Source organism: Anabaena azotica FACHB-119 (assembly GCF_014697625.1).
In the GTDB taxonomy this organism is placed as follows: domain Bacteria; phylum Cyanobacteriota; class Cyanobacteriia; order Cyanobacteriales; family Nostocaceae; genus Trichormus; species Trichormus azoticus_A.
On record NZ_JACJSG010000007.1, the window covers coordinates 57672 to 173014 of the forward strand.

Here is a 115343-nt window from a genome sequence, read left to right on the forward strand (position 1 = left end):
CCCCTAAACCCCTACACCCAGTCTCCACAGACAATCTTGGTGCGTAAGTCCTAATTAATCTCCCACAACAAGATAATGTATAAATGTCACTAAACCTATCGGTAAAGTGTATATTATATTTTAATCACCTATAAGTCTATCGAAAAACCGTATATTATAAATAAAGTGTAAAAACCAGGAACAATAAAAAGCAGTTTCAGAAGAATATCTGTGATATTTGCTGGTGAATGGTGCTTTTGCTGAAATAGCTACATAAAGCTTATTCAGAAATCATTTTGCTGCTTGAGAGATTAAATTATAGCCAGGAGTGAATGTGAATAACGCCATACGTATCAACGAACAATTAACGACAACAGGACAAATTATCCCCACCCAGTTAGAACAAGCAATTGAAGAAGGGTTTAAGTCGGTATTGAATTTGCGATCGCCTGATGAGTTAGGATTTCGTAAAGATGAGCAACAAGTAGCAGAAGCCTTGGGACTACATTATGTCAACGTTCCCCTGAAACTAGAAGGTTTTAACGAAGAACTGATCACTAAAATTTTGACAACATTAGAAACTCTACCTAAACCCGCCATTGTGCATTGTGCTGCTGGGATGCGTTCTACAGGAATTGCACTTTTGAGCATTGCTATCAAAGAGGGACTAACACCAGAACAAACCCTAGCCAAAGCGCGGAGTCTTGGTTTTAGCTTCTTAGAACATACTGGTATCAGTCCCCGCATCAAACAACAATTTGTAGATTATGTCAATAAACACGCCAAGATTGCTGTATCAGTGTGAGGATATGTAACAGGGAACAGGTAAGAGGACTTTTCAAGTTCGTAGTAAAGGCTTTAGCCTTTTATTGAGGACTAAAGTCCTCTCTTCGAGACGCTACGCGAAGACTACAAACCTTGAATAACTTACCCTGTTCTACTTATGGTCATTATTATCATGGGTGTATCCGGTTCTGGTAAAACCACCATCGGACAAATGTTAGCTGAATCTTTACACTGGGAATTTCAAGATGCTGACAGTTTCCACCCAATAGATAATATTGAGAAAATGCGACATGGTATTCCCCTGAATGATGTGGATAGAATACCTTGGTTACAAAGTTTGCAAATAGCTATTAGCAATTGGCTACAAGAAAATAGAAATGTGGTTTTAGCTTGTTCTGCACTTAAAGCCAGCTATCGGCAATATTTAGTATTAAATAGCGATGTTAAACTAGTCTATTTACATGGGTCATTTGAACTGATTAAAAACCGACTCCAAAAGCGGCAAAATCATTTTATGGGTGTAGAACTGCTGACAAGTCAATTTGAATCACTTGAGGAGCCAGATAATGTTATCCGTGTAGATATTTCCCAGTCTCCTCAAGTTATTATACAGGATATTAAAAAGGTTTTAGAGGTTTAGGATGTATAGCAGTCGTCTGATAGGTTAGGACATCATACAATTTTAAAACCTTTATTTTCAAAGGCTTTTAGCCCTGTAACCTGTCACCTATCTGACTTTTCACGGGATCTGGAAGACCTCTCTCCAAACCTCTCTCCTACAAGGAGAGAGGCTTTGATTTCTCCCCCTTCCCTACTAGGGAAGGGGGCTGGGGGGTTAGGTCTGTCGTTAGCTTTTCCACATGACGTGAAAAGTCAGGTCACCTATCACCTGTCACCTGCTATATTTAATTTACCAATAATGGCAAATTTAACCCTTCTTAAAATTGAATGTATCCTTGCCATTTTTCTATCATTTTTTGACTAACTCCAGGTATTTTATCCAAGTCTTGTGTTGATGTGAATTTTCGCTGTTGACGAGCGATAATGATTTTTTGTGCTAGTTTTTTACCAACACCGGGTAAAGTTTCCAATTCTGTCGAACTGGCTGTATTTATATTGACTACTTTAGGTGTGGCGAGTTCTGCGGAAGTCGGACTTTTAATTTGCTTACATTGTTTTTGTTCTTTTTTAATTTTAGCTTGGACTTTTGTTGGTACACCAACTTGAGCGTTAGCATACATCCTAGTAAACTCACGCTCATAATGAGCAGCAATTACAGGATTATTAATTACTATCAGAGTCTCATCATTGCCGAAATTTGCTGTATCAGACCAGTTGTGTGAACCTGTAATTACTGTTTCATTATCAATGAGTCCAAACTTGTGGTGTAGGATATCACCTTGAGGTAAATTAGCTACACCAACTGTAGTAACTGGATTAGACCAAGGTCGATTGTTAATTTCATATTGACATTTATTACTCAACGCAACTCCCATCATATCTAACCCTTCGCTGTAATAACGATAAGCGAATTGTCTATCAATCAACGCCCTAATTGAGATATTTTGTTGATGAAGTTGTTCTAGACTATTAGCAAGACGTTGTTCGGAGAAAACAAATAACGCCATATCAATAGATTTTTTGGCTGAATTTAAAGTTTTCTCAATTAAGCCATTACTACTTTGACTCCAAGGTGAGGTAGGTGATGTTGGCGAAAAATGCACAGTAATTTTATTATCACCTAAAATAATTGTTTTAGGAGAACGCACGGGTTTTTGGATACCAAATTTACTATCTGGTTTACCTCCAGGCCCATCACCCCACATCAGATTAAATTCTTCTGTGAATAAAGTTGCTAATTCTGGGCTATCGATGTGTAGGAGATTGTTAGCATTTCCTAAACTATTGGGATTGGTGAAATCACCAAAAACATCACTTAAGGTAAAATTAGCTGAGGTGACAATTACTATACGATTGTCTACAATCACAAACTTATGGTGCATTAATGCACTACCTGCTGAACCATCAGCTTGATCATCTATCCAAGGGATTTTGGCATTTCGTAAAATCATCAGTGCATCTTGCTGATTGATTTCTTCTGGACTGAGTTTGTTGTCTTGGTTCAGGTCGATAAATTTAAAGTATTCTTGATATCTTGCCTTTTCTCTGGAAGCGAATTTCTTAACTTCATCTGATGTGAAGCTACTCACAGGACGACTATAGGTATTTTCTAAGATTACTCTAACTTTGATCCCCGCTTTTTGTTTATCTCTGAGGGCTTGGGCAATTCTGGGTAAACGTAATTCTTGGACTGCTACATCGACAGTAGATTTAGCTTGAGAAATAGCATCAATAATCTGCTGTTCTAGATTATCTCCCAGTCGAGTTTGCTGACGATAAGGTTCTTGATATTTTGAGGATTCGGACTGATTAAAGTAAACTTTCACAAATACGTCTTGCGGTAATGGTGCAGGACGATTATTGTGAGATTGGACTTTTTGACAAGCGGCGATCGCAATTATCAAAAAAAAGCACCAAAAATTCCTCAACCTGGAAAAAATCTGCACGGTAATCTGTTAAAAGTGAAATGGGAGTGAACAGATATATAATTCCCAAATTGGTCATTGGTCAATAGTCAACAGTCAATAGTCAATAGTCAATAGTCAACAGTCAAAGCTGCTCCCTTATCTTCCCCAGTCCCAAGCCCGCATATGCAAATATACTTAGATTACAGTGCTACTACCCCCACTCGACAAGAAGCGATCGCAGCTATGCAAGCAGTCCTCACTCAACAGTGGGGAAACCCTTCTAGTTTGCATGAATGGGGACAAAGGGCGGCTACTGTAGTAGAACAAGCTAGGGTACAGGTGGCTGGGTTAATTAATGCTGATCCAGAATCGCTGATTTTTACCTCTGGTGGTACAGAAGCCGACAATTTGGCAATTATGGGTGTGGTGCAAATGCAGACTGTACCACAACATATAATTATTTCCAGTGTGGAACATTCCGCAGTTACCGAACCCGCAAATTTACTAGAGAAGTGGGGTTGGGAAGTAACCCGCTTGGCTGTAGATCATCAAGGTAGAGTCAACCCCCAAGATTTAAAAGCAGCGTTACGCCATAACACTGTTTTAGTTTCCATTATCTACGGACAAAGTGAGATTGGCACTATCCAACCCATTGCCGAGTTAGGTAAAATAGCTCACCAGCATGGCGCATTATTCCATACCGATGCAGTGCAAGCGGCGGGAAGATTATCTATAGATGTGCAGCAACTAAGCGTAGATTTACTCAGCCTTTCCAGCCATAAGTTATACGGGCCGCAAGGTATCGGAGCGCTATATATACGTCCTGGTGTGGAATTGAAGCCTTTGTTGGGCGGTGGGGGACAAGAAAGGGGACTGCGTTCTGGTACGCAAGCAGTACCAATTATCGCTGGTTTTGGTGTCGCCGCCGAACTCGCAACGGAGGAACTAGCAACAGAAACACCTCGTTTAATTAAATTACGCGATCGCCTGTTTACGCAATTAGCAGATGTCCCCGGTTTAATTCCCACAGGCGACAGAGAAAACCGCCTACCCCACCATGTCAGTTTCTACCTCGCACAAGCCGACGGCGAAAAACTCAGTGGGAAAACCTTGGTACGTCAATTAAATCTCGCAGGTATTGGTATCAGTGCCGGCGCTGCTTGCCATAGTGGTAAACTTAGCCCCAGTCCCATATTATTAGCGATGGGTTATTCTGCAAAAGCCGCTATGGGAGGAATCAGGTTAACGTTAGGGCGTGACACCACAGAAGCCGATATTGATTGGACAGCGATGGTAGTAAAGCAAGTTTTGCAGAGGCTGATACCAGGAGAATTATTAGTTAGTTATTAGTCAAGGATATTCTGCAACACAGGTTTTATATGTGACTCATAGTCCGTAGACATATAGTCTACATCATCTCATTATATCCACAGGCATCTGGTGGGTAGAATATGCAGGAAGCTAAAACACTCTCTTTGTTTGGCGCACATATTAAAAGAATTAGGGTGACAAAAGGTTATAGCCAAGAACAACTTGCTGCTTTTGCTGGGTTGGATCGAACTTATATAAGTGGTATAGAAAGAGGGCAACGAAATATTAGCTTGATGAATTTGGTTAAATTGGCTAAAGCTTTAGAAGTTCCCGCCAAGCAACTTTTAGATTTTGATATGGACGAGGACGATGGACAGCAATGAAATCAATTTTTTAGAAGCAATTGCTGATAGCTATGGAATAGATAAAAATTCTGTAATCTTTAAGTACATTGAACGCAAAACAAGAGCTTCTGAAAGAGGAAGTAAGGCTAGACGTTCTTTAGGTAATTTATATGCTCTTTATGTCTTAGCTCAAGATTATATCAATGAAAATTTTGAGGGTTCAAGTTTCACAGAACTAATGCAACGAATGAAAGCCATGCCATTTGGTGCAAAATTACAAAATCACCCTCTGGATAATCGGCTGAATGATGAAGTCAAACGGCAATACAAAGTCAGTGACAATATGCTTCCCGTACAACCTGCGAATCTTGGAGACGGGAGAAAAGCTAGAAAAATATCCGTTGATTTATTAAGCGAACATAACATGAATCCTAGCTCTTGCGCTAGTTTCATTGTGGATGCTATAGATAGTTATATCACTATTATTGATAGTAATCAAACTGCCTATTTAAACCAGATTGAGGCTGCTAATACTGATTTAGAAATTGCTGAATTAATTGCAGAGGCATTTGCATACAATTCAGACGCTAGACTATTTGAAATTATTTCCTTTGGATTGCTTTATTTACACTTTGCAAAGACAACAGTTTCTTTTTCTATAGACGGTAAAAACTTTTCACAACAGTTAACCCTGTATCGTACAGGGCGAACAAACGCAAATGATGGGGGAATCGATTTTGTCTTAAAACCATTGGGTAATTTCTTTCAAGTAACTGAAACATTAGACTTTAAAAAATACTTTCTAGATTTTGAGAAAATAAATCGTTTCCCCATGAGCTTTGTCATCAAAACTAATTTAACACAAAAAGAAGTAAGGGATAAAATCAAAAAAGATGCAGTTCAGCTATATAGCGTTGAACAGGTCGAGGTATATATGAATTTGTTTGAGGAAATCTACACCTTAAATGAATTGAGGAATATTCTTGACCAGATTAAAGAATCTCATGATTCAATTTCTCAATTGAAGGAAATTGTTGTTCAATGCTTCAAGCTGGAATATGGGTTATTAGATTAATGAAATCTGTGGTTGTGTGTCTGCTATGAGTCTTGCTTTTTTAGAGAGGTTTTTTGTTTTTCTTCTCTTCTCCTTCGCTAATTCTTCACAGGTGTATGGTGAGGGCAAATCTAGCCGTCGGATACCGATTTTTACATATTCTTCATTTAGCTCAATTCCCATAGACTTTCTTCCTAAACGCTTGGCAACTGCACATGTGGAAAAACTACCAGAAAATGGATCTAATACCATGTCTCCAACATTTGAAGATGCTAAAATGATACGTTCTAAAAGAGCTTCTGGCTTTTGGGTAGGGTGATTTTCATACTCATCCATTTTGAAGCGTACACGCGCAAAATTCCAAACATTACCCGGTACTTTTTTTGTGTTGTATGGCTGAGGAGGTTCTTTGCGATAATCAATTAACTGGCGTATTGCACCAGTTTTCGCCTCAACCATAATATCTTCAGCATTAAATGTATAATTTCTCTCATGTTTTGTTAACATGAGTATCGGCTCATACATCGAGCCAAAGTATTTTTTTGCCTGCATTCCTGAGCTATCGTAAGCCCAGACTATTCTACTTTTAATATAGAAATTCTGACGACATTTAATATCAATGTAAGGCATATTCTCTGTGCTATTCATCAAGTAGAATGTACCATTAGGCTTAAGAATACGGTGGCATTCGTCAATCCATTTGTATGTCCAGTTAAGAAACTCTTCTTCTGACCAATTTTCTACTAAACCATCGAAATCTTTGCCTATATTGTAAGGTGGATCAGCAAATATTAAGTCTATGGATTCTGATTCAAGGCATTTTAAATTTTCCAAAGCATTGCCATGAATAATAGTGTGAAAATCATCCTTATATATTTTGGTATCTACTTTCACTGTTGCAACCACAATCAAAGCCTTTAGGTGTTAATATATGCAATGTGACTCAAAGCCTACAACATTAACATGAATATTTCAAGGTTTGCTTTGAGGCTGTATATTCATATCTTGCACCTTCTCAATAAGCTTGTGGTGGGCATTGCCCACCCTACGAAATCATAAGGGTTTCGGGCATTAGTTTTCGCAATAAAGTAATGGTGCAAGATATGAGCGCCCAACGGGCGCGATGAACGCTCCCGCAAATTATAGAAGAAACACTTTTTTCGGCGTTGCTGAATTAGAATATGAAATCGCAAAATGACCGTCCTTTTTCTTTGTAACTTTGCGCCTTTGCGTGAGACAAATTCATATCTTGATTCAGCAACGCCCTTTTTTCCTCCCCTACACCCCTATACCCTTACACCCCTACCCCCTTGTGTTTCTTAGGAGTATAACTATGCCAGTATCAGGAATTTTTCTGTATCAATACCCATAGGTTAAATTTCACCAACTCATCGGCCAGATTTTGATGATATTCTCAGCACTACCGCCACTGGCGAGATTTTGTCCATCTGGACTAATGGCGACAGAATAAATGTATCCAGAATCGCGTTTTAATGTCCGCATTATCTCTCCTGTTGTGGGATTCCATAGTTTAATTGTGTTGTCATTACTCCCACTGGCAAGAACTGCGTTATTTTTTAGGTAGGCGACGGAGTTAACTTTGTCGGAATGTCCTTTGAGGGTGCGAATTGTCTCTCCAGTTGCCAAATTCCACAATCTAATTGTTTTGTCTTTACTACCACTAGCAAGCGTCTTCCCATCTGGACTGAAGGCTACTGACATAACTATGTCGGTATGTCCTTGCAAAGTCCGAATTTCTCGGTTGGTTGTCAAATTCCACAATTTGATGGTACTATCCCAACTACCACTAGCAAGAGTTTTACCATCTGGACTGAAGGCTATGTTAGCAATGGCGTTGGTGTGTCCTTGCAATGTGCGGATTTCCTTTCCTGTTTCTAGGTTCCACAATTTAATTGTCTTATCTAAGCTACCACTAGCAAGAGTTTTACCATCTGGACTAAAGGCGATAGTGGCGACTCCTTGAGAATGTCCTTTGAGGGTGCGAATTTCTTCTCCAGTTGCTAAATTCCACAATTTGATGGTTTTATCTGCACCTGCGCTGGCGAGAGTTTTGCCATCTGGGGCGATCGCTACAGCCCAAACCCACCCATAATGTCCATTGAGAGTATGTATTTTCTGTCTCGTTTTTAAATTCCATACTTTAATTGTCTTATCATCGCTACCAGTAGCTAAAAATTGTCCGTCAGGCGAAAACGTAACGGAGTTGACATCGCTGGAATGACCTTTGAGGGTGTAGGGTTGGGTAGAATCTGCTGATTGAGGAACAAGCTGTGGGATTGTTTGTAAATACCAAATTCCCCCTAATCCCAACAACGCAATCACTGTATTGATTAACAGTTGTTGTTTAAACTTACCATTGAGGAATTTTGTCGGCTGTTTTTGGGTTGTAGGTGCTGTGAGGAAGGTTGATGTGGGATCAGGCGTTGGGGCGATGGCGGATTTTTGGATTGCAGTTTTGGATGGTGAAAGTAGCGATCGCAAGTCTATCAAATCATGGATCACTTCATCCGCCGATTGATAACGCTTTTGAGAATCCGTTTCTAACAGCTTGTTCAAAATCTTCACCAAACGTTCATTAGCTTTCTTATTTCCACCTGAAGTCTGCCAATGTTGCGGCCAAGAGTCAATCCAACCGTAACCCTGTTTTATCCACAGTTTGGAAGGACTAATTCCCGTCAACAGATGAAAGCAAGTTGCACCCAAACTAAATAAATCACTGGCTGGGTAAGCTTTGCCAAGCTGCATCTGTTCAATTGGGGTGTAACCAAGTGAACCAATAGTTGTTCCCAGTTGGGTTTGCATTGTCGCTGTTAGCTGCTTGGCTGCACCAAAATCAATTAGTACTAATTTGCGATCGCTGTAACGGCGGATAATATTTTGTGGTTTAATATCTCGATGAATGACTCCACGCTCATGAATATATTTCAATACAGGGAGTAAATCCCAGAGAAATTCTACAATTTTATCTTCATTGTAAACTACCCCTTGGCGTAATTCTTCTTGAAGATTGTCACCATTGATCAACTGCTGCACTAAGAACAGATAATTATTTTGCTCAAAATAAGCTAACAGTGCTGGAATTTGGTCATGTTCACCTAAATGTTGCAAACGTTGAGCCTCTTTTTTGAATAACTCAACTGCTTTTTTCATGGCAGAACTTTCTTGAACTTTCGGCGCAAATTGTTTAACAACACATAATTCATTCAATTTATCTATATCTTCTGATAGATATGTCCTACTAAATCCACCTTCATCCGAGAGCATCTTGATAATACGATAATGCCCCCGCAATAATGGTATTAATAGGGTATTGCAACTTTGGCAATACATTCTGCCATCAGGATTTTGAGGCATTAAGCAATCAGGATTCAAACAGCAAAGCATACTGGGAATCCATGTATAGTTGGACTATATATTAATTTAACAGTAATAGTTTTGCTATCAACTTGCGGCATTATTCTTAATCTAAAGACTTGTGTATGGGTAACTAAAAGATTTAGAATCAAAGGCTAAATGATTTTTGAGTTAAAATCAATATCCTATCTGATTAATAATAACTGATATATATGCTTCATAAGGCATAGTAAAATCAATGGTTCGAAAAAAATACTATCTTTTGTATATAAAATTTATATTGGGGGGTTAATGTCGAGCAACAAATTAGTTCAAACAAATTATCTACTTTTCTCTAGCACTAAAATTAGGTGAACCCATCTATCTATAGATAGAAAAATGGTTAAAAACTGGCAGAGTCAGGAGTGAAATTATGGTAGGACAGAAGAAAAAAAGTTATTGGTTCAAATTAAATTATGCTCTGATTGTTTCGATTAGCGGTGGTTTGTTAGTGGCTAACTACGCGCCGATCAAAGCTTTAGATATCGCTCTTAACCCTGGAAAACTGATAATAGCTAAAACACCAGACGAGAGACAACCAGAAGCAGTACAGCAAGCGATCGAGCAAATACCTACTTCTTCACCGCCAGCAACTCCACAAACACAACCCAAACAATCTATTGATTCACCTATTCCTGTTCGTGAATCATCCAACTCAACATCTAACCCCAACCCTCAACCCAGAGAAACTAACTCTACCCCAAGACAATCTCCACCCACAAATTCCAACCCCAACCCTCAACCCAGAGAAACTAACTCTACCCCAAGACAATCTCCACCCGCCAATTCCAACCCCAACCCTCAACCCAGAGAAACTAACTCTACCCCAAGACAATCTCCACCCACAAATTCCAACTCAACTCGTCGGTCTAGAGAAACTAACTCTGCTTCACCACAACGAGGTCGTCAATCAATACCCAACTCAGGTAGAGGTCGCAATTCAACTTCTAAAACTCCGCTTGTTTCCCTGTCAAATCCTTCTTTCAGAGATATTAACTTTGTAGATATAGCTTTTGGCGTACTATCTAAAGGTGACTTTCAATCCCAGGGAAGATATTTTCATTTCTATAAATTTGAGGGAAGAGAAAACCAACTGCTGCAAATCAGGTTAGGCGGTAGCGCTGACTCACGCCGCTCAGGGAACCTGAGTCTAAATCCATTTATGTTTCTCCTCGATCCTGATAATAAGGTGATTTTAAAAAGAGGCGCTGTAGGGACGAATGGAGATATTAGAGATGCGTTTGTCTTTGTCAGATTACCCGTTAAAGGAACTTACACAATAGCAGTAACCAGCCGCAACCCTGGAGATACAGGGCGCTATAGTCTGGCTCTAAGAAATGACAGAGCTAGCTATATACTAGATGAATCTGCCGAACTAAATGCTCAAAGCTCAGTCATTAAACAAAATCGTAGCCCTTACAATGTGTCTCAATTTCAAGGTAAAAAGAATCAACTTGTAAGTATTCGTGTAGATAGCATCAACGAAGAATTTTCTCCTTATATAGTCTTGCTTAATTCCCAAGGAAAGACGATCGCTGCGGATAATGACAAAGATGGGATGTATAGTGCATTAATCGACCGAGCTAGGTTGCCTGAAGATGATACCTACTATATAGTAGTTACCGCAAATAATTCCACAAACCGTGGCACATACCGATTGACTCTCTTCTAGGCAAAATTAAGGGTGTAGGGGTGTAGAGGTATAGGGGTGTAGGTATTCACAACTCTTATTCCTCTTTACATAAAGGAAGATAAGAGTCTTTTTGTGTAAGTCCTGACAATGAAAAACTATTTCAGGGAAATACCTAATTTGATTTGATGTTAATTAATGATCGAAAGCTGACAAGACTATTTTTCTCAATTTAAAAAGTTTAATGACAAATTTTTCAATAAAGGGTCAATTGATGGTACAGGATAATCAAAACGAAAAAGATAACTTTCTTTATCCTCGCAATCGCTACTACGGTGAGGTAAAGGTAGAAAATCTGATATTTAATGCTAATCTGCAAGAATTCTCTCACAAAGTCGGCTACATCACAGCTTTGGAAACATCAGGCAAGCTTTCCTCAGATGAGGCTTATAAGCAGATTAAGACACTTTGGAAACAATTAAAGCGCAGTAAAAAAGAACTGTTGATTGGTAAAGAACCCCCAATAGTCCCGTAAGCGAGTGGGGAGTGGGGGGAGATGAGGGAGATGGGGGAGATGAGGGAGATGAGGGAGATGGGGGAGATGAGGGAGATGAGGGAGATGAGGGAGATGAGGGAGATGAGGGAGATGAGGGAGATGAGGGAGATGAGGGAGATGAGGGAGATGAGGGAGATGAGGGAGATGAGGGAGATGAGGGAGATGAGGGAGATGAGGGAGATGAGGGAGAATAATAACTGTCACCTATCACCTGTCACCTGTCACCTGTCACCTGATAACTGATAACTGATAACTGATAACTGACCAACGACTAAGATTAATAGGAGTGAATGCTTGAGAGATAAATAAACTATGCCTGAACTTCCCAACAGCTTAGAAGATGCGATCGCCCAATCTCGTGAAGCCACCAAAGCTGCTTTAGATGACGGTTATACCCGCATCCAAGTAGAATTGTTGTTTCCCGAACTCAAGTTTATGCCTGTGGCGGAACAATTTCTACCTTTGTTGACAGAATATGGATCTGGCTTGAAGGTTTTCTTTGCTGATGCTGGTGCTGCTGCTTTAGCGCGTCGTGATTGGGCAGACGCAACTTTTCAAATTTTGGATATTGGTACGGGAAGGGTGGCTTCTATTCAATCGAAAATTCAACCGGAAGATGAGATTTTCCTTTTTATCTCTCCCACGGCTGTAGAAGTACCCCAATTAGAAAAAATTTGTGAGACAATAGGCGATCGCCCGGCCATTTTCTTAAACCCTCGCCTAGAAGATGCTGGTGCTGTAGGTATCGGCTACACAGCCAGACAAACCCGTCAACGTTTTCTCAGTACAATACAGTCTAGCTATTACCTACGTCCTGTTGATGATGAAACGGCTGTATTTCGTTCCTACCCAGGACAGTGGGAAATTTGGGTAGAAAATGAAGGCGGTTGGGCGAAAATTGCCGAATTACCGAAAAAGCCATCGGGTGATGACATAGATTTAATCCTGATGAAAGGACAGCTGCAAACACCAGGAACAGATGCTGCACCTGTGAAAAAGCCCAGTGTATTCAAGAGTTTGCAGCGTTTTATTAAGGCATTAAGCAATTAACTCAAGTTTTTTAATTTGGTAATTGGTAATTGGTAATAAGTAATGGTAGAAAACAATTACCTATTAGCTATTACCCATTACCGACCAAAACAACCATATTATAAGTAATTGCCGAACTTGATATTATCCCCTGCTATGACTTAAAATTATAAAACCCCTATGACTCCTTAGAGGCATAGAGGTTTTATAAGGTTAATATTCAACTATGCTACAACTTGCTTTATTTGCTGACAAGCAATAACCGCTTAATAAAACCTTTATTAAGCTTTTATTTTTACCTTGCTCTTCTTAGCCAAGTTGTTTGTGAAGAACGCACCTATTCCTAGAGCAACAAGTGCGCCTGTGGTTGCAGGTTCTGGTATATCTGGGCCTACTCCAACATTTACAGCAGACAGAGTAAAGGAGAAACTACCATTAACACCAGTCCCACTGATTTGATTTGCTGTTAAAACTCCTTCGCTGATGAGTTCGCGATTATTGTTGAATATTGATCCGCGTAATTCAGGGAATGTGTATCCGACAAGATTCTCATCAGCAGAAGTTGTAAAGTTTCTACTAGCAGAGGTAGGATTATCAACCACGAAGGTTGAACCATCATTAAAACTAATGAATGGATTGGAAAATGTAGCTGAATAGGATGTTAATGTTGTCCCTGAAACCTCAACTCCGGTTCCTGGGCTGTCTAGATTGATGGTAGATATTGAGTTAGCAGTCAAACCAGACAACTCACCACTGGACGATACAGTTGTAAAAGGCCCATTGAATGAAATAGAGTCATTCTCAGGTGATTCATCAGTAAGGTTACTGATATTAGCCTCACCAGTAATATTGATTGAACCAAGTGTTGCAGCCTGAGCAGAGGAGATGCTAGAGGAAATAGCTAAAGCAGAGCCTAAAGCTAATGTGCTGCTTGCTAATGCTACTCCGCGACCCAAGTTCTTGAAATTTATCATTTTGTTCACCATGTAGGTAGTTTCCGACTCTCTAATTTCAAGATGATTCCAAATTGGGTAAGTACAAACCCTGTTAATTAACTATAGGCATCAGTAACATAATTTTTATATGTCCACGGAATAATATTCTTAACTAAGTATAAGAAAACGAAGTTAAGTTAATGCCTATAGATTTATAGATGTACTTTACTTAACCAGTATCATTACACATTAATCTTATGTTGTTATTGAGTTTTCCATAAAGAAACTACTAAGTTTAAATGAATTAATTAAGTATTCTTTAAACTGAAAAATATTTAAGACATTGTTTTATATATCTTTAGATAGATGTTATTAAAATTTATTTAATTAGCTGAATTATATCATAGACAATCAATGTAAATAGCATAATTTTTATATGCGCTTAAATATTATTTAGAGTTACCTTGATTACCGTAAAATGCTTGCTATACAATGATTTTGCTGTTCAAATTTATATGAAAATACAGAAAAAACTGCTCCAATACATTTGTAGAATTTGAGTTTAATTAAACGTTGTATACAATTTAAAAAAATATGTTTCTATAACCTTTGATAGATGATTTAAGGATTGAGAAAAAGTATTATATGTAAAATAAAAAACAAAATTAAATATATATAGTCAAATTATTTGCTAATTTATTTATAAGATTATTTAAATTGCTTTTCTTGAAATGAGGCAGTAACTATAGTCTCAGGCAGACTTTTACAAGTAAGGTCACTGCTTCGTAATCATTCATGTTTAGCATTTTTACAAGCTCGTTTACCCGTAGGCGTTATATGTAATATTTTTAACTGGTTGCTAGATATTAACAAACTCTTCTCTTCATCAAAGCCAAAATCCTGACAAAAGTATATTTTTTTACTAAAACTCGTTCCTAGTCTGAAGATCAGGAACGAGTTTGAATGTGCAAAGGTTTGAGAAGTTGTGTACAGTTGCGTTAATTCATATCTTGCATCTTCTCAATAAGCTGGTGGTGGGTATTGCCCACCCTACGAAATAATCAGCTTTTGGGGCTGTTATTTTGTCAATAAGAAAGTGGTGCAAGATTTGCGTCAAGGTACTTCTACTAGGAGATGCTAACCCCTACATTGAAAGAATTGATAAACTCTTGATAAGATAGGTCAATAAACCCATCATTAGCGCCACTTTTAGCTTTGCCGTCTACTCCCCAAGGGTTGCGGACTATGACACGTTGCTGGCCATTACTACTTGTATAAGCATTTGTCACTGAATAGGCATGGGAACCTACAATATACGAAGTGTCTTTGCCTGTTCTCGAAGTAACTATAGCCTTACCAGCTTTTAAAGAAGTTTCCAGGGTCGAGAAACTGATCTTCTTGATACTATAGTTAGTAGTCTGCCGTCCTGTCACAAAGCTAAGAGCAGAAGCAACAGTTCCTCCATTACCAATTAAGTCATAACCTGGACTACCATCTCTCCATTCGCGCCATTGAGCATAAGCTTTTTCTACTAACGCTACCCAAATAACGCCATTATTTGTTTGAGCAGATATACTCGTGGGGATACGACGATCTACTGTTACATATTGTGCTTCACCAGGGGCATAATATGTACCTGAGTAAAAGCGCACGGTATAAGTATCGTCGCCATTATCTATAATCATGCTATCAATCACAGAACTAGAAGCATTACCTGCATCATCAGACTGACGGCTAAAGGTAGAACCCAGAGCAGCTAAGAATGTACAATTATTTAGCCTTCCTTGGTCAATATCACTAATTCGCGCTTTGTTGCTACTACCAAATAGATTACCCTTGGCTTCAGTGTAAGTAATCTGTTTGCCATTGTACTCAGATGTTGGTGCTACAGTTCCTAAGAACCAGCGACCGACTAAATTAGACTCGAAATTATTCGCACTCATACCTACAGAAGCCCCATTAGCAACCTGTGTCGAGAGCCATTTAACATGATCTTCTATCTTAAAAGGGGTGCTACTAGTTACTAATGCTCTCATGTCTTGTACTTCATTAGCATCAATCGCCGAATTATCTTGAGCATCTCGGAAAATATCCAACATATCCTGACGGCTTAATTTACCATCAGATGCTAAACTACGTGCCAGTTTGATAATTTTTTGGTCGCTTAAATTTTGACTAAACCAATCTGGAGATGTATCTGCCTTTGTTACTGTAAATGTGCGGCTGACTGTATTGCTACTAGCGCCGCTCTCGTCGTAAGCTTTCCCTTCCAGAGTATATTTACCAGCCTCTAGATTCAAGCTTTTGAGGGATAAGCTGTAACTGAAACTGGCATGATTTTTATTGCTACTATCCGCAGTAAATACATTAGCATCAGCGACATCAATATAGTTTCCGTCGGGTTTTTTAATGCGAAAATCGACTTTCAGAAGGTCATCAGTACCATTGTTATCTGATATTGAGGCACTATTGATAGCAAGGGTGTCTGTTGCTTTTAGGGTGTCTTTATTGAGTTGAAAATCTAGTGAAGAGGGTGAAAAATTTTGAAAAAATTTCAGATTGTATTGACTGTCTCCACTTTTTGAATAGACTCTGATAAAGTAATTTCCAGCGTTTAGAGTTTCCACGATTGATTCACTAGCATTGCCGCTTTTAGTAGAACTAGCAATCACATCACCATTATCAAAGGAACTATTACCGTTGTTATCTTTAATTAGTTGTAAGTCTGCATTAGCGCTTAACCCATCAACGACGATATTCAGACTACTACGAGAACTGAGACTAAAACGATAAAAATCTTCACTATCTGAAGCACCTATCCAATCAGAAAAAGTCTGAATTTTAGAATCGAAAGTTAAATTCTTACTTTTACTGAATGTATTACCTGCATTATCAACAGCCATAAATCTCCTTACTGAATCTCAGCCAAATCTTTTGACAAATGACACACTTTAAGTTTGTGAACCCAGTTCAAACATAAAGGCATTGTGAAATCTGTTTAATGTTGCCTTTAAGCTTGTTAATCATCTAGGGTAGAAATACGCAACAATAGGGAATTTGAGTATAACTACCTATTCGGAAGATAAGTATACAGCTAAATCAGCATATTATGCTCAAATCAGCAAATATTACTGAAGGAATGGCAAGGATAGAGGACAGGGAAGAAGAGGCAGGGAATAGCCTTGAGAGCTTTGTATTATCGAGGTTTTATGATTAAGTTATGTTCTCATCTCTCTGGCAATGTCTATATAATTTCACGGAATTTATAATACATATATATATAGATATAGGCGCACATTTGTGCATTCCTATAAATCATGGATATGTTGTAAATACAGGACTTACGCATCAAAGTTTGCTGTTAAGACTGAGTGTCAGGGTGTAAAGGTTTTGAACACATCCATACTCTTGATTTTTTGTTTTCATAGGTAAGTACTAAAATAGTCCAAATTCAAAACAATCAACCTAAAAATAGGGCGGGCAAGATGCCCACCCCACAAGAGTTTTATCTAAATACTAATTCAAAAAATCTTGGCAACACATCGATGATCTGTAAGGGCGCACAGCTGTGCGCCCCTACTTTTTTCAAATTGGGATAATATGAATTCTCTCAAAGAGTCGTTTTGGATTATTCGGAGGATGCACAGTAATTAAGCGCAATTCCTCCTCACACCGAATCTTGATTCTATTTGACTAATTCCCTTGCAATGGGGCGTTTAAGGCTTTATCAATCCGATCGCTAGCTTCCAGTAAGTGGGCTTTGGTATAGTCATCGTTGGTATTGACTGACTTGAGTTTTTCATTCAATTGTTTCAGTTTATACCAAGCTAATGAACGGGCATCTTCGGGAACGTATTCCTTTCTTAATACCATAGCAATCAACAAATCTAAATATTCCCTTTGCAAGCCGCGCCGCAGGCTGGTAATTTTTACCCCCCCGGCTTTTGGTTTGAGGACTTCTGTCCAAATGCCATTTTGTAAGGTATCAAAAAGCTCAGGCAGGGTTAGTGATTTCTCTGGAGGAGATTTGAGTTCAATGTCCTTGATGCGAGTGAGGCGATCGCCTGATAACAATTCTCGCAAAACTGATCCCTGCAATAATAATATTAAGTCATGCACGGGATAATCTAAACGCCCAACAAGGGGACGACTACCCCAATGATACCAACGAGAAGGTGCTAATTTATTCAGCAGTTCGGGAGAAAAATTCAGGGCATCCTCAGCAAAGATATACTTTTGTAAAGTGCTGAGTGCTTGCCTTTGTTGTTCTACAGGTACGGGTTCAAAAGGTAAGCGATGGCGACTGGCAGATGGGTTTTCCTTGGCGCGTAGGCGATAGAAAGATTGCCCACCGATGTATTTTGTAGTGTAGAAGATATTTTGGAAGTAGTTATTCAGAACAGAGCTAAAGCGATCGCTTAAATCACTATAACTTTCTCCGGGCATGGGGAAACGTTTATTCAGATTTGCCCACATTAACCGCGAATTATCCAACTGCCACTGGGAGTAAACTAAGACGTTACTACTATGATCCCAAGCATCGGCGGTAGGGTCGAGGTCATACATATCTTCATCGGGGGAGTAACTTAACTCTGGGTTGTCAGATTTGCTAGCAATATCTTGTAAAATAGGCTTTTCTGCTATGGGTGTCTTGGCGTTGGTTTGGGTATAACCATATTCAATTGCCCATTCATCATAAACCCCGACCATACTGGGAAAGTAATCTGCCTGCTTTGCACCTTTGGGGGCAATATTTGGGGGAACATAATCCATCACCGAACTTGTCAAACCTTTGGTACGGATGATTTGTTCATTGTTCATTTCTTCTGGTGATAGCAGATTACTACCCCGGAAGTTGTGACGCAAACCCAGGGTATGTCCCACTTCATGGGCTATGATCAGACGCAAATATTGATTGATATATTGTTGTATTTCTTCTTGAGTAGGTGGGGTGTTTTGCAGCAGTGACATGGACATCGCCCCAAAAGTAAATTGATTGGCGGCTTCCATGCCGTAGCATAAATCATAATCACCTGCTAACTTAGATAGGCGTTGTAAAAAGCTTTTGGGGTTGTTAGGTTCTTGCTGATTGTTGTTTTTCGGTGCGAAACTATTACTACACAGTCCGCGATTTCGCACTAGTTCTGATATGGAACTACGGGAGTGAGTTTGAGTTGGTTGGACGAGAGTGCCATATTTACTCTTGAGTAAGCGGACAAGGCTAGCATCAACTAAGATGTCTGCATCTAAAATTTCCCCAGTTAAAGGATTAACGCGAGATGGCCCCATCGCAAAATAACCATCAACGGTGTTGATCCAGCGAATTGTATTGTAACGGATATCGGCAGGGTCCCATGTGGCATTGTCTGGCATTTGCTTGACTTCGATCGCATCCTTAAATCCAGCTTTGAGGAAGGCTTTGTTCCACATCAGTACCCCTTCTTTGATGGATTCGCGGTACTGTAGGGGTACGGCGTTATCAATCCAAAAGACTATAGGTTTTTTGGGGCGGGATATGGGTGAGTCTGGGTCTTTCTTTTCTAAATGCCAACGATTAATGTAGCGCATGAAGGGATCGTTGCGATCGTCTTTGGATAAATCTTGGTAGGCGGTGATAAAGTAACCCACCCGTTCATCTGCTAAACGCGGTAGATAATTATTTTCTGGTAGTTGGGAGAGACTGTAGTGAACCCGCAAAGTAAAGCCGCGACTGTCTGGTACAGTGGCGAAATACGGCATTTCATCGCCTTTAGTATTGCCAGCACCACCAGTAAAGTTTAATATTGACTCAATTTCTAAGTTTTCGGGGAAGGCTTTGGCATTCCCAAAGCGGGACTGGTCTGTGTTAGTGGTCATCCCGGTAAATAAGGATAACCCAGCTAGGTCAGATAGGAGGATGTCACCCAAGTCAATTAGCAGGGTTTTTCTTTGCGGATGAATGCTTTTGATGTTCACCGAGTAGAGAACGGAATCACTAAACGACCGGGCGAGCGATCGCGCTTGTGGATCACCTTCTCTTGTGCGAAAATTCACGTTACGCACCACAAAAGATAGTTTTTTATCTACTCTTTGAAAGTAGAATAAAAAGTCTTGTAAAGGTAAACCACTATAAATCCCTTGTTCACCGATCCCAGATTCTAATGTGGCGGTAGCTAAGTAATTCTTATTCAGTTGTTCTGGTTTAATCTCTAGATATATTTTATTTTTTTCTTTATTACGATATAAAGTAAATAAACCAGGCAATTTTTCTGTATCTTTCACTACCTCATCAAAAGATTCTAACTCATCTTTTTTTTCTGGCTTAGATTGTGTTTCAGGTTTCTTTTCTGGTTTATCTGTAGATTTGCCAACCTTTAAATATGGTTGTTGCGCCGCCTTCTTTATGTCATCAACTACCCAAATGAAGGGTTGATCTTTCACCTGTTGATTTTGGTTAATCACCCACACTTGTGCCGGCTTTTGTCGCCAAGGTTTAGCTACTTGCTTGATAGTAGTTTGGTTTGAGGTGTAGGGGTGTTGAATTTTTCTGGATTTTTGAGAAGCTGTTACATCTATACTTTGGTCAGCCTGAGAACTTTTGTTCTGACTTTTCACGTTATGTGGAAAAGCTAACGTTAGACCTAACCCCCCAACCCCCTTCCCTTGTAGGGAAGGGGGAGAAATTAAAGCCTCTCTCCTTGTAGGAGAGAGGTTTGGAGAGAGGTCTTCCATATCTTGTGAAAAGTCAGAACTTTTATTAACTGTATTTCCAGACGATAACTTGGCGTTAGCTGTGGCGATGCCGAAAAACAATCCATGTAACAAAATTATATAAAAGGTAAGTTTTTTCATTTAGGCTATTCCTGATAGTTACCCATAACCGATTTTTAATTTTTCAGGACTTACGTAACTAGCACTTGGGGTAGGGTGCGTCAGATGTGGAAAATTTCTTAATTTGTCCGAAATTATTGGGGCTGACGCACCCTATAGTTAGTTTGATTCTGACACTTGCGTAAGTCCTATTTTTATAGCGATAAAAATACTCAAAACTTACTGATAGCAGGCATTCAAGCTCTCAGTTCATGATTATGAGCATTTTCGTGCTGTTTTGTTGTAGTATTTTTTCTAATAAGTAGGGTGATTAGTCATTGCTCATTTGTAAGAATTTTAGGTATATTTACCTTTTGTAATCTAGTTTGGTTTATTTTTGTTTACTTAACTTCATCAACTAAGTTTGTTCTATAGAAAATATCTTTGCTTCCTTATGTCAAGTGTTGTCGATGTAATTACCAACGAAATAGTTGGATTTATTTTATACTATCAAGTTATTTACTAACAGCATTTAAACATTGATTTTTGTATTTATGGATAACCAATTTATTATTAACGGATAGAAAAATGTCACAGTTACCTCAAGTTTGGCGACTCCTACAAAATTATGTGCGGGGAACAAGGTCAGCAGATAGACCTACCACAAAGTATGTCGGTAATCCCTCAGTTTTACCTCTGGGAAAACACGCTCAAAAATTAAATAGAAATGTAAATTTTTCTCAAGTAAATTTACAGAGGGAAATTTTAAGTAAAAAATTACGAATAAGTTTAGAGAACTGGACAAGAGAAGATAGTAATGGGGGATTTGTGATTAGCGATCGCCAACTCCATGAAGAAATATATAATTTACTCGGTGATAGTGCATTAACAATAGAAGTAGTGGAAAAAGCCATAGAATTGCTAGTGGCAGAAAAGCAATTACGACCATTGCCGCTATTTGTGCGTCTAGAAGACTTTTATCAACGGTGGTGTCGGGGACAATTTATTGATGCGCCACCAAACGAGAACTTACCTCAGAGAAAATTACTCGAAATCTTAGCACAAAATCAGGCTATTGGACTAAGGCAGATTGATATTTTCGCCGGACTTAACATCCTGATTTTACTCCTAGAATTACACCGCCACCCCCAAGAGCAAAACGAACAAGGGCAAAAAATCAACTTTTATCCCTCATCCGCACCAGATACAGATAGCTTTTTCACCTCCCAACTACTGCGGATAATTAATTATAGTGATGCCATTGAAATTGGCAACTTTAGTAATATAGTTGGCGAATTTCTCCGGGGGGGAAACTTTCGCCGCGCCTACTTTGGCAACGCCAACCTCACAGGAGTCAACTTCAGTGGTGCAGACCTAAGCGGCGCATACCTTGGCGATGCCAACCTCACAGGCGCGAACTTGCAAAACGCCAACCTCACAGGCGCAAACCTGGGTGATGCCAACCTCAGCAGTGCCAACTTCACAGATGCCAACCTAAGCGGTGCTGACCTCACAAGTGCCAACCTCACAGGTGCAACCCTCAACCGCGCCGACCTCAACCGCGCCGACCTCAGCCGCGCCGACCTCAGAGATACCGAACTTTGCCGCGCCAACCTCAGCAACGCCATCCTCTTTGGTGCAAACCTCAGCGATGCCATCCTCAACCACGTTGACCTCAGCCGCGCCGACCTTTGTCGTGCCGACTTGAGTGGCGCAGACCTCAGCCACGCCACCCTCAACGGTACAAACCTCAGCGACACCATACTTTTCAGCACCAACCTCACCCATACCAACCTCATCGCCGCCGACCTCAGTTATAGCAAACTCAACGGCGCAAAACTCAACCACGCCAAACTCAACGGCGCAATGTTCTTAGGTGCTGACCTCAGTGGCGTAGACCTAACTGGCGTAGTCCTCAACGATGCCGACTTGAGTGGCGGTATCCTCAACGAAGCCGACCTCACCGACGCAGACCTCAGCGATGCCGTCCTCTTGGGTACAGACTTCAGCTTTGCCAACCTCAACAACGCCAACCTGAGCGGTAGTAACCTCAGTGGCGCAATACTCAACGGTGCAGACCTGACTAGCGCCAACCTTAGCGATGCCATCCTCGATGATACAGATGTCAGTGAAGCCAACTTAGAAGAAATGACCTGGGGAGAACAGCAGCAATGGGAAGGCGTGCGGGGTTTGGAGACAGCGTTGAATATACCAGAGGCGCTGCGGGAACAGTTGGGAATTTAGGGCTGTAAGGAAGAGTAATAACTAAACTTGAGTTTGATAATTTGACCCCTCTCCAAACCTCTCCCCTAAAAGGAGAGAGGCTTTGATTTCTCCCCCTTCCCTGATAATTTGACTCCTCTCCAAACCTCTCCCCTAAAAGGAGAGAGGCTTTGATTTCTCCCCCTTCCCTGATAATTTGACCCCTCTCCAAACCTCTCCCCTAAAAGGAGAGAGGCTTTGATTTCTCCCCCTTCCCTAGTAGGGAAGGGGGCTGGGGGGTTAGGTCTGACGTTAGCTGTTCCAGGTGAGATGAAAAGTCAGACTCCCCACTCCCCAATCCCAAAATGCTACACTAAGCTCGAAATAACAGTAATTGCACGGGTGCGGGTGGATGGGCAAGAGATTATCACAAACTTGGCAACAATTTCGGCAATTATTTTCAGCATCCGAGACTGCGGAGAAAGGCTTTGAGACTGTTAAAGCAGTATTAGAAGCAGCTAACACAGTCAAAGACAAGGGTGGTAGTCTAGAAATCTTAAAACCAGTCCTGCAAAACTCATCATCCTTGCTAGATGTGTTGTGTTCACCGATGGCGCAGGTAGTAGGCGCGGGGTTGCCATTTGTCGGACTTGGCATTGCCTTGTTAAAATTTGCCCGTGAAGTCACTAAGCAAGACCCATCTTTAGAAGACTGTGTTTTGATAGTTAGTCAAGCCGCTTATTTAGAAAGCACCAAAGAAATTTTAAAACTCTACCCGAACTATAATTGGGATGCCAAGCCAGATTTTATTAAAGCAGCAGAAAAACAACTCCAAAAACTTGATGAAGTTGAATTAGATTATAGTCAAGTAATTACCTGCTTTCATAAATCAAAACTAGCAGAAACATTTAACCAAGTTTTAATAACCAGATTAGCAGCAGCAAATATTTCCCCAGGACAAGCCCAACTGTTAACACAGCGTATTGCTTGGAACACTCACCGCTACATCATTGAAGCCTGGATAAAAGCAGGTGATGTTGTTAAGAATGTGATTCAACCTTCCTTTGGTGACTGGCAGAGAGAACAGCAAAAGTTTCAGAGTATAGATGATTATTTAGAGAAACATATTGCTAAGAAGCCTTATGAATTAGTTTTTGATGAAAAATTCGCTTTTAAAGATATTTATGTATCCACCAAAGCCAAGCCTGTAGATGGGAATGGCAAGGTAGATGAGGAAAAAGATTCATTTAATTTAGAAATTTGGGCGAAAACAATTCTCTGGAAGCCAGATAACTTGGAACAAGTGATGTTTATCCAAGGAGGCCCAGGAAGAGGTAAAAGCGTTTTCTGTCGGATGTTTGCTTATGCTGTGTGGCGACAGTTTCATCCCCTTTGGACACCAATCTTAATTCGGCTAAGAGATATTGATACCTTTGAATCACAGTTAGAAAATACCATTAAAGCAAAATTAAAATTTTGCTTTATTCAAGGTGATCCTAACTGGATAAATAATCCCAATACGCGGTTTCTATTTATTCTTGATGGTTTTGATGAACTGCATATTGAAACCAGAAATAACCTGAAATTAGGCGATTTCATTAAACAAGTAGCAAGTTTCCAGAAAGAGTGCAAAGATAATGGTGAAATGGGGCATCGAGTCATCATTACTGGTAGGTCGATGGCTTTACAAGGTATTCCTGATTTACCCCGCAATTTAGAGCGGGTGGAGATTGTTGAGATGGATGAACAACTCCAACAGGAATGGTTAAATAAATGGGAAGCTGTACAAACAGATAAGGGAAAGACCGCAGCATTTGAGCAGTTTTTACACAGTGATAAATGTCCTGATGAGGTTAAGAAACTAGCGCAAGAACCCCTACTGCTTTACTTATTAGCGGCGATGTATCGAGATGGTAAATTAGACATTGAGAAGTTAGAGCAAGCAAGTGATAATCGCACCGCCAAAATTATCATTTACCAGGAAGCTGTAAACTGGGTGCTGACTAAACAGCGTTCTGAACCAGATGGAACAGATTTAAACATTGGTTTAACCAAACAAAAGCCGGAAGATTTAAAACGTATTCTCACAGAAGCGGCTGTTTGTGTTGTGCAGTCTGGTGGTGAGTTTGCTTCGATGTCAATGTTAGAAGCACGTTTACAAGATGATGAAGCAGCAAAGGCTTTAATTGAGAAAGCAAAAGAGAAATTGGGTGATGAAGCACTCAAAACAGCTTTGGCAGCATTTTACATTCGTCCTGCGGAAAAGCAAGAAGGCGGGGTTGAGTTCTTTCATAAAAGTTTTGGGGAATTTCTCTTTGCTGAACGTTTGAAAGCAAGGCTGAAAGATTGGACGCGATATTATGATACAGATGAGGGGAGACAGGCGATTATTTCTGAAGCCTCAATGAATTGGGAAATCTATGATTTACTTGGTTATGGTGGGTTAACCTGGGAAATTCTAGATTACTTGATGGGGTTGTTAACAGAAAGTCAAGATTTTCCTTGGGTGGAATTATTTAAACGGTTAGATAGGTTTTACAGTAAATGGTGTCAAGGTAAATTTATTGACACGGCTGAGGAGACTTTACCCCAGAAGAAGTTGCGACAGTTGCAAAGGTATGGAATTACAGGGTTAGGTCAGCGTCAGGTTGATGTTTATGCAGGGTTGAATGTGATGATTCTGCTGTTGGAGTTAAACCGTTACGCTCAAGGGCGAGATGATTTGAAAGAAGAAATTGTCTTTTATCCATCTGGTAAACCAACAGAAAATGCTTGGACAACTCAATTACATCGCATGATTAATTACAGTGATGGCTTGGAGTTAGGAAACTTTACTAACATAGTTATTCCATTTCTCAGTGGTGCAGACCTCAGTGGTGCAGACCTCAATGGTGTAAACCTCAGTGGTGCAGAACTCAATGGTGTAAACCTCAGTAGCGCAGACCTCAGTGGGGCAGACCTCAGTAGCACAGACTTCATTGGCGCAAACCTGACTGGCGCAAATCTCAGTGGTACAAACCTCATTGGTGCATACTTTAGTAACGCAAACCTTAATGGCGCAGACCTCAGTGGTGCAAACCTCAATGGCGCAGACCTCGGTGGCGCAAACCTTAGTGGCGCAGACCTCCGTGGCGCAAACTTCAGTGGCGCAGACCTCTGTAGCGCAAGCCTTAGTGGCACAAACCTCAGTCGTGCAGACCTTATCAGTGCAGACCTCATTGACGCAGACCTCAGTAGTGCAGACCTCAGCCGCGTAGACCTCGGTGGCGCAAACCTCAGTGGCGCAAACCTCAGTGGCGCAAACCTCAGTGGCGCAAACCTCAGTGGCGCAGACCTCAGTGATGATTTTTGGGGAGATATCAAATGGAATGAAAAGACAAACTGGGAGAATGTGCGAGGACTGGAGACAGCAGTTAATGTGCCAGAAGCGTTAAAGCAACAGTTAAACTTAAATTCGTAATTTGTATATTTTAAGCGTCGGATTTTTGTTTTACTCTCTGTGTTCTTCGTGCCTCCGTGGTTAACAAATCATTTTTTACCACAGAGGCACAGAGGCATAGAGTCAAAAGATTGGTCAATGTTACCGCAAAAATATAGCAGGTGACAGGTGACAGGTTACAGGTTACAGCTTTAAAAGCTGCTTGGTATCAGAATTTTATAATTTATCTCTGTCCTAACCTATCGGGGGACTACTATAATTCCTAATTCTTGTAGAATTAATCTCCACCGCCAGCGCCGCCAACAGGAAACCCAAAACTTTAACTCGCGCACGAGGATAAAATACTCATCGACGAGGTTCTGATACTCGCGCACGAGGATAAAATACTCATCGACGAGGTTCTGATACTCGCGCACGAAGATAAAATACTCATCGACGAGGTTCTGATACTCGCGCACGAGGATAAAATACTCATCGACGAGGTTCTGATACTCGCGCACGAGGATAAAATACTCATCGACGAGGTTCTGATACTCGCGCACGAGAATAAAATACTCATCGACGAGGTTCTGATACTCGCGCACGAGAATAAAATACTCATCGACTAATACCCTAGATTATTAAGCTCACGCAAAGGCGCATTCGCGTAGCGTCTCGTAGAGAAGACACAAAGGAACAACATTTTATTAAGTGCATCGTTACAGAGAACTGGTATTAATTTTAAATTTTTAATAATATAACGTGAGTTCGACCAGCGTTGTTTTGACCTCTCCCCCAACCCCTCTCCTACAAGGAGAGGGGAGTAAGAGGGTGATTTTTTCGTTTCTCCTCCCTCTCCTCATAGGAGAGGGAGGTTGGGAGGGAGAGGTTCATCGAACTCACGTTAATATAGTAATTCTGCTAATGTCGGTACTCGATGACCACGCCAACGCAACACAGCCCAAGCATAAGCTTTTTGTAACATCAACTGATCAGCAGCAGAACGTAAATTATCGAGTTCGTGACGTTCCTGTGGGGTAGTTGATACTGCTTGGTTTTTTTCCAACAAGGAAACATGACGTTGTTGCTGAACCAAGGGGACTTGAGCATGAGCAATTTTCAGCAGTTCATCTATTGGTAGCCTTTGCATTTCCAGTAACGAACTTTGTATCTGGGCTGGTGCATTGTCAGCAGATGGTGGTAAGTTACTGATAATGCTTTGTGCTGCGATCGCCTCTAAAGATTGATTAGTCAACTCAGCAATTCGCGCCAGTTCTGGAAATATTGGTTCAGGTAATTCCACCGTTACTCTGCGTGTACCCATCTTTGACCTGATTCAGCACTGGATAATCTGACATTTTCTCTTTCCTCACTTTAGCCTAATCGCTCTGAGAACCCACACAAGCGTTATAAATTTCTTGATAGAACTGTCCAAAGTAAATATTCAACCTACCGCAAAAATAACTCCTTAATCCCTGTAGAACCAATCTCCACCGCCAGCGCCGCCAACAGGAAACCTAAAAGCTGTGTAACAATGACTGCACCCTCAACACCAATTAATTTATCTATTTGATTCGCCAAACGCAAAATCAACCAAGAAATAAACATCGCCCCCACAATCCCCAATACTACCTCCAAATGAGGATTCTGGGTTTTCGACATAAATAACATCACCGTCGTCAATGTACCCGGACCGGCTAACAACGGTAAAGCCAAAGGCGTAATTGCGACATCCCTTCCTTCTTCGGTAATTGGTGTGTCCAACTCTCCCCGCAGCATTTGCAAAGCAATTAACAGCAACAACAACCCCCCAGCTACCCGCAAAGATGCCATGCTGATTTCTAAATAACTCAAAATATATCGACCACCAAAGGCGAATATTAAGAGAACTGCGATCGCCACTACACTCGCCTTATCAATTACTCTATTTCTATCCTCTGGCATCATACCTTTAGTTAAAGCCAAAACCACTGGTATATTGCCTATCGCATCCGCCAACACAAACACAGCCAAAAAAGTTTGAATCAGAATAGAGGTATCCACAGCCAAGCCAGTTTATCAACGTTTGATAACAACTTAGCTTGATTCAGTTCCGTTTGCTATCTCCCGTAGGATGATGGAAGTAGTCAGTTATCAGTTATCAGTTATCAGTTGTCAGTTGTCAGTTGTCAGTTGACAGGGGACAGGGGACAGTTGTTATTCTCCTCTGCTGGGTTCCCCTCCTGGGAGGGGCTAGGGGCTCTTAAGGGCAGGTTTTTCATAAAGTAATCAGTGAGGACTATAAGATTCAGTAAATTATCAGACTTTCATCTACCCCTACACCCCTACACCCTTATACCCCTACACCCTAAAATCAGTGTTTTTGGGTCGAAGTGTAAAAAACCTGCCCTTGAAAGGGGGCTAGGGGTGGGTTGCTCCCCTGCTCCCCTGCTCCCCTGCTCCCCTGCTCCTCTGCTCCTCTGCTCCTCTGCTTCCCCCAGTCCCCAGTCCCCAATACCCAGTCCCCAATCCCCCAAACTAACGGTATATTTAATTATCTATCTCACACAAGTTCTTTTATTTAAGTCTATGAAGCCTTATTTAGCTGCTGCTATTCAAATGACCAGTGTGCCTGATTTACACAAGAATTTGGCACAAGCAGAAGAATTAATTGACTTAGCTGTGCGTCAGGGTGCGGAGTTAGTTGGTTTGCCGGAAAACTTTTCTTTTATGGGTCAAGAACAGGATAAACTAGCTCAAGCTGAAGAAATTGCCCGTGAAAGTGAAATTTTTCTGAAAAAAATGGCGCAGCGCTACCAAGTTACCCTTTTAGGTGGTAGTTTCCCTGTGCCGGTAGGTGATACAGGTAGAGTCTATAACACTACCATCCTCGTCAGTCCTAATGGTGAAGAACTCGCCCGTTACAATAAAGTACACCTGTTCGATGTCAACGTTCCCGATGGTAATACTTACCGCGAATCTAGCACTGTTGTGGCTGGTCAGGAACTACCCCCGGTGTATTTCTCAGAATATTTAGGAAATCTCGGTCTTTCTATTTGCTACGATGTCCGCTTCCCAGAACTCTACCGCCATCTTTCTGATAAGGGAACAGATGTGATCTTTGTCCCGGCTGCGTTCACAGCTTTTACAGGCAAAGACCACTGGCAAGTTTTACTGCAAGCTAGAGCGATTGAAAATACTGCTTACGTAATTGCACCAGCCCAAACTGGTAATAATTATGGTCGTCGCCTGACTCACGGACACGCTATAATTATCGACCCTTGGGGAACAATTTTAGCTGATGCTGGAGACAAACCAGGAATTGCGATCGCCGAAATTAACCCTTCCCGCCTAGAACAAGTGCGCCGCCAAATGCCTTCCTTGCAGCATCGTGTATTTAGTTGATGGCAAAGCCAGTTATCAGTTATCAAATGATGTTCACTGATAACTGATAACTGATAACTGTTCACTGATTATTAGGTTTTTGTGGCGTAATGCCATGCAATTTGATGAAGCTATCGAAAGAATACCAAGCGAGAACGTACCAGGGAATAATATCAAATTGCAACCCTTTCATCATGAGCTTTCTGATAGCAAGAATGCCTAATCCCAGTGGGAACAAGAAGCGAATATCGACAACACCATCGGTTGCTTGTCTGACTCTTTTGTTCAAATCTACAACAGCAGTTGATACAGTCGTAGAGGCTTCAGTTCCACCTTCTGTGATCTCGGCAAATATGACTCCTATATCTTCTAAAGTTGCCAACACATCACTCAAATCGCCATTTTTACCACCGTATTTAATCACAATACTGCCATGATGAACATTAGTCCGCACCTCATCAACTTGAGGTTGTGCATCTAATGTATTAGCAATATATTCCATAGTCTCAGCTTGGCGATGAGGGTGAGCAATTCTTAACCTTAATCTTCCTGGTGTAGCACTAACAACTTTTGTAGCTATAGATGAGGATGGCGTATTGAAGTTAATTTGCTTTTGAATTGTTGGCATTTTTGTGAGACTACCATGACTATTTGTCGTCAACATGAAACCGCCCTCCAAACTGATACATTATGTTTATTGTTGCTAGTGTTTTTGCACAAGTTGTATAAAACTGGTGTTTAAATAGTTAATTTCTTATATAAGTTTCCTAGCCTGCTGAATCACAAACTTATCTGCGTTTATCTGCGTTTATCTGCGTTCCATTATTCTTGCTTATCACTAGGGTAAAAAAAGCTATATATTGGGCGTTGCTGAATTGGAATATGAAATGTCAAAATGACCTTGATTTTTCTTTGTAATTTAGCGCCTTTGCGCCTTTGCGTGAGACAAATTCATATCTTGATTCAGCAACGCCATATATTGATATTTTCTTGGCAAAAATAATTTCATTGACGGTTAATTAGCGAAGACATTTCAGAGATGGGTAACTCACCCATCTCCTTAATCTGCAATACCTGATTTTTGAGATATACGTATCATCACTGTTGTGGTGGGCAGTGCAGCGCCCTACAAATACGTGTTTTGCTAACAAAAATCAAGTGGCGGCGATCGCCTGCAAATTAACCAACCTACACACCATTGTCAGAGGAACTATCAATAGGTGTGCTAGCAGCTTCAAATGCAGGTGTTTCTTCAGACTCAGCTAGTTCAGCTTTAGCTTCAGCAACGATATCTTCCCAGGTTTCACCCAACTCTGCAAAAGCGCCTTTGCTCTTTTCATAGGCAACAAGACCGCCTTTGATGATACTCTTGGCAATGGGTTTACCAATGCCGGCGACAACTGGAATGAGAACGGGAGCTAGTAGCACTGCGCCAATACCTGCAATTAGTCCAGGTGCGCCTGCTTCTTCTACGAAATCAGTGATTTTCGGGGCCATGATCAATTTCTCCAGATAACTTGTTTGAAAAATTGTATGAAAGCTTTCTAGCCTAATCTTGCTAGATTGTTTATCTCATCTTCCTGCTGATAGAGCTTTTTTTGCGGAAGGTTTAAGAATTGGACGTAAACCGTTAACTCCAGCAACTATGGTTGAGCCGTTGTTGACTACTGTGGCTGCTAGTGGGTTCAAACCAAATAACACCGCAACTAACAATGCTCCCAAGTTAGGAATAGCGATGATCCCGGTGTTTTGACGAATCAAACTCTTGGCTTGACGCGCGATCGCAATTGCTTCTAATAATCCGTGTAAGTCGTTCTGCATTAACACCACATCGGCTGTTTCGCGGGCGATTTCCGAACCGTGGGCGAAGGATACAGATACATCAGCGTAGGCTAAAGCTGGTGAATCGTTAATCCCATCCCCAACAAACGCAACTGTCTTACCTTGCTCGTGCAATCCCCGGACTACCGTTGCTTTTTGTTCGGGAAAAGCTTCTGCATGGGTATTTGCTGGTGCAATTCCCAATTCTGCTGCAACAGCTGTCGCTGTGCGCTTGTTGTCGCCGGTGAGCATATGGACTTCCACACCTTCTACCGTCATGAGCTGGGAAATAACTTCTTTGCTTTCTGGACGGAGAATATCACTATATCTTATTCTACCTTGAAGTTGCCCGTTGATGGCGACGTAAATTACTGAGCTTACCTTCTCTTTGCTGTTGAGAACTTCCATATCCACGCCTTCTTGACGTAAGAAGCGCTCGCTACCGACGTAAATAGTATCGCCATCAATTTCGGCTTTTACGCCTAAACCAAGCTTGTAATCCCATTTGCTGCGGCTGGGGATCGCTACTTTTTGCGACTCTGCATAACGGACGATCGCTTCTGCTACTGGGTGGGTAAGACGTTGTTCGGCGGCGGCGGCAATTGCTAAGATGCGATCGCTCTCAATGGCGCTATTGTAACTATCAACTCCCACTACTGCCACTTCCCCTTGGGTGAGTGTGCCTGTCTTATCAAAGACGATGGTATCAATTTCCGCTAATTGTTCCAAGGCGCGACCGCTACGGATGAGAATCCCTTGTCTGGCTGCATGGGATAGAGCCGCTAACACTGTTGTGGGAATGGAGACGCGAATCCCTGTACATAAGTCCAGGGTGAGAATACTGGCAACCCTCACTGGATTACGGGTGATGGCAAATACTAATGCTCCAAGGAACAAGGTAGGAACCACTGCAATTTCCGCAATCTTGTTAGCATGGTTTTCCATCCTTGTATCATGGATAGGTGCTTCTTCCATGAGTTTAATACTCTGTCCCGCCCGCGTATCATCACCAGTACGCTCGACTAAAATATATACTTGCCCTTCTCGTACCAAAGTTGAGGCAAATACTGACTGTCCCTGCTTTTTCAAAATGGGTACAGATTCGCCTGTCAGCTTCTGTTCATCGACTAAAGCCTTTCCTTGGAGGATCGTTCCATCCACGGGTATTTGTTCCCCTGGATAGACAATGACGGTATCACCTGTAAGTACTTGTTGGATGGGAATCTGCACCTTCTCACCGTTGCGTTCCACCCAAGCAAATTGTCCTAAAGAACCCAACAGATCCAATGTTTGCATTTTGGAAGAACGAGCAGTGCGATCGCGGATATTTTCCCCCAGTTCAATTAAGCTCAACATCAGCCCTGGCGTGAGGAATTGTCCTTGCACTGTGGTAATAGCGATCGCCATAAAGTCCAAAAAGTCGATACTTAATTTCCGCTCTTTGACGATTCCCTGTACTGCTCTCTTGAATACTGGTAAAGTTGCTAAAGCGATCGTTCCCGCCGTCACAACTGAGGGAACAGCTACCCCCAAAGGCCCGCTAAGTACTGCTAAACCAGTGGCTAACAGAGAAAGCTGCATTCCCGGCCAAGGCTTTTCTGACTCTTGTGGTGCTGCCTTTTTCGGATTCAATAGTACAACCCCAGCATCGCTTGCAGCCATGAGCAAACAGCTAAGGCGCGATTTCATTTTCGCCTCAGTAACAGCACTGGATTTATAATTCACCACCAAAGATGCAGCAGCTGGCTTAATTTTGACAGTTGTCACCAGGGGATCAGTTTCCAGCAAGGTTTGTAACCGTTCGGCGTAGGCAGAATCGTTGCGTAAACGAGGTACACGTAACCGCAACCTACCCCGAACTGCATGAACAACACTATATACAACTTGCGTCACCTTCTTGGCAGATTGTATTGGAGCAGAAGTTGCAGCGACTCTGCCATTTTTCCCTACTGTCTTCTGAGGTAAAGGAGCGAGAGATATTTCTCCACCCTTCTCCTCTAAAGTTACATAAGACTCTTGAACAGAAGGTGAAGCTAGTTGAACTGTCATTTTTGCCATTTCTTTAAATCTCTGAATGTGGTGTGTAATAGTTAGTGCTGGTTTCAGTTATCAGTTATCAGTTATCAGTTATCAGTCAACAGTGAACATCACCTGATGACTGTTCACTGATTAAAGGCAAGCTAAAGCTGCACGCCTCGCTTAACTAGCCGTTCAGAACGCAGACTTGCTTGGATTTATCTACTGCTGGACTTGTTGGATGTGATCCCCGCAGATTGAATCAGACTGGAAAAGTGGGCTACTGCGATCGCAAAAATGCTTTGCAATTCGTCTTTGGGCTTTGGTACTTTTCCTGGTTTATAGGTAATAATCACAGAAGCTGCCTCTCTATTGATGCGCTCACTAGTGACTATTGGATCTGATTGGAGTAGAGCCTGTAAGCGTTGGACGTATGCTGGATCTGTGGCGATTTGTGGGACATAAAATCGCACTCGTCCAGGGATTGAGTGAACGACGCTATATTCTACTTTTATAGCAGGCTCAGTTGCTGGTGCATCAATGATAGATTCAGACGCAGGCTTTGTTGCTGGTTTATCTATGATAGATTTAGGCGCAGGCTCTGTTGCTGGTTTATCAGTGATAGATTCAGACGCAGGCTTTGTTGCTGGTTTATCTATGATAGATTTAGGCGCAGGCTCTGTTGCTGGTTTATCAGTGATAGATTCAGACGCTGGCTCTGTTGCTGGTTTATCTATGATAGATTTAGGCGCAGGCTCTGTTGTTGGTTTATCTATGATAGATTCAGACGCAGGCTCTGTTGCTGGTTTATCAGTGATAGATTCAGACGCAGGCTCTGTTGTTGGTTTATCTATGATAGATTTAGGCGCAGGCTCTGTTGCTGGTGCATCAATGATAGATTTAGGCGCAGGCTCTGTTGCTGGTGCATCAATGATAGATTTAGGCGCAGGCTCTGTTGCTGGTGCATCAATGATAGATTTAGGCGCAGGCTCTGTTGCTGGTTTATCAATGATAGATTTAGGCGCAGGCTCTGTTGCTGGTTTATCTATGATAGACTCAGGCGCAGAAGGTAAAATGACCGACTTTGCAGTTGATGGTACAGAAGTAACATCTGTATCATCTGTCAGATTCGCAGTCTCAAATAGACTAGCTAAATGCTTACGTATTTCTGTACTAGACATTAGTCTAGACTCGTAAGCAACTACCAAAGACCCCGTAGCCGCATTAACATCTTTATAGCTGATCCCTGTTTGCGCTTCTAGCAACCTTAGTAAACGTTGCCGATAATTTGCATCTTCGCTGATCCGAGGGATGCAATATGTGATTTGCCCCGGTAGCGCATAGATAATGCTAGAAAATATTTTTTCAGGATTTGTGTAACTGTTTGGCGACGGTCGCGGGACAGCATCTGATGATGATGCAGAATCCTCCATTTTGATTCCTCCATTGTTCCTCAATGGGAACTTTCTACAACGGCAAGTTAGCTATAAAGTTTAAAGAATAAGATAATGCTGAAGGCTTCATATCAGACCATAAACTAGAAATATTTAAGGTTTGACCTTCAGTTGAAAATAAGTTTGTGGTTGCTTTTGGTTCACTTGGAGTAGTTAGCCGACTAACTGTTTCTGGCTCCAACGTGGTTGATGTCTTATTCAATTCTTCTATTGCGACTGGTGTTTGTAACTGAACTTTTGTTATGGGGGTTGTAGGCGGGTTTGTCTGCAATGCTGATTCCATGAGACTAACCCAGTGAGATACAGCTACTTGACTTTTTTTATATGATATTGCTAATGATGCTGCATCACAATTCATCCGCACTTGACTCACCAAAGCGTCGGTCTTTAACAACCTTTCTAGACGCTTTGCATAAGCGCGATCGCTGCCTATTTGAGGGATATGAAATCTGATTCTACCAGGAATTTCGTGTACTATATTATAGTCTATTTCACTAGATTTAATTGTTGTTTTTGTAATTTTATCCCCTGCGGCAACTGACTCACATTCCTCCCTTGTGACCACAGTTTTATCAGACTCTTTGACTGCTTCTTTTCCCGTTATATACGGTTCTAGATAGTCAATTACTAGCCGAGTCGCTTCTGCTGTAAGCATATAGAGGGGAATCGACCTTAAACCACTAATTCCCAACCCTCCTGTCACCGCCAACCCTGTCATTAAGGGGATAAACGAGACAGTCTGCTCTTTCCAAAAATCCAAAGATTTCCAAGGAGCAAAGGGATCTGCTACAGGTGCATTTTGTGCCGTTTGAATATTTAGTTGTTGTAAGATAGCCAACATCTTTGACAGTGGCAATTTATTCTCATCAAAGGTAACTACCATGCTGAGAGTTTGCTCATTGGTAGAAACTGCTTTGACACCTTTATACTGCTTTAAGTGTTTGGCGATCGCTTTGACGTTGTAGCTCAAACTACCATCTGTCGCTTTAATCCGTATGCGTCCATTCGTTGCGTGTACAACCTGCATACCAGTAGCAGAGATTTCTGGGATATCTTCTCCCGTTCTACTGCTATTCGTATTCACTTTTAATTCATCGCCTTGACGCTGAGTTGAGGTTAAGTCGGGCGATATCCTTAGATGGGGACTTGACCTCTCACGACTAGTAATAGTTTTTGCCATTTATCTCGATAGCTACACCTTGTTCTTTAGGTTAACAATAGGTTAAGTATACATTAAAAATTTTTGTTGGGTATCATTCTTCAGAAGTTTTTTTATTTAGTATTGTTAACTACCAATTTTTGATATTCTTGCTCAGTGATCATCTCTAAAGTAGATTCTACTCGGTCTATAAAGATAACACCATTTAGATGATCAAATTCGTGTTGAAAGATACGAGCAACAAAATTTGTTAACTCTGTTGTTTGTAAATTTCCATAACGGTCAGTGTATTCAACTGCGATCGCTTGATATCGAGGAACCAACCCTCTAATACCCGGAACGCTGAGACAACCTTCCCAATCTTTAACGACTTCGCTCGAATGAGACACTATCTTAGGGTTGATCATGGCGGTAGGTTCCATTTCCGGCGCGTGAGGATACCTAGCATTGGGACGGGAAGCCACAATAAATAAACGGTAAGACTGTGCTACTTGGGGAGATGCAATTCCTACACCATTAGCTTGAGCAACAGTAGCAATTAAATCATCAATTAGTTGCTGTATATTTGCGTCATGAACATCTTCCACCCAAGCAGCTTTTTGACGTAAGGTAGGATTTCCTAATTGAATGATAGGGAGTGATTCAGTAGTCATTTGATAGGGATTGGGGATTGGGGATTGGGGATTGGGTACTAAAGTAGTCTAAAGCCCTGAAATTAAGTACATATTAACAATTTAGTCATTAGTCATTAGTCATTAGTTATCCTCCCCTACTCCCTCATCTCCCAGTCCCCAGTCCCTCACTCCTCCCTCTGCACAGGTAAAGGTGCTGGCGTAACGGCTACTTGTGTTGTTTGTCCGTTGCGTTCTACTTGAACTTGTAAGGGTCTACCAATTTGACTATTTTCTACAATTCTTTGTACTTCTTCAACTGTGTTTACAGATTGGTTATTAATACTTTGAATAATGTCTCCAGGTCTGAGTCCGGCGTTGGCGGCCGGAGAGTTAGAGATAATCCTAACTAAGAGGACACCTCTATCTGAGGTAATATTGATGCGATCGCCAAATCTTTCATTAATCCTTTGCCTAACTGCTGGTGTGAGAGTCGCCATCTGCACACCCAAGTAAGGATGGTCTACTTTACCTTGACTAATTAATTCCTGGGCAATTTTCTGCACAGTATTAATAGGAATAGCAAAACCCAAACCTTGAGCGCCTCGGATAATAGCGGTGTTCATCCCAATTACCTGACCACCAGCGTTGAGTAAGGGGCCGCCAGAGTTACCAGGATTAATTGCTGCGTCTGTTTGCAAATAGTCAACGCGCTTATCACTCGCACCAATATCACTACTAGAACGACCTGTGGCGCTAATAATTCCCGAAGTCACAGTATTATTTAAGCCTAGAGGATTACCGATCGCAATTACTGCTTCACCTGGTTGCAAAGCTTCAGAATTGCCTAGAGGTACAGTTTGCAAGTTATTTGCCTCTATCTTAATGACAGCTACATCTGTCACTGGGTCTTCACCCAATACTTTACCATCAAAAGACCTGCCATCCTTGAGGGTAACTGTTACCACATCAGCCCCATCTACTACGTGAGCATTAGTCAAAATCTGACCAGAGGAATTAATTACGAATCCTGAACCGCTACCCCTTTCCACTCGCTGTCTTGGCTGTGATGACCTTCCCTCGCCGAAAAAGCGGCGGAAGAAGGGATCACTATATTCTTCCGGGACGCGAGCAGTCACCGTTCTAGCAGAATCAATCCTGACTACTGCCCCGCCTACCTTCTTTACCACATTTACCACAAAATTAGGGTCGCCAGTGGAAGAAAAAATTGCTGGTGGGGCTACGGCTGGGGTGCTATCAGTCACAATTTGGGTTTGAGGTTCATTGGTTGGCGACTGTGCGCTTCTGGTGGGTATCAGAGAACAGCCGCCAACAGACACCATAGCTACCCCGCCCAGTAGCATCACAACTGCACTGCTGAATCTCCCCTTGTGAGGCAACCTCGAAGTATAAATATTTGTTAGTTGACTATTATGTGTCTTCATGTGTCTTTGCTTCTCCGTGTTGGTCAGTGAGTGCTAGGATCTTGCCTACCGGGTTTGTCTCAAAGTGACAGGACTGAGGTAAAAAGACTCTTCGCGAGGGAAGGGTGTAAGGGTGTAAGGGTGTAAGGGCTAAACTAAAGCCCTATACCCTCGCCTAAAACCCAGATTTTTCGTCTTCATGTGTAAGTCCCAACATGATTACAACTCAAAAGCTGGTTCCAGGTCTAGAGCGTCTGAATGCTAAATTAGTGCTTGCTTATATCTTCTATTGTGACGATTAGCAGCGAAGGTGGTAAATAATGGAAATGCCCATTGACATTTTATGGAGTCAGGTTCTAGAGCGCTTACAGATAGAACTGTCTCGCCCTACCTTTGAAACTTGGATTAAAACTGCTAATGCGGAACGCTTAGAAAATAATTGTCTGGTGATAGTCACTCCTAACCCCTTTGCGCGTAATTGGTTACAGAAGTACTACATCACCACTATTGCTAATGTCGTACAAGATATTTTGAGACATCCTGTAGAAATTTATATTACGGTTGCTAAAGGTGAGGAGTTGGCGGAGATTGATGGGGGCGGAGACTGGGAATTACCAAATAATAAGAATATATACGAAACTGCCAATCAAAAAAGACAACCAAATACAGAATTAAATTCTAAATATGTCTTTTCGCGGTTTGTCGTCGGTGCTAATAATAGAATGGCTCATGCAGCTTCTTTAGCTGTAGCTGAGTCTCCAGGGCGAGAGTTCAATCCTTTATTTTTATGTGGTGGTGTAGGTTTGGGGAAAACTCATCTGATGCAGGCGATAGGACATTATCGGTGGGAAATTTGCCCCAATTCTAAGGTATTTTACGTATCTACTGAGCAGTTTACTAACGACCTAATTACAGCTATTCGCAACGACAGTATGCAGATTTTCCGCGAACATTATCGGGCGGCTGATGTGTTGTTGGTGGATGATATTCAGTTTCTTGAGGGTAAGGAATACACGCAAGAGGAATTCTTTCACACCTTCAATACATTACATGAAGCCGGTAAGCAAGTTGTCATTGCTTCTGACCGTCCACCAAACCAAATTCCTAGTCTACAAGAACGCTTGTGTTCTCGCTTCTCGATGGGTTTAATTGCGGATATTCAAGCGCCAGATTTAGAAACGCGAATGGCGATTTTACAGAAAAAATCAGAGTACGAAAATATTCGCTTACCCCGTGATGTGGTTGAGTATATTGCTACTAATTTTACTTCTAATATTCGAGAGTTGGAAGGTGCTTTAACAAGAGCGCTGGCTTACATTTCTATTTGGGGCTTACCGATGACTGTAGCCAATATTGCACCTGTATTAGTGACACCAACGGAGAAAATAGAAGCGACTCCAGAAGCAATTTTCAAAGTGATTGCCGAAAATTTTGATGTCTCAATTGAAGACCTCAAAGGTAACTCCCGACGACGAGAGATTAGTTGGGCGCGTCAAATTGGGATGTATTTGATGCGACAACATACTGATTTAAGTTTTCCGCGAATTGGTGAGGAGTTTGGCGGCAAAGACCATACTACAGTGTTATATAGTTGTGAGAAAATTACTCAACTGCGGGAGAGCGATCGCACTCTATCACATACACTCACTCAGTTGAGCGATCGCATCAAGATAAATAGTCGTTCTCAAAAATCATCATGACAACAATTCAGTGTTTTCCACAAGGTTCACTATATGAATTATTGAAAATATTAAAGCTTGTCTAAAAATAGATTAAAATTAAGTCTTGTCTGTGGAAAAGTATTGATTTTTTGTGGAAAACTTGATACTGCAAGTGGAAAACTTAACTTAAGTATAAATACCCTGTGGAAAAGATTAGGGGTTTTTCCACAAGTTTTCCACAGATATAGCAGTTGACAGTGGACAGTTGACAGTGGACAGTTGACAGTGGACAGGTAACAGGTGAGAGGTGACAGGTGACAGTTTTTATTCTCGCCTGCTCCTCTGCTCCCCTGCTCCCCTGCTCCCCTGCTCCCCTGCTCCCCTACTCCCCTACTCCCCTGCTCCCCTGCTCCCCTGCTCCCCTGCTCCCCCTAGTCCCCAGTCCCCAGTCCCTATGAAATTAGTTTGCGCCCAAAGTGACCTCAGTTCCAACCTTTCCCTTGTCAGCCGTGCAGTACCATCACGACCGACTCATCCAGTGCTGGCTAATGTGCTGCTACAAGCTGATGCGGAAACTAATCAAGTCAGCTTAACAGGCTTTGACCTCAGCTTGGGTATCCGCACTAGCTTTAATGCTGACGTGTGGCAAGGAGGAGCGATCGCACTTCCTGCTAAATTATTGGTAGATATCACCTCACGTTTACCAGAGGGAGAAATCACCCTTGATGATGAATCAGCAACCGATAGTACAACCGGAGAAGGTTTAATCGTTACACTCACACCCAAAACCGGACAGTACCAATTACGCGCAATGGGATCGGAAGATTTTCCCGAATTACCCCTGATAGAAGATAACACAGCCATTTATCTCACAGCCACAGCCTTAATCGAAGGATTACGCGGTTCATTATTTGCTACCAGTGGAGACGAAACTAAACAAGTCCTCACAGGTGTACATCTCACAGTTAAACAAGACACCTTAGAATTTGCGGCTACAGATGGACATCGCCTAGCAGTAGTCGAAACCACCAACGAGCGTCCTTTGGAAGATAATGAGCAACAATTAGAGGTAACAGTACCAGCCAGAGCATTACGCGAACTAGAAAGGATGTTAGCCCATAATGCCGCCTCTGAAGAACCCATAGCATTATACTTAGACCAAGGTCAAGTTATATTTGCATGGCAAAATCAACGCTTAAGTAGCCGCACATTAGAAGGTCAATATCCAGCTTATCGTCAACTCATTCCCCGCCAATTTGAGCGACAAGTAACAGTAGAAAGGCGGCAATTTTTAAGCACATTAGAAAGAATTGCTGTCCTAGCAGACCAAAAGAATAATATTGTTAAGTTAACAATTGATAGTGCTGCTCAAGAGCTTACCTTATCTTGTGAAGCTCAAGAAATGGGTAGTGGAAGAGAGTCAATGACGGCGGAAATTGCTGGGGAAGATATAGAAATTGCTTTTAACGTTAAGTATTTAATGGAAGGATTAAAAGCTTTACCATCTGCCGAAATTCAAATGCACATTAATCAAAACCTGAGTCCTGTAATTTTCACTCCACTGGGTGGTTTAAAAATGACTTATTTAGCAATGCCTGTGCAATTGAGAAGTTAAAATAGGGGATAGGGGACAGGGGACAGGGATGAGGGAGTAACCCACCCCTAGCCCCTCCCAGGAGGGGAGAAAAACTAATGACTAATCTGACTTTTTACAGGATCTAAAAGACCCCTCTCCAAACCTCTCCCCTACAAGGAGAGAGGCTTTAATTGCTCCCCCTTCCCTTGAAGGGAAGGGGGCTGGGGGGTTAGGTCTGTCGTTAACTTTTCCACATGACGTGAAAAGTCAGGTGACTAATGACTAATGACTAATGACTAATGACTAAATTAAGATAATCGAGGGTCAAGCGCATCTCGTAAACCATCGCCTATATAGTTAATACTCAGCACAGTGAGAAATATCGCCGTACCGGGGAAAATTACCATGTAGGGCGCAAACTCCAAAAAATTCTGTGCATCGTAAAGCATCCTTCCCCAAGTTGGGACATCAGGGGGAAAACCTAGACCAAAAAAGCTGAGTGTAGATTCTGTAATAATAGCGGTACTGACAGAAAGAGTCGCTGCTACCAATACCGGACTGATAACATTGGGTAAAATATGAATCCAAATTAACCGCTTGGGGGAAGCACCAAGGGCGCGGGCGGCGGTGACAAATTCTTGTTCGCGCACCGTTAAAAACCCAGCCCTGACTAACCTAGCTACAGACATCCAATTGAGTCCGCCAATAACTAGGACGATTAAGACAAATATACCTAACTCTGGGCCGGCGATCGCTTTAATTGCATCCCGAAATAAAAATATCACCAATAACAATAATGGTAGACGCGGTAAAGCCAAACACAAATCAGTCAACCGCATTAATAGCATATCCAACCAACCGCCATAAAATCCTGAAAATGCGCCGATAACTATCCCCAAAGTTATCGCCACCAACATGGAAAACACACCGACAGCAATTGATATTCTGCCACCATACAATACCCTGGCTAAGATATCTTGTCCTAAATCATTAGTGCCAAATGGATGTTCCCAACTGGGGGGAAGGGTAGACTTAGCAAAATCAATTTTATTAATGGGAACAGAGTAAAGCCAAGGCCCAAACACCACAATCAAAATGATCAACAGTAATATTACAGCACCCAGCATAGCCTGACGATTACCGCGAAACTTACGCCACGCCTCTTGAGTCAGGCTTTCTTGTTGTGCGATCGCACTTGTGGTTGATAATGGAGTTATTGGTAAATTCAGTTTAAACCATCTTTTCAACATATTTCTAAAAAAATAATTTGTTTGTAGTAATGACTTTAGTCCTTATGTCCTTAGCACTAAAAGCATCGCCTACCGTATCATGATTTTGGTGGGCAGTGCAGCGCCCTACTTTTTAACATAATCCAGGGTACAGTCTTATCATGGTTGTGGTGGGCAATGCAGCGCCCTACAAATACTTAATTCGTAATTAATAGCTACCTTGTATATTTAACACGGGGGTCTAATAAACCATAGAGAATATCTGCAACTAAGTTAAATATCACAATTAATATTGCATATATAAAAGTAATTGCCATCACAACAGGCGTATCATTTTTATAAATAGAGTCAATTAATAAAGCCCCAATCCCCGGAACTCGAAAAACTTTTTCTGTCACCAAAGCACCTGTAAACACGCTAGGAATATCCAAGGCTATCAACGTCACTACGGGAATTAAAGCATTCCTTAAAATATGTCTGATAATCACTACAAATTTGGGTAAACCTTTCGCATAAGCAGTACGGACATAATCTTGATGAATATTTTCCAAAATTTCTGAACGCACAAAGCGCATTAACATTGCTGCTTGCCAAAGTGCTAACACAGAAATTGGCATAATAGACTGTTGGATTTGGGCGATGAAACTCTGCCAGTCTTTTACTTGTAATGTACTATTATAAATAAAGGGCAGCCATTTTAACTGTATACTAAAAATAATAATAAATAGTAAACCTGTAAAGAAAGGTGGGAGAGAAAACCCAAAAAATACTAAAGTAGTTAAAACTTGATCAATAACTGTATTGCGTTTCAGGGCAGAAATCACTCCTAATGGAATAGCCAGCAATGCACCTAGTAAATAAGCAGCACCAACTACCCATAATGTTGTGGGTAAACGTTGCCAAATTAAGTCGATTACAGGACTACGACTAGTGAAAGAATAGCCCATGTCGCCACGTACAAAAGCTATCACCCATTTAAAATAGCGAATGTGAATTGGTTGGTCTAATCCCAAAGACCTTTTGATATTTTCCCGCACCTCTGCTGTTATGGAAGGATTGAGCGCAAATTCCCCCATTGGATCACCGGGTGCTAAGGCTAAAATGGTGAATATAACTAGACTAATTGCGATTAGTGTAGGAATAGCGACTAGTAGACGATTGATTAAGTATTTACTCATTCTTGATGCACAGACTGTCTTACCTATTGACTAATTAAACACAAGTTTAGTCGGTAAGTTGCTGAACAGATAGCATCGAAGATCCAAAAAATTTACTTTTAGGACTTACGCAAGCTTGAGGGTGTTGTAAATGCTTGGCTTGAGAAAATAACATGAATTAAGAATTACGCCAGGGTAAGCCCAGGCGCAGGTGGTTAAAAATTACTAACTAATACCAATTTGAAAAAAGAATGCGACAGATATGTTGGTAGGGCGCACATCTGTGCATTGGTGTCAACTTAAGCCAGGGCGAACGTAATTCGACGTGAGTTCGACAAGCGTTGTTTTGACCTCTCCCCCAACCCCTCTCCTACCAGGAGAGGGGAGTAAGAGGGTGAGGTTTTCGTTTCTCCTCCCTCTCCTCGTAGGAGAGGGAGGTTGGGAGGGAGAGGTTCATAGAACTCACGTTAATTTACCTTGAGGCTTGAGCGCGTTTGTTAATTTCTGCCCAGTTGACTACATTCCACCAGTTATTTAGGTAGTCAGCACGGCGATTTTGATATCTTAGATAATAGGCGTGTTCCCAGACATCATTGCCTAAAATTGGGTATGAGCCTTCCATGATGGGATTATCTTGATTGGGGGTGGTGACTATTTGCAACTGTTTTTGCGGGTTACGGACTAACCAAACCCAACCACTACCAAAGCGATCGCCCCCAGCTTGGTTAAACTGTTTCTGAAATGCTTCAAAACTACCAAAAGTTTTGTTGATTTCTTGGGCAATTTCTCCGGTTGGTTGTCCCCCACCATTAGGACTCATAATTTGCCAGAACATTGTATGGTTGAGGTGTCCGCCAGCATTGTTACGTACTTTTGTGCGAATATCTTCAGGGACGCTCTTTAAGTCACGCAATAAAGCCTCTACACTTTTGTTTTGCAGTTCTTTATGCTTTTGTAAAGCATTGTTGAGATTGTTAACATAAGCGGCGTGGTGCTTATCATGATGCAGCTTCATCGTTTCTGCGTCGATCGCTTTCTCTAGGGCGTTATAAGCGTAAGGTAATGGTGGTAACTTGGCGGGTGTTGTCAGTTGACGATCAACAAAAGCTATGGGGCTTGTATCTGTTGCAGATGTAGTCGTTTCTACAGGGGTGGCTACAGTATCTTGCTGCGGCTGTGCAATACCTTCAGGTTGACAGCCATAGAAGGTAGCTATCAATATAACGCCTGTACAAAAGCCAAGAAATTTTTGCCACAGAGATAATTTCATTGCATTTCCTCTTACTTATACTCACATTCAGGTATAATCGGCTCTATTTGTTTAATCGATGCCAAAACTCCTCAATAGCAGCGAATTGATAATTGTCAGAGACATGGAACCTGATCACCACTGCATACACCGTAGCGTAGCCAGCAGCTAAGACAAAGCAAATAGTACAGAACTTTCAGGTGCGATCGCAATGACGAAATTTTATGAAGTCTTTTGGATGAGGATGTGCCAGATATTCAAAGAAAGTCAAGAAATGGGATAATTGCCCTGAAGAGAGGACAATTTCCCCCTTCCCCTTTCCCCTTCCCCTTCCCCATGACCAAAAAAGCGATCGCAATATTTGATATAGATGGAGTTGTCCGTGATGTTGGCGGTTCATATCGTCGAGCGCTGGCGGATACGGTAGAGTACTTTACAAACAACGCCTATCGTCCAACTTCCCTAGAAATTGACCAGCTAAAATCCGAAGGTATTTGGAATAACGATTGGGAAGCATCTCAAGAATTAATTTATCGCTACTTTGCAGCTCAAGGAAAATCTCGTGAACAACTGCAACTAGATTACAACACCATAGTTGCCTTTTTTCAATCGCGTTACCGAGGCCCAGATCCTGAAAATTGGACAGGATATATCTGTGATGAACCGTTATTATTACAACCAAGTTATTTAGAACAACTCACCCAAGCTGGTATCGCTTGGGGATTTTTTAGTGGTGCTACTAGTGGATCTGCTAACTATGTTTTGCAGAAACGCTTGGGTTTACAGTCTCCCGTACTCATTGCAATGGAGGACGCACCAGGTAAACCAGACCCCACAGGGCTATTTGCGGCTGTCACTAAGTTAGAGAAGGGGTTAGAAGAATCTGTAGTTATCTACGTTGGGGATACAGTAGCAGATATGTACACAGTCACAAAAGCTAGAGAAATTCAGCCGCACCGTACATGGATTGGTGTAGGTATTTTACCACCTCATGTGCAAGAAACAGCCCAACGTCGAGATGCTTATGCCCAATCTCTCATAGATGCAGGTGCAGCAGTAGTTTTGAGTAATGTTGAACAGTTAAATCCAGAGCAAATACAAAGTTTATTCCAGGGGTAGAGGCTAGAGGCTAGGGCTTGTTTTCAAACTATTACAGATTCATCTGCGTTCATCTGCGTTCAATTATTTTTTCTGTACCTCACTGACTTGAAAACCGCTATAAGCTCAACTTCATAGAGAAATGGTATTATATCATGTCAGCTTAAATACTTATCATATATTGGGGGCTGGTAATAGGTAATCGGTAATCGGTAATGGCTCACAACAATTACCTATTAGCTATTACCAATTACCGACAAAAACAACCATATTATAAGTAATTAGCCGAACTTGATATTAGTATCAAGAGTTTTTTAATGACAAAAAATAAAATACCCGACTTCGCAAAATCGGGTATCTCTAACTAATATTTGAATATATTTAGCCAAATACGTTGGCGAAAAATTCCAGAGTTTCCTTGAGTGCTTTGATGAAAACATCAATTTCCTCGCGGGTGTTGTAGAAAGAGAGGCTGGCGCGGGCGGTGGCGGCTAAACCTAAGTGACGGTGTAATGGTTGTGTGCAATGATGTCCTGAACGGATGGCTACGCCTTCTTGATCTAATAATGTAGATAAGTCGTTGGCGTGGACTCCGGCGGCGGTAAATGTCGCTAAAGCGGCTCTACCTTCTCCGTTAGCGTCGGGTTTGGGGCCGTAGAGGTTAATTTGGGGTATTTGTGCTAATTGTTGCCACAAATAGGCTGTTAATTCGGCTTCATAGGCATGAATTTTATCCATACCTATATTCGTAAGATAATCTACTGCTGCACCAAGAGCGATCGCTTCCCCAATTGCAGGTGTACCAGCTTCAAATTTATGGGGTAATTCGGCATAAGTAGAATGATCTAAATATACCTCGGCAATCATTTCCCCACCACCAAAAAATGGCGGCATTGCTTCTAATAATTCCAGCTTGCCATACAAGAAACCTATGCCTGTAGGAGCGCACATTTTATGTCCCGATGCTACTAACCAGTCACAGCCAATTTGCTGGACATCGACAGGCATATGGGGAACACTTTGACAAGCATCAACTAAGAATTTCGCGCCGTATCTGTGAGCAATTTCCGCAATCTCTGCCACTGGATTTATACAACCCAATGTGTTAGAAACATGAACTATAGAAACTAATTTAGTTTTTTCGGAAATCAGTTGTTTAAACTGTTCTAAATCGAAGGTTTGTTCTGGTGTCAGTTCCACATATTTGAGAACTGCGCCTGTTTTTTGGGCGACAAATTGCCAAGGAACAATATTACTGTGGTGTTCCATCACCGACAAAATAATTTCATCGCCTGCTTTTAAATTGTTCATCCCCCAGCTATAAGCAACTAAGTTAATGGCTTCGCTGGCGTTGCGGGTGTAAACAATTTCTTGACGGGAGGCGGCGTTGATAAATTTAGCAATTTTATCCCTTGCGCCTTCATAAGCGTCGGTGGCTTTGGCGCTGAGGGTGTGAGCGCCACGATGCACGTTAGCGTTATATTGCTCGTAATAATCCTTGAGGGTATTTAATACGAACAGGGGTTTTTGTGATGTGGCGGCGTTGTCTAGGTAGACTAGGGTTTTGTCGTTGACTTCCTGATGTAAGAGGGGGAAGTCAGCGCGGACTTTATCTGCAAGGGTTTTGGTAGGAGTGTAAGTCATTTTTTGTTAGTCATTAGTCATTAGTCATTAGTCATTAGTCATTGGTTAGAGACTTGTAACTGGTGACTGTGTTTAGGAGTTTGTCTCGCAAGGAGGGGATGGGTATTTGGTTGATAATTTCGGCGGCGAAGGCGTTAACTAGTAACTTGCGTGCGTCGTTGCTGTCAATGCCTCGGCTTTGCAGGTAGAATATTTCATCGTCTTCTAACTGGCTGACTGTTGCACCGTGGGCGCATTTGACGTTATCGGCGGTTATTTCTAGTTGGGGTTTGGTGTCTACTCTGGCTTTGGATGATAGCAGTAGGTTCCGGTTTAACTGGGCGGCGTTGGTTAGCTGTGCTGGTTTGGGGACGAAAACTTTACCGTTGAAGACTGCGTGAGCGCGATCGCCTACAATACATTTATGCAGTTGGTTGCTTGTACCATAGGGATGATTGAGAGCGATCGCACTGTGAGTATCCGCCAATTGATTACCAGCTATCATTGTCAAACCGTTGAGGCTGGTTTCGGTTTGTTCGCCAGTCTGCAAAACCTCTAAATTATGGCGGGATATCTTTCCACCCAAGCTGAGGGCGTGACAAGTATAACGGCTGTAACGGGCTTGAGTTACCGCAGTTTTGCCGATATGGAAAGCGACTTTACTCTCCCTCTCAACTCTAGTGTGAACTACTTGGGCATTGTCGGCGATCGCAATTTCCGTAACCGCGTTGGTAAGGTAAACCCCCTCTGCTGGGGTGACAAACTCTTCAATTACACTCACCTGAGAACCGCTTTCCGCCACCACCAAAGCGCGGGGTTGGGAAATTGTCGCCTTCTCACCAGCCACAGAGATAAATAATAGATGTATTGGTGTTTCCACGATGACATTCTTCGCCACCAACACCACCGCCACATCAGAAATACCAGCCGTATTCAAGGCGGTGAATACTTCTAAAGCACCTTCAGATTGTGCTAAATATTTTTGTACAAGCTCTTGCTCGGTGCTGGGTAAGGTTGATAAATTACCAACAACTACACCGTTAGGTAAATCTGCAACTACTGATAACTCAGGCGCATATACCCCATTCACCAACACCAAACGACTATTAACGGCTTCCGACAAACTCAGCGCGGAAACATCAACTGGTTGTACTTTCCCAACCTGAAATTCTACCTTCCGCAACTCAGATAAATCAGTAAACCGCCATTCCTCCTCACGAGTAGTAGGAATAACTGAATGACGTACCCAATTTTTGGCGCTGTCGCGTACTTCCTGTAACCAACCTTCCGTAGGTGGTACTGTTACTTGATTTAACAAACCCAACAGATAAGCATCCCTATCTAACAAAGCCGATGTCAAATTCACCGCTTCTGAATTAGCAATTGCACTAGGAGAAACTTGTATCGTCATTACACACCCACCTCTACAGCAGTTTCTTCTAGCAGCCAGTCATAACCGCGAGACTCTAATTCCAACGCCAATTCCTTACCACCACTTCTAATTATCTGTCCCCGCGCCATCACATGGACAAAATCAGGGATAATATAATCGAGTAACCGTTGGTAGTGAGTAATCATAATTGTGGCATTGTCCGCGCTGGTGAGTTGATTCACACCATGAGCCACAATTTTCAACGCATCAATATCTAAACCAGAGTCAGTCTCATCCAAAATTGCCAACTTCGGTTCTAGCAGCGCCATTTGCAGAATCTCATTGCGCTTCTTCTCACCACCAGAAAACCCTTCATTCACACTCCGGTTGAGGAAAGCCGGGTTCATCTTCACCACATCCAACTTTTCCTCAATCAAATCATCAAAATCAAAAGTATCAATTTCTTCCAACCCTTGCGCCTTGCGACGAGAATTATACGCCACCCGCAAGAAATCTAAATTACTTACCCCAGGAATTTCCAAAGGATACTGGAAAGCCAAAAACACACCAGCCCTCGCCCGTTCCTCTGGTTCCAACTCCAGCAAATTCTGTCCTTGAAAAATTATCTCCCCACCAGTCACAGTATAAGCAGGATGTCCCGCCAACACCTTAGAAAAAGTACTCTTCCCAGAACCATTCGGCCCCATAATCGCATGGATTTCACCATAACGCACCTCAAGATTCACACCCTTGAGAATAGGAGTACCATCAACTTCAGCCGTCAAATCTCTCACTGACAGCACAATTTCACTATTTTCAATAATCATGTTCTCTCTCTCTTCTCTCTTTGGCGTTGCTGATTGAAAATATGAATTTGTCTCACGCAAAGGCGCAAAGTAACAAAGAAAAATAAGGGCTAATTCGATGTTTCATATTCTAATTCAGCAATGCCCTGTCTCTTCTCTGCGAACCTCTGTCTTGAAAAGTTTCCTACGGAGGGAAACCCTCCTACAGAACTTTTCGCTGCGCGAACTCCGCGCCCCTCTGCGTTTAAAAAGGCACTAACCCACACTACCCTCTAATTTCAGGCTCAATAGTTTATCAGCCTCGACAGCAAACTCCATCGGTAGCTGATTAAACACATCCTTACAGAAGCCGCTAATCATCATCGAAATAGCATCTTCTGAAGAAATACCCCGTTGAGCAAAGAAGAATAACTGATCTTCCCCAATCTTAGAAGTAGAAGCTTCATGCTCTACCTTACCCGTGCTATTCTGCACTTGAATATAAGGGAAAGTATTAGCGTGAGCATTATCGCCAATTAACATCGAGTCGCACTGCGAATAGTTCCTTGCGCCTTCGGCGGTGGGGTTAATCTTCACCAAACCCCGGTAACTATTACTAGATTGACCAGCAGAGATACCTTTAGATATAATCGTACTACGGGTATTTTTACCAATATGAATCATCTTTGTCCCGGTGTCGGCTTGCTGCATATTGTTAGTTAGCGCCACCGAGTAAAATTCACCCACGGAGTTATCCCCAACTAAGACGCAACTGGGATACTTCCAAGTAATGGCGGAACCAGTTTCGACTTGTGTCCAAGAAATCTTCGAGTTGACACCTTTGCACAAACCGCGCTTGGTGACGAAGTTGTAAATTCCACCTTTACCATTCGCATCTCCTGCATACCAGTTCTGCACGGTGGAATATTTAATCTCCGCATTATCCAGGGCGACGAGTTCCACTACAGCCGCGTGTAACTGGTTGCTGTCGTACATGGGCGCAGTACAACCTTCCAGGTAGGAAACATAGCTACCTTCTTCAGCTACAATCAAAGTCCGCTCAAATTGTCCTGTATCGCCGGAGTTGATGCGGAAGTAGGTAGACAATTCCATTGGACATTTCACACCCTTGGGAATGTAGACGAAGGAACCATCACTAAATACCGCCGAGTTGAGGGCGGCGAAATAGTTGTCAGCGATGGGAACGACGCTACCCAGATATTTTTTTACCAGTTCTGGATGTTCCCGCAAGGCTTCGGAAATGGAACAGAAGATTACGCCGTCTTTGGCGAGCTTTTCTTTGAAGGTGGTAGCAACAGATACGCTATCGAAAATCGCATCTACGGCGACGTTTGCCAAACGCTTCTGTTCAGATAGAGAAATACCCAACTTCTCGAAGGTTTCCAGCAGGGTGGGATCAACTTCCTCTAAACTGTTGAGTTTTTCTTTCTTTTGTTTAGGCGCAGAATAATAAATGATATCCTGATAGTTTATGGGCGGATACTTGACGCTAGGCCAAGTTGGCTCTGTCATTTTTTGCCACTGGCGAAACGCTCTGAGGCGAAACTCCAGCATAAACTCCGGTTCGTTCTTCTTGGCGGAGATTAGGCGGACGACATCCTCATTCAGTCCACGCGGGATAGTGTCGGCTTCAATGTCGGTGACAAAGCCGTACTTGTAGGGTTGGTTGACTAAGGTTTTTACAGTGGCACTCATCGGTAGTGTTCTCTCGTGTTCGGTTCTGAATCTCTCTAGGGATGGAGACGGGCTGTGTTCTTGCCGATTCTCATCTCGTATGACTGAGTGGTGTCACGGCTGTTAGAATGGGGTTGGAGAGTAAAACAACATAGATGTTGTTTAATGTATCTTCATTTTAAGCTAGATTAACAACAACAATGTTGTCAAAGTCAAATTTTCTCAAAAAAATTTTTAGAAGAAGATGGCGACTACTCAGCAGGTTTCAACAAAACAAGAGATTTTAGAGTATCTTCTGAAACACTCACAGGCAACAGCACTGGACTTAGCTAGTGCTTTGGAAGTCACTCCCCAAGCCATTCGTCGTCATCTTAAGGATTTGGAGGCGGAGGAGTTAGTTGTATATAGTAATACAACGCAAGCGGGGATGGGGCGACCACAACACGTTTATCAATTAAGCCGCCAAGGGCGAGAACGGATAAATAAAACAACAAGCGATCGCCACGGTGATTTTGCCGTATCCTTATTGGATACCATCGCCGAAACCGTGGGACATGACCAATTCAAGACAATTTTACAAAAACAGTGGGAACGCAAAGCCCAAGAATACCGCGATCGCGTCGGTAACGGTGCGCTGCGAGAAAGAGTAGCTAACTTAGTCGAACTGCGAAAAGCTGAAGGTTTCATGGCAGAATATCACCCTGTAGATTCCCCTAACGAGTCAGAGGATGAAAGATTTATCTTCATGGAACATAACTGTGCAATTTCCAACGTTGCGGAATCATTTCCCAGCGTCTGCGGACATGAACTGGAAATGTTTGCGGCTGTGCTTCCAGACTGTCTAGTCGAACGTACCCACTGGCTGATCAACGGCGAACATCGTTGCGGTTATTTAGTGCGATCGCGCAAACAAGCATCTCACACATAAATTTACTTTCCAACTAAGTTTAGTGCAGGAATCCCAACCGATTGGTAAATGGTTTTACCAATAAGCTATTTCATTACCTTTACACACCAATAATAAAAATAGTTATTAGTTAGAGAAACTTGATTTTATTTTGGAAAAATTTAAGTATTTGTAGGGCGCTGCACTGCCCACCAATAAAACAATGATAAGGTACTTATAGTCTCTAACCTGGATAAAATATGGATTTACCATCACAGCAACCCTCAACTCAATTCCTCACCTTAGAAGAATCAGCTAAAGTCGATGCTGCCCTTCTATCCTCCCCCGAAAAATTCTTAACAAGACTAACGATTTCTTCACTAAAACTATTGAAACACATTGCTCAAGATTATGGTGTTGCCATAGAAGATTTGACAACCCAACAAGTTATCGATTGGTTTGAGAAAGACGGCAGAATTAGAAGAGAACAAGGCATAGAGGCATCATATTTAAAGTGGTAAAATTTGAGCATACCCACACTGGGCTTGCTACTTGTGCATTGCAGATATTGCTTTTTTAGGGGAAGACTGTTGTGATGCTTCCGCTAATTTAATACGCTTGCCACATCAGGTAACACCAAACAATAAATTATCCAACTTGATTTTTATTAGGTGGCGCTACTTATGAATATTTTCTTGCTATAGTCTGGGTTTCTCGTAAGTAGCGCACCTTACATTTTGAATATTTTTTTATCTGAAAGTACCTGAAATTGTAAACATATATTCTTTTTTTATAAGAGAAATGTGAATTAGTTGATATTGATTGGTAATTGTGATTATCTTTGATTCAGATGATTAATCATTTGAGTAAAAATAGCAGTTATAGTAGTTTGCCTAATAGATTAGAACATTAACTAATCTAAAGCCTTTATTTAAAAAGCGTTTCGGTGCTGTTTCTTGTTTCCTGTTCCCTGCTATAACAAACTTTTTCAGCTCAAGCGACCAGAAATTGGTCAATTCATCTCTGAGATTTGGGTTTTATTTAGGACAAACGCATCTAAATTTTGTAGTCCAAGCCGTGCATTGGTTTCAATTGATAGTTGAACATCTCAACAATGCTAGAAATTTTGCTCGACGAGTATTCTCAAAATAAGATGCCTTTGCCATAGCTGTTAGGGTTACACCTAATCATATTTTTGTCTGAGTGTAAGCCCTAGTGATGCAAATTCAACCCAAGTCTTTATATTCGCTCACATAAAATATTGAAGCAGCAACAATGGTACAGCAAAAAAACAGTAACCCAGTAGCGCCTTCTTCACGTTTTAACTCTATCAGCATCGAATACAAAATCAAGGGTCAGAGTGAAGCTACTATTAAAAAAAGCTATGAATTACTTGTCATTTTCACATTTGCGACCACTTTTTCCTTTTTGAATATTTACTAATTTAAAAGCACCTTTTACTAGGTGCTTTTAAAAATCAGTTTCAAGCTTGTATAGGATTCATACTTGATTTTTGAAAGATACGTAGAGTGGGCATTGCCCACCATATCATCTTTTTGGTGGGCAATGCCCACCCTACAAATACTGAGATTTTTTTAGAAATCAAATCGGATTCCTATATTTATTAAGCGTTGTAATGCTGATTACTACGAGGGCTACGAACGCCAGCAGCAGCACCTATCATTGAAGCGATTAAACCTAATAAAGAACCAAATACAAACCACCACAAACCTCTAGAAGTTGCCGAAGCAATCTCACGAGCTTGTTGAGCGTCTACATTGGGTACGTTTTGAGGTAAAGTAGCACCTTGTTGTTGTGCTTGGTTGATCACATCTCCAGCGTTGGAAGCAGCAATACCAAACGCACCAGATACACCACTAGCTAATAGCCAAGAGCTAAGGGCTAAGGTTGTTGCCCAAAGAATTGCACCATTGAGTAATGCTGTATTCCGGTTCATTGGGCCACAGGCGCGAGCTGTTACCCAACCGCCAGTAAATAGGGAAATTAATAACCCAATGGTTGACCACAATCCTACGTTGTTAGCAACACCAGGTGTAATGCTTCTGGGTGCGCCTGAGCCTGCAACTGTGCCAGCACCAATTGCAGCAAATAAGGCGCTCAAAATTAATTGAGTAGCTAAAGCAACTAACACACCAGAAATAATTGGCCCCCAACGAACACGGTCATGGTAATCACCGACTCTTCCCACTACCGTAGATTCAGGCTGAATCACATCGTCGCCTACTCGATTTGCGTATGACATTAGCGTATTTACTCCTTGTTACTTTAACTTTTGTAGCAAAGTTAATTAGGTTAGTTATGTTTATCCTTACGTTAAAATTAAATGGTTATTTATGCTTTTTAATATCTATCACCAGAAAGAGTTATATACTCTATCTGGGGTAAGAATAAATATATTAATTTCCTAATAATTAGATTTTATTTAACCAAAAAAATATCTATTTTTTTTAGAAAAAATAATCAAATCATATTGATTAATTTGTTAATAAGTTTATAAATTAAATATTTTTTTAGTTGATGGGTAAGTTTGAACACAAAAATACCCATCACTTTTTATTAAAATAATGTCCACCAATCTGGGTAAATTAAATGAGCATACTAACGTACTCGCACAGCAGTCAAACTAACTGTAGGGTGCGTCAGCGACAATAATTTCGTACAAATTCAAAGATTTTTTACATCTGACGCACCCTACCCCAAGTGTCTTTAGCGTAAGTTCTGATGAAATGAACATCCTAACGTACTCGCACAGCAGTACCTGTGGCAGTAATTAACATGAGAACGCCTGACTGATCAACATTAATAGTGCCAGTGTCAATTTCAATGCCAATAACAGCATTGGCTCCCAAACGCTGGGCGCGTTGCTGTAATTCTTCTATTGCTTTACGTTGTCCCTCTTCAAACAGACGTTCATAGCTAGCAGTACGTCCACCGATAACATCTCGAATACTAGCGAAGAAATCTCTGAGGAAATTACTACCATAAACAACTTCTGCGGTCACAATACCTAAGTATGAATCAATTACAGCACCTTGAATCACGTCAGTTGTAGTTAAAATCATAACTCATCCTTATAAATGACTTACTAATTAGGGTTATTTCTACTCTATCAAGTTAGTTTTGGTATGACTTTTCACGTCATATGGAAAAGCTTACGCCTAACCTCACCCCATAGCCCCTCTTTCCGTGAGGGATGGGGGAAATCAAAGCCTTTCGCTCTCAAGAAACACAGGTGACAGGTGACAGGTGACAGAAAATAGGGAATAGTTGTGTTTCTTTCATATTTTGCGGGAGCGTTAACCGCGCCCGTGGGAGGCTCACATCTTGCACCTTCTCAATAAATACGTGGCTCCCTGCACTCCCCACTCTACGAAATCATCAGCTTTTCAGCCCGTTATTTTATCAATAAGAGGCTGGTGCAAGATATAGCAGGGGAGAGGTTACAGGTTACAGGTTACAGAGTTAAAAGTCTTTTGCTGTCTAAGTTTTTTCATTTCCTCATGTCCTAACTGTCTTGGCTATTGCTATATAAGCGCCCCACAAGGGGGAAGTCAAAAGTCAAAAGTCAAAAGTATTAAACTCCCTCGCAACGAATAAAACAAACACATTTTTCTTTTTTAGCTAAAAGCCTTGCTATATAAGGGTTATAAAATGTGTTAGTTAGGAGTTTTCCCGCCTTTACTACGCTTCTCTGTGGGTAATTTACAGCAAATATACAAAAGAGGGTTTAATATAGGTGAAAATTTAAATGTTTGATGGATTTTAGCTAGCAGAAAAATGTTTGAGATATAAAGTCTAAAGTTAAGAATGCGGACTTATTTCTCTTATGTGTTTAAGTAGAAACTCTAGTTTTTCTGTGTTGAACGGAATTGTGGTATTTACTGATTATTAATATTTTATAAAAAGAGATAACCACAGTTTTCAAAAAGCAAATTTTTTGTTTTAATGAACAAGAAAAAAGTTCACTATAAGTTCAGGAAATTTACTGTGTACAAACGTATATCATTCGTGTTGGGTGTGCTTTTACTGGGATGTGTTACTGCTATACCCTCAGTAGCGCAAGCTCAGGTTTTGGTGGCGCAAGCTAACAATGCAGAATTAAAACGATTGTTAGAAGATGGTAAGCGGCTGGTGGATGCTGGTGATTATAACGGGGCGATCGCAGTTTATCAACAAGCGGCCGCTTTAGCACCGAAAAATGCGAAAATTCATTCAGGAATTGGGTATTTATACGCCCAACAAGGAAATTTTCCCGCAGCACTAGCATCATACCGTCGGGCGATCGCCATTAACCCAAATAATAGTGATTTTTTCTATGCTGTAGGCTACATCAAAGGCAATATGGGCGACACAAAGGGCGCAAAAGAAGCTTACCGCCGTGCTATTCAAATCAACCGCAACAACGTTAGCGCTTATATAGGTTTAGGTGTCACTCAATCTCGTATGGGAGACTACCAAGCAGCTAGTTGGGCATTTGCACAAGCAATTAAGCTTGATAAAAACAATGCCCAGACTTACGAGTTTATGGGCCAAATGTATAAACAGCGTCGGCAAAATAAACAAGCAAGTAACCTGCTGCAAAAAGCCCGTGACTTGTACCAAAGACGCAATGATACAGGCGGTGTAGCTAGAGTTGAGGCGATGCTTCAACAGTTATAGTAGGGGATAGGGGATAGGTGACAGGGGACAGGTTTAAAAGCCGTTTTTTCAGGCTTTTATGATTCCTGTATGTCTTAATTTATCTGGCAACTGCTAGGTTGAGTTAATTTAACTGCCTTCCTGTTAATTCGACAAAAATATCTTCCAAGTTAGAGGGACGTACCATCATACCAGTTTTATTTGGCTGTTGATTTAAATAATTGTTTGCCTCTTCCAAAGTAGGGAAAAATAAATATTCCCAACCTCGTGAACTATCGTTACCTGGTTCGGTAACACTCAACTGTTTCGTTACTAAACCCTCGCCGTGAACAGAACGCAGTTGCTTTAAAGTTCCTAAAGAAATTAACTTACCAGCATCCATAATACCAATACGTCCTGGTTTAGCAGAGCCAAAAGCATCACATAAAAACTCCACCTCATCCATGTAATGAGTTGTTAATAACATCGTCATCCCTTGTTTATTTAAATCCCGAATAATTTCCCACAGGCGGCGGCGAGTTTGCGGATCTAGCCCCACTGTGGGTTCATCTAAAAACAAAATTTGTGGTTGATGTAATAAAGCTCTAGCTATTTGTAGTCGTCGTTTCATTCCCCCAGACAAAGTTTTTACCAAACTATCGCGTCTATCTACAAGTTCGACATATTCTAGCCATTGATTAATTAATCGCTGTCGTTCTGGGTTAGCGATGTGATGTAACCTGCCATGTAGTTCCATATTTTCCCAGACGCTTAAATCGCCATCGACGCTAATTTGTTGCAAAACAACGCCAATATTCCGCTTTGCTAACATGGGTTGACGCACCACATCATAACCAGCAACCTCCATCCGCCCTTGGGATGGTTTTGTCAGTGTAGTCAGCATCCGAATTGTGGTAGACTTACCTGCGCCGTTGGGGCCAAGGAGAGCGAATATTTCTCCTGCTTCAATGTTGAACGACAAGTCATTAACTACAGGGACGTTGTTGTAAAGCTTGTAAACGTTTTCTAAAAGAACAGTAGCCGTCATGAGTAAATTGATAACACCGTTTCCTTATTTACACTACCATTGCAGTTAGGAAAGAGGTTTTCCAGATGCCGTGAAAGGGACTTCCAACTAAAAAAATATCCAATTGCTTTGGAGCGCAGGGGTAGTGGAGGAAATTTCTTTATTGTCGCCATGCCAAGGCATGGCTGTTTCATCTTCTAAGAGCGCCGCCTGTTTGCCCGAATATCATTGGTCTTGGGGCAAACCTCTATAATTCTAGCTGTAGGTATTCTCTCGCATCTCAAACCAATCTCTGAGGGTCTGTTTAGTTAGGTTTGACAAATATTGAGCAAAATAATTCTCTAGTTAGCAATAGAGTTTAATATTCTGGGATCGGAATTTACGATTAAAATTGGACTGACTACACAAATTTATTCATGAATTTAGTAATAATACTTACTATATCCAAGTAGTCTCACTGGGAAATAGTAAAAATTAGCTTATTCTAGGAGAAGAGAGTGAACCTATTAAATGAGGCTCAAGAACAACAACTTGAAGAAATAAGTAAATATTTACTACAAGTAAGACAAGAAAAAGGTATACGTATAGAAGAAGTAGCCGCTAAAACCAACATTAGACTATATTTCCTCCAAGCCTTAGACGCAGGTAACTTTTCTGAATTACCTGAACCTGTTTATGTCCAAGGATTTATCCGTCGTTATGCAGATATCTTAGGTTTGGATGGACAGGCTTTAGCTAAAAGTTTTAATACTAATGTACCTGTTATTCAAGAATTTCGTCATCAGGAAACTGAATATATAAACAAAAGACCGAATATCAGGATTCCTCTGTTTGTCCCTTTAATTTTATTCATAGCAGGTGCAGCGATCGCACTTGTTTATGCCCTCAATCCCAAACTCATCACTCAATCTTTCGCCAAACAAAACTCAGCAGCTACCGCACCAATTCAAGTTGACCCTTCGCCGCTTACCGTCACACCTCCAGCAACAACAAACTCAACCGTCAGCAACTCCCAAAATTCCACCCCATCACCTACAACCGCAGCCGTAAACAGTCCCACAGCCACAACCAGCGCGGAAAATAATCCTCATGCGCCTGTAGCAGTTACCTTACAATTGGAAGGTAATTCATGGTTGCAAGTGAAAGCCGATGGTAAGACAGCGTTTATCGGTAAATTAAGCAAAGGCGATCGCAAAACTTGGACAGCAAAAAAACAGTTAACTGTACGTTCCGGTAACGCTGGCGCTGTGTTAATTTCCGTCAACGATAAACCCGCACAAATCTTAGGCGCGACAGGACTTGTGAAAGAGGTGACATATACCTCTAGTCAATAGTCAATAGTCATTGGTCATTGGTCATTAGTTCACAACTTTCATTGTTTACTGTTGACCAATTACCAATTACCAATTACCATTAAGAAATTTTCGGCTGACTTAAATGCCAACTAGTAGACTGTTCGTAAGCGTAAGCTACTTGCAATAATTGGTCTTCTCGTAAGACTTTGCCAATTAATTGTAAGCCAATTGGTAATCCTTGGTCATCAAAACCGCAGGGGACGCTGATACCGGGTAAACCTGCTAAGTTGACGGGAATAGTCATCAGGTCATTCAAGTACATACTGATGGGGTCAGCCGTTTTTTCTCCTGCTTTGAATGCGGTGGTGGGTGCGGTGGGAGAAACTAACAGGTCAACACTTTTAAACGCATTATCAAAGTCTTGCTTAATTAATGTACGCACTTTTTGGGCTTTGAGATAGTAAGCATCATAATAACCAGCAGAAAGAGCGTAAGTTCCGATCATGATGCGCCGTTTAACTTCTGCACCAAAACCAGTGGCGCGGGTACGTGTGTACATGGAAAGTAGATTATCTGCTTCCGGCGCACGCCAACCGTATTTTACGCCATCGTAACGGGCTAGGTTAGCTGAGGCTTCTGAGGGGGCGATGATGTAGTAGCTAGGTAAACCATAGCGGAAGTTAGGACAGGAAATTATATGAATTTCCGCGCCTAGATTTTGTAACTGGTCAATGGCTTTAGTGACGGCTTGTTCCACAACAGAGTCTAAACCTTCACCAAAAGTTTCTTTGATAACGCCAATTCTGAGTTTACCTCTAGCTTTGAGGTCTGGTTTTAAGCTAGCTACGTAGTCAGGGATATCTACTTTCAGACTGGTGGAATCTTTAGCATCGTAACCTGCGATCGCCTTTAATAATATCGCAGCATCTTCGACCGACCGTCCAAAGGGGCCAATTTGATCCAAAGATGAAGCAAAAGCCACCAAACCATAGCGTGAAACTAACCCGTAGGTAGGTTTTAGTCCCACCACACCACAATAAGAAGCAGGTTGACGAATAGAACCACCAGTATCAGAACCCAGCGCCACCACACATTCGTCCGCCGCCACAGCCGCAGCTGAACCACCTGAAGAACCACCAGGAACTCTCGACAGATCCCAAGGATTCGCCGTAATGTGATAAGCAGAGGTTTCCGTAGAACCACCCATTGCAAACTCATCTAGATTGGTTTTACCAACCAATACCGCCCCTGCATCCAGTAGCTTTTGTGTCACAGTTGACTCGTAAGGCGGCACAAAATTTTCCAAAATCTTCGAGGCGCAAGTGGTAGGGATACCCTTAGTACATAGATTATCCTTAACGCCGATAGGAATCCCCGCCAACAGCCCAATTTTCTCGCCTGCGGCTATTTTGGCATCCACAGCACGAGCCTGTTCTAAAGCCTGCTGTGCCGTGATATGTAAGAAACTATGCAGTTTCGGCTCTAGATTTTGAATACGGTCTAAAGTTTCTTGGGTAATTTCAACGGCAGAACGTTCTTTTTTAACTAGCTGTTCGTGCAACTCGCGGATGGATGCCATGATTGCTCTCTTAGTGACTCAAGTCATTGATTTTAGTACATATTGGGAAGGATTGGTTATTGGTCATTGGTCAATAGTCAATAGTCAATAGTCAATAGTCCATAGTCCATAGTCCATAGTCCATAGTCAACTGACCACTGTCAACTGTCAACTGTCAACTGATCACTGTCAACTGACCACTGTCAACTGTCCACTGTCAACTGAACCAGACGTTACATAAATTGCAACAGTCCCAGGTTTAGGTTTTGCTTGGGTAATACTGGGGGTAAATTGCAACTATCGGGGGTTAGATTATGCAAAAGCCTAGTAAATTAACAGCTAAATCTAGTTTATTTATCAGTGCGCTACTGGGGGGAGTGATTTTCACGAGTTGCGCGTCTGTACCTCCGTCTGCAAATCAAGAGTTAGCATCCGCACCTGTACCTGCACCTGGGGCTGTTGCTAATTTCAACCAGAAGGCTGATGCTGCACCACAAGTTCCTCGTTCCCGTCCGCAACTCATTAAAAAAGCGGCGATGACGGTAATTGTCAACTCAGTTGATAAAAGTATTGATAATGTTACACAAATTATTAATCGCCAGCAGGGAGACTTAATCAGTTTAAATGAACAACAACCTACAAAAGAAAACTCTCGCCATACGGCATCAATCCAGTTAAGAGTACCACAAAATCTACTAGAATCTACCCTAGAAGAATTAGCGAAATTAGGTACTGTAGAAAACCGTAATATCACAGCAGAAGATGTTGGTGATCAATTGGTGGATTTCCAAGCCAGGTTAACCAACTTACGTAAAACTGAAGCTAGTTTACAAAAAATTATGGATCGGGCAGGTTCGGTCAGGGATATACTGAGTGTTGCCCAGGAACTCAGCAATGTTAGACAATCTATAGAGCAAATTGATGCTCAATTGAAAAACCTACAAAATCAAGTCGCCTACTCAACTATTACCCTCAAGCTAGAAGCTGCGGTATCTAGTTCCAGTCCTCAACGTGGTGTAAGTTCGCAAATCCAAGAAACTTGGAATAATTCTACCCAATCCTTGGGCAATTTTACCGTCGGTTTACTCAAACTGGGTATATGGTTAATGGTTTACAGTCCTTACTTTGTAGTCTTAGCTGGTGGTGCTTATGCCTTCTACCGTTGGCGGCGTAATCGTTTAGTTAGTCATTAGTCATTGGTCATTGGTCATTGGTCATTGGTCATTGGTCAACAGTTCCCAATCCCCAATCCCCTGTACAATCGTAATGTTACGGAATGTACCAATTAACACTAAACAATAGGACTGATGAATGCCAAGATCAAAATGAGGATGTCATAAGGGTATTGAAAGTACTATGCCAGAAATATACCAGTCTATTGCTCAACATTATCACGAACGTACTAAATATGACCCTGAGACCCTTGCTTCTAAAAGTCAGAGGTTAGATTGGGCTAAACAACCAGTGCCGTTTAAGGAGTATAAAATCGGTGCTGCTATTGACCTTAAACCCTACTTGCAAGAAGCACCAGAGGCATTTGTTAATGATGCCAATGGTCAATGGTGGAAAAGGCTGTCGCGGTTGTTGTTTCGGAGTTATGGGTTGACTGCGAGAATGCCTTCTATGGGAAATACGGTATATTTACGTGCTGCACCCAGCGCGGGGGGGTTGTATCCGGCGGAAGTGTATTTAGTTTCCCGTGGTACGCCGCTATTACCACCAGGGCTGTATAATTACCAATGCCGGACTCATTCTTTAATGCACTATTGGGAAAGTGATGTTTGGCAAAGTTTACAAGAGGCTTGTTTCTGGCATCCGGCTTTAGATAATACCCAATTAGCTATTATTGTCACGGCTGTTTTTTATCGTTCGGCTTGGCGTTATGAAGACCGGGCTTATCGCCGCATTTGTTTGGATACGGGACATCTGTTAGGTAATATTGAGTTAGCAGGTGCGATCGCCGATTATCGTCCTCACTTAATTGGTGGTTTTGTTGATGAAGCGGTCAATGATTTACTATATATTGATCCGCTACAGGAAGGTGCGATCGCTGTCTTACCCTTGGCAGACTTGTTAGATATTCAGCAAAATTTACCACGAGGATGTACAGCCCTACCCTCAGCCACAGAAACTACTTACCCACAAATTCCTGATGGTGAATTGTTGAAATACTTTCATCGCCATACCCAAATTTCGCCAAGTATCACTGGCAAACTAAATTTACCAACTGTTAAACAAGAAAAATCTTTAGAAGACAAATATAATTTTCCCTTCTGTCTGAAAATTCCTACCGCCACTACACCTATACAATGGGGAGAAAAGCTGACAGACTTGGAAATCACCATGCACAAGCGTCGCTCTACCCGTGCTTATAATGGTGAAGAACTAACTCTTGATGAACTCAAGGCTTTACTCGATTTCACTTATCAACCACAAAATTATATTGACCAAAATTTAGATACTTCCCCAGATTATTTTGACCTAAATTTAATCGAAACTTTTATTGCTGTCTGTGGAGTCAAAGGACTGGAGGCTGGTTGCTACTATTACGCACCCAAAGCCCAAGAATTAAGACAAATTAGGTTTAAGAATTTTCGCCGGGAGTTACATTTTCTTTGTCTAGGACAGGAACTTGGCAGAGATGCCGCCGCAGTAATTTTCCATACATCTGATTTAAAATCGGCGATCGCTCAATATGGCGATCGCGTTTATCGTTATTTGCACATGGATGCTGGACATTTAGGACAGCGCTTGAATTTAGCAGCAATTCAACTGAATTTAGGTGTCAGTGGTATTGGCGGCTTCTTCGATGATCATGTAAACGATGTTCTCGGAATTCCTGCTGATGAAGCGGTGATTTATATCACAACCCTGGGAAGACCTAGATAATGTAAATCCTATCACTTCTATTTGCAGACTGATAGTATCTGTAGGACGCTGCACTGCTAGCCCTGTCAAGGTGAATAGTAATTAACGTGAGTTCAATGAACCTCTCCCTCCCAACCTCCCTCTCCTCGTAGGAGCGAAAAGTCTGAGCGCCGGCTTCCGGCGATCAGAACTTTTCAAGAGAGAGGGGTTGGGGGTGAGGTCAAAACAACGCTGGTCGAACTCACGTTTATTTAATAAACCACAGAGGCACAGAGGTTAGAGAAGAAACTTATTCCAACATTTTAGTCTAGACAAGCCACTATCTTGTAATCAAAGCGTTGAATTTTGTTACCTACTGAATTTTTTAATAATTAAGTTGTATTACTTTTAACTTATATCTGAATAATTTTACGATGAAATGTATTTTCATGATTGAAAAAAATCAGCAATATTATGTAGAAATAAACTTTTTAAATTCATTTCCTATATTATATACACACAAATTACAGAGAAATTAGATAAAAATTTCACCATAATCAATTACCTAATTCAGTAATGACGAATCCATTTATAACAGCTACACTATATTTTCAAAGAGATTACAGATAGGTAAAGAGCTGAATTTGCAAGACATAAGGTTTTTGCAAAGGTTAGAGTTCAGTAGTCCACTCATATTAACCGTAGTGTTCCCGCTACGGTTTTTTATTTGCAGATGAACCCTCTTGCAAAATATAGCAGGGGACAGGTTATAGGGGACAGGTGACAGGGCTGAAAGCCTTTGAAATTAAAGGTTTTAAAATTGTATGATGTCCTAACTTATGCTTCGACTGCTATATTCAAGAAACATCAAGTTTTTTATTGTGAAAAATACTAAACTCTGTGGAAATTACGGAATTGGCAATGTAACAAATTACCGTAATTTCACCGTGCCAAAAAACGATTTTTATGAATACAAAGAAAATATCGTTATTCAATTTATATTAGATGTTATTAAAACGAGTTAGCAATTGGGCGATAATTACCTCATTGTCATTTAGTGGAATAGCGATCGCCTACAGTGGAGAGAATGCGATCGCTGAAACGAAGAATAGCAATTTTTATGTGCAAGTAGGTGCTGATAGTGGTGGTTTTCCCATTGCTTTGGATTTATCATCTATAGAAGGTAGTAATTACACTCTTGTGCAGAAACAAGGTGACGGCATAGCTGAGAGAAGGCTTTATGCAGACTGTAATCAAAACAGATTATATTCTAAAAAACTATCCGTTTATGCCTCCAATGGGGAGTTAACCCAAGAAGATAGAACCGAACAGGAACTTTTCCCCAAGCCAAAAACTGCTGATGCGGCTTCTATGGAAATTGTTTGCCAAGTAGCAACTAATCGCAACAAGAATTAATTATTTTTTATAGCTGTAGTCCCCAATTTATCCAAGAAATTGGGGATTTTTCTGTTGAAACTTTTGCTAGCTTTTATCAGTCTGATTATTCAAATTATATGAAAAACCAACAATGTCTTCTACTAGTCAGGGCATTCCAGGCTTGCCTGATTTAACGCATCCAACACAGCTAATAGAACTTGGTTCTCAATTAATTACAGCTTCTCTATTATTAGTATTTTTAGTCATAGCTTTGGGAGTAGCGATCGCTCTGGTGAGTTTCGCATTCCGACACAATCAATCACAACAAACTATCTTTATTGGTGATTGGGCTATTCGTTACTCCCAAATCTTACAAGGATTGCAACATTTAATTTTAGTATTAATTTTACTAGTTGTAGGATTTTTTCTCTCTTCTACTTTAAGCAATCGTTATCACCATTGGGAACAAGCAAAAGTCACTCAAGTCGCTCAAAGTGTGGCTGGTGATAAATTAGAACAAATTGCGCCACAAGTGCGTTATCTGACTCAAGAACCTTATAGTTATACCACTCAAGTTAACGGTAAAATTATCAAAGTCAACGATACGCAACAAGTAAACCGCTTTCTCTCATTAGCGGGGTCGCAAATTCAGGTAAACTTGGAACAAACTACAGATGTGCAAGGACGTAGTGCAGTTTATCGCGTAGATTACACTGCTGATTACAAGGTAGTAAACCGCCTCAAAGATATCAATAACTTCTTTTTTGAAGCACCGCCACCCAATGGTTATTCCTTATTGTCTAATTATAAAGTAGAGCGCGATGGGCTACGCCCCGCCGGAGGCGATGGCGTTCCGCCCAGCGTAGCTGATCGCACAAGGTTAGAACCAGTTAACCCAGGAAATTATAGCTTTGCCTTCCGCCTAGAACCAGGACAAGAAACAAACTTGCGCGTTACCTATCAGGCGCAAGGGGGGCCACGCTGGGTTTATAATAGCGCTGGACAATTACTATCCAACTTTCGCTTAACAACAATTGCTAACTTTGCTGGCGCAGATTTTGCTAGTGGCGTTGTCCCAAAAGAAACGAAAGTTGATGGACGCAGTACTCAATATACTTGGATATTTGATGATAACGTTTCGGTAAAAAACCCGTTTGGGGTATTTACGAATACAAATCCCATTCAGAAAACAGGCATTATTCCCCGTTTATTATTATTAGCACCAGCCTTATTTTTGTGGTGGATATTGCTGCTATATTTATCTGTGCCAATGAGTTTAAAAAATGTAGCGATCGCTAGTAGCATCTACTTTGCCTGTCTATTAACTTTAACCTACCTCAGCCGCTTCATGGATGCACAGTTAGCATGGACAATGATTTCCCTGGTGTTACTCACCTTAACCTGGGGTTTGGGTGCAACTCGCAGTGCTTCTCTCGCCGCCATTATCTGTACCATCGCTGGCGGAGTATTGCCAGTTTTGGGGTTATTAGTACCATATAGTGGACTGACTTTGAGCATTGCAGGTTTAATGTCTGCTATCTGGTTGGCTGTGCGTCACTGGTATAACTGGTATATCTGGCGACCGGAAGATATGAAAAAATAAACCTGTGATAGCGGCTAGGGGCTGTTTTCCAAGTCTAAAGGTAGTGGCGAATGTAATTCGACGTGAGTTCGACCAGCGTTGTTTTGACCTCTCCCCCAACCCCTCTCCTACGAGGAGAGGGGAGATTTCGTAGGGTGGGGAGTGCATCGCCACTAGCTTCCACAAGGGAGGTGCAAGATGTCAGTAGTGGCGTGGCGACTTAAACGAGGCTAAAAAAATTGATAAAAATTTTAGGCAATTTTATATTTGCGAGATAATTTTTCTTACGCACAAATATTCAATAGATTCTGTTACAAGTAACTTATATCACTTATGGTAATTCCTCTCGTGACATATTTACTGGTTCCATACTATACTAAGCAGCTAAATTCTACCAAAATATTCAAAGTTGTTTATGCCATCAACTTTAGAGCCACAGTTTATTCAAGATTTTACCCACTTTGAACAGCACGTAGCCAAACTAATTACCAGAGCAGGTTGGACAGTTGAAACTGCCAAGGTCAACCAACCGGGTTATGATTTAATTGCTAGAAAAGACAAACTTGTGGTAGCTGTGCAGGTAAAATGGCTAAAAAATAATGTCAATGCACCACAGCTTTTAAAATTTGCTGATTTTTTGGATTCTGAAGCAGGTAAAAAGTTTAATTTTGGTTTATTTATAACTACAAAAGGTTTTGGAGGCCCAGCATTAGCTTTAATTAGAACATGGGGTAAAGATACTAAAATTGGTTGTGCGATCGCTGAAGAGAATAAGTTAGTCTGGGTAAATGGTGGAATTATTGATCCTCCACCTCCACTTCCCCTAGAAAAGATTTATTTTGGAGTGTTTACTTGTAAAGGCGGAGTTGGTAAAACAACAATAGCAGCCCATTTAGCAGGAGCGTTAGCACTGCAAGGATTTAATGTAGCACTTGTAGATTTAGATCCAGAGGAAAACCTACAAAAGTTAGTAGGGGATGGGGTTTATGTCCCTAATCCTAAAGGTGTGGGAACTAGTGTACAAGTATTTAAAGCAGATGATTGGCATGAAGATAGCGCCCGTGATTGTCAGATTGTAATTTGTGATTGTTCACCCGCATTAGAACGTAATTCCAAAGAACTAATCAAGCGATTAAACTATTGTATTATTCCCACTACTCTTAACCCACTGGGAATTAATAAACACGGTAAAGTCATTCAAGAAACAGTCAGAGAAATACGCGAAATCAATCAGGATGCTGATTTGTTTGTCTTGATTAATAACTTTAAAGACCCAGGAATTAGGCGTTTAAGACTGCTGAAAGAAGTGTACTCTGCTGCCTATCAAGAAATTAGTAAAACAGATAATAAATTTCATTGCATAGACCCAGAAGAAGTATGTATTAGGTCAAGTGACCTACTTTATTATTGGGGTATTCATGTGCTGGAAAATCCAGTTAATCCTGGTAGTAGATTAGCGTTTGATCTGATTGGTGGACGATGTTATCCTCGTGAGGATTTTATCAGTTTAGCAGATTACATCGAAAGCAAAGCTGGTATAGGAGTTCTCAGGCATGAGTAGGGACTAAATAAATCAAGGTTGGTAGTGAGGACTTCAGTCCTCAAACAAGGACTAATTGACACTCCCCTGCCTAACCAAGTTTCGCTTTCGCTCACTTGCTTAAAAAGGCAGGGGATTCTTGGTTCAATGAGTCCACTTAGCGCCCGATTCCTTGCGGTATCTTGTGCCAGAGGTGGTTCTCTCCCCAAGCGTTAACTTTTGGTCTGCCCGACCATAGTTGCACAGTGTGCAATATTTGTTTGGTAGAGACGCGATTAATCGCTTCTGTACAATGCTGTTCGTCTAGTACCTGTAAATCTTTTACCTACTTCCAGGTGATACTAGAACTACGAAGTAGAACCAGCAAGATTCATTTGTCAAGGTTCAGCTTCTGCGTATTAGGCAGCAATAGGGTTTTTTCAGTGGTTGATTACCCTTCCACAACCATATTCTACCAAAAGCCGTCCTATAAGGACGGGGTTTTCAACCCAAATTTTCGATAAATCAAGGTTGGTAGTGAGGACTTTAGTCCTCAAACAAGGACTAAAGTCCTTACTACGAACCCAATTATGATAACTTTACATTACTTAACATAGTTTGATTTATTTTCGACCGCTTACTTAAGTTATTGAGGCGGTAGGTGTTGATCCAACCAATTTTCTAAATCTGCTAGCACCTGTTGATAGTTGAGGTCTGCTTGTAGGTCATGATAGGCTCCAGGGTATTCGATGCGTAATTTATCTGCAAAAGCTACATTTTGGTAAAATCTTTCTCCGCCTTCGGGTAAAGCGATTGTATCGGCGCTACCGTGAAGAATCAAGAGTGGTATTTGCCATTGCGACGCATGATTATGAATCCAGGCGACTGTGGTAAAATATTCTGTAGCTAAACGGGCGCTACCAAGACTATGACGCAGGGTATCTTGGGTGTAGGCGGCGAGAACTTTCTCATCTCGTGAAGCTGCACTTAGGTTCAGTCCTGTGCTTAAGGAAAAACGCGGCCAGATTTGTGAAAGGAGATTTCCTAAAAATACCCGGAATTTGGACACGCCGACTTTACCGATAGCTGGTGCAAATGCGATCGCACCTTGCAATTTGGCGGCTTCTTTGGGCTGGCGTAAAACGTAGTCGCAGACAACCACCGCACCTAAGCTATGTCCTAAGACAAAAATTGGACATCCCGGTTGTTGGTTTTGAATTAACTCGACAAAAGCAGCTAAATCTCCGCGAAACTCTGACCAGGAATTGATATGCCCACGCTGACCAGGCGATCGCCCATGTCCGCGCAAGTCTAAGCCATAAATCGCATATTGTTTGCTTAGTAGATAGTCTACCATATTACCATATTTGTCGCTGTGTCCTCCTAGCCCATGTACAATTACTAAAATTCCTTTTACTTCGCCTTCTGGATACCAATTTTGATAATAAAGTTCCAGCCCATCGACACTTTTAAATACACTTTCGTTATGTTTAGTCATAATAATTAAACTAAGTTACAACTTAAGAAATAAACCAAAATTAAGAAATACAGATTAAGTAGATATTTTCCTTATTCAGTCTATACAATTTAAATAATTATTAGCTCATCATATCAATTCCGGTTAATTACTTACGATATGGTTGGTTTAGTCGGTAATAGGTTGAGCTTGATTGGTAATTGTCTTCTACCATTACCAATTACCAATTCCCGCAATATGATAAGTGTTTAAGCGGACATGATATCAAATGTGTTTTTACTAATATAACGAAGTGATATCTAGCAACGAGCCAGACAGAATTACCATAACAGATGCAGGTATTAAGCGGGTGCGTGAGGGCGTGGCGGCGGCTGGCGATCGCGCGGTACGTGAGATAATTGCGAAAACGCTGGCTGGGTTAGAAGCTAGGGATGAAGGGCAAATTGAACCAAGGGTAAATGCAAGGATACGGCGTTTTGTGTTGCGATCGCTCATTCATGCTATCTTTCGGGTACAGGTCGAAAATATCGAAAAAATCCCACAAACACCTGCAATTCTAGCAGCTAACCATCTCCACCACCTCGACCCCTTATTACTGCTGGCGGAAATACCCACTCAACCCCACTACTATATCGTCGGCGATGCCCGCACCCTCTACAATAAGTGGTGGAAACGTTTCATCTTGGGTTTTGCTGGAGGCGTGATACCTTTAGCTAGGATCTGGAAAGAAGAAGTAGCCGTCATTCAAGCAGCCAAAGCTGGAAGACAAGACCTTGCACAATTAGCCCAAGCTATTGAGGAAACAGTCCCCACCGGGGGAGATATACCCACACTGCGACAAATAGACCGCATTGTTTTAGGAATTTTAGCCCAAGGGGACGGAATGATTCTCTTTCCCGAAGGACGGCTAGGAAATACTGAAGGTCAGTTACATCTCCCCCTGAAACGAGGAACTGTAATTTACGCCTTACGCGCTGGCGTACCCATCATACCCATAGCCTTAATTGGTACTCACGACCTGTATTGGCGCAAAGAATTGACCCTCCGCGTTGGTGAACCATTATATTTTGACCAAACCACCAGACCAAACCGCAAACAAGTAGATATCGCATTAGAAAAATTGCAGGCTGCAATGCAGGCTTTGTTACCCACAGATTATCAAGAACCTCCCGGAACAAAGCCACTGCGAAATTTTCTTAACCATATTTTGTGGTAAGTAGGTAGACATAATTAAATATAAAATGAGTTGTTGTTCGTAGTCAGCTATTTATCGCTCTATTGTTGGGTTTGAAAGGACTAAAGTCCTTACTACAAACTTATATTTAACTGAGTGTCTCTATTAATACCTTGAAAAAATTACAGCAGTTTCGCTATTCGTGAAATACTGTAGAGATTGACATGTAACGTCTCTACAAGGTTTTGGGTTTTACCCTTGTACCTCATTTACCCAAAATATGCTATGACTAGCACCTTCCTATTTCCCTCGCAACAGACCTTGCAAAAAGTAAAAGATATTCACCAAAATTTGTTCAACCCAGAGAATAATATAATCTAACCCTTCAAGGATGTATTCTACTAGATGTTTTTCATAACCTAGTACAGTTGCTGTCGTATCTATCCAGTCTGGTTTAACTTCTGCTTGGTTTTCGGAGGAAGTTTGTTGTGATGTATAAGCGAGGGCTTGCTTTTTAGATGTTTGTTTCTGCTTCTTCCCTAAATTAGATGCTGCTTTTTGTTGAGTTTCAATCTGGTTTTTATTACCAGTTGATTGACCAGGATAAAGACTAGATTTAATTGCCGATGACTGCATGAATTTTTTAGGCTCATTTCCAGCATCACCATACAAATCTTGCCAATCTAGCCAAGGGTCATCTGTGAAATATTCATGCTGTGAATGATAGGTAATATCAGGTAAATCTTGTTGAGAAAAACCAGACTCTAGTAATTTATTTTTGGGTATACCAAAAAAGTAATTTATAGCTGCTTCCATCAATGCAGAAATATTGGGTTTTTGATTTGCCAAACTCTGGGAATTACCTACTATTTCTTTTCTAGAGTTTAGCTGTTCTTTACCATAAAGAAAAATGTTCAATTGAGCTTGAGCAACTCGCACTATTTCTAAACTGCGTTGCTTTGCTGGTACTATAGCAGTTTCTTCCAACTGAGCGATCGCCACATCTAGCAAATTAAATATCCTCAGCTTGTTGAAGACACCTGTTGCTGCTGTATCGCTGTTTTCCCCTGTCAGCTTCGCTAATATGCGATTAATTTCTGGTAATAACTGCGCTTGCTGTTCAGATGCAATTAACTGCTGCTCTTGCCAATATTCCCCAATTTCAGTAATAATTCGTTCTGTTAATTTTGCTTGCTGCTGAGGTGTCAAAATATCTAAAATTTGATTCTCAATGCTAACAAGTACCAACTGACGATTTACCACATTTGAAGCCACACCTATCACCATTGGTAGATTACGGCTGATAGTATCTGTTTCTAAAGTTTTGTTGGGAATGGTTAAGGATTGAGAAATTTTCTGTTGAGTTATGCGACGGGGAAAAAATTTAGACCTGAATAACTCCAAACTAGGGAATAATATCGATTTTGTTGAGGAGGCAACTATTTCTGCATCTGGTAAATACTGGACTGACTCTATCACGCGCAAAATAGGTCTATCAGTAGTGAGGGATGCTGATGACATATCATCAGGCTGTAAAAGTCGCCTAGTTGGTGGTTCCTTGGTGTATAGCTTTTTCACCGATGAATCAGTTGATTGCCAAAATAGATACACAGGATAAAGTAATGCTGACACACCCCACTTAGTAGCAACTTGTAAATTGCGGAAGGTAGTCTCCCAACGCTGCGTCAACCGCCGAGATTGCTGGTTGACAAAGTTGAAAAATCTGCTTTGATAACGACCAGAAGAACCAGATGGCATGGTAGTAACTAATTAGTTTGAGCCTTGTTTATTTGTGAGACTCCCGCCAAACAATATCAAGTATTCAGGATTTGGTATGAATATACCAAAAGCTGGAGAGGGAAAAGCTAAAAATTCTTAACTCTGCTTTTCTTGTGAGGGATAAAGTAAGAAAATCTAGCCTGCCAATAGTTTTACACAACTTTAATTTTAAATTCTGACTACTGACTACTATTTGAAAAATTTCCTTAATACCTTAATTTTACCGAAAATATGACCCCTACCATCTCTCAATCCCAGAATAATTTAATTTCAGACGCGATCGCTCAATTACGCAGTTGTTGCCAAGTTAATGTTCAGTCTACTTGGTTATACCAATCGGACAGGGAAATTACAGATGTGACTGCATCTAATTTATCCACTTGGCAATCAGTAGATTTAAATAGCAAAGGTAACATCGCTTGGACTGGTGGTCAAAAAGTCCTGTGGTTAGCGCAGAAATTTGTCGTTCCCCAAGCTTTACATGATTATCCCATAGGGGGTTTGTCTTTGCGGCTATCGCTGCTGTGGTGGGCGGATTCTGCCAAAATTTATGTAAATGGGGAATTGGTAGGCGAAGGAGATTTATTTGACTGTTCCCCCAGGGTTTTACTCAGTCCGCAAGTCACACCAGGGGAAGAATTTGTAGTGGCTTTGCGACTAGTTAGCCCTGGTCATTGTGATGGTGCTTTAGTGCGATCGCTCCTCATCTACGAATCCACAGACTATAATCATCCTGACCCCGGCTTCATTGCCGATGAGTTAGCAATATTACAACTCTATCTAGAAAAGTTCGCCCCAGCAGAATTAAATATTCTCACCCAAGCAATACAACAAATCACACCCATCAACCCAGAATCTCTAATTACTCTACGCCAAAACCTGATCAATCATCGGCACGCCAGTTGCGACAAGTCGGCAGAGCCGCCCAACGCACTGGCTCGTTTATCGGCGTTTATCGGCGGTCAAAAACTTAAAATATATTTACTCGGTCACGCCCACTTAGACTTAGCATGGCTATGGCCAGTCAACGAAACCTGGAACGCAGCCCAAAACACCTTTGCATCAGCCCTCAAACTCCAACAAGACTTCCCCGACTTCATCTTTTGCCATTCCACCCCAGCCCTATATGCTTGGATAGAAGAACATCGCCCAGACTTATTTACAGCCATTCAACAGTCCGTAGCGGCGGGAAAATGGGAAATTGTCGGTGGCTTTTGGGTAGAACCCGACCTGAATTTACTGTCCGGCGAATCTCTAGTCCGTCAGCTATTATATGGTCAACGCTACGTGCAAGAAAAATTCGGCAAACTGACCACAGTAGTTTGGGTTCCCGACACCTTTGGTTTTTGTGCAACCCTACCGCAATTTTTAGCAAATGCGGGTATAGAGTATTTCGTCACTCAAAAATTGCGCTGGAACGATACCAGCAAATTTGATTATGGCACATTTTGGTGGCGATCGCCAGACGGTAGCCAAGTCTTAAGTCTCATGTCTGCACCCATAGGCGAAGGCATTGACCCGATAAAAATGGCAACCTATGCTTTAGAATGGCAAGCCCAAACCAACTTAAATCAATCCTTATGGCTTCCCGGAGTCGGCGACCACGGCGGCGGCCCCACCCGTGATATGTTAGAAACCGCCCAACGCTGGCAAAACTCCCCCTTCTTCCCAGACCTAGAATTTATCACCGCCGAGAAGTATTTGCAGCAGATTAATTCAAAATTCAAAATTCAAAATTCAAAATTAACGAATTTCCCCTCATCTTCCCCCACTCCCTCATCCCCCTCATCTCCCCCCAGTCCCCAATTCCCCACCTGGAACGATGAACTATACTTAGAGTTTCATCGCGGCTGCTACACTACACACGCAGACCAAAAACGCTGGAATAGGTATTCAGAAAATCTACTCTACCAAGCGGAACTATTTGCTACCTTAGCGACTATTATTTGTGGCGCGACATATCCCCAAGCCGAAATCGAGACAGCTTGGAAGCAAGTATTATTTCACCAGTTCCACGATATTTTACCCGGTTCTTCCATTACCCAAGTATATACAGATGCCTTATCTGAATGGCAGCAAGTAGAACAAACGGGAACCAAAATATTAGAAGCATCATTAGAGGCGATCGCATCTCACTTTACCCTACCAGAGCCACCACAAGCCGACAGCTTACCAATTTTCGTATTCAACTCCCTCAATTGGCAACGCTCCGAGGTTGTATCAGTTACTCTACCCCCATCACCAGCCAACCAACAATGGCAAGTCTACGATACCAACGGCGAACCAGTCATTTCTCAATTAACTGAACCATCAACCCTCATATTTTTCGCCCAAGAAATCCCATCCGTAGGCTATCGTCTGTTTTGGTTATCTCCCTCATCCTCTACATCCCCCACATCTCCCCCATCCCTAGACTACATTCTCGACAACGAACACCTACGGGTGACTGTAGACCCCGATACCGGAGACTTGTCAAGCATCTATGACAAATCTTATCAAAGAGAAATATTGTCTGGTGCAGGAAATCAACTACAAGGCTTTAAAGACAGTGGACAATATTGGGACGCTTGGAACATCGACCCCAACTATAATAATCATCCCCTCCCAGCAACCCACCTCAAATCTATCCGATGGTTAGAAAAAGGCCCAGTGCAAAGTCGCCTGCGGGTATTGCGTCAGTTGGGTGACTCAGAATTTTCCCAAGACTATATCTTGCAAGTCGGTTCACCCTTATTAAAAATTACCTCTACCGTCAACTGGCAAGAAAACCACATCTTAGTCAAAGCAGCCTTCCCTCTCAATATTACAGCCAACTTCGCCACCTATGAAATCCCCTGCGGCGCAATTCGCCGCCCAACCCAACCCCAAACCCCAGAAGAGAAAGCCAAATGGGAAGTCCCCGCTTTACGTTGGGCTGATTTAACCCAAGAGACAGATAAGGGTATTTACGGTGTTAGTCTCCTGAACGATTGTAAATACGGCTACGACAGCCAACCCCAGCAACTAAGACTAACATTACTCCGCAGCCCCACCTGGCCTGACCCAGAAGCCGACCGAGGCGTACACGAATTTACATATGCTGTGTATCCACACGCCAACACCTGGGAGTCAGCACATACCGTAAAAAAAGGGTATGAATTAAACATCCCTCTACAAGCCAAACTAAATTTTACTTCCCCAGTCTCCCTCCGGGTTCGCAGTCGCCTACGGAGGGAAACCCTCCTGCAGCGCTGTCTCACCAGTCCCCAGTCCCCAGTCCCCCAAAAAGACAGAGTGAGTTTTTTAAACCTACCAGCCGAAAACCTAGTCTTAATGGCTTTCAAGCCATCCGAAGACGACCAACAACAGTTAATTCTCCGATGTTATGAATCTCACGGTGTCACAGCAGAATTATCATTACACAGTGACCTACAGTTAACTTTAGATGAGCCAGTAGATTTATTAGAACGTCCTACTACCGAATTCTCATCTGAGCAACAAAACTCCACAATTCAACCTTGGAAAATCGCTACATATAAAGTTTTGTGGGAGTAGGAAGTTAGTAAACAGTTATCAGTGAACAGTGAACATAACCTGATAACTGATAACTGATAACTGATGTCTAGTCCTCATGATCCTCAAAAGGATCAGCCAACTCCCTGCTAGGAGGGCCGAAGGCGGTGTAAATTCCATAGCCAGTAATGCCAATGACAATGGCTCCTACAGAAATGATAAGAACTGTTGCGGGTTCCATAAGTAAGTTATTGATGATGAATGTTATTCTTATAGAATATTACAGAAGATTAAAAAAAGCTTTGGCAACTAATCTTAGGTGAACTATGGCACAACGCACTAGGTTGGGAGATATCCTGCGACCTTTAAATTCCGAATATGGTAAAGTCGCTCCAGGTTGGGGAACTACCCCTTTAATGGCCGTCTTTATGGGACTGTTTTTCGTGTTTCTGCTAATTATTCTGCAACTTTACAACAAATCAATCCTGATTCAAGATGTAAGAGTTGGCTGGTAATATCAATTCTCTGTGAAGATGCACAGAATAAATAATGTAGAGACGTTGCATGCAACGTCTCTACAGTGATCGTACCCGGTCTGTCCGGGTTTTTTTGTAGTCATTGGTTATTGGTCATTGGTCATTGGTCATTGTCCGCCCTATCATGGTTTTGGTGGGCAGTGCAGCGCCCTAAGTAGGCTTTCAAAAATTACAGCACATTTCATCTGAGTGAGGTACACAAGGGCGGGCAAGATGCCCACCCCACAAGAATTTTATAATTTATATCTGTACCTCATTTAGCTGCAACTTGCTGTAAGTGTGAATCCTATATTTGTGGTTGGCATACTGAAAACGCTAATCTTGAGTAGGATAGAAAATTAAATCTCATCTCCAGTCCCCAGTCCCCAGTCCCCATAAACTAAGGAGAACCGTGTGAATATATTTGGTATCGGTCTGCCAGAAATGGCTGTAATTATGGTAGTGGCGCTACTAATCTTTGGCCCGAAGAAATTGCCAGAAATTGGTCGGAGTGTGGGAAAAGCAATTCGCGGTTTTCAAGAAGCTTCTAATGAGTTCCAAAGTGAATTTAAGCGCGAAGCTGAACAGTTGGAACAGGCTGTCAAGACTACTGCTGAACTTGAACCCAAGCAAATCGAAGCTGTGAAAACAGAACAAGATAGTGCTGGTTCTTCCCCTGCTACCTGAAAAAGTGCAGTGAGTGGTTGATTGTAAAGATAGATGACAGAAGCTGTAAAACAACCTGTGGTAATTCCCCAGCTAATTGTCGGGTTGGGGAACCCAGAACCGAAATATGACCAAACACGCCACAATATTGGCTTTGCTGCTGTGGATGCTCTTGCTCGTGCTTGGCAAATTCCTGTGGCGGAAAATCGCAAATTTCAGGGTGAATACGGTGAAGGTATTGCCTCTGGAGGTGTAAAAATTCGCCTGTTAAAACCTTTGACTTATATGAATCGCTCAGGACAGGCGATACAAGCAGTGACAAGCTGGTATAAATTGCCTAGCGAGTCTGTATTAATAATTTATGATGATTTGGATTTGCCTTTAGGTAAGACTCGCCTGCGCTTGTCTGGTTCGGCGGGAGGACACAACGGCATGAAAAGTGCGATCGCTCATCTTAGCACGCAAAACTTTCCCCGCTTACGTATCGGTATAGGTAAACCTAAAAATGCTGCAAATAGCGATAACTCAGATACTGTCGCTCATGTATTAGGTAAGTTTTCCGCTACAGAAACTCAACTTATGTCCCTTGTCTTACAGTTCGTTGTTGAATGTGTAGAACTGACTCTTAAACAGGGAGTAGAAAAGGCAATGAATCGTTGTAATAGTTATAATGCTGAGATGCCTAAATCTTAGGTGAGAGGTGACAGGTGACAGTGGTCATTAGTCCATAGTCAATAGTCCATAGCCAATACTTGAATTTTGAATTTATTAGTCCTGTATCGATATACCTACACCCCTAACAGGGGTGCGGCACATCTTGCTTTATTATTGTCACAATAGGGGCAACTTATAGTTGCTTGTTTTTAGGTCATGTCCTCAAGCAACGCCGCCTATACAAACCACGTAGGTTTATTTAAAACGGCGCTTGCGTCTTGCAGCCACTGCCTTGCGTTTGCGTTTTTCTAACGGTGTTTCAAAATGGCGATGATACTTAACATCAGCTAAGATGCCTGCTTTAGAAACTTGGCGCTTGAATCGACGTAGCGCTGAATCTATACCTTCATTTTCTCCTAAAACCACTTGGGTCATTCGTTTTCCTCATAATCAATAGTTTCCATTGTAATAGTAGCCTCAAACATAGCCAAACTTATTGTTCAGTTGACAGTTGACAGTTATCAGTTATCAGTTATCAGTTATCAGTTGTTCTCCTCTGCTCCTCTGCTCCTCTGCTCCTCTGCTCCCCTGCTCCCCTGCTCCCCTGCTCCCCCACTCCCTCATCTCCCCTTGAGTAAACTGTGCATCTTGACTACTGAACCTATAACAGCGATCGCCGGGGCTTCAAATCCTGTTTTTTCTACTTGTTCAACGATTGTGCCTAATTCGCCAATTAATTCTTCTTGTTCGGGACGTGTTCCCCAACGTACTAAAGCAATTGCTGTCTGTAAGCTCATTCCGGCTTGATTTAGCTGTTCCACAATATAAGCTAGGTTGTGGATGCCCATGTATATGACGATGGTTTCTGAACCTTGGGCGATCGCTTGCCAATCTACTTTCGGTTTATACTTGCCTGCTGCCTCATGCCCAGTTACGAAAGTTACTGAAGAACTATATAAACGATGGGTTAAAGGAATCCCGGCGTAAGCTGGAGCGGCTATTCCCGATGTAATACCCGGCACAACCTCCACGGGAACACCAGCCGCTATTAAGTCAGCCATTTCTTCGCCACCACGACCAAAAATAAAAGGGTCGCCGCCTTTGAGCCGCACGACAATAGCATAATATTGGGCTTTCTCGATTAATAATTGGGTGGTTTCGTCCTGCAATAGTGAATGTCGCCCCATCCGCTTACCTGCGTTAATTTGTTCGGCTTGGGGATTGATCATTGCCAAAATTGCTGGACTGACTAAAGCATCATAGATGACTACATCGGCACATTCTAATATGCCTTTACCCTTGAGCGTCATTAGCCCAGGATCACCAGGCCCCGCACCTACTAGATAAACTTTACCTAAATCTTTCCCCTCGTTTTCTGTGCGGTTCATGTATAAATCAAATCCCCAATTAATTCAGCTAATTCTCCACTAACTCCTAGAGGTGCGGCTAAGTATAAACTCACCCCTGGAAATTGTAATTTTAGCTCGTTAATTGCTTGAGCGATCGCATCAGTTATGCCACCAGAGAATAAAAAATATGGCAAAATCGCAATTTCCCGATAACCAGCAGCAACTAATTCTTCCACCCTAGATTCTAAACTAGGAGCGACAGACCAATAAGCAGCAACAGCCCCTATATTTGCTGCCATTGTTTCCACTGGTTGTTGAGAACCTGGGCGACGGCTACCGTGAGATAACAATATCCAAGCTTCTGCTTTTATACTAGCGATTTGTTTCTGGAGAAATGTCTGTAAACCTTGATGAATACCCAAATATGGTTGTAATTCAATCAAGATATCTTGACTGAGCGCCTGTTGTGCCTGTGCTACCTCATGGGGAATATCCGTCATCACATGAACACCAGGAAGGAGAAACAAGGGTACAATTTTCAGATGACGACACCCAACAGCGATCGCAGTTTGAGCAAAACTTTTAATCTGCTGATGTAACGGTTCAGCAGCTAATTCCAAATATCCTGTCCCCACCAGCTTTTGAGTCAGATGTAGTTTTTCCGCCACCAGCAGTGCTAATTGCTGCATAGCAATTGCTGGACGCGGATCTCGGCTACCGTGGGATACCAGTAAATAAGCAGATGACATGAGCGATCGTAAATTCCGTAACTGTTTTTACTATGCTACAGAAAGTCAATAGTCCCTTACTGTTCTTGTGCCGTATAAGTATAAAAGTTATTAAATGCTCCCACAGTTTCAAATTTGTAAGAAGGGATCAAATCGCTGATTTTTAATTCTGTACGGTAAATGCTGAAGAGAAAAAAATCTTGCCTTTCAGTGGTAGCTGAGAGGAGTTGACGTATTTGGGGATTAGCCGAATCTATCAGTTTGTCACAATTGTAGTTAATTAAACTTTGTAAGAACTTCGTTGTTTTATTACAGACATCGCTTTTTAAGTAACCCGTCAGCCGTTGCACAGCGTAGTCTTCATATTCAGCCTGATTAGGATTGGTTTGAGCCATTGCTACTCCCAACACAGCCGCTAATCCTAATGCTCCTATCGATGCCATGAAGGTCAAGGATTTCATCTTGCTAACTTTGATTCGCTAATTAAATTTGCATTCCCCAGACTCTGAATCAGTAAAGTCCGTTCCTAAGAAAAAAATTCTGGATCATTTCACTAAACACGTGCTATAATCAAGAATGTCAATGGCGAGCGTAGCCAAGTGGTTAAGGCAGTGGATTGTGGTTCCACCACTCGGGGGTTCGAGTCCCCTCGTTCGCCCTTTTTCGTTAAAAGATAGCACAGTATTTAGATGCTGTTGTTCGGCCTGCGATCGCCTTGCCAATACGATCCTAGCTGGTTAGGCATATATTGAAAGCGCAGGCTGTGGTGAAGCGTAATAAAGATTTGCAAAGCTGCGCCGAATTTTAGATTTTTTTAACGCAGAGGAACGCGGAGGAACGCGCAGAGGTTGTTTAAAGATATTTCGCTGAGAAAAGAATTAGGAGCATTTTCACAGAGTACATCGCTCATAAAATTGAGAAAACCTCTGCCTTCCTCTGCGCTCCTCTGCGTTTCAAAAAATTACGAGTTGTGACGTAAGTTCGATGAATCTCTCCCTCCCTAGTTAGAAGTAGAACTGGGTCTAAGTCTGTCGCGCCAAGAAGGTGTGGATGTGGAGGAACTAGAAGAAGCTGAGGAGCGAGAACTATTCCTCCTGGCTGAGGATGAGGCACGTCTTGACCGACGCGGTGAGGACGAGTCTGAGTCTACGGTTGAGCTGTATCGTCTTCTCCGGCGACGCGGTGCTTCTTCACTAACAGTATTGGTGGTAGTGGTGGTAGTAGCGGCTTCTTGGCTACGATCGCGTCTCCTTCTTCTTCTTGGTCTATCCTCAGATGATGAGTTATCTTCTGTTTGTTGTTGGTAATAGCGTCTTCTGCGTCTTGGCGATGAGTCGTTATCATCTGCTGAGTCGTCATTCGATTTGAGTGAACCATTGATGATTTTTCTGCCCTTGATGGGTTGTGCCTTAATAGTGCCTTTGCGACCTTCTAGTTTGAGTCTTTCAGGAAACTTCTCGACTGGCATTCCCTCAACGGCTTGTTCCATAAACTCATGCCAAGCATAAGCGGCGCTACCACTACTGCCGTAAGTGGGGCGATTGTCATCATTTCCTAACCAAACTCCTGTGACTATTTGCGGGATATAACCAATAAACCACAAATCGCGGGCTTCGTCGGATGTGCCTGTTTTACCAGCTACGGGTCGATTAGGAAGTTGGGCGGCGGCTCCAGTCCCGCTTTCGACGACGTTGCGTAACATCCAGGTCATGATGGCGGCGCTATCAGCATCTAGGGCGCGTTTGGAGTTAAACTTGGCTGACCAAATTACCTCCCCGTTACGGTTGAGGATGCGGCGGATACCGTGAGGTTCTGTGTGTAAACCTTGGGTGGCAAAGCTGCCGTAAGCGCTGGTTAGTTCTAATAAGTTGACTTCGTTTGAGCCAAGGGATAGAGAATAATGAGGTTTGAGTTCGGACTTGATGCCCATATCTTTGGCTAGTTTAATTGTTGGCTCAAATCCCACATCTAACAATACCTTGAGGGCGACTACGTTCACCGAACGGGTGAGGGCATCGCGCATGGTCATCATACCCCGGAAGCTTTCGCTGTAATTCTTGGGTTCGTAACCATCGATCACAAAGGGAGCATCTAAGTAACTATCGTAGGGGCTTTTGCCTGTGGCGATCGCGGCTGCATAGACAAACCCCTTAAATGTTGACCCTGGCTGGCGTTGTGCTTGGGTAACGCGGTTAAATTGGTATTTGCTAAAGTCTTTGCCCCCAACCATTGCTTTAATTTCACCGCTACGGGGGTCTATAGCCACCAAAGCTGCTTGTTTAAAGTTTTGCCAGCTTCCCTGATTTTCTAGTGTTTTAGTAACGGCTGCTTCTGCTGCTTTTTGCCAAGTTGGGTTGAGGGTGGTTTCTACAGTTAAGCCCCCAGTGGCTAACACTTGGGGCGAAACATACTTGGGTAATTCTTTTTGAATATAGCTACTAAAATAGGGGGACTCTACTTGTAGTCGCTTGGGCAAACTTGTTTTTAAGGTCAGTGGTTCTTGGACTGCGGCTTGTCTTTGGGCTGCGGTGATAAAACCCTCTTTTTCCATGCGTAGCAACACCGAATTTCGCCTTTGTATGGCGGCTTGCGGGTTTTTGTCGGGAGCGAATACGCTAGGCGCAGGCGGTAAGCCGGCAATTGTTGCCGCTTCTGAGAGGGTCAGTTTATCTACTGGTTTACTAAAATAAACCCATGCCGCATCTGCTACACCGTAAGCCCCACCACCCAAGTAGACCAAATTTAAGTAACGTTCAAGAATTTGGTCTTTGGATAACTCTTGTTCCATTTTTTGAGCCAGACGGGCTTCTTTCAGTTTGCGCCAAACTGTACGCTCTTGTTTGAGGAAGAGAATTCGCGCTAATTGTTGGGTGATGGTACTACCACCTTCTACCACATCTTGCGATCGCAAATTATTAACTACTGCTCTGACAATCCCTTGGGGATCAATTCCATTATGCTCTGGAAATCTACTATCTTCAGAAGCCAGAAAAGCATTTTTTAAAGTTTCGGGGATTTGCTCCAGTTTCAGTTGTTCTCTGGTAGCTTCTCCCTGCTGCTGTAATATACTACCATCCGCAGCTTTGATCGTCATTGTTTGCTCCCGAACACTGGCTTGCAGTTGGGATTTATCTGGTAAATTCCTATCTACTTCTCCTAAAACATAGTTAAAGGCAACGATGGAGCCACCTACACTTAACCCAGCCCAGAACCATAGACGGCGATAGATTGGTTTTTCGCGGCTGGTGAATCTACTCACGATCCCAGACGTTATACCACTTATCTTGTGCAATATTTTCTTGGGTCTTACCACCTGTGTTTGTGGTAAGCTCTCCTTTGTCGGTTGATCTTGCTCGTAACGATCAGTAGGCGGCAAGCGCAGTTCCCCCTTACCAGAGTCACTTAAAATTAATAATCTCTTGCTTGAACCAGGAGGTTAATCTCTACAATAGTTCTTCGCAAAATATTTTGCACTAACCCCTAAGAGATAATCTAGGATTTTGTGCAGTAGGTTTGTGTTATTATAGTATCCCATAAAATCTTTCTCTAAATTCATCGCTGCATAAAAATGTTTCTCAGGAACTATTAGCAATTTGCCTCCAGATATATTTAATTAATATTGTTAATCCATAAATCTGATAAGATTAAATTTTTAGCACATTCAGTAGATATTTAATAGGTGTTTTGTAGAACAAATTGAATATTAGTAACAAAAGTATCCTCAAGCAAGGTGCAGAATTGACAAAAGGGATGCAGACAGTCATGGACTACGCCTCCTCCGGGGTAGGGAAGAGTCCGCAAACGGCGATCGCGCTTGGTAGTAATCTAGGAGATTCTTTAGCGACCTTAGAAGCAGCCACAGCAGAATTAGCAACTATTCCAGGTATTCAACTACAAGCAAAATCGAGTTGGTATATCACCAAAGCAGTAGGGCCACCACAGCCAGATTATTTAAACGGTTGCATCATCCTACAGGTAGAAATGAATCCCCAAGAATTGTTAGCAACGTTACTAGCAGTAGAACAGCAATTTGGGCGGGTAAGGCACCAAAGATGGGGGGCGCGATCGCTAGACTTGGATTTGTTATTGTATGATGACTTAATTATTGATACACCAAATCTCCAAATACCTCATCCGCGAATGCAGGAGCGAGCCTTTGTTTTAGTACCTTTAGCAGAGATTGCTCCTGACTGGGTAGAACCAATTTCCGGATTTGTAATTAGAGACTTGGTAAAAAAGGTAGACTGTTCTGATGTACATTTGTTAAAGGGCAGTTAAAACCATTACCCAGAGCAGAAAACGCTGATAGAACAAACAATTCCAGTGTTTATCTGTGCTATTTAAGAAAAACAATCTTAACTATGCCATTAGGTAGAGAATTACCACAGCTATTAAAGCAGCGCTTGTTCTATAAAGGACGCAAGTTTGATTTTGAAGTAAATCGCCTGCGTTTACCCAACAAATCCGAGGGAGAATGGGAGTGCATTCGCCACCCTGGAGGCGCTTTAGCTGTGCCTGTAACACCAGAAGGTAAACTTGTACTTGTGCGCCAATATCGTTTTGCTGTGCAAGGACGGATATTAGAATTTCCCGCCGGGACTTTAGAACCCACAGAAGAACCATTAGAAACAGTCAAGCGCGAAATAGAAGAAGAGACTGGTTATAGAGGGCAAAAATGGGATAAATTAGGCGAATTTTTCCTCGCACCTGGCTATTCCGACGAAATTATTTATGCTTTCCTGGCGCGAGATTTGGAAAAGCTAGAAACACCACCAAAACAAGACGAAGACGAAGATATTGAGACTGTGTTATTAACACCCGAAGAACTGGAAAAAGCTATTCTTCAGGGAGAACCAGTAGATGCTAAATCAATTACTAGCTTTTTCTTAGCAAGGCCGTTCTTGGTTTAGTCATTAGTAACTTATAACTAACAACAAAACTCCATCCTCTTGGGGGTGGAGTTTTTGATTAATTATGGTGGGACTGCGTTGTGGCAATGGTAAGAGGCTACCATGAAATTGATTGTGTGAGGCGATCGCAACAGGAGTCGCAATCTGATACCATTTCTCCATAAAGCTGCACTTAATACCTTAGATTATTAAGCTCACGCATACCGCTAAAGCGGAACTCGCAGAGTAGGCGCATTCGCGTAGCGTCTCGTAGAGAAGGCACAAAGGAAGAACATTTTATGAAGTGCATCGTTACAGAGAACTGGTATGAGAAAGGAGGATTTACAAAAAAGTGCTGCTTTAATTCGGGAGACGTATCTTAAAAAACCTATTGGTAGCAGCAATGTTGCAATTGCTGAGTTATACCTTGATGGAAATGTCGCTTTTTGTGCTGGCGCAACTTCTAAAGGAGGTCGCAAGAGTCCGATACCCAACATACCCACTCCTAAATCAGCAGGAGGACAATTTGAACCGTCTATTGACTCTCGTACAGAGCGGATGATGGATACTGATGCTGAATATAAAGTCTTATCCGAAATTGCTCATATTCTGGAAACGTATTACGATCTTCAAGTACAGGGAAAGCTTTATCTTTATACTGAGTTTCAGCCATGTGAAAGTTGTAGTAATGTTATAAAGCAGTTTGAAGAGAAGTTTCCAAATATAGAGGTAAAAGTGTTTTGTGACTACCCATATCCGCCATGATTACTAGAGAAACGAGGAAAATTTATGACTTCAACATGGAGTAATTCTATAGAAAAGAATTTATTTTTAATTTCCAAGTTACCCGATTCGCTTCAAGGGAAATTAATCAAGGCGTTTCAACAGCATTACGAAGAACTTTATGAACCAGAAGCAACAGCTTATCTTCAAGATGCTATAGATGATATTTTAACTGCATTTCAGAGTAATGATCCAAAATTAACTCACCTTCGTTATGTTTGGATGGCGTTGATATTTGCTGTTGTGGTAGAACCTACAGTTAAATATTATCAGCCTGATAATTCTGTGCCAAAAGCTACTATTAACAGAGTAGCTATTTGGTTAATAGAAACTCTAGCAGAACTACTTGATAGTAAAGTGAAATTTAATGAAGCTAGTAGAGAAATCGAGGCAAATGTTATAGTCAATCACCTTTTAACTAAAAAAGATACCAATTTTCAGGTATTATTTGAAGCTTTGAACGTTTATAAAAGTGTAGTTAAATCACTTGATGCTAATCAATCATTAGAGGCATTGCTAGATATTCTAGATGACTCTCTAGAGGGTTACGCCATCTTCCCAGGTTCTCAGGGCAGACGAGAATTATTTGATTGGTGGTTGTTAGAAGTTGTACCAGCAAGTTGGTATTTATTTTCTCCTAGTTATATATACTGCGTGAATAAATCTACTCACAGTAAACAAATTGCATCTTGTCAAATAAGTGAACTAAATCAAATTAGTAATTTAATGTGGTCGCTAATTAGGGAAAGCTATAAAAATAGGAGAAACACTAATAAAGACAAAGATATAAATCAACAATTTTTAAAGAGTACATCTGAGCATCATGAAGACAAAATAAAATCATATTTACAAATTCCACCTAATCAATTTATGATAAATGAATATGAAAATATTTGCTGAATGAAAGTTATATACAAGATTGAAACTTAAAGGTTGTGATAAAATGAGTGAACAACAAGATGTTCTGGCTGAAATTTTAAAAAAAATTCGTGAGAAAGAAGCTGATGAATTAGAGGATGAAGAAATAGAAAATAGAGAATATGGTGACGATTATGTTAATCAGCTTAAATATGCTTGCGAAAACTTACTTAAGAAAGAAAATTTTGCAGTTGGGCAAATTGTAAAATGGAAGAAACATCTCAAAAACCGCAAGCTTCCTTACAGAAATCAGCCTGCTATAGTCGTTTCTCTACTAGATAACCCTGTTATTAGTACAACGGATGAATCTGGTAGTCCTTACTTTTTAGAAACATTAGATATCATTTTGGGAATAATAGTTGATGATGGTACTTTCTTAACTTTTTATTATGATAGTAGGAGATTTGAGCAATATTGACAGTCAAGCTTTACTTTTCATTAAAATAAAAAATAAAAGGCTCACGAGCCTATAAAAAATTGCAAAATTATTCTAATATCTGCTGAGGAACAAATTTATCTGCTTGCATCTGCGTTTAATTATTCTTGTTTCTCACTAGTTTAAAAAAAGCTATATTTTACTTTGTTGTTGTACAGTCTCTTTATGAAGATGCAATTTATGGTTTGTTGTAGAGACGTTGCATGCAACGTCTCTACAGAATTTATTTGGTGCAACTTCTTACAGAATTGGTATGAGTTGGAAAATTACTTCAAATTTATGGTAAGGTGAAATGCTTAAGAGAAAAGAACACATTTCCCAAATCATAGTGACGGCTGCACAAATGCGCGACATTGAAGCGCGGATATTTGCAGCCGGAATGCCTGTATCTGCTTTGATGGAAAAAGTAGCAGGGTTAATTACCAGACGCATTCAAGATATTTTTGCACAAGCTAGTCAACAGTCAACAGTTACCCTTCTATCCCCCCAAGCCGGAATCCTCGTTGGGCCTGGACACAATGGCGGTGATGCGTTGGTTGTGGCGCGGGAATTACATTTTAGTGGTTATAAAGTTTGGATTTATTCGCCTTTTGATAAACTCAAGGAATTAACATCACAGCATTTACAGTATGCTCAGAGTTTAGGTATACCTTGTTATCAAGATATTGAACAATTACCAAATTGTGATTTTCTCGTTGATGGGTTGTTTGGTTTTGGTTTAGAAAGGACAATTACTGATCCCATTGCTGCTGCAATTAATCAATTTAATCTGTGGAATAAGCCGATTATTAGTATTGATTTACCTTCAGGTTTGCATACAGATACAGGTGAGGTTTTAGGGACAGCAATTCGTGCAACTTATACCTTGTGTTTGGGTTTGTGGAAGCAAGGTTTGTTGCAAGATCAGGCTTTAGATTATGTCGGTAAGGCTGAGTTAATTGATTTTGATATTCCTCTGGCTGATGTGCAAGCTGTATTAGGAAATGCAGCCATCAAACGCATTACATCAGCGACAGCGTTATCTACTTTACCTTTACCTCGTCCGCCAGTGACGCACAAGTATAAGGAAGGACATTTATTATTAATTTGCGGTTCTCGACGTTATGCGGGTGGGGCAATTTTAACAGCTTTGGGTGCAAGGGGTAGCGGTGTAGGAATGTTATCTATTGCTGTACCTGAATCTTTGAAGCATCTTTTAGTATCGCATTTGCCGGAAGCTTTGGTGATTGGTTGTCCAGAGACGGAAACGGGAGCGTTCGCTCAGTTACAATTACCTGAAAGGACAGAGTTGAGTTCGTTTAGTGCGATCGCCATCGGCCCTGGGTTAACCAAAGATGCTACATCTATTGTGCAGGAAGTATTAGCTAGCGATCGCCCTTTAGTCGTCGATGCTGATGGTTTAAATATTTTGGCACAGTTGGGAACAATCCCCACATTACAAAAGCGTCAAGCTGCAACCATACTCACACCCCATACAGGCGAATTTGCTAGATTATTTCCTGATATTGCTGATGCTAAAGATAGGGTGAAAGCTGTAAGGGAAGCTGCCGCCCGAAGCGGTGCAGTGGTATTGTTAAAAGGAGCGAGAACTGCGATCGCCAATCCTCAAGGTGCAGTTTGGATTAATCCTGAAAGTACGCCAGCTTTAGCGCGTGGTGGTAGTGGCGATGTGTTGACAGGGTTACTCGGTGGGTTGTTGGCGCAGGGAGTTAATAAAGAAATACCTGTAGAGGATATTGTGGCTACTGCTGCATGGTGGCACGCCCAAGCCGGTATTTTAGCAGCAAGTGAGCGTACAGAGTTAGGGGTGGATGCGTTTACATTGTCGCAGTACTTGTTGAGGGTGATTGCTGGACAATGGTAGTCTGCTCTAGACTTAGAGGTACTATGGCAGGTTGGAAGGAAGATGTGCGATCGTAACATTATCACTATTGAACCAGATAAAGGTGCTGAATTAACAGCAGAAGACATTCAAGCTTGTTTAGAGTTTGTTGCTGACAGTGAGTCTAAAGGACTTGATGAGTATGCGAATTAAGCAAATTTCCGTCAATGGCTTGTTTGGCATTTTTGACCATGTGATTCCATTAAACATGGATGAGCGAATCACTATTATTCATGGGCCAAATGGTTTTGGGAAGACAGCAATATTAAGGCTTTTGAAAAGCTTTTTTAACTCTAGATATTCGGAATTAATAGATATACCTTTTAAAAAGTTCAATGTTAAATTTGATGAAAATACCAATGTTGAAATAATCAAATATGATGAAAGTACAGACAAATCTGAAATTGATATTATTTTTAAATTTTATAAAGATAATTTAGAACATGATTATTTTACTCCAAAGCCAACAATTCGGTCTAACATTGATTTGGATTTTCAAATTGCTCTTTTAGATGAAATTATACCAGGATTAGAACGAATAAACTCTAAAGAATGGCTGTATGATCCAACTGGTGAAGCTCTTTCATTAGAAGAAGTTATAGAACGTTTTTATAATGTAATCCCTTCTAATTTCTCATTAAAATTGAAGCATCAAAAAGAACCTGATTGGCTAGAAAAATTGAAAAAAGATATTCACATTAGGCTTGTTGAGTCACAGAGGTTACTTAATTTTGTTCCGAACCGTTCTTCTATAACTTATCGAGGAACACCTTCAATGATGTCAACTGTTTCTGTTTATTCTGATGAACTTGCTGAATTGATGCAAGATAAGTTTCAGGAATACGGTAAAGTATCTCAGTCTCTCGACAGAACATTTCCTATCAGAGTAGTGAAACAACAGCCATCAGCAGATATAACAGATGAAGAACTGCGTCATAAGTTAAATGAACTTGAATCAACTCGTTCTCGTCTTATAGAAGTGGGTCTTTTAGATAAAGATGAAGATTCAGAATTTCAAATACAGCCACAAGATATAGATGAAAGCACTAAAAATGCCTTGGCTGTATATGTGGAAGATGTGGAAAAGAAATTGAGTGTTTTTGATGATATAGCAAGCAAGATAGATTTATTGAAGAAGATTATTAATAATAAGTTTGCTTATTCTTATAAAGAAATAAACTTTAGTAAAGAGAAAGGATTTATTTTTAATACTCTTTATAACTCATCATCTAATTCAAAAACTCTTTCAGCGACAGATTTGTCATCTGGAGAACAACACGAGTTAGTTTTGTTGTATGAATTATTATTTAAAGTTCAACCTAACTCATTAGTTTTAATTGATGAGCCGGAAATATCACTTCATGTAGGCTGGCAAGTTCAATTTTTAAAGGACTTGCAAGAAATTACTAAACTAGCAGACTTAGATATTCTTATGGCTACTCATTCACCTGATATTATTCAAGATAGGTGGGATTTAACGGTTGAACTGAAAAGGCCAGAAAAGTGAGAGAGTTTATTACAGTTGACCGCGAGGCTAATCAAATTAGATTACTCAGGCAAACTTATTCAGGCACTTTTTTATTAGTAGAAGGTGGTTCTGATAAAATTTTTTATGAGCGATTTGTTAATAAATGCTGTAAATTAGTTACAGTTTCAGGGAAGCCTTCTAGTAAACAGCGTGTTATTGCTGTGCTGGAAATTTTAGAAAAAGATAATTTTCAGGGTGTTTTAGCAATTGTTGATGCAGATTTTGAGCGGTTGACAACTTTGTTATATAGCAGTCCTAATTTACTTCGCACTGACACCCATGATGTAGAAACAATGCTGATTAAATCACCAGCATTGGATAAGGTAATTGCTGAGTTTAGTTCTGAAGAAAAAGTTACTCAGTTTAAACGAGATATTAGGTTAGCATTACTTGAAGCTGCAACTCCGGTAGGGTGTTTACTGTTGATTTCTTTAACTGAGGACTTGAATCTCAAGTTTGAGGGAATTAAATATAGTAAATTTATTGATGAAAATACTTTGCTAATTGATGAACTCAAACTAATCAAAGAAGTAAAAAATAAATCTCAAGCCTTTTCTTTAAAGGATGAAGAACTGCAAGAAAAAATATTAAGCCATAAAAGCAAAAATTATGATTCTTGGCAGGTTTGTTGTGGTCATCATCTGGTAGAAATTTTGTCTGTTGCTTTATGCAAAGCGTGGGGAACAAGCAAGGCTAGTGATGTTGAAGCAAACAGCCTTGAGCGTAGTTTGCGGCTTGCTTATGAAGAGGTTTATTTCCGCAAGACAGAAATATATTCAAAGATTCGTGTATGGGAAAGCAAAAATCAGCCATTTCAGGTTCTGCGGAATGATATGTAGTATTCTGCTTTGATATATGTCGGTGGAGAGTATCAAGCCGAAAAATAAATCTTTAGATAGATACATCATATTTTGGGTAAATGAGGTACGAGCGTAAAACCCAGAACCATGTAGAGACGTTACATATAACGTCTCTACAGTATTTCACAAATAGCGAAACTGCTGTATGTGGACGCTAATCATTTTACTCGCATCTCTAATGCTAGTTTTTAATATTTATTTATTATTATCTTAACGTGAATTTAATTTGAATAAGTTGTATTTGCTATTCTTCTATATTTGAAATTTAAACTCTTATTTTAATTGAATTTTTACTATTTCTTTACTTTGTTTGTTTAAAACAGAGAGGTAGCTTTTATGCTGCTTTATTGCCAACTGCTGAATTCTGATTACACGCCTGTTGTTGCAACACTTTGAGCAATTGACAGTGTTTTAACCTATCCGACTACGGCTATACATTTTGTTTCTGTAAGTTATTGCGGAAACTACTTTATCGTGTTTCAACAACATTTACAAATGAAAAAACGTAATTTTTTTAAAACTATACTGCCCATTGCTTTACCCGCAGTAGTATTTGCTCTATTTAATTATGGAGAAAAACCACTAACTGCTCAAACTTCTAGTGTTCATCTGACAATGGGAAATCCTAGTGGTGCTAACACTAGTTACAGCAATCTTTTATTGAACAAAACTCAATATGCTGTTTCTTACAATTGTTATAGAGGGACACCAAATTGGGTAAGTTGGCAATTAAACACATCTTGGTTAGGAAGCACACCCCGTCAAGATGATTTTCGTGCAGATACTACATTACCTTCTGGTTGTTATCGAGTTAGTTCTAGTGATTACACTGGTAGCGGTTTTGATAGAGGACATATGACTCCTTCTGCTGATAGAACTAACACAGTAGCAAACAATTCTGCTACTTTCTTAATGACAAATATGATTCCTCAAGCACCAGATAACAATCAAGGTGTATGGGCAAATTTAGAAAGTTATTCTCGCAGCTTAGTAACAAACCAAGGTAAAGAACTTTATATTATTGCAGGTTCTTATGGTAGCGGTGGAACTGGCTCTAATGGCACAAGAACCACAATTGCTAATGGTAACGTTACAGTTCCCGCCAGAACTTGGAAAGTTATTGTAGTATTAGATAGTTCCAATAATGGTGCTAGTAGTGTGACTACCAATACAAGAGTAATTGCTGTAGACATACCTAATACACAGGGTGTCAGAAATGCAGATTGGAGAAACTATAGAGTTAGTGTTGACTACATTGAAGGACAAACTGGTTACAACTTGCTGTCTAATGTTTCTTCATCTGTTCAAAGTGTAATTGAAGCTAGAGTTGATAATCAGTAAGCTTTAAGTTGTTAGATCAATTTTGATTTTAGCCTGTCTTGAAATGAAGATAGGCTAAAAGTATTTGAATTATGTTTCTACTAATTTTGTAGAGATTCCTGCTAAATCTCCTGATGGAGTTGCACCAACAATATAAACATCAATATTGATTGCGCCTAAACGATAAACTTGAATATTTGTGAGATTTTCTTGAAGAGTTTTTACAAGTGATTGAAATTTTGACACGTTTTCTTTTTGTGTTTCATCGTGCCATTCTTTTTCTTGAGCGCAATTACGAAAAAAATAATCTAGCTCTACTGTTTCAATTGAAGTTTCTGGAGGATGTCCGGTAAGTTGCAAAAGTTTTTGGTTAGTTAAACTTTCTTGAGATTCACCAGTCCAATAAAATACTTCAAAAGGATATTCTGATTCACTAGGCATTAACAGATTATCAGCAGCTTGCTTTAGCTTGGCAATAATTTCATTAGTCATAATTATTTACAAGTAGTTTAAGTGGCACTAAACTAAGTTTGTAGTAAGGACTTTAGTCCTTTCAAATCTAACAACAAAAAAATAAATTACTTTCTAAAAAACACTGCGTCAACAATACAAACAACTATTTTATATTTAATTATGCTTATTTACTTATATAAATTTAATTTGTAAAAAATCTTAGTATTTTTATAGCAGTAGACAGCCAAAGACTTTTAACTCTGTCCCCTGTCCCCTGCTATAAGATGAGTTGTTGTTTGTAGTCAGCGATTTATCGCTCTATTGCTGGGTTTGAAAGGACTAAAGTCTTTACTACAAACTTATATTTAATGATGTGGCTCGATTAGCAGAGTGGGAATTTCACAATGCTGTGTTAGCTATGAAAGAAGCTGTACGCGGACAATATGGTTCAGATAGTCATCAAGCGCAAGCGGTAGGACTGAAGAAAAAATCAGATCGCAAGCGTCCTAGTCGAAAGAAGACAGTAGCGATCGCTAGTTAACTATATATTTTTTTCACCGCCCACTTTTACTTAACCCTGAGTTAAAACTTATTCCTTGGCTGGTCGAACATTATCGTTCGATGGGTTTGGTTAAAGCCGTCCGTCAACGCCACCGACGAACGCCTGCTCGCTCTGTTGACATCTGGGCTGATGCCTTAACTTGACACCAATGGCTGTTCGGCCCACCCATAATATTAAAAAGGGCAAACTGCCCATCCTATCAGCAAATTGGAGTGTTGATAACAATCAACTTCTTTGCCTGTCACCTGTCCCCAATCCCCTGTCCCCTGTCCCCTGTCACCTATCCCCTGTCAACTGTCAACTTTCCCCTGCTATATAACTTTTCGCAAAATTTCCGATTAATTTGGGAATTTTCTAGTAAATTGGGCAACATAACTTAGAACCTCAGCAGATTTAATAACATACAGGGTAAGCATCATTCATGAGTTTCAGACTTGAGGAGCTGTTGTGGCGTACTGGGTGAAAATTGTATATGACAGGAGGGAATATATAATCAATTTTGAGCGCGTAAATGCTTTTTGTTATGAAAATAACGGCAGGGTAACATTTTGGTTGCCAGATAGTGCCATTCCCATTGTTATTAATCCCCAACAGAACCTAGAGGACTATCACAAGATTCTAGAATATCTGGAGAAGGTCGCAGGCTTTGAAGTGGAAAATGCTCATTGGGTAAAAATCATTTACGAAAGAAATGAATATGTAATTAACCTCAATTGCATTAGTTCTTTCTGCCAAGAAGGCAACGGCAGAATCACATTTTGGCTACCTGACGGCACTATTCCTATAATTATCAACCCAGTAAGTAATCCAGAATCTTATGGAAAAATTTTAGACTACGTAAAGAAGACTACAGGGTATTCTTTTTCTTAGTCGCGAGAGTGAAACAAGAATCCCCGCATATTCGCGCAAACGCTGGGGCGGGGATTGTCAAAAACTACTAGCTGGGATTATTATGTTCCGGGACGGAAGCGGAGATGATCTGGTATATGATGGCGATCGCCTAATATTTCTAACAAAGGCCCATGAACGTCAAATTTAACCATACTCACCGAGGCGACCAAAATATTCACCCGATAGCGATAGCGCCCCAAATCAATTCCCAATAAACTGCAAAGCATAATCCGAATTGTGGCTTTGTGGGAAACTACTAAAACATTACCTTGCGGATATTTTTCCTGAATTTCCGCAATTACAGGCATAGAACGGTTAGCAATATCTACCGCCGTTTCTCCACCTATGGGCGCATTCCAAGCGGGTTCTGTTAACCATTTTACATAATTTTCTGAGTAATTCTCTTGGGCAAAGGTTTTACTCTTAGCTTCCCATTTGCCGTAGCTACCTTCTTTCAGTCCGTCACGCAACTGCATATCCATACCGATAGCATCACAAAATGGCTTGGCAGTTGCAATAGTGCGCTTCATCGGGCTAACATAAACAGCTTCCCACTTCAATTTTTTATAAACATCAGCAAAACTCTCTGCCATCCGCACCCCTTCAGAAGTCAACTCCGCATCAGTTTCACCGCAGAAATTACCACTTTGACTAAAAGTAGTTTCTCCATGTCGCAGTAAGTATAAATTGAGTGTCATAGCTTGTATGGCGATTGGAATCAAGGAGTTTGTGCAACAACAAAATACCATCAATCTCGCCATCAAGTATGTGACACCAAAACAAACTAATCAACCGAAAAAGTCAATCTCATACTTTGGAATTGGGGCAGGGATGCAGTCTGATGTTAGTTTTTCTGCCAAAAGGAATAAATTTGCAGTCATATCAAGTCCGGCGAACTTAGTTGCGATATGGTTGGTTTAGTCGGTAATTGGTCATCGGGAATGGGTAATTGTTTTTCACTATTACCCATTAGCTATTACCCATTACCAATCCTGACGATATGATAAGTATTTAAGCGGACATGATATCAGATGGCTGATTTGTGCAATCTTTCCCAAGCTAACTTAGCTGCGCCTACCATTCCGGCTGAGTTGCCTAATTGGGCTGGCAGAATTTGTAATTCTGCGCGAGATGTGTACATGACTCGCTTTTCAATTTCTGCCTTGAGGGTAGGGAAGAAAAATTCATAGCTAGCACTCACACCACCACCCAAAACGATCGCTTCTGGTGTTAAAATGTAAATTATACTGGCTAAACCTGTACCTAAATCTCTACCATATTCTCGCCAAAATGCTAAAGCCTCTACATCACCCTCTTTAGCTAATAAACCTAATTCGGCAGGTTCTTTACCTGTGCGGCGACGAATAGCTTTAATGGAAGTGTATTGTTCTAGGGAACCTTGATTTCCACTCTTACACATGGGGCCTTCTGGCTGAAGCGTGATTAATCCCAGTTCTCCCGCCGCGCCGCGATGTCCAACAAATAATTTACCATCTAAAAAGATTGCGCCGCCGACACCAGTCCCCAAGGTTAACATTATAAAATTTTTGTATTGGCGACCAGCTCCTAACCATGCTTCGGCTATTGCTGCACAGTTAGCATCATTTTCAATTACCGTAGGCTTGCCAATTTTCGCTTCCAACCAATCAGCTAAAGGCACATTGACCCATTGTGGTAAGTTTATCGCAATTTGGGCAATGCGTCCAGCTGCATCAGCCGGGCCGGGAGTACCGACACCAATAGCTATAGCTTGATTATCGGGGTCAATTTGGGCGATCGCATCCACCATGACCATGAAAACTGCTTCTGGTATGGCGGGTTGGGGAGTCGCTACAGTTAAAGATTGTAAACAAGTACCATCTTGGGTAAATCGCCCTAGTTTAATTGCTGTTCCCCCCAAGTCAATGCCAATTACTTGAGTATCTGCCACTTTTATTTCCTCACACCAAACCACCAAGGCTGAAAAAGGGGCTTGGTTACTTGGCTCTTTTTTCAACTAGGTGGATATTATTCAAGACAAAGTAGTATTTTAGTTCGTAGTGAGTGATTTATCACTCAGAACCGAGGTTATGAAGATTATATTGCGATCGCACCTAACGTCCACTGTAGGCGATCGTTTTTCCAGCGTTCCTTGGGTGACATTCACAGCTACACTTTATCTAAGGTAGAGGCATCATAGGTTTTTATTCTGGTTTTATGGAATTATTAGCCTCATCCATAGATTTGCAGGTTAGTTAGGTGAGCCAGAGAGGAAACATCACTCACCCGTGTTTCTGAAAGATTTAGCCATGTAAGGTTGGTCAGGTGAGCCAGAGCGGAAATATCACGTACCTGAGTATATGAAATATTTAGTGATGTGAGGTTGTTGGTCAGGTGAGCCAGAGCGGAAATATCACTCACCGCCGTTCCTGAAAGATTTAGCGATGTGAGGTTGGTCAGGTTAGTCAGAGCGGAAATATCACTTACCGCCGTTCCTGAAAGATTTAGCGATGTGAGGTTGGTCAGGTTAGCCAGAACTGAAACATCGCTTACCTGCGTTTTTGAAAGATATAACGATGTAAGGTTGGTCAGTTTAGTTAAAATTGAAACATCCCTCACTTGCGTTCTTGAAACATCTAGCTCTTTAAGGTTGGTCAGGTGAGTCAGAACTGAAACATCACTCACCGCCGTTCCTGAAAGATATAGTTCTTTAAGATTGGTCAGATGAGCCAGAACTGAAATATCACTCACTGGTGTTAAGAAAAGACTTAGAACTTTGAGGTTGGTCAGGTGAGCCAGAACTGAAATATCGCTCACTGGTGTAAATGACAGACTTAGCACTGTGAGATTAGTCAAGTCAGCCAGAACTGAAATATCCCTAACTTGCTTTAATGAAAGACTTAGCACTGTGAGATTAGTCAAGTCAGCCAGAACTGAAATATCGCTTACCCGCGTAAATGAAATATCTAGTTGTGTGAGGTTGGTCAAGTCAGACAGAACTGAAATATCGCTTACCTGCGTAAATGGAATATCTAGCTGTGCGAGGTTGGTTAAGTCAGACAGAACTGAAATATTGCTCACCTGCGTGTATGAAATATCTAGTTGTGTGAGGTTAGTCAAGTCAGACAGAACTGAAATATCGCTCACTTGCGTGTTTGAAAGATTTAGCTGTGTGAGGTTGGTCAAGTCAGACAGAACTGAAATATCGCTCACTTGCGTGTTTGAAAGATTTAGCTGTGTGAGGTTATTCAGTTTGGACAACGGATTTGAGTTACACAATTTTTTTGGAATTGAAATCGGAAGAAGCCCATCTTGTTCAACGTGTTTTCTAATGATTGATATTCGGCTCCAATCATCAACAAAATTTACTAGTTCTTGAGCAACTTTGAGAGTTTTATCATCTAAAAACTCTTTAAGAAGCTCGTTAGCTCTTTGATCACCGATTAATCCCAGCATTCGTACACAAGCTGCACGTTCTGCTGCTTTCCAACCTGTTCGATTTTTAAGATAAGGTATGATCGCTTCACCACAGGATGCTAAGGCTACTGCATCCGTTATATTTTGAGGTGGCAAAAGCTGTTTTGATAACTGGGTAAAAGCTTGGGTAATTTCTGAATCATTTAGCTGGTAAGCATTTGTATAACACCGAAGAAAAAAGAACTGCTGTGTCCTAATTTTTGCAGCTTCTACTCGGCCTTTTTTCGACCGTTTAGCAGGAGCATTTAAAGGAGTTTTGTTAAGAATTGCTCTTACAAGGTCAGTAGCAAAGCTAGAACCATCTCTTGGTAGCGCAACAGCAAATAAAATAACAGGTTGCCAGGAAGCTTCATCAGTGTGATTTGCTAATGTCTGAAAATCACCGATATTAACAAAACGTTCGGCTGCGAGAAACTCTTTTAAAGTATTGTGCAGAAATTCAATTTTCTCACCCAAATTCTGAAGCATTCCACTACGTTCTACGAGTGCTTGAAGAATATCGGCAGCTTTAATATTAGATTTCTTGTAGGTTTCTAAAGCTTCACTAATTTGTTGTTGGGCTTCAGAAACAGTAATTGCAGATACACCTGAACTAACCATGTGAAAAGCAAGTTGAGACAGCAATCCTTTACGAAACGGAAAGTCTAACCCTTGATACGCTTGATTAATCCATTTTTGGTCTTCAAAGTGCGATCGCTCTTTATCCCGGCGATCTAACAGCATCTCGCACAGCTTTTCGCATAAATCCACAGGTGTTTCTGGCAGGTTCTCATTTCTTGCCCGATGAAGCGCACAAACCACTGCACAAAGCAAAGGATTACTAGTTAATCGAGCCACAGCAGGAGTAGTTTCAAGTCGCTGCTTTAAGCGTTTAGCCAAAGGTCGTAAATCTGCCGGTTCGTTCCAATTTCGTAACCGAACTTCCATCGCCTCATGCCATTTATCAATGAAGGTGTCCCGGTCAACAGGGGTCATCGGTTCAACCCGCGCAGATACAAACCCAAGTTCAATAAACTCTCTTCGTTCGACTGCTTCAGGGCGTGTTGTCACTACATAATAATTATCTGGATAAGTTTTAATTAACTGACGGATTTCCCGCATAGTTTCATCCCGCACTTGCTGGGGAACTTCATCTACTCCGTCAAACATCACCAAAGCACGACCATTGTTTAAAACATCATCAATCCAATTAGTAGGCGGATCAGGTAGTTCTTTTGCTAATAAAAGAGGAAATTCACTAGGTCGGGGCAACTGACCTTTAGTGTAATCCCGCAAGCGAATAATGAAGGGAATTTTTTCTCGCCAGTCACCAGAATTATCTGCAAATTGAGTCTCAGCTTCGCCATCAAGCTGACTCAATGAAGGCTTAATTAATGGTAATTTTTGTTTTGCTCTGTCTCTAGAAACAGGTTCATCTTTAGCAGATTGTACAGCCGCCCACCGCAAAAGAGTTGTTTTGCCACTACCAGCCACTCCACGTATCAGCAAACGCTTTTCATCACAAAGATTATCAAAAACCTCCTCTGCTGGAAATGTATTTGCATCTTGTGCTGTGAGTTCGTTAATATCATCTTCTAATTCTTCTGCTTCTGTCATCTCCTCATCTTCATCAGATAAATTCAAAGATACATAAGCAACAGTCAGTGAATATTCTTTAGACTCCTTGGGTACTTCAATGCCAAAAAGCTGCACATAATCTAACTTATTAACCACAGCTTGACGATAACGAACTTCATAATCTGCTGCTGGGTCATCTTTACTTTCAGAAGTAATATTATCTATTGATAGTTCTACAGCAGGGTTAGGGTTTTTTTTTGCGGCAATAGAACTACATAACTTTTCCATCCAAGGCTTTAAATGTGTTAAATTCCAACATCCTAAATCATCTGTTTGCTCATAAATAACGCGAGGAATCCAACCCGCCCCTGTAGAATCATATTGGCGCAACCAAACCTCACCAGTTCCTTGTGTAAAGTCAAGCCGCACAAAGTTATAACCATTGTTTTTACTTTCAGACCATTCATGACAAGCACCTGTGGAAATAACTGTGTGTCCGTTGGCAGCATTAGGGCGAACAAAATCCTGATGCTCATGCCCATGTAATACAAAAGGAAAATCTCGTTCTAACTGCCTACCAAAAGTTGGGTTTTCTTCAGGAAACAACCAGTTACTAGGATGATGCAGCAGGGCTATCTTGAAATCATTAGGTGGCATCTGTTGATTTAGAGTCTCAAGCTGAAATCGCCCCGCCATCCAAAGCCGCCCCATTTCTTCTCGACCAACTCCTCTAGATGACCAAGCAGAGTTAAATCCAGCAATACCTACACGTAACCCATTAAACTCTCGTGCATCAGCATAAATTAAGCGATCGCGTCCTGTCAGTAGATGCTCATAACCAGAAGTCTCAAGAAAATAAGCATAATCACCTAAACGCCTAAGAAGTTGCTTCCAGTTGTCTCCCATCTTCTGGATACAACCAGTAATATCATCTAAATTTCTCTTCTCACTCAGTAACCATTCTGTCTCAAAGTCAGTTATGCGCTCTCGATTAACATCATGATTACCCGGTACAATAAAAAGGTTCCTTTGCTCAATGGCTGGCTCAAAAGACTCTCGAACTGCTGTTAAGAAATCATGGGCTTCACGAAATTGCTCGGTTATTGATTTTCCATCACTATTTCCGATGTGACCATACGCCGCATCACCTGTAAAGAAAATCAAATCCGGTCTTAACCCATACTTCTCCTGCATTTTTTTCAAATCCTTGCAGAGAGTATCAGTAACTCGTCTAGCATCCCAACCAGTCTTAGGTTTACAAGCATGGAGGTCTGAAAGATGTAGCCATGTCAGTGTTTGCGCCATTGAGAAAATTCCTTATTAACCCGCCTCAAATTAAGGGGATGACCTTCCAAGCAATTAGGAGAAAAACGATTTCTAAAACATAACTGATAAAGACAGTGGGATTTAGCAAACCGTCCCAAATATAACCTTTCCGTTTGGGAACAGTCACCCGTTTCAATGAATAACTCCAGCTATTAAAGATAGCAGGCCCTTTTAATTTGCAGCTTTCCAAGAGGATTTTTTCAATTTCGCCAACACGGGGATAAAAGCCACGCTGAAAATGTTTCCATTGACTTTCTAAAACCCAAAAAAAGATAGGAATGGCACAGCCAACCAAAGCCAACACACTCTTATTCTGTTGCAGCGCCAAGACAATTACAGCACCAGTTCCAGTGATCCCAAGGGCTTTAATTGCCCAAATTTGCTTATTGTAGTCTTCAATAGTGTTTTGCAGGAAAAAATATTCCTGCTTCAATAACTCCAACTCAAAATTATCTAAGGGATTAGCGTTAGAAGAGGTAGAAGGTTGAGAATCAGACATCAGCCCTACAGTAATAACACTTACCATGTATAACACATGACTTGGCAAAATACAGAGCTAGTTCGTAAATAAAAGCTTAAGAGGTTATTTATGTGAAAATAAAATTATCGGTGTGTTAGGCGCATATTTCGAGATGAACTGTCACGAAAAGCATGATTTGTGCGCCTCAACACAGCTATATCAGATTATAAGGACTAAAGTCCTTACTACGAGCTTTAGCTTTTCGCTGCTTGGTCAAAAAATTCTAAGTTATTGGTTTTTTTGGCTGTAACTCTTAAATTTGTGACAACGCTGGTACGAAAACTAGAATGTTCCTGTGCAACTGTCACTGGCGCACCTTTTAAAATTCCAGATAGCGCCACAGAAAGCATAAACCCACCAGCCGCCGCCGCTATTAACGAAATGTTATCTTTCACTTTAATCTCTCAGTAATATATAAAGTCCATAGTTCATAGTCAATAGTCCATAGTCAAAAATCTAATGACCAATGACCAATGACCAATGACTAATGACTACTTCCGATTTTCTCCCCGCGATCGCGGATTGACAATTTCATTTAGCCCTTCACCAAGTAGTGATAACCCTACCACCATTAATGTCATTGCTAAACCTGGAAACAGTGTAGTCCACCAAATCCCAGTAGGTAGTGCTTCTAGTGCTTGTTTTAAATCATGCCCCCATTCTGGCACTTCCTCCGGTAATCCTAGCCCTAAAAAGCCTAAACCGCCTAGTACCAAAATTGCATCGGCGGCGTTGAGGGTGAAAAGTACAGGTACGCTTTGAATGACGTTGAAAAATAAATATTTGGAAAGCACTGTCCAGGTAGAAGCGCCCATTGCTTGCGCGGCTTCGATGAATACTTCGGTTTTGACGCTGACGGTATGGTTACGCACCACGCGGTAGTATTGGGGAATGTAGGCAATACTAATTGCGATCGCTGCATTTAAGATTCCTCTCCCCACCACAAACGCCAAAGTTACTGACAGTAGTAATCCTGGTAATGTATAAATACTATCCATAAGGAACAGCAGCGCCTTATCTAACCTACCGCCGAGATAGCCGCTCACCATCCCTAAAGGCACACCAATCAACATACTCAACGCTGTAGCTAAAATCACTACCTGTAATGCAGCTTGAGCGCCAAATACGGTGCGGGAAAACACATCATGTCCTAAACGACTAGTACCAAACCAGTGTTTAGCCGATGGTGGGACTTGGGGGATGTTAGAAAGAAAATCTTTAGGGTTTTGTAGCCATCCCCAAGCCTGAAATACAGGTGCAAAAAATGCCAGGAAGATGAAAAATAGGGTAATGGCTAACCCAATTTGCATTAATTTGTGGGAAAGGGTGGGATTTTTGACAAAAAGCCCCAATTTAGGCAACTGACGTTTAGTAATGGTCATGAGCGATCGCCTGCATAGCGCAAGATACGCTGACCATTTTACATGGGGATTCCAGTTATCAGTTGTCAGTTGTCAGTTGTCAGTTATCAGTTGACAGTTGTCAGGTTATTTCCACTGCTCACTGTTCACTGATAACTGATAGAGTCCCCAATCGTTAAATATTACTTTCAATCAACTGGCGATACTCACTCTTTTGCTTCACACCTTTAACCTCTTTCACCAGTTCCTTATCCTTGAAAAACTGGACGGTTGGTGTTCCGGTTACGCCAGCATTTTCAGCAATATCGCGGTCTTTGTCGATGTCAATTTCTACAAAGTGGATTTTGCCGTCAAATTCATCGACTACTTTATTTAATATTGGTTTGAGGGTATGGCAAGGCCCACAACCGGGAGAAACGTATTTGACAATGAGTAGGCGATCGCTTTCATGGAATAATTTCCGTAGAGCATAGCCACCAGCATGGCGTGTTGCATTCAAATCAAACTCCGCCGCTTGTTCCGCTTCGGTTTTCTGCGCTTCTGGCTGATGTTCTAACTCATTATTAATTGTCGGTTCTTGATGGAACTCTTGAATCAAACCATTAACAGACAACCACCTTTCCGCCAACAACGCCGCCGCGCACCCACTACCAGCCGCCGTAATTGCTTGGCGATACTCATGGTCTTGTACGTCACCGGCGGCAAACACACCTTCTACACTGGTTTCTGGCGAACCGTGTTTGGTGACAACATAACCAATTTCATCCAGTTCCAGTTGTCCCTTAAATAAAGATGTGTTGGGACTGTGACCAATAGCGTAAAACAAACCTTTTACTTGCAGGTTAGTTTCTTCCCCAGTTTTGCTATTGCGGACTTTTACCCCATCCATGTGACCATTACCAAACACATCGACAACTTCTGTGTTCCAATGCACTGTGATTTTGGGGTTACTTAAAACGCGGTCTTGCATAGCTTTAGAAGCCCGCATCTTCTCAGAACGCACCAACAAATTAACTTTTGAGCCGTACTTAGTTAAATATATCGACTCTTCCGCCGCCGAGTCGCCAGCACCAATTACAGCCAATTCCGCACCGTGGAAAATTGGGGTAGCACCATCACAAATTGCACAAGCAGAAATTCCCCGACTCCAGAATTGATGCTCACTCGGTAAACCCAAACGCTTTGCTGTTGCACCAGTAGCGATAATAATACTATGCGCCTTCACTTCCCTTTCATCGGAGCGCACAGTAAATGGACGCTGACTTAAATCAACATATGTCACATCTTCAGTATATAACTCAGCCCCCCAGCGCTCCGCTTGAGCCTTCATCCGATCCATTAATTCCGGCCCGGTTATCCCTTGGGGAAACCCTGGAAAGTTTTCTACCTCAGTCGTTGTCATGAGCTGCCCACCAGGCAAACCCCCAGCTTGGAAACCTTCAAATACCACAGGTTTTAGGTTAGCTCTCGCCGCATAGATAGCCGCCGTGTACCCTGCTGGCCCAGAACCGATAATTACTATGTTTTCTACAGTTGGGTTAGACATAATATTTATACGAACTCATAACGACTACGTTTAATATAGCATAACAATTAGTTAGTTGTCAGTTGTCAGTTGTCAGTTGTCAGTTGTGATTCTCCCCTGCTCCGTTCCCCTCCAGGGAGGGGCTAGGGGTGGGTTTCCCTCATCTCCCCCCAGTAAAATGTAGGGTGCGTCAGTACAAGAAACACTAGCTATACCAAGAAAATATTCATAAGTAGCGCACCCTACTAACTTACGCAAAAATTATGCTGCTGGGGAGCAATATTTCCCGAACATCCTTATGTATCAATGAAAGGATAAAAACCATCTATCTGTATGACCCATCAAATTTAGCATTTACTGTCTGAGCGCCGTCTAGATTAGCTCTATATAATTTAGCTTCCCTTAAATCTGCATTTTTTAAATTGGTATTTTTTAGGTTAGCTCCTGTAAGGTTAGCGTTTCTAAGGTTAGCACCTTGTAAATTAGCATTTTCTAGGTTAGCCTCCACTGAAGCATACAAAGAGTCGTATTCAAAACTGGCATTTTCTAAGTTAGTATTTTGTAATCTAGCATTTTTGAGGTTAACAGCAATTAATCTAGCACCTTGTAGATTAGCATTTTGTAGATTAGCATCTTCTAATTGAGCAGAGATTAATTTAGCACCTTGTAGATTAGCATTTTCTAATTCAGCATTCTGTAATTTAGCATTTTCTAAATCAGAATCTTCTAATTCAGCATTCTGTAATTTAGCAAAACTTAAGTTTGCTCCTTTCAGTTTAGCTCCTGATAAATTAGCCCTTTGTAAGTTAGCTTTTTCTAAGTTTACGTTTTCAAGAAATAAACCCTTTAAATTTGCACCTGATAAATCACAGCCAATACAAGATTTATTTTCTTGCAACTGAATAACAAGAGCTTGTTTTTGAGCTTCTATGCGTTTCCTTTCAGTCTCTCGTTGAGCTTCTATGCGTTTCCTTTCAGCCTCTCGTTGAGCTTCTATGCGTTTTTTTTCAGCCTCTCGTTGAGCTTTTATGCGTTGTCTTTCAGCCTCTCGTTGAGCTTTTATGCGTTGTCTTTCAGCCTCTTGTTCAGCTTCTATACGTTGTCTTTCAGCCTCTTGTTCAGCTTCTATACGTTGTCTTTCAGCTTGTATCTGTTCTTCTAACTTTGCTTGTCGCTCCTGTTCAGCTAAAATAGACTCGTGTTCTATCCATTTGTTACCCTGATCAATAATTAATATTAATAAAGTAAAACATAATAAACCTGCCGCAGACAGATTAATCAATCTAGAATTAAATGCAGGAATACTATTTATAGAACTACCATTTGTAGATAGTTTTAATGCTTTCTGTGCTTCCTCAGCATTAAGAAAGCGTTTCTCTAGCTTTCGTTCAACCATCTTTTGCAACCAGAGAACAAAAGAGCGAGGTAATTTAGGTAACTTTTTTCTAAAATTAATTCGCTCGTTTTCATCAATTAAATCTCCAATGTTAATCGATTTTGTATTCGTTAAAAGACAGATTATAGTAGCCCCTAAGCTATACAAGTCAGAACCTTTTGTTAATTGACGTTTATAAATCTGCTCAGGAGGCATGAACCCGAATGTTCCTTTAGCAATCGTACTTGATATCTCTCCTTCCTCAAGTTTAGCCAGCCCAAAATCGACCAAATAAACTTTTTTATCTTGACTTACTAGGATATTTTCAGGTTTAATATCCCGATGGATAACAACAGGTTGTTGCTGTTGTAAATAAATTAACATTTCTAAACATTTAACAGCAATTTGCTGAATATCTTCAGGACTCAAATCACTCGCTACTGCCAAGGAGGGAGCATTCTTATACTCTTGTACTAAACAAAAACCTGTCGAGGTTTCAAAAGAATTCAGATAGCGAGGGATGCTGGGATGATTAAGTTTCTGCAATACTTTAATTTCTTGATGAATAGTATCATAATCTCTCCAATTTCCCATCGGTTGAGCAAACTGAAATTGCTTGATTACCACATTTTGTCCCGTTCTTATACTTTGCGCCATGTAGGTAATCCTCCCTCCTGTCAGATTGCGGCCTAATTCCCGTTCAATTTGGTAGCCATGAGAGGAAAAATCAGGGTACTTTATCATTACTTATCCTGAATTACATTAGTATTACAAGAGATTATCGTAACGAAAGAACTCAAATTTTTGTTAGTTTTTAAAACTTTATATACTAGTGTTTAAAAGGTATAAAATTAAACTCCAATCACAGAAACCGCCTCTCGCTTCTGCTAGGAGCGTAACCTCCAGATAACGCTGCAATGTTTCCAGGTGGCTGTGACTAGAGATTTCCTGAATAGTTCTCAAAGGTATCCTCGCGCTGGACATCTGCGTGAGGGCTGTGCGCCTAAACAAGTGGGTGCTAACTCCTTCCAAGCCCACCCGCTTACAGGCGATGAAAGCAAGGTTTGTTAAAATGGCCAAAGTTTTACTTACCCAAATCTTGCACCACTCTCTTATTGACAAAATAACAGCCCCAAAAGCTTATTATTGCGTAGGGTGGGCAGTGCAGGGAGCCACCTGCGTATTGAGAAGGTGCAAGATATGAAGTTACCCTGAATTAGCTTTGCTACCTACTGATAAAAAACGCTTTTATGAATCAATTGACGGCTAAAGATTGGATACTCATCAAAGGACGGCTAACTCCTTATCTGTTTTTGCTACCTGCATTGATTTTGTTGGGTTTAACTGTCTTTTGGCCGGCGTTGCAAGCGTTCTACCTCAGTTTTACTAGCTACGAAGACCTGAGCCAACCACCGCAATGGATAGGCTTTACTAACTTTCTCCGGTTGTGGAAAGATGCAGTTTTTTGGAAAACTTTAGAAAATACATTTCTTTATCTTGTTGGTGTAGTGCCGATTTTGGTGATTGCGCCTTTAGGGTTGGCAATTTTAGTTAATCAAAAACTACGTGCAATTAATTGGTTTAGAGCCGCCTACTATACACCAGTGGTAATTTCTATGGTGGTGGCGGGTATAGCTTGGAAATGGCTATACGCCGAAAACGGTTTACTTAATCAATTACTCAAAACCTTTGGTTTTACAGATGGTATTCCCTGGCTCACGACTTCCGCTAAACTTTTCGGTATCGTGCCGATTTCTCTAGCCAGCGTCATGGCTGTGACTATATGGAAGGGACTCGGCTACTACATGGTGATTTATTTAGCCGGCTTGCAATCAATTCCGGCTGATGTGTATGAAGCCGCCGCCATTGATGGCTCAGATGGGATTCGCAAACATTGGGATGTTACTATTCCCTTAATGAAGCCTTATCTCGCGCTTGTAGCTGTAATTTCCGCAATTTCCGCGACTAAGGTATTTGAAGAAGTTTACATCATGACTCAAGGCGGGCCACTCAATAGCTCGAAAACCATCGTTTATTATCTATATGAGCGTGCCTTTAGTGATTTAGAAATTAGCTATGCCTGCACAATTGGACTAGTATTATTTTTGATAATTTTAGGACTGTCAGTTTTGCGCTTAGTTATTAGTCAGCCAGGGGGAGATAATCTGGTTTAGTGCTGAATTCAGATAAGTGTAAGTTTGTCAAGGGTTTTCGGAAAATTGAACGCAGATAAACGCAGATGATGAAGATTTAGATTTTTCGCTAATGCAAAATTTTTTTGTGCTACATTAAGTTACAAGACAGTAATACATTTGCCTAGCTATAGTTTGGGTTCTATATACCCAACTGGTGCGCCAGCCTCTGGCTTGAGCGTATGCCGCAAAGTGATAGGTTACTATTTTACGTCGTTTGATTTGCTTAGTAGCGGATTAAAGACTCTGAAAGTTAGCTCACTGGTAGAGCGATCGACTCATAATCGATATGTTGTAGGTTCGATTCCTATACTTTCCACCAACCCTGTCCGGGTCAAAAGACACTACTCTGTCACAGTAGCCAATTTAACTTTAGTAAAACTCTGTGATGTAGGTTTACTGTCGTTCATCACCTAGTGATGTTCGATAGTAGCAGTGAAGAAGCTAGAGCGAATGTCCTCTCCCTAACTTGAGTATGTTCCTTCGTTTTCCTAACTAGGCAAAATGAACGACATATTTGAGCGCTGTTATTTATAGATTACTCAAGGGTAGTCTAGAAGCAAGTAGCAGCAATCTTAATCCAGTTTTGGAGACGCATTTCGCCCGCAACTAAACTGTCACACCTACATTTGCAGAGTTTTAAAATATGTTGTAGCATGTGTAGTATAAATGTAATAACTTGAAGTCGAGACGATGAATCAAGAACGTCAGGTCAAAATCAGCAAATTTTTAAGTAAACATTTGCGTCATACACCAGAACGCCTTGGTTTGGTTTTGGCTCCAGGCGGTTGGGTAGCAGTTGATGAGTTACTGGGTGCTTGTAAATCTCATCGATTTCCTATTTCCCATGCAGAATTGAAACAGGTGGTGGCTAACAACGACAAGCAGCGCTTTTCATTTGATGAGACTGGAACTAAAATCAGAGCAAACCAGGGACATAGTGTGGAAGTAGATTTGCAACTACAACCACAAATTCCACCGGCTATTCTTTATCACGGTACAGGTGAGAAATCAGTACCAGCAATCTTACAATCTGGACTGCTGAAAATGTCACGTCATCATGTGCATTTATCTCCAGATGTAGAAACTGCTAGAAAAGTAGGAATGCGGCATGGAAAACCAGTGATTTTAGTTGTTGATGCTCTGGTTATGTATCAAGCAGGTTTTACTTTTTATTGTTCAGATAATGGGGTTTATTTAGTGGATCATGTTCCCCCAGAGTCTTTACATATTATGAATTAATAAGTTATCTCTATGCCAAATTTTGATAATCAATTACCAACATTTCACGCTGTCAATCGTCAAGAATGGCGGGAATGGTTGGAAAGGAACTATCAAACTGCTGGTGTATGGTTAGTGTATTACAAAGTAAAAAGCGGTAAACCGAGTATTCGCTATAGTGAGGCAGTTAAAGAAGCTTTATGTTTTGGTTGGATTGACAGTAAAGTTAAATCCTTGGATGGGGAGAGTTATATGCAAATATTCACTCCTCGAAAACCGAAAAGTGTCTGGTCAAAATTGAATAAGCAATATATTCAAGAATTGATTGACGAAGGTTTAATGACTGAGGCTGGTTTAGCCAAAATTGCAGCCGCAAAACAAGATGGTTCATGGACTACTTTAGATGCTATCGAAGCTTTAGTTATTCCCGATGACTTACAACAGGCTTTAGCTGCCAATGAAACTGCTAATAAATATTTTGCCGGGTTAAGTAACTCAACTAAAAAGAATATCCTCTCTTGGATTGCTAGCGCTAAACGTCCACAGACAAGGTTAAAGCGAATTGAACAAACTATAAATTCAACAGCACAAAATACAATACCTAAGTTATAAATGCCGTTATTTAGATTCAAGATTCCAAATTTATCTATGCTATTTTCTATGTGGAAAACGTTTTATATCAAACCTAACGAAATCGGAATTTTATATCATCGTAGTGATTTCAAGAAAGTATTACAGCCAGGGACTTATACTTATTTTGGTCGCCATTGGCAAGTACAAACTTATGACCTGAATCAGCCGGAAGTTAAGATTGAGAATTTGGAACTGTTACTGCGAAATCACGCCTCAGAGTTACAGGAACATTTACTAATAGTCAGAACAGCATTTAATCAAGCTGCTTTAGTACGTTTGGGTCAAACTTGGGTTAGTGTGACACCAAATCAGTTACGGGCGTTTTGGCGCGGTTTTATTGAGGTAGAAGCGCATTTTTTCAATTTGGAAGAAAGCTTGGAACTACCTGCTGAGTTTGTGCGACAGGTGCGAGGAATGGCTTTGAGTGGAATTAAGAGATTCCACATTTTGGAGTATGAGATTGGTTTGCTATATGTGCAGAATAATTTTTCGCGACCACTAGAAACAGGTGAGTATGCTTTCTGGTCTGTTGATAGGGATGTTTCGGTGCGGAGTTTCAGTCGTATTATTCCTAATCCCGAACTTCCACTTGAAGAAATCTTGGTGGAACAACATCCTGATTTTGTGGCTAATTATTGCGAGATTGTGCAATTGCAGAATCAACAGGTGGCGATCGCACGTTATCAAGGTAAGGTCATTGCCATCCTACCACCGACTAGCCGCAAGCTATTCTGGCGGGGCGTTGAAGTTGAAGTAATTGACATCAGCAGCGATGCCAAGTTACCTACTCGCCTGGTTGCGGAGTTAGTTTCTGGTTTACCTGAAGTTCTAGTTTTAAGTCGCAATTACTTACATATTTGCGAAGTACCTGCACAGCACATTGGTTTACTCTACGTAAATCAAGAATTTCAAGCACAGCTACCATCTGGAAAGCACGCATGGTGGTTGTTTGGACGTTCTCTGCGTACAGAAGTTTTTGACTTGCGTTACTCTACTTTGGAAGTATCTGGTCAAGATATCCTCAGTAAAGATAAGGTTCCATTACGCTTAAACTTAACTGCTGGCTACCGTATTCTCGACCCTCTCTTAGCCAAAAATGGTTTATCGGATATTCCCAACTATCTATATAAAGAATTGCAGTTTGCCTTGCGTGGCGCTGTGGGCGAAAGAACTTTGGATGCTTTACTGGAGGACAAAGGCGCGATTGATAGTAGTATTTTTGAATACATTCGGCAAAAAACTGCTGACTATGGAATTGAAATCGATTCTGTTGGGGTGAAAGATATCATTCTCCCTGGTGAGATTAAGACGATTTTAAGCAAGGTTGTGGAAGCTGAAAAAGCCGCCCAAGCCAATGTAATTCGTCGGCGTGAAGAAACTGCTGCTACCCGCAGTATGTTGAATACCGCCAAGGTGATGGAAGATAACCCCGTAGCGTTGCGTTTGAAGGAGTTGGAAGTGCTAGAGCGAATTGCCGAAAAAATTGAGAAAATTCAAGTTAACGGTAGCTTGGATAGTATCTTAACCGAGTTGATTCGGATTAATCGCAGTTAAAACGGGACTTATATCAAGTTCGTTGGAAGACTATATTATCTGTGGGGGTTGGTAATTGGTAATTGGTAATTGGTAATAGAAAGAAACAATTACCTATTGACTATTGCCAATTACCACTCAAACCAACCATATTATTAAGTAATTAGCGGGACTTAAACATTTTTGAGGCAGAAATAAACCTCAAACCCATACAGGGCAAGGAAATTACACCACAGGCTCAAAAATGCTTGAAACCCAGATATAGCAAGAAATTAGTGGGACTTGAACATTTTTGAGGCAGAAACAAGGCTCAAACCTATATAGGGCAAGGGAAACACACCGAAGGCTCAAAAGTGTTTCAAACCAAGATATATCAAGAAACTAGGTAAAACGATGTCAAAATCTTTTGGTGTATACGTTTGATGATTTTTTCAGCCTACTTTTTGTCTAAGTCCCATTAAGTAGGGGCGGGTTTACAGATATAGCCGTCGTCACATAGGTTAGCTGATATCTTGCACCTTCTCAATAAGCAGGTGGCTCCCTGCACTCCCCACCCTACGAAATAATAAGTTTTCTAGCCTGTTATTTTGTCAATAAGAGAATGGTGCAAGATGTAAGTTAGGGCATTTTCAAAGCTGGAATGGGAGGAATTCACTCAAACTCAAGCAAAGAATGCAGACTTGCTGCATTGACTACTCCCCGTGCTGAAGCACAGGGATTCTAAACTGATGCTACGGGGAGGGCTAAAGCCACTCCCCTTCGCGTTTTACAGTTCTTTTCCCAAAGAAAGATCCTTGGCGGGACGGTCAAAAGCCCCCTAACAACCTTGGCTAAATCAAATACTAAATTTAGCTGTGTCTTTGCTTTAATCAGCATATTTGCACTGGCGTTTAAATCAGCAGAGATTTTAATACTAGTTGCAGTTACAAACAACCCGCGCATTACTCGTTTTCCACTTGATACCCACCCTTCCGGTTTTTCGCAGAATTTAGGTATTGTATCACCATCTAAAAACGACGCTTGGCTGGTGTAACTTTCCTCAATTTCCTGAAATTTGATGCTATATAGTTCACATAGCTGTTTAATCCTCTGTTTTAATCTTGCAGTTGGTATCTGTACAATTTTCTGATTATTTTTTGCTCCTAAATTAATACCATCTTTATTATCTTCATTCCAACCAAAAACAATATTACCAATCTTGTATTCTAAACAATGATTGATTACTATTCTGGCGGCTTTATTAACTGCATCACGGATTTGGCGATTACGCTTTTCAGTAATATGTGCAAGCTTTTTACTCCAAAATCCTTGAGGTTGATTAGTTTTAAGCCTTGCTACTTCTTTGTTGTACCACTGGTTTAAGCTTTTAACTTTGCGACCATCCACAATAAAGCTTGTTCCTGCGTTAGAAATACAGCTTAACCAGTTATTGATCCCATGATCAATACCTAAAACCAAACTGTAGTCTAAATCTGGTTTTTGCGGTTCTAGCTTGTAGATAAACTCAGCGTAAAAGCAACCGTTACGGGGAAGTATCCGTAATTCTTTAATTTCTAGATAATCTAAATTACTGGGTAGTGGAATTGTAAATGAATCTATCCCGAACCAAGTTTTAACTAGACTACCCAATGGTACACGAATTTGACCATTAACTAATTTTAAAGCTTGTTTAGGATACGAAACTAAGGCTAATCCGCCTTTTTTGCGGTAATTAGGTAATCTAGGTTTTTGCTCTATTTTTCCCTCAAAAAAGACTTTTCTAAGTTGCTTAAATGATTGGAATGATTCAGCTACAGTAATTAAGGCTTGCTGTGCTGCTTGTGAATATAGAGCTTGATAGTGCTTGTTTTGTTTATATTCGTAAATTAAATCAAATTTGCTTACTATCTTGCCAGTTTTTAGAAATAGCTGTCTTGCTAAGTATATTGAGATAGTGTCAACATTTGACGCACTGACTTTGACCTAATTCTTCGCTTTGCCTTCTTGGACATTTGTGATGTTTCAAAAGTTGGCAGCAGAATAATGTCAAAGTTATCAACCAAAAATCGAGCGGTTTTCTTGTGCAGTTCGTCTACAAGGTTTTTAATTTTACCTCGTAGTCTACTAGCAGCAAACTTTAATCTTCTTTTGGATTTGCACTTAGCTTTGGCAATTTTAGAAATCAACTTATCTAATCGAAAACAAAGTTTTTGAATTTGAATATTAGCTGAAGTTCCAATTTCACCAAAGCTAAACTCTGAAAAGAAGGTGATAAATGTTCTGATACCGGGGTCAAGTGCCACAACAAGTCCTTGGTTATCGTATTGTTGTCGTGACACATCCTCTGGCACTGTCAAATAGTAGTCGCCATAGGCTTTTACTAATCGGCAGTCACCAAAGCTTTGAGGCAAGGATTCTTTAAGTATTACCTCACCTAAAATACTGTAGTAAATTCCTTTGTCTGACACCGCAGATTTAGGAATATAGCAAGACTGAATCGGGTCTTTTCTAGACCTAAATTTCACCTTACTAATACCACCACCATTCTGAAATTTTTTCTTAGCATTACTAACAGCTTTGCAAGCGTCCTTAATAGCAATTGACTTAATTTGATAGGGTACTGATTTACAAAAACCAGGTAGTCCATTCAATATGTCTGTTTTGATTGCTTTCCAGTTTGCTTTAATAGTTGAATCTTGCAGTAGCTTAACTGTGGTGTTGTAGACAAACCTAGAAACACCAAACCACTGTTTAATCGTTTGCTTTTGAGTTGCTGTTAGGAATATCCGGATCTTCCTTGATTTTTTTACTGTATTTTCGCAAGTACTGCATCCTACAAGAGAAGATATGGAGGATGGAGAGAAGATCCGAGGTAAGTTCTGATTCGGGACAGTGTACAGTTTGCCCTTGAACCACGATTTGTCCACCGTTCTGCTCGACCATGTACTCAATGAGTTCAAATCCAAATCGGCACAGTCGGTCACGACAGGCAACAACAAGCGTGAGCTTATCTCCCTTGCTAAGTCTGTCCAGTAAGGTTTGCAGTCCTTTACGCTTAAAGTTGATTCCGCTACCGATATCTTTGATGATTTCGGCTTCTGGGTAGAGTGATTGCATATCAGCAATTTGTCTACCAAAGTCGTCTCGTTGTTTGGCTGAACTAACTCGGCAGTAACAAACAAGGGAGCGATCTGTTGCACCGCGAAGGTAGGACTCGACATTGAATAGTCGTTGTCCCGCTTCGTTTTTGATGCTCTCGATTTTCCCATTATCGGCGTACTTCCTTAGTGTGTTTGGGTGCAGTCCAAGTTTTTTAACTGCTTCTCGTGGTGGTACATAAACCATCCCACCATGTGAGCATTTGCGAGTTAATGTAATCAATTGTTAGCAAATTTTTAGCTAATGACTAACCTCCCTTTGTGGGAGTTGGGAAGTCATGGGTTGTTGATTATTGGGGACATCGGTTGAATAGTGTCCAATCACAAACACAGGTAGGGTTAAAGTTACCAATGCGATTATTGTTCCCACAATATCTGCCAAACGATGGGAGTACGTATCGGAAGGACTGGCAGCCTGGCTATCTGAGTTCATACAAAGTTTAGAGTCAATCACGTCTCTTGATAAGTTTGCTCTCTTGGGGAGAGTCTCTATAGTATTTTAGCTATTTTTTACTGTCAAATGTGTAGCCGTTAAAAACATCAGCCAATTTGGCGCTTATCATAATTGTCGTTTTTTACTTGCTATTTTTGACACAAAGTTGATGATTAACATTTCCTAATGATTCTAGTGACTGATTTGTTATGATTCCTAGATATAATCCGTTGTCATTGGGTTAATCTTTGGTTAAGGAACCATGATAGAAAGTGTTTTATCTGATATTTATACATATTAATTATTAACCTTAATACTCAAAGGTTGCCAATATTGTAACATCTCGAAATAGTTTATTTCATGTCTGTCTGGCGATTTCTCTTATAAGGAATATTGAGTAAAATACGAAATACTACTGAAGATATAAAGTTAGTTTTCCGGCTCAAAGCAATACAGAACCAAAGATGTAGGAGAATATAACCAATTGATCAGACATTATTGGCATTATTTATATTGATAATTGGAAGAAATACAGATAAATTTATGAATATTACTAGCACTTGTTTGGCGATCGCATTTTCTTCACTGTTGGCGATCGCACCACTAGAATTTTCTACGATAGTAATAATTAACAACAGATACTGAATAAATGCAGACTTGTCAATCTGCATAAAGATAGATTATTAACTATCGAGTCTTGACGGTTGACTGTACAGACGCG

Annotated in this window: 96 protein-coding genes and 2 tRNA genes; 47 read left to right on the forward strand and 51 right to left on the reverse strand. The window is 41.1% G+C overall.

The window, feature by feature from the left end; all coding sequences use genetic code 11:
* The first annotated feature begins 313 nt into the window (after nt 1-313).
* Together H6G83_RS06525 and H6G83_RS06530 are read left to right on the forward strand one after the other, a co-directional pair.
* Nucleotides 314-784 carry a beta-lactamase hydrolase domain-containing protein gene (locus H6G83_RS06525; RefSeq protein ID WP_190468753.1) on the forward strand — a complete coding sequence of 157 codons (471 nt, stop codon included), beginning with the start codon at nt 314-316 and terminating at the stop codon, nt 782-784.
* 138 nt (nt 785-922) lie between these two features.
* On the forward strand, nt 923-1405 hold the full coding sequence (locus H6G83_RS06530; RefSeq protein WP_190468757.1) for a gluconokinase: 483 nt from the start codon (nt 923-925) through the stop codon (nt 1403-1405).
* A gap of 298 nt (nt 1406-1703) precedes the next feature.
* On the opposite strand, the gene H6G83_RS06535 is transcribed toward H6G83_RS06530, so the two are convergent.
* Entirely contained in the window at nt 1704-3332 is a 1629-nt protein-coding gene (locus H6G83_RS06535; RefSeq protein WP_190468760.1) for a DUF655 domain-containing protein, read from the reverse strand.
* Nucleotides 3333-3476: 144 nt separating this feature from the next.
* On the opposite strand from H6G83_RS06535, the gene H6G83_RS06540 reads away from it, so the two are divergent.
* From H6G83_RS06540 to H6G83_RS06550, 3 genes are all read left to right on the forward strand, one after another.
* The gene (locus H6G83_RS06540) at nt 3477-4643 is read left to right on the forward strand and encodes a cysteine desulfurase family protein (protein ID WP_190468764.1); all 1167 of its coding nucleotides are present in this window, start codon (nt 3477-3479) and stop codon (nt 4641-4643) included.
* 101 nt (nt 4644-4744) lie between these two features.
* Nucleotides 4745-4987: a helix-turn-helix domain-containing protein gene (locus tag H6G83_RS06545; protein ID WP_190468766.1), complete on the forward strand. Its 243-nt coding sequence runs from the start codon at nt 4745-4747 to the stop codon at nt 4985-4987.
* On the forward strand, nt 4974-6023 hold the full coding sequence (locus H6G83_RS06550; RefSeq protein ID WP_190468769.1) for a type II restriction endonuclease: 1050 nt from the start codon (nt 4974-4976) through the stop codon (nt 6021-6023). The genes H6G83_RS06545 and H6G83_RS06550 overlap by 14 nt, the downstream gene beginning before the upstream one ends.
* On the opposite strand, the gene yhdJ is transcribed toward H6G83_RS06550, so the two are convergent.
* Together yhdJ and H6G83_RS06560 are read right to left on the reverse strand one after the other, a co-directional pair.
* Nucleotides 6015-6908, reverse strand: coding sequence for an adenine-specific DNA-methyltransferase (gene yhdJ / locus H6G83_RS06555; RefSeq protein WP_313935305.1), 894 nt, complete (start codon nt 6906-6908; stop codon nt 6015-6017). The two genes, H6G83_RS06550 and yhdJ, sit on opposite strands and share 9 nt — an antisense overlap.
* A gap of 474 nt (nt 6909-7382) precedes the next feature.
* Nucleotides 7383-9407, reverse strand: coding sequence for a serine/threonine-protein kinase (locus H6G83_RS06560; RefSeq protein ID WP_190468772.1), 2025 nt, complete (start codon nt 9405-9407; stop codon nt 7383-7385).
* A 382-nt stretch (nt 9408-9789) separates the two neighbouring features.
* On the opposite strand from H6G83_RS06560, the gene H6G83_RS06565 reads away from it, so the two are divergent.
* From H6G83_RS06565 to H6G83_RS06580, 4 genes are all read left to right on the forward strand, one after another.
* Nucleotides 9790-11088 (forward strand): PPC domain-containing protein, encoded by a 1299-nt coding sequence (locus H6G83_RS06565; protein ID WP_190468777.1) that lies wholly within the window; start codon nt 9790-9792, stop codon nt 11086-11088.
* Between the two features lie 232 nt (nt 11089-11320).
* Nucleotides 11321-11581: a DUF7219 family protein gene (locus tag H6G83_RS06570; RefSeq protein ID WP_190468780.1), complete on the forward strand. Its 261-nt coding sequence runs from the start codon at nt 11321-11323 to the stop codon at nt 11579-11581.
* Between the two features lie 11 nt (nt 11582-11592).
* The gene (locus H6G83_RS06575) at nt 11593-11796 is read left to right on the forward strand and encodes a hypothetical protein (protein ID WP_190468783.1); all 204 of its coding nucleotides are present in this window, start codon (nt 11593-11595) and stop codon (nt 11794-11796) included.
* Between the two features lie 118 nt (nt 11797-11914).
* Nucleotides 11915-12652: a DUF1995 family protein gene (locus H6G83_RS06580; RefSeq protein ID WP_190468785.1), complete on the forward strand. Its 738-nt coding sequence runs from the start codon at nt 11915-11917 to the stop codon at nt 12650-12652.
* 260 nt (nt 12653-12912) lie between these two features.
* On the opposite strand, the gene H6G83_RS06585 is transcribed toward H6G83_RS06580, so the two are convergent.
* From H6G83_RS06585 to H6G83_RS06595, 3 genes are all read right to left on the reverse strand, one after another.
* Nucleotides 12913-13605: a hypothetical protein gene (locus tag H6G83_RS06585; protein ID WP_190468789.1), complete on the reverse strand. Its 693-nt coding sequence runs from the start codon at nt 13603-13605 to the stop codon at nt 12913-12915.
* Between the two features lie 1088 nt (nt 13606-14693).
* Nucleotides 14694-16469 (reverse strand): C2 family cysteine protease, encoded by a 1776-nt coding sequence (locus H6G83_RS06590; protein ID WP_190468792.1) that lies wholly within the window; start codon nt 16467-16469, stop codon nt 14694-14696.
* A 790-nt stretch (nt 16470-17259) separates the two neighbouring features.
* Entirely contained in the window at nt 17260-20397 is a 3138-nt protein-coding gene (locus H6G83_RS06595; RefSeq protein ID WP_242044458.1) for a zinc-dependent metalloprotease, read from the reverse strand.
* Between the two features lie 546 nt (nt 20398-20943).
* On the opposite strand from H6G83_RS06595, the gene H6G83_RS06600 reads away from it, so the two are divergent.
* Complete coding sequence (locus H6G83_RS06600) at nt 20944-22599, forward strand: pentapeptide repeat-containing protein (RefSeq protein ID WP_190468796.1); 1656 nt, start codon at nt 20944-20946, stop codon at nt 22597-22599.
* 370 nt (nt 22600-22969) lie between these two features.
* A complete protein-coding gene (locus H6G83_RS06605) occupies nt 22970-26017 on the forward strand; it encodes a pentapeptide repeat-containing protein (protein WP_190468800.1) in 3048 nt (1015 codons plus the stop codon).
* Between the two features lie 218 nt (nt 26018-26235).
* Here H6G83_RS06605 and H6G83_RS06610 read toward each other — a convergent pair whose 3' ends face one another.
* The 3 genes from H6G83_RS06610 to H6G83_RS06620 form a co-directional block, all read right to left on the reverse strand.
* Nucleotides 26236-26580, reverse strand: coding sequence for a hypothetical protein (locus H6G83_RS06610; RefSeq protein WP_190468802.1), 345 nt, complete (start codon nt 26578-26580; stop codon nt 26236-26238).
* 299 nt (nt 26581-26879) lie between these two features.
* A complete protein-coding gene (locus H6G83_RS06615) occupies nt 26880-27299 on the reverse strand; it encodes a hypothetical protein (RefSeq protein WP_190468805.1) in 420 nt (139 codons plus the stop codon).
* 125 nt (nt 27300-27424) lie between these two features.
* On the reverse strand, nt 27425-28018 hold the full coding sequence (locus H6G83_RS06620) for a MarC family protein (RefSeq protein ID WP_190468809.1): 594 nt from the start codon (nt 28016-28018) through the stop codon (nt 27425-27427).
* 525 nt (nt 28019-28543) lie between these two features.
* On the opposite strand from H6G83_RS06620, the gene H6G83_RS06625 reads away from it, so the two are divergent.
* On the forward strand, nt 28544-29359 hold the full coding sequence (locus tag H6G83_RS06625) for a carbon-nitrogen hydrolase family protein (RefSeq protein WP_190468811.1): 816 nt from the start codon (nt 28544-28546) through the stop codon (nt 29357-29359).
* Nucleotides 29360-29420: 61 nt separating this feature from the next.
* Here the strand turns inward: H6G83_RS06625 and H6G83_RS06630 are convergent, their stop codons facing one another.
* The 7 genes from H6G83_RS06630 to H6G83_RS06660 form a co-directional block, all read right to left on the reverse strand.
* Nucleotides 29421-29999, reverse strand: coding sequence for an HMA2 domain-containing protein (locus H6G83_RS06630; protein ID WP_190469105.1), 579 nt, complete (start codon nt 29997-29999; stop codon nt 29421-29423).
* 527 nt (nt 30000-30526) lie between these two features.
* Nucleotides 30527-30835, reverse strand: coding sequence for a DUF5132 domain-containing protein (locus H6G83_RS06635; protein ID WP_190468815.1), 309 nt, complete (start codon nt 30833-30835; stop codon nt 30527-30529).
* Between the two features lie 75 nt (nt 30836-30910).
* Nucleotides 30911-33217 (reverse strand): heavy metal translocating P-type ATPase, encoded by a 2307-nt coding sequence (locus H6G83_RS06640; protein ID WP_190468818.1) that lies wholly within the window; start codon nt 33215-33217, stop codon nt 30911-30913.
* A 176-nt stretch (nt 33218-33393) separates the two neighbouring features.
* A complete protein-coding gene (locus H6G83_RS06645; RefSeq protein ID WP_190468821.1) occupies nt 33394-34608 on the reverse strand; it encodes a hypothetical protein in 1215 nt (404 codons plus the stop codon).
* Nucleotides 34609-34642: 34 nt separating this feature from the next.
* On the reverse strand, nt 34643-35809 hold the full coding sequence (locus tag H6G83_RS06650; RefSeq protein WP_190468825.1) for an HMA2 domain-containing protein: 1167 nt from the start codon (nt 35807-35809) through the stop codon (nt 34643-34645).
* 92 nt (nt 35810-35901) lie between these two features.
* Nucleotides 35902-36441 (reverse strand): peptide deformylase, encoded by a 540-nt coding sequence (def, locus tag H6G83_RS06655; RefSeq protein WP_190468828.1) that lies wholly within the window; start codon nt 36439-36441, stop codon nt 35902-35904.
* 146 nt (nt 36442-36587) lie between these two features.
* A complete protein-coding gene (locus H6G83_RS06660) occupies nt 36588-37844 on the reverse strand; it encodes an HhoA/HhoB/HtrA family serine endopeptidase (RefSeq protein ID WP_190468830.1) in 1257 nt (418 codons plus the stop codon).
* Nucleotides 37845-38143: 299 nt separating this feature from the next.
* On the opposite strand from H6G83_RS06660, the gene dnaA reads away from it, so the two are divergent.
* Together dnaA and dnaN are read left to right on the forward strand one after the other, a co-directional pair.
* On the forward strand, nt 38144-39523 hold the full coding sequence (gene dnaA, locus H6G83_RS06665; protein WP_190468833.1) for a chromosomal replication initiator protein DnaA: 1380 nt from the start codon (nt 38144-38146) through the stop codon (nt 39521-39523).
* A 415-nt stretch (nt 39524-39938) separates the two neighbouring features.
* Nucleotides 39939-41099 carry a DNA polymerase III subunit beta gene (gene dnaN, locus H6G83_RS06670; RefSeq protein ID WP_190468836.1) on the forward strand — a complete coding sequence of 387 codons (1161 nt, stop codon included), beginning with the start codon at nt 39939-39941 and terminating at the stop codon, nt 41097-41099.
* A 269-nt stretch (nt 41100-41368) separates the two neighbouring features.
* Here the strand turns inward: dnaN and H6G83_RS06675 are convergent, their stop codons facing one another.
* The 3 genes from H6G83_RS06675 to H6G83_RS06685 form a co-directional block, all read right to left on the reverse strand.
* The gene (locus tag H6G83_RS06675; RefSeq protein ID WP_190468839.1) at nt 41369-42310 is read right to left on the reverse strand and encodes an ABC transporter permease; all 942 of its coding nucleotides are present in this window, start codon (nt 42308-42310) and stop codon (nt 41369-41371) included.
* A 194-nt stretch (nt 42311-42504) separates the two neighbouring features.
* Nucleotides 42505-43467 (reverse strand): ABC transporter permease, encoded by a 963-nt coding sequence (locus H6G83_RS06680; RefSeq protein WP_190468843.1) that lies wholly within the window; start codon nt 43465-43467, stop codon nt 42505-42507.
* A 451-nt stretch (nt 43468-43918) separates the two neighbouring features.
* Nucleotides 43919-44716, reverse strand: a complete 798-nt coding sequence (locus H6G83_RS06685; RefSeq protein ID WP_190468845.1) for a superoxide dismutase — start codon at nt 44714-44716, stop codon at nt 43919-43921.
* Between the two features lie 315 nt (nt 44717-45031).
* Here H6G83_RS06685 and H6G83_RS06690 point away from each other — a divergent pair, with 315 nt between their 5' ends.
* Nucleotides 45032-45814, forward strand: coding sequence for a TIGR01548 family HAD-type hydrolase (locus tag H6G83_RS06690; RefSeq protein WP_190469107.1), 783 nt, complete (start codon nt 45032-45034; stop codon nt 45812-45814).
* 360 nt (nt 45815-46174) lie between these two features.
* Here H6G83_RS06690 and H6G83_RS06695 read toward each other — a convergent pair whose 3' ends face one another.
* The 4 genes from H6G83_RS06695 to sufB all read right to left on the reverse strand — a co-directional run bounded on the left by H6G83_RS06695 (nt 46175) and on the right by sufB (nt 51289).
* The gene (locus H6G83_RS06695; RefSeq protein WP_190468847.1) at nt 46175-47437 is read right to left on the reverse strand and encodes a cysteine desulfurase; all 1263 of its coding nucleotides are present in this window, start codon (nt 47435-47437) and stop codon (nt 46175-46177) included.
* Between the two features lie 34 nt (nt 47438-47471).
* Entirely contained in the window at nt 47472-48827 is a 1356-nt protein-coding gene (gene sufD / locus H6G83_RS06700) for a Fe-S cluster assembly protein SufD (RefSeq protein ID WP_190468851.1), read from the reverse strand.
* Nucleotides 48827-49615 carry a Fe-S cluster assembly ATPase SufC gene (sufC, locus tag H6G83_RS06705; RefSeq protein WP_190468853.1) on the reverse strand — a complete coding sequence of 263 codons (789 nt, stop codon included), beginning with the start codon at nt 49613-49615 and terminating at the stop codon, nt 48827-48829. Before sufC ends, sufD begins: the two co-directional genes overlap by 1 nt.
* A 234-nt stretch (nt 49616-49849) precedes the next feature.
* Entirely contained in the window at nt 49850-51289 is a 1440-nt protein-coding gene (sufB, locus tag H6G83_RS06710; protein ID WP_190468856.1) for a Fe-S cluster assembly protein SufB, read from the reverse strand.
* A 223-nt stretch (nt 51290-51512) separates the two neighbouring features.
* Here sufB and sufR point away from each other — a divergent pair, with 223 nt between their 5' ends.
* Nucleotides 51513-52196, forward strand: coding sequence for an iron-sulfur cluster biosynthesis transcriptional regulator SufR (sufR, locus tag H6G83_RS06715; RefSeq protein ID WP_190468860.1), 684 nt, complete (start codon nt 51513-51515; stop codon nt 52194-52196).
* A 218-nt stretch (nt 52197-52414) separates the two neighbouring features.
* Nucleotides 52415-52675 carry a hypothetical protein gene (locus H6G83_RS06720; protein WP_190468862.1) on the forward strand — a complete coding sequence of 87 codons (261 nt, stop codon included), beginning with the start codon at nt 52415-52417 and terminating at the stop codon, nt 52673-52675.
* Nucleotides 52676-53778: 1103 nt separating this feature from the next.
* On the opposite strand, the gene H6G83_RS06725 is transcribed toward H6G83_RS06720, so the two are convergent.
* Complete coding sequence (locus tag H6G83_RS06725) at nt 53779-54417, reverse strand: hypothetical protein (protein ID WP_190468867.1); 639 nt, start codon at nt 54415-54417, stop codon at nt 53779-53781.
* Between the two features lie 493 nt (nt 54418-54910).
* On the reverse strand, nt 54911-55237 hold the full coding sequence (locus tag H6G83_RS06730) for a YbjQ family protein (RefSeq protein WP_190468869.1): 327 nt from the start codon (nt 55235-55237) through the stop codon (nt 54911-54913).
* A gap of 925 nt (nt 55238-56162) precedes the next feature.
* On the opposite strand from H6G83_RS06730, the gene H6G83_RS06735 reads away from it, so the two are divergent.
* Nucleotides 56163-56834 carry a tetratricopeptide repeat protein gene (locus tag H6G83_RS06735; protein ID WP_190468871.1) on the forward strand — a complete coding sequence of 224 codons (672 nt, stop codon included), beginning with the start codon at nt 56163-56165 and terminating at the stop codon, nt 56832-56834.
* A gap of 103 nt (nt 56835-56937) precedes the next feature.
* Here H6G83_RS06735 and H6G83_RS06740 read toward each other — a convergent pair whose 3' ends face one another.
* Nucleotides 56938-57840, reverse strand: a complete 903-nt coding sequence (locus tag H6G83_RS06740; protein ID WP_190468873.1) for an ABC transporter ATP-binding protein — start codon at nt 57838-57840, stop codon at nt 56938-56940.
* 476 nt (nt 57841-58316) lie between these two features.
* On the opposite strand from H6G83_RS06740, the gene H6G83_RS06745 reads away from it, so the two are divergent.
* Complete coding sequence (locus H6G83_RS06745) at nt 58317-59153, forward strand: RodZ domain-containing protein (protein WP_190468876.1); 837 nt, start codon at nt 58317-58319, stop codon at nt 59151-59153.
* Between the two features lie 79 nt (nt 59154-59232).
* Here the strand turns inward: H6G83_RS06745 and gatA are convergent, their stop codons facing one another.
* Entirely contained in the window at nt 59233-60693 is a 1461-nt protein-coding gene (gatA, locus tag H6G83_RS06750; protein ID WP_190468879.1) for an Asp-tRNA(Asn)/Glu-tRNA(Gln) amidotransferase subunit GatA, read from the reverse strand.
* 293 nt (nt 60694-60986) lie between these two features.
* Here gatA and H6G83_RS06755 point away from each other — a divergent pair, with 293 nt between their 5' ends.
* The 5 genes from H6G83_RS06755 (at nt 60987) to H6G83_RS06775 (ending at nt 68039) form a co-directional block, all read left to right on the forward strand.
* Nucleotides 60987-61865 (forward strand): DUF4349 domain-containing protein, encoded by an 879-nt coding sequence (locus tag H6G83_RS06755; RefSeq protein WP_190468881.1) that lies wholly within the window; start codon nt 60987-60989, stop codon nt 61863-61865.
* Between the two features lie 163 nt (nt 61866-62028).
* The gene (locus H6G83_RS06760; RefSeq protein ID WP_190468883.1) at nt 62029-63561 is read left to right on the forward strand and encodes a SagB/ThcOx family dehydrogenase; all 1533 of its coding nucleotides are present in this window, start codon (nt 62029-62031) and stop codon (nt 63559-63561) included.
* 963 nt (nt 63562-64524) lie between these two features.
* A complete protein-coding gene (locus H6G83_RS06765) occupies nt 64525-64935 on the forward strand; it encodes a hypothetical protein (RefSeq protein WP_190468886.1) in 411 nt (136 codons plus the stop codon).
* Between the two features lie 112 nt (nt 64936-65047).
* On the forward strand, nt 65048-66499 hold the full coding sequence (locus H6G83_RS06770) for a hypothetical protein (RefSeq protein WP_190468889.1): 1452 nt from the start codon (nt 65048-65050) through the stop codon (nt 66497-66499).
* Between the two features lie 394 nt (nt 66500-66893).
* Nucleotides 66894-68039 (forward strand): nucleotide-binding protein, encoded by a 1146-nt coding sequence (locus H6G83_RS06775; RefSeq protein WP_190468892.1) that lies wholly within the window; start codon nt 66894-66896, stop codon nt 68037-68039.
* Between the two features lie 604 nt (nt 68040-68643).
* On the opposite strand, the gene H6G83_RS06780 is transcribed toward H6G83_RS06775, so the two are convergent.
* The gene (locus tag H6G83_RS06780; RefSeq protein ID WP_190468896.1) at nt 68644-69495 is read right to left on the reverse strand and encodes an alpha/beta hydrolase; all 852 of its coding nucleotides are present in this window, start codon (nt 69493-69495) and stop codon (nt 68644-68646) included.
* 271 nt (nt 69496-69766) lie between these two features.
* On the opposite strand from H6G83_RS06780, the gene H6G83_RS06785 reads away from it, so the two are divergent.
* Nucleotides 69767-70690 (forward strand): lysophospholipid acyltransferase family protein, encoded by a 924-nt coding sequence (locus H6G83_RS06785; protein ID WP_190468899.1) that lies wholly within the window; start codon nt 69767-69769, stop codon nt 70688-70690.
* Nucleotides 70691-70948: 258 nt separating this feature from the next.
* On the opposite strand, the gene H6G83_RS06790 is transcribed toward H6G83_RS06785, so the two are convergent.
* A complete protein-coding gene (locus H6G83_RS06790; protein WP_190468901.1) occupies nt 70949-72406 on the reverse strand; it encodes a hypothetical protein in 1458 nt (485 codons plus the stop codon).
* A 252-nt stretch (nt 72407-72658) separates the two neighbouring features.
* Between H6G83_RS06790 and H6G83_RS06795 the strand changes: the two genes are divergently transcribed.
* Nucleotides 72659-75961, forward strand: coding sequence for an alpha-mannosidase (locus H6G83_RS06795; protein WP_190468904.1), 3303 nt, complete (start codon nt 72659-72661; stop codon nt 75959-75961).
* Nucleotides 75962-76028: 67 nt separating this feature from the next.
* Here H6G83_RS06795 and psbN read toward each other — a convergent pair whose 3' ends face one another.
* Complete coding sequence (gene psbN / locus H6G83_RS06800; protein ID WP_190468907.1) at nt 76029-76160, reverse strand: photosystem II reaction center protein PsbN; 132 nt, start codon at nt 76158-76160, stop codon at nt 76029-76031.
* 85 nt (nt 76161-76245) lie between these two features.
* On the opposite strand from psbN, the gene psbH reads away from it, so the two are divergent.
* The 3 genes from psbH (at nt 76246) to pth (ending at nt 77793) form a co-directional block, all read left to right on the forward strand.
* On the forward strand, nt 76246-76434 hold the full coding sequence (gene psbH, locus H6G83_RS06805; protein ID WP_190406200.1) for a photosystem II reaction center phosphoprotein PsbH: 189 nt from the start codon (nt 76246-76248) through the stop codon (nt 76432-76434).
* Between the two features lie 414 nt (nt 76435-76848).
* Nucleotides 76849-77121, forward strand: coding sequence for a TatA/E family twin arginine-targeting protein translocase (locus H6G83_RS06810; RefSeq protein WP_190468910.1), 273 nt, complete (start codon nt 76849-76851; stop codon nt 77119-77121).
* 33 nt (nt 77122-77154) lie between these two features.
* Nucleotides 77155-77793 carry an aminoacyl-tRNA hydrolase gene (gene pth / locus H6G83_RS06815; protein WP_190468913.1) on the forward strand — a complete coding sequence of 213 codons (639 nt, stop codon included), beginning with the start codon at nt 77155-77157 and terminating at the stop codon, nt 77791-77793.
* Between the two features lie 216 nt (nt 77794-78009).
* Here the strand turns inward: pth and rpsU are convergent, their stop codons facing one another.
* From rpsU to H6G83_RS06835, 4 genes are all read right to left on the reverse strand, one after another.
* A complete protein-coding gene (rpsU, locus tag H6G83_RS06820) occupies nt 78010-78189 on the reverse strand; it encodes a 30S ribosomal protein S21 (protein ID WP_008226419.1) in 180 nt (59 codons plus the stop codon).
* A gap of 185 nt (nt 78190-78374) precedes the next feature.
* Entirely contained in the window at nt 78375-79142 is a 768-nt protein-coding gene (gene cobA / locus H6G83_RS06825; RefSeq protein WP_190468916.1) for a uroporphyrinogen-III C-methyltransferase, read from the reverse strand.
* Entirely contained in the window at nt 79139-79852 is a 714-nt protein-coding gene (locus tag H6G83_RS06830) for a sirohydrochlorin chelatase (protein WP_190468919.1), read from the reverse strand. Before H6G83_RS06830 ends, cobA begins: the two co-directional genes overlap by 4 nt.
* 56 nt (nt 79853-79908) lie before the next feature.
* Nucleotides 79909-80292, reverse strand: a complete 384-nt coding sequence (locus H6G83_RS06835; RefSeq protein WP_190468922.1) for a DUF4359 domain-containing protein — start codon at nt 80290-80292, stop codon at nt 79909-79911.
* Between the two features lie 124 nt (nt 80293-80416).
* Between H6G83_RS06835 and H6G83_RS06840 the strand changes: the two genes are divergently transcribed.
* Nucleotides 80417-80489: transfer RNA gene (locus H6G83_RS06840), tRNA-His, on the forward strand.
* Between the two features lie 342 nt (nt 80490-80831).
* Here the strand turns inward: H6G83_RS06840 and H6G83_RS06845 are convergent.
* Entirely contained in the window at nt 80832-83207 is a 2376-nt protein-coding gene (locus H6G83_RS06845) for a transglycosylase domain-containing protein (RefSeq protein ID WP_190468925.1), read from the reverse strand.
* A gap of 386 nt (nt 83208-83593) precedes the next feature.
* Here H6G83_RS06845 and folK point away from each other — a divergent pair, with 386 nt between their 5' ends.
* Together folK and H6G83_RS06855 are read left to right on the forward strand one after the other, a co-directional pair.
* Nucleotides 83594-84109 carry a 2-amino-4-hydroxy-6-hydroxymethyldihydropteridine diphosphokinase gene (gene folK / locus H6G83_RS06850; RefSeq protein WP_390821368.1) on the forward strand — a complete coding sequence of 172 codons (516 nt, stop codon included), beginning with the start codon at nt 83594-83596 and terminating at the stop codon, nt 84107-84109.
* Between the two features lie 83 nt (nt 84110-84192).
* Nucleotides 84193-84741, forward strand: a complete 549-nt coding sequence (locus H6G83_RS06855; protein ID WP_190468928.1) for an NUDIX hydrolase — start codon at nt 84193-84195, stop codon at nt 84739-84741.
* Nucleotides 84742-84744: 3 nt separating this feature from the next.
* Here H6G83_RS06855 and H6G83_RS06860 read toward each other — a convergent pair whose 3' ends face one another.
* Nucleotides 84745-84903 carry a hypothetical protein gene (locus H6G83_RS06860; RefSeq protein WP_190468931.1) on the reverse strand — a complete coding sequence of 53 codons (159 nt, stop codon included), beginning with the start codon at nt 84901-84903 and terminating at the stop codon, nt 84745-84747.
* Between the two features lie 144 nt (nt 84904-85047).
* On the opposite strand from H6G83_RS06860, the gene H6G83_RS06865 reads away from it, so the two are divergent.
* The 8 genes from H6G83_RS06865 (at nt 85048) to H6G83_RS06895 (ending at nt 92468) form a co-directional block, all read left to right on the forward strand.
* Nucleotides 85048-85485, forward strand: a complete 438-nt coding sequence (locus H6G83_RS06865) for a deaminase domain-containing protein (RefSeq protein ID WP_190468934.1) — start codon at nt 85048-85050, stop codon at nt 85483-85485.
* Nucleotides 85486-85509: 24 nt separating this feature from the next.
* The gene (locus H6G83_RS06870; protein WP_190468937.1) at nt 85510-86403 is read left to right on the forward strand and encodes a hypothetical protein; all 894 of its coding nucleotides are present in this window, start codon (nt 85510-85512) and stop codon (nt 86401-86403) included.
* 43 nt (nt 86404-86446) lie between these two features.
* On the forward strand, nt 86447-86839 hold the full coding sequence (locus H6G83_RS06875; RefSeq protein ID WP_190468940.1) for a hypothetical protein: 393 nt from the start codon (nt 86447-86449) through the stop codon (nt 86837-86839).
* A gap of 310 nt (nt 86840-87149) precedes the next feature.
* Nucleotides 87150-88721 (forward strand): NAD(P)H-hydrate dehydratase, encoded by a 1572-nt coding sequence (locus tag H6G83_RS06880; protein ID WP_190468944.1) that lies wholly within the window; start codon nt 87150-87152, stop codon nt 88719-88721.
* A 42-nt stretch (nt 88722-88763) separates the two neighbouring features.
* The gene (locus tag H6G83_RS35820) at nt 88764-88892 is read left to right on the forward strand and encodes a hypothetical protein (protein WP_277876286.1); all 129 of its coding nucleotides are present in this window, start codon (nt 88764-88766) and stop codon (nt 88890-88892) included.
* Entirely contained in the window at nt 88882-90246 is a 1365-nt protein-coding gene (locus H6G83_RS06885; protein ID WP_190468945.1) for an AAA family ATPase, read from the forward strand. The genes H6G83_RS35820 and H6G83_RS06885 overlap by 11 nt, the downstream gene beginning before the upstream one ends.
* On the forward strand, nt 90243-91106 hold the full coding sequence (locus tag H6G83_RS06890; protein ID WP_190468948.1) for a DUF4435 domain-containing protein: 864 nt from the start codon (nt 90243-90245) through the stop codon (nt 91104-91106). Before H6G83_RS06885 ends, H6G83_RS06890 begins: the two co-directional genes overlap by 4 nt.
* 516 nt (nt 91107-91622) lie before the next feature.
* Nucleotides 91623-92468, forward strand: coding sequence for a DNA/RNA non-specific endonuclease (locus tag H6G83_RS06895; RefSeq protein ID WP_190468951.1), 846 nt, complete (start codon nt 91623-91625; stop codon nt 92466-92468).
* 69 nt (nt 92469-92537) lie between these two features.
* On the opposite strand, the gene H6G83_RS06900 is transcribed toward H6G83_RS06895, so the two are convergent.
* Entirely contained in the window at nt 92538-92939 is a 402-nt protein-coding gene (locus H6G83_RS06900; protein ID WP_190468954.1) for a nuclease A inhibitor family protein, read from the reverse strand.
* A gap of 334 nt (nt 92940-93273) precedes the next feature.
* Here H6G83_RS06900 and H6G83_RS06905 point away from each other — a divergent pair, with 334 nt between their 5' ends.
* Together H6G83_RS06905 and H6G83_RS06910 are read left to right on the forward strand one after the other, a co-directional pair.
* Entirely contained in the window at nt 93274-93441 is a 168-nt protein-coding gene (locus H6G83_RS06905) for a hypothetical protein (protein ID WP_190469128.1), read from the forward strand.
* Nucleotides 93442-93909: 468 nt separating this feature from the next.
* Nucleotides 93910-94332: a hypothetical protein gene (locus tag H6G83_RS06910; protein ID WP_190468957.1), complete on the forward strand. Its 423-nt coding sequence runs from the start codon at nt 93910-93912 to the stop codon at nt 94330-94332.
* A gap of 80 nt (nt 94333-94412) precedes the next feature.
* Here H6G83_RS06910 and H6G83_RS06915 read toward each other — a convergent pair whose 3' ends face one another.
* The 9 genes from H6G83_RS06915 to H6G83_RS35185 form a co-directional block, all read right to left on the reverse strand.
* Nucleotides 94413-95051, reverse strand: coding sequence for a histidine phosphatase family protein (locus H6G83_RS06915; RefSeq protein ID WP_190468959.1), 639 nt, complete (start codon nt 95049-95051; stop codon nt 94413-94415).
* A 329-nt stretch (nt 95052-95380) separates the two neighbouring features.
* On the reverse strand, nt 95381-96283 hold the full coding sequence (locus H6G83_RS06920) for an ROK family protein (protein WP_190468962.1): 903 nt from the start codon (nt 96281-96283) through the stop codon (nt 95381-95383).
* 281 nt (nt 96284-96564) lie between these two features.
* On the reverse strand, nt 96565-100671 hold the full coding sequence (locus H6G83_RS06925; protein ID WP_190468965.1) for a leucine-rich repeat domain-containing protein: 4107 nt from the start codon (nt 100669-100671) through the stop codon (nt 96565-96567).
* A 25-nt stretch (nt 100672-100696) separates the two neighbouring features.
* Nucleotides 100697-101191 (reverse strand): hypothetical protein, encoded by a 495-nt coding sequence (locus tag H6G83_RS06930; protein WP_190468968.1) that lies wholly within the window; start codon nt 101189-101191, stop codon nt 100697-100699.
* Between the two features lie 215 nt (nt 101192-101406).
* Nucleotides 101407-101607, reverse strand: a complete 201-nt coding sequence (locus tag H6G83_RS06935) for a hypothetical protein (protein ID WP_190468970.1) — start codon at nt 101605-101607, stop codon at nt 101407-101409.
* Between the two features lie 96 nt (nt 101608-101703).
* The gene (locus H6G83_RS06940; RefSeq protein ID WP_190468973.1) at nt 101704-102594 is read right to left on the reverse strand and encodes an ABC transporter permease; all 891 of its coding nucleotides are present in this window, start codon (nt 102592-102594) and stop codon (nt 101704-101706) included.
* A 154-nt stretch (nt 102595-102748) separates the two neighbouring features.
* Entirely contained in the window at nt 102749-104119 is a 1371-nt protein-coding gene (gene trxB / locus H6G83_RS06945; RefSeq protein ID WP_190468977.1) for a thioredoxin-disulfide reductase, read from the reverse strand.
* Nucleotides 104120-104423: 304 nt separating this feature from the next.
* On the reverse strand, nt 104424-106217 hold the full coding sequence (locus H6G83_RS06950) for a pentapeptide repeat-containing protein (protein ID WP_190468980.1): 1794 nt from the start codon (nt 106215-106217) through the stop codon (nt 104424-104426).
* A gap of 78 nt (nt 106218-106295) precedes the next feature.
* A complete protein-coding gene (locus tag H6G83_RS35185; RefSeq protein ID WP_390821370.1) occupies nt 106296-106511 on the reverse strand; it encodes a tyrosine-type recombinase/integrase in 216 nt (71 codons plus the stop codon).
* A 212-nt stretch (nt 106512-106723) separates the two neighbouring features.
* Between H6G83_RS35185 and H6G83_RS06960 the strand changes: the two genes are divergently transcribed.
* From H6G83_RS06960 to H6G83_RS06980, 5 genes are all read left to right on the forward strand, one after another.
* On the forward strand, nt 106724-107647 hold the full coding sequence (locus H6G83_RS06960) for a carbohydrate ABC transporter permease (protein ID WP_190468983.1): 924 nt from the start codon (nt 106724-106726) through the stop codon (nt 107645-107647).
* Between the two features lie 265 nt (nt 107648-107912).
* Nucleotides 107913-107987, forward strand: a tRNA-Met gene (locus H6G83_RS06965).
* A 371-nt stretch (nt 107988-108358) separates the two neighbouring features.
* Nucleotides 108359-108907 carry an RNA 2'-phosphotransferase gene (locus H6G83_RS06970; RefSeq protein WP_190468985.1) on the forward strand — a complete coding sequence of 183 codons (549 nt, stop codon included), beginning with the start codon at nt 108359-108361 and terminating at the stop codon, nt 108905-108907.
* A 12-nt stretch (nt 108908-108919) separates the two neighbouring features.
* Nucleotides 108920-109498 (forward strand): YdeI/OmpD-associated family protein, encoded by a 579-nt coding sequence (locus H6G83_RS06975; RefSeq protein WP_190468988.1) that lies wholly within the window; start codon nt 108920-108922, stop codon nt 109496-109498.
* A 48-nt stretch (nt 109499-109546) separates the two neighbouring features.
* A complete protein-coding gene (locus H6G83_RS06980) occupies nt 109547-111073 on the forward strand; it encodes a slipin family protein (protein ID WP_190468991.1) in 1527 nt (508 codons plus the stop codon).
* A 699-nt stretch (nt 111074-111772) separates the two neighbouring features.
* Here H6G83_RS06980 and H6G83_RS06985 read toward each other — a convergent pair.
* The 5 genes from H6G83_RS06985 to H6G83_RS07005 all read right to left on the reverse strand — a co-directional run bounded on the left by H6G83_RS06985 (nt 111773) and on the right by H6G83_RS07005 (nt 115293).
* Entirely contained in the window at nt 111773-112984 is a 1212-nt protein-coding gene (locus tag H6G83_RS06985; RefSeq protein WP_313935358.1) for an RNA-guided endonuclease InsQ/TnpB family protein, read from the reverse strand.
* A complete protein-coding gene (locus tag H6G83_RS06990) occupies nt 112969-113898 on the reverse strand; it encodes a transposase (RefSeq protein ID WP_313935361.1) in 930 nt (309 codons plus the stop codon). The genes H6G83_RS06985 and H6G83_RS06990 overlap by 16 nt, the downstream gene beginning before the upstream one ends.
* Nucleotides 113783-114376, reverse strand: coding sequence for an IS607 family transposase (locus H6G83_RS06995; RefSeq protein WP_190468993.1), 594 nt, complete (start codon nt 114374-114376; stop codon nt 113783-113785). The genes H6G83_RS06990 and H6G83_RS06995 overlap by 116 nt, the downstream gene beginning before the upstream one ends.
* Nucleotides 114377-114430: 54 nt before the next feature.
* Nucleotides 114431-114622, reverse strand: a complete 192-nt coding sequence (locus H6G83_RS07000) for a hypothetical protein (RefSeq protein WP_190468996.1) — start codon at nt 114620-114622, stop codon at nt 114431-114433.
* 488 nt (nt 114623-115110) lie between these two features.
* A complete protein-coding gene (locus H6G83_RS07005) occupies nt 115111-115293 on the reverse strand; it encodes a hypothetical protein (protein ID WP_190468999.1) in 183 nt (60 codons plus the stop codon).
* Nucleotides 115294-115343: the final 50 nt, after the last annotated feature.

Bases quoted from the DNA above. Each gene is read 5' to 3' on its own strand.
- H6G83_RS06870 (WP_190468937.1), top strand. From the start codon at position 85,510: ATGACTTCAACATGGAGTAATTCTATAGAAAAGAATTTATTTTTAATT.
- H6G83_RS06600 (WP_190468796.1), top strand. From the start codon at position 20,944: ATGTCACAGTTACCTCAAGTTTGGCGACTCCTACAAAATTATGTGCGG.
- sufC (WP_190468853.1), bottom strand. From the start codon at position 49,615: ATGATTATTGAAAATAGTGAAATTGTGCTGTCAGTGAGAGATTTGACG.
- H6G83_RS06650 (WP_190468825.1), bottom strand. From the start codon at position 35,809: ATGGCAAAAACTATTACTAGTCGTGAGAGGTCAAGTCCCCATCTAAGG.
- sufB (WP_190468856.1), bottom strand. From the start codon at position 51,289: ATGAGTGCCACTGTAAAAACCTTAGTCAACCAACCCTACAAGTACGGC.
- H6G83_RS06880 (WP_190468944.1), top strand. From the start codon at position 87,150: ATGCTTAAGAGAAAAGAACACATTTCCCAAATCATAGTGACGGCTGCA.
- H6G83_RS06530 (WP_190468757.1), top strand. From the start codon at position 923: ATGGTCATTATTATCATGGGTGTATCCGGTTCTGGTAAAACCACCATC.
- H6G83_RS06925 (WP_190468965.1), bottom strand. From the start codon at position 100,671: ATGGCGCAAACACTGACATGGCTACATCTTTCAGACCTCCATGCTTGT.
- H6G83_RS06640 (WP_190468818.1), bottom strand. From the start codon at position 33,217: ATGGCAAAAATGACAGTTCAACTAGCTTCACCTTCTGTTCAAGAGTCT.
- H6G83_RS06780 (WP_190468896.1), bottom strand. From the start codon at position 69,495: ATGACTAAACATAACGAAAGTGTATTTAAAAGTGTCGATGGGCTGGAA.
- H6G83_RS06635 (WP_190468815.1), bottom strand. From the start codon at position 30,835: ATGGCCCCGAAAATCACTGATTTCGTAGAAGAAGCAGGCGCACCTGGA.
- H6G83_RS06765 (WP_190468886.1), top strand. From the start codon at position 64,525: ATGTTATTAAAACGAGTTAGCAATTGGGCGATAATTACCTCATTGTCA.
- H6G83_RS06685 (WP_190468845.1), bottom strand. From the start codon at position 44,716: ATGAAATTATCTCTGTGGCAAAAATTTCTTGGCTTTTGTACAGGCGTT.
- H6G83_RS06660 (WP_190468830.1), bottom strand. From the start codon at position 37,844: ATGAAGACACATAATAGTCAACTAACAAATATTTATACTTCGAGGTTG.
- H6G83_RS06595 (WP_242044458.1), bottom strand. From the start codon at position 20,397: ATGAAAAAACTTACCTTTTATATAATTTTGTTACATGGATTGTTTTTC.
- pth (WP_190468913.1), top strand. From the start codon at position 77,155: ATGACAGAAGCTGTAAAACAACCTGTGGTAATTCCCCAGCTAATTGTC.
- H6G83_RS06585 (WP_190468789.1), bottom strand. From the start codon at position 13,605: ATGATAAATTTCAAGAACTTGGGTCGCGGAGTAGCATTAGCAAGCAGC.
- H6G83_RS06770 (WP_190468889.1), top strand. From the start codon at position 65,048: ATGTCTTCTACTAGTCAGGGCATTCCAGGCTTGCCTGATTTAACGCAT.
- sufR (WP_190468860.1), top strand. From the start codon at position 51,513: ATGGCGACTACTCAGCAGGTTTCAACAAAACAAGAGATTTTAGAGTAT.
- H6G83_RS06885 (WP_190468945.1), top strand. From the start codon at position 88,882: ATGCGAATTAAGCAAATTTCCGTCAATGGCTTGTTTGGCATTTTTGAC.
- rpsU (WP_008226419.1), bottom strand. From the start codon at position 78,189: ATGACCCAAGTGGTTTTAGGAGAAAATGAAGGTATAGATTCAGCGCTA.
- H6G83_RS06760 (WP_190468883.1), top strand. From the start codon at position 62,029: ATGCCAGAAATATACCAGTCTATTGCTCAACATTATCACGAACGTACT.
- H6G83_RS06930 (WP_190468968.1), bottom strand. From the start codon at position 101,191: ATGTCTGATTCTCAACCTTCTACCTCTTCTAACGCTAATCCCTTAGAT.
- H6G83_RS06680 (WP_190468843.1), bottom strand. From the start codon at position 43,467: ATGAGTAAATACTTAATCAATCGTCTACTAGTCGCTATTCCTACACTA.
- H6G83_RS06950 (WP_190468980.1), bottom strand. From the start codon at position 106,217: ATGATAAAGTACCCTGATTTTTCCTCTCATGGCTACCAAATTGAACGG.
- H6G83_RS06995 (WP_190468993.1), bottom strand. From the start codon at position 114,376: ATGGTTTATGTACCACCACGAGAAGCAGTTAAAAAACTTGGACTGCAC.
- H6G83_RS06690 (WP_190469107.1), top strand. From the start codon at position 45,032: ATGACCAAAAAAGCGATCGCAATATTTGATATAGATGGAGTTGTCCGT.
- H6G83_RS06725 (WP_190468867.1), bottom strand. From the start codon at position 54,417: ATGTCATACGCAAATCGAGTAGGCGACGATGTGATTCAGCCTGAATCT.
- psbN (WP_190468907.1), bottom strand. From the start codon at position 76,160: ATGGAACCCGCAACAGTTCTTATCATTTCTGTAGGAGCCATTGTCATT.
- H6G83_RS06570 (WP_190468780.1), top strand. From the start codon at position 11,321: ATGGTACAGGATAATCAAAACGAAAAAGATAACTTTCTTTATCCTCGC.
- H6G83_RS06590 (WP_190468792.1), bottom strand. From the start codon at position 16,469: ATGGCTGTTGATAATGCAGGTAATACATTCAGTAAAAGTAAGAATTTA.
- H6G83_RS06970 (WP_190468985.1), top strand. From the start codon at position 108,359: ATGAATCAAGAACGTCAGGTCAAAATCAGCAAATTTTTAAGTAAACAT.
- folK (WP_390821368.1), top strand. From the start codon at position 83,594: ATGGACTACGCCTCCTCCGGGGTAGGGAAGAGTCCGCAAACGGCGATC.
- psbH (WP_190406200.1), top strand. From the start codon at position 76,246: ATGGCACAACGCACTAGGTTGGGAGATATCCTGCGACCTTTAAATTCC.
- trxB (WP_190468977.1), bottom strand. From the start codon at position 104,119: ATGTCTAACCCAACTGTAGAAAACATAGTAATTATCGGTTCTGGGCCA.
- H6G83_RS06960 (WP_190468983.1), top strand. From the start codon at position 106,724: ATGAATCAATTGACGGCTAAAGATTGGATACTCATCAAAGGACGGCTA.
- H6G83_RS06915 (WP_190468959.1), bottom strand. From the start codon at position 95,051: ATGACACTCAATTTATACTTACTGCGACATGGAGAAACTACTTTTAGT.
- H6G83_RS06625 (WP_190468811.1), top strand. From the start codon at position 28,544: ATGAAGCCTTATTTAGCTGCTGCTATTCAAATGACCAGTGTGCCTGAT.
- H6G83_RS06560 (WP_190468772.1), bottom strand. From the start codon at position 9,407: ATGCTTTGCTGTTTGAATCCTGATTGCTTAATGCCTCAAAATCCTGAT.
- H6G83_RS06550 (WP_190468769.1), top strand. From the start codon at position 4,974: ATGGACAGCAATGAAATCAATTTTTTAGAAGCAATTGCTGATAGCTAT.
- H6G83_RS06540 (WP_190468764.1), top strand. From the start codon at position 3,477: ATGCAAATATACTTAGATTACAGTGCTACTACCCCCACTCGACAAGAA.
- H6G83_RS06730 (WP_190468869.1), bottom strand. From the start codon at position 55,237: ATGATTTTAACTACAACTGACGTGATTCAAGGTGCTGTAATTGATTCA.
- dnaA (WP_190468833.1), top strand. From the start codon at position 38,144: ATGGAAATGCCCATTGACATTTTATGGAGTCAGGTTCTAGAGCGCTTA.
- H6G83_RS06790 (WP_190468901.1), bottom strand. From the start codon at position 72,406: ATGCCATCTGGTTCTTCTGGTCGTTATCAAAGCAGATTTTTCAACTTT.
- H6G83_RS06695 (WP_190468847.1), bottom strand. From the start codon at position 47,437: ATGACTTACACTCCTACCAAAACCCTTGCAGATAAAGTCCGCGCTGAC.
- H6G83_RS06580 (WP_190468785.1), top strand. From the start codon at position 11,915: ATGCCTGAACTTCCCAACAGCTTAGAAGATGCGATCGCCCAATCTCGT.
- H6G83_RS06860 (WP_190468931.1), bottom strand. From the start codon at position 84,903: ATGGAGAAATGGTATCAGATTGCGACTCCTGTTGCGATCGCCTCACAC.
- H6G83_RS06900 (WP_190468954.1), bottom strand. From the start codon at position 92,939: ATGACTAATGAAATTATTGCCAAGCTAAAGCAAGCTGCTGATAATCTG.
- H6G83_RS06940 (WP_190468973.1), bottom strand. From the start codon at position 102,594: ATGACCATTACTAAACGTCAGTTGCCTAAATTGGGGCTTTTTGTCAAA.
- H6G83_RS06835 (WP_190468922.1), bottom strand. From the start codon at position 80,292: ATGAAATCCTTGACCTTCATGGCATCGATAGGAGCATTAGGATTAGCG.
- sufD (WP_190468851.1), bottom strand. From the start codon at position 48,827: ATGACGATACAAGTTTCTCCTAGTGCAATTGCTAATTCAGAAGCGGTG.
- H6G83_RS06565 (WP_190468777.1), top strand. From the start codon at position 9,790: ATGGTAGGACAGAAGAAAAAAAGTTATTGGTTCAAATTAAATTATGCT.
- H6G83_RS06755 (WP_190468881.1), top strand. From the start codon at position 60,987: ATGCAAAAGCCTAGTAAATTAACAGCTAAATCTAGTTTATTTATCAGT.
- H6G83_RS06795 (WP_190468904.1), top strand. From the start codon at position 72,659: ATGACCCCTACCATCTCTCAATCCCAGAATAATTTAATTTCAGACGCG.
- H6G83_RS06875 (WP_190468940.1), top strand. From the start codon at position 86,447: ATGAGTGAACAACAAGATGTTCTGGCTGAAATTTTAAAAAAAATTCGT.
- gatA (WP_190468879.1), bottom strand. From the start codon at position 60,693: ATGGCATCCATCCGCGAGTTGCACGAACAGCTAGTTAAAAAAGAACGT.
- H6G83_RS06720 (WP_190468862.1), top strand. From the start codon at position 52,415: ATGGATTTACCATCACAGCAACCCTCAACTCAATTCCTCACCTTAGAA.
- cobA (WP_190468916.1), bottom strand. From the start codon at position 79,142: ATGAACCGCACAGAAAACGAGGGGAAAGATTTAGGTAAAGTTTATCTA.
- H6G83_RS06605 (WP_190468800.1), top strand. From the start codon at position 22,970: ATGGGCAAGAGATTATCACAAACTTGGCAACAATTTCGGCAATTATTT.
- H6G83_RS06675 (WP_190468839.1), bottom strand. From the start codon at position 42,310: ATGTTGAAAAGATGGTTTAAACTGAATTTACCAATAACTCCATTATCA.
- H6G83_RS06740 (WP_190468873.1), bottom strand. From the start codon at position 57,840: ATGACGGCTACTGTTCTTTTAGAAAACGTTTACAAGCTTTACAACAAC.
- H6G83_RS06895 (WP_190468951.1), top strand. From the start codon at position 91,623: ATGAAAAAACGTAATTTTTTTAAAACTATACTGCCCATTGCTTTACCC.
- H6G83_RS06545 (WP_190468766.1), top strand. From the start codon at position 4,745: ATGCAGGAAGCTAAAACACTCTCTTTGTTTGGCGCACATATTAAAAGA.
- def (WP_190468828.1), bottom strand. From the start codon at position 36,441: ATGACTACTGAATCACTCCCTATCATTCAATTAGGAAATCCTACCTTA.
- H6G83_RS07005 (WP_190468999.1), bottom strand. From the start codon at position 115,293: ATGCAGATTGACAAGTCTGCATTTATTCAGTATCTGTTGTTAATTATT.
- dnaN (WP_190468836.1), top strand. From the start codon at position 39,939: ATGAAATTAGTTTGCGCCCAAAGTGACCTCAGTTCCAACCTTTCCCTT.
- H6G83_RS06775 (WP_190468892.1), top strand. From the start codon at position 66,894: ATGCCATCAACTTTAGAGCCACAGTTTATTCAAGATTTTACCCACTTT.
- H6G83_RS06645 (WP_190468821.1), bottom strand. From the start codon at position 34,608: ATGGAGGATTCTGCATCATCATCAGATGCTGTCCCGCGACCGTCGCCA.
- H6G83_RS06830 (WP_190468919.1), bottom strand. From the start codon at position 79,852: ATGTCATCTGCTTATTTACTGGTATCCCACGGTAGCCGAGATCCGCGT.
- H6G83_RS06865 (WP_190468934.1), top strand. From the start codon at position 85,048: ATGAGAAAGGAGGATTTACAAAAAAGTGCTGCTTTAATTCGGGAGACG.
- H6G83_RS06855 (WP_190468928.1), top strand. From the start codon at position 84,193: ATGCCATTAGGTAGAGAATTACCACAGCTATTAAAGCAGCGCTTGTTC.
- H6G83_RS35820 (WP_277876286.1), top strand. From the start codon at position 88,764: ATGTGCGATCGTAACATTATCACTATTGAACCAGATAAAGGTGCTGAA.
- H6G83_RS06980 (WP_190468991.1), top strand. From the start codon at position 109,547: ATGTGGAAAACGTTTTATATCAAACCTAACGAAATCGGAATTTTATAT.
- H6G83_RS07000 (WP_190468996.1), bottom strand. From the start codon at position 114,622: ATGAACTCAGATAGCCAGGCTGCCAGTCCTTCCGATACGTACTCCCAT.
- H6G83_RS06615 (WP_190468805.1), bottom strand. From the start codon at position 27,299: ATGGGTACACGCAGAGTAACGGTGGAATTACCTGAACCAATATTTCCA.
- H6G83_RS06975 (WP_190468988.1), top strand. From the start codon at position 108,920: ATGCCAAATTTTGATAATCAATTACCAACATTTCACGCTGTCAATCGT.